This is a genomic window from Telluria sp. Soil_C_11, from assembly GCF_057657395.1.
The window spans coordinates 1-88536 of sequence record NZ_JBDGIN010000017.1 but is presented as its reverse complement, the minus strand read 5'-3'; the positions used below and the strand labels follow the sequence as shown (position 1 = coordinate 88536).

At 65.8% G+C, this 88536-nt stretch carries 92 protein-coding genes; 40 read left to right on the top strand and 52 right to left on the bottom strand.

Annotated features, from left to right (window positions below; translation table 11 throughout):
* Window positions 1-96: 96 nt before the first annotated feature.
* From AC3A6M_RS21190 to AC3A6M_RS21180, 3 genes are read right to left on the bottom strand one after another with little or no spacing between them, the layout of a single operon-like run.
* Window positions 97-891 (bottom strand): ABC transporter ATP-binding protein, encoded by a 795-nt coding sequence (locus tag AC3A6M_RS21190; RefSeq protein ID WP_487854695.1) that lies wholly within the window; start codon window positions 889-891, stop codon window positions 97-99.
* A gap of 2 nt (window positions 892-893) precedes the next feature.
* A complete protein-coding gene (locus AC3A6M_RS21185; protein ID WP_487854694.1) occupies window positions 894-1730 on the bottom strand; it encodes an ABC transporter permease in 837 nt (278 codons plus the stop codon).
* Window positions 1731-1742: 12 nt separating this feature from the next.
* Window positions 1743-2717 carry an ABC transporter substrate-binding protein gene (locus tag AC3A6M_RS21180; protein WP_487854693.1) on the bottom strand — a complete coding sequence of 325 codons (975 nt, stop codon included), beginning with the start codon at window positions 2715-2717 and terminating at the stop codon, window positions 1743-1745.
* A 252-nt stretch (window positions 2718-2969) separates the two neighbouring features.
* Here AC3A6M_RS21180 and ffh point away from each other — a divergent pair, with 252 nt between their 5' ends.
* A complete protein-coding gene (gene ffh, locus AC3A6M_RS21175; RefSeq protein WP_487854692.1) occupies window positions 2970-4334 on the top strand; it encodes a signal recognition particle protein in 1365 nt (454 codons plus the stop codon).
* Window positions 4335-4568: 234 nt separating this feature from the next.
* On the top strand, window positions 4569-4967 hold the full coding sequence (locus tag AC3A6M_RS21170; RefSeq protein WP_487854691.1) for an SWIB/MDM2 domain-containing protein: 399 nt from the start codon (window positions 4569-4571) through the stop codon (window positions 4965-4967).
* Between the two features lie 213 nt (window positions 4968-5180).
* On the opposite strand, the gene AC3A6M_RS21165 is transcribed toward AC3A6M_RS21170, so the two are convergent.
* The 3 genes from AC3A6M_RS21165 to AC3A6M_RS21155 are packed head-to-tail and all read right to left on the bottom strand — an operon-like array spanning window position 5181 to window position 8824.
* Window positions 5181-6551 carry an alkaline phosphatase gene (locus AC3A6M_RS21165; protein ID WP_487854690.1) on the bottom strand — a complete coding sequence of 457 codons (1371 nt, stop codon included), beginning with the start codon at window positions 6549-6551 and terminating at the stop codon, window positions 5181-5183.
* Window positions 6552-6568: 17 nt separating this feature from the next.
* Complete coding sequence (locus AC3A6M_RS21160) at window positions 6569-8017, bottom strand: alkaline phosphatase (protein WP_487854689.1); 1449 nt, start codon at window positions 8015-8017, stop codon at window positions 6569-6571.
* A 33-nt stretch (window positions 8018-8050) separates the two neighbouring features.
* Window positions 8051-8824 carry a sulfite exporter TauE/SafE family protein gene (locus AC3A6M_RS21155; protein ID WP_487854688.1) on the bottom strand — a complete coding sequence of 258 codons (774 nt, stop codon included), beginning with the start codon at window positions 8822-8824 and terminating at the stop codon, window positions 8051-8053.
* A 97-nt stretch (window positions 8825-8921) separates the two neighbouring features.
* On the opposite strand from AC3A6M_RS21155, the gene AC3A6M_RS21150 reads away from it, so the two are divergent.
* Complete coding sequence (locus AC3A6M_RS21150; RefSeq protein ID WP_487854687.1) at window positions 8922-9812, top strand: LysR family transcriptional regulator; 891 nt, start codon at window positions 8922-8924, stop codon at window positions 9810-9812.
* 10 nt (window positions 9813-9822) lie between these two features.
* Here AC3A6M_RS21150 and AC3A6M_RS21145 read toward each other — a convergent pair whose 3' ends face one another.
* Together AC3A6M_RS21145 and AC3A6M_RS21140 are read right to left on the bottom strand one after the other, a co-directional pair.
* A complete protein-coding gene (locus AC3A6M_RS21145) occupies window positions 9823-10491 on the bottom strand; it encodes a lytic transglycosylase domain-containing protein (RefSeq protein WP_487854686.1) in 669 nt (222 codons plus the stop codon).
* Window positions 10491-12224, bottom strand: coding sequence for a proline--tRNA ligase (locus tag AC3A6M_RS21140; RefSeq protein ID WP_487854685.1), 1734 nt, complete (start codon window positions 12222-12224; stop codon window positions 10491-10493). The genes AC3A6M_RS21145 and AC3A6M_RS21140 overlap by 1 nt, the downstream gene beginning before the upstream one ends.
* A gap of 217 nt (window positions 12225-12441) precedes the next feature.
* Here AC3A6M_RS21140 and AC3A6M_RS21135 point away from each other — a divergent pair, with 217 nt between their 5' ends.
* The 5 genes from AC3A6M_RS21135 to AC3A6M_RS21115 all read left to right on the top strand — a co-directional run bounded on the left by AC3A6M_RS21135 (window position 12442) and on the right by AC3A6M_RS21115 (window position 16643).
* Window positions 12442-13131 (top strand): RNA pyrophosphohydrolase, encoded by a 690-nt coding sequence (locus AC3A6M_RS21135; protein WP_487854684.1) that lies wholly within the window; start codon window positions 12442-12444, stop codon window positions 13129-13131.
* 138 nt (window positions 13132-13269) lie between these two features.
* Window positions 13270-14826 carry a retroviral-like aspartic protease family protein gene (locus AC3A6M_RS21130; RefSeq protein ID WP_487854683.1) on the top strand — a complete coding sequence of 519 codons (1557 nt, stop codon included), beginning with the start codon at window positions 13270-13272 and terminating at the stop codon, window positions 14824-14826.
* Entirely contained in the window at window positions 14823-15161 is a 339-nt protein-coding gene (locus tag AC3A6M_RS21125) for a hypothetical protein (protein WP_487854682.1), read from the top strand. Before AC3A6M_RS21130 ends, AC3A6M_RS21125 begins: the two co-directional genes overlap by 4 nt.
* A gap of 25 nt (window positions 15162-15186) precedes the next feature.
* Window positions 15187-16170, top strand: coding sequence for an aspartyl protease family protein (locus AC3A6M_RS21120; protein WP_487854681.1), 984 nt, complete (start codon window positions 15187-15189; stop codon window positions 16168-16170).
* Between the two features lie 47 nt (window positions 16171-16217).
* Entirely contained in the window at window positions 16218-16643 is a 426-nt protein-coding gene (locus AC3A6M_RS21115) for a DUF1841 family protein (RefSeq protein ID WP_487854680.1), read from the top strand.
* Between the two features lie 101 nt (window positions 16644-16744).
* Here the strand turns inward: AC3A6M_RS21115 and AC3A6M_RS21110 are convergent, their stop codons facing one another.
* The gene (locus tag AC3A6M_RS21110; RefSeq protein ID WP_487854679.1) at window positions 16745-17098 is read right to left on the bottom strand and encodes a c-type cytochrome; all 354 of its coding nucleotides are present in this window, start codon (window positions 17096-17098) and stop codon (window positions 16745-16747) included.
* A 12-nt stretch (window positions 17099-17110) separates the two neighbouring features.
* Window positions 17111-17458 (bottom strand): c-type cytochrome, encoded by a 348-nt coding sequence (locus tag AC3A6M_RS21105; protein ID WP_435572156.1) that lies wholly within the window; start codon window positions 17456-17458, stop codon window positions 17111-17113.
* 177 nt (window positions 17459-17635) lie between these two features.
* Between AC3A6M_RS21105 and AC3A6M_RS21100 the strand changes: the two genes are divergently transcribed.
* From AC3A6M_RS21100 to AC3A6M_RS21090, 3 genes are read left to right on the top strand one after another with little or no spacing between them, the layout of a single operon-like run.
* Window positions 17636-18490 carry an AAA family ATPase gene (locus AC3A6M_RS21100; protein ID WP_487854678.1) on the top strand — a complete coding sequence of 285 codons (855 nt, stop codon included), beginning with the start codon at window positions 17636-17638 and terminating at the stop codon, window positions 18488-18490.
* Window positions 18487-19077: a GNAT family N-acetyltransferase gene (locus tag AC3A6M_RS21095; RefSeq protein ID WP_487854677.1), complete on the top strand. Its 591-nt coding sequence runs from the start codon at window positions 18487-18489 to the stop codon at window positions 19075-19077. Before AC3A6M_RS21100 ends, AC3A6M_RS21095 begins: the two co-directional genes overlap by 4 nt.
* Window positions 19078-19085: 8 nt before the next feature.
* Window positions 19086-20255, top strand: a complete 1170-nt coding sequence (locus tag AC3A6M_RS21090) for a vWA domain-containing protein (RefSeq protein WP_487854676.1) — start codon at window positions 19086-19088, stop codon at window positions 20253-20255.
* Here AC3A6M_RS21090 and AC3A6M_RS21085 read toward each other — a convergent pair.
* Window positions 20241-20861 (bottom strand): CPBP family glutamic-type intramembrane protease, encoded by a 621-nt coding sequence (locus AC3A6M_RS21085; RefSeq protein ID WP_487854675.1) that lies wholly within the window; start codon window positions 20859-20861, stop codon window positions 20241-20243. The two genes, AC3A6M_RS21090 and AC3A6M_RS21085, sit on opposite strands and share 15 nt — an antisense overlap.
* Before the next feature lie 207 nt (window positions 20862-21068).
* On the opposite strand from AC3A6M_RS21085, the gene AC3A6M_RS21080 reads away from it, so the two are divergent.
* Together AC3A6M_RS21080 and AC3A6M_RS21075 are read left to right on the top strand one after the other, a co-directional pair.
* Window positions 21069-21323 carry a hypothetical protein gene (locus tag AC3A6M_RS21080; protein ID WP_487854674.1) on the top strand — a complete coding sequence of 85 codons (255 nt, stop codon included), beginning with the start codon at window positions 21069-21071 and terminating at the stop codon, window positions 21321-21323.
* 27 nt (window positions 21324-21350) lie between these two features.
* On the top strand, window positions 21351-21617 hold the full coding sequence (locus AC3A6M_RS21075; RefSeq protein ID WP_487854673.1) for a PEP-CTERM sorting domain-containing protein: 267 nt from the start codon (window positions 21351-21353) through the stop codon (window positions 21615-21617).
* Between the two features lie 15 nt (window positions 21618-21632).
* Here the strand turns inward: AC3A6M_RS21075 and AC3A6M_RS21070 are convergent, their stop codons facing one another.
* On the bottom strand, window positions 21633-23507 hold the full coding sequence (locus tag AC3A6M_RS21070) for a tetratricopeptide repeat protein (RefSeq protein ID WP_487854672.1): 1875 nt from the start codon (window positions 23505-23507) through the stop codon (window positions 21633-21635).
* A gap of 92 nt (window positions 23508-23599) precedes the next feature.
* Window positions 23600-23947, bottom strand: a complete 348-nt coding sequence (locus tag AC3A6M_RS21065; protein WP_487854671.1) for a hypothetical protein — start codon at window positions 23945-23947, stop codon at window positions 23600-23602.
* 89 nt (window positions 23948-24036) lie between these two features.
* Between AC3A6M_RS21065 and AC3A6M_RS21060 the strand changes: the two genes are divergently transcribed.
* Window positions 24037-24483 carry an SRPBCC family protein gene (locus AC3A6M_RS21060; RefSeq protein WP_487854670.1) on the top strand — a complete coding sequence of 149 codons (447 nt, stop codon included), beginning with the start codon at window positions 24037-24039 and terminating at the stop codon, window positions 24481-24483.
* A 108-nt stretch (window positions 24484-24591) separates the two neighbouring features.
* Here the strand turns inward: AC3A6M_RS21060 and AC3A6M_RS21055 are convergent, their stop codons facing one another.
* Entirely contained in the window at window positions 24592-25572 is a 981-nt protein-coding gene (locus AC3A6M_RS21055; RefSeq protein ID WP_487854669.1) for a gamma-glutamyl-gamma-aminobutyrate hydrolase family protein, read from the bottom strand.
* A gap of 241 nt (window positions 25573-25813) precedes the next feature.
* Here AC3A6M_RS21055 and AC3A6M_RS21050 point away from each other — a divergent pair, with 241 nt between their 5' ends.
* Window positions 25814-27814 (top strand): DNA topoisomerase IV subunit B, encoded by a 2001-nt coding sequence (locus tag AC3A6M_RS21050; protein WP_487854668.1) that lies wholly within the window; start codon window positions 25814-25816, stop codon window positions 27812-27814.
* 155 nt (window positions 27815-27969) lie between these two features.
* Window positions 27970-30300: a DNA topoisomerase IV subunit A gene (gene parC / locus AC3A6M_RS21045; RefSeq protein ID WP_487854667.1), complete on the top strand. Its 2331-nt coding sequence runs from the start codon at window positions 27970-27972 to the stop codon at window positions 30298-30300.
* A gap of 208 nt (window positions 30301-30508) precedes the next feature.
* On the opposite strand, the gene AC3A6M_RS21040 is transcribed toward parC, so the two are convergent.
* The 7 genes from AC3A6M_RS21040 to AC3A6M_RS21010 form a co-directional block, all read right to left on the bottom strand.
* Window positions 30509-31270: a DsbC family protein gene (locus AC3A6M_RS21040; protein WP_487854666.1), complete on the bottom strand. Its 762-nt coding sequence runs from the start codon at window positions 31268-31270 to the stop codon at window positions 30509-30511.
* A 12-nt stretch (window positions 31271-31282) separates the two neighbouring features.
* Window positions 31283-32065 carry a hypothetical protein gene (locus tag AC3A6M_RS21035; protein ID WP_487854665.1) on the bottom strand — a complete coding sequence of 261 codons (783 nt, stop codon included), beginning with the start codon at window positions 32063-32065 and terminating at the stop codon, window positions 31283-31285.
* A gap of 4 nt (window positions 32066-32069) precedes the next feature.
* Window positions 32070-32591, bottom strand: coding sequence for a nuclear transport factor 2 family protein (locus tag AC3A6M_RS21030; protein ID WP_487854664.1), 522 nt, complete (start codon window positions 32589-32591; stop codon window positions 32070-32072).
* 96 nt (window positions 32592-32687) lie between these two features.
* A complete protein-coding gene (locus tag AC3A6M_RS21025; protein ID WP_487854663.1) occupies window positions 32688-33626 on the bottom strand; it encodes a hypothetical protein in 939 nt (312 codons plus the stop codon).
* 601 nt (window positions 33627-34227) lie between these two features.
* Window positions 34228-34839 (bottom strand): hypothetical protein, encoded by a 612-nt coding sequence (locus AC3A6M_RS21020; RefSeq protein ID WP_487854662.1) that lies wholly within the window; start codon window positions 34837-34839, stop codon window positions 34228-34230.
* Window positions 34840-34994: 155 nt separating this feature from the next.
* The gene (locus AC3A6M_RS21015) at window positions 34995-35588 is read right to left on the bottom strand and encodes a hypothetical protein (protein WP_487854661.1); all 594 of its coding nucleotides are present in this window, start codon (window positions 35586-35588) and stop codon (window positions 34995-34997) included.
* A gap of 98 nt (window positions 35589-35686) precedes the next feature.
* A complete protein-coding gene (locus tag AC3A6M_RS21010) occupies window positions 35687-37099 on the bottom strand; it encodes an IgA Peptidase M64 (protein ID WP_487854660.1) in 1413 nt (470 codons plus the stop codon).
* A 140-nt stretch (window positions 37100-37239) separates the two neighbouring features.
* On the opposite strand from AC3A6M_RS21010, the gene AC3A6M_RS21005 reads away from it, so the two are divergent.
* Window positions 37240-37965 (top strand): hypothetical protein, encoded by a 726-nt coding sequence (locus AC3A6M_RS21005; protein ID WP_487854659.1) that lies wholly within the window; start codon window positions 37240-37242, stop codon window positions 37963-37965.
* Between the two features lie 40 nt (window positions 37966-38005).
* On the opposite strand, the gene AC3A6M_RS21000 is transcribed toward AC3A6M_RS21005, so the two are convergent.
* The 3 genes from AC3A6M_RS21000 to AC3A6M_RS20990 form a co-directional block, all read right to left on the bottom strand.
* The gene (locus AC3A6M_RS21000; protein ID WP_487854658.1) at window positions 38006-39247 is read right to left on the bottom strand and encodes a cyanophycinase; all 1242 of its coding nucleotides are present in this window, start codon (window positions 39245-39247) and stop codon (window positions 38006-38008) included.
* Between the two features lie 76 nt (window positions 39248-39323).
* Window positions 39324-39767, bottom strand: a complete 444-nt coding sequence (locus AC3A6M_RS20995) for a GNAT family N-acetyltransferase (RefSeq protein WP_487854657.1) — start codon at window positions 39765-39767, stop codon at window positions 39324-39326.
* Window positions 39768-39862: 95 nt separating this feature from the next.
* Window positions 39863-40507: a hypothetical protein gene (locus AC3A6M_RS20990; protein ID WP_487854656.1), complete on the bottom strand. Its 645-nt coding sequence runs from the start codon at window positions 40505-40507 to the stop codon at window positions 39863-39865.
* 128 nt (window positions 40508-40635) lie between these two features.
* Here AC3A6M_RS20990 and argH point away from each other — a divergent pair, with 128 nt between their 5' ends.
* The 5 genes from argH (at window position 40636) to AC3A6M_RS20965 (ending at window position 43758) form a co-directional block, all read left to right on the top strand.
* On the top strand, window positions 40636-42033 hold the full coding sequence (argH, locus tag AC3A6M_RS20985; protein ID WP_487854655.1) for an argininosuccinate lyase: 1398 nt from the start codon (window positions 40636-40638) through the stop codon (window positions 42031-42033).
* Between the two features lie 70 nt (window positions 42034-42103).
* Window positions 42104-42346, top strand: a complete 243-nt coding sequence (locus AC3A6M_RS20980) for a hypothetical protein (RefSeq protein ID WP_487854654.1) — start codon at window positions 42104-42106, stop codon at window positions 42344-42346.
* A gap of 26 nt (window positions 42347-42372) precedes the next feature.
* Window positions 42373-43044: an HAD-IA family hydrolase gene (locus tag AC3A6M_RS20975; RefSeq protein ID WP_487854653.1), complete on the top strand. Its 672-nt coding sequence runs from the start codon at window positions 42373-42375 to the stop codon at window positions 43042-43044.
* Window positions 43045-43099: 55 nt separating this feature from the next.
* Window positions 43100-43534: a hypothetical protein gene (locus tag AC3A6M_RS20970; protein ID WP_487854652.1), complete on the top strand. Its 435-nt coding sequence runs from the start codon at window positions 43100-43102 to the stop codon at window positions 43532-43534.
* Between the two features lie 8 nt (window positions 43535-43542).
* Window positions 43543-43758 carry a helix-turn-helix transcriptional regulator gene (locus AC3A6M_RS20965; protein ID WP_487854651.1) on the top strand — a complete coding sequence of 72 codons (216 nt, stop codon included), beginning with the start codon at window positions 43543-43545 and terminating at the stop codon, window positions 43756-43758.
* Here the strand turns inward: AC3A6M_RS20965 and AC3A6M_RS20960 are convergent.
* Window positions 43736-44338, bottom strand: coding sequence for a cupin domain-containing protein (locus AC3A6M_RS20960; protein WP_487854650.1), 603 nt, complete (start codon window positions 44336-44338; stop codon window positions 43736-43738). The genes AC3A6M_RS20965 and AC3A6M_RS20960 overlap by 23 nt on opposite strands.
* A gap of 69 nt (window positions 44339-44407) precedes the next feature.
* Here AC3A6M_RS20960 and AC3A6M_RS20955 point away from each other — a divergent pair, with 69 nt between their 5' ends.
* Window positions 44408-46459, top strand: coding sequence for a UvrD-helicase domain-containing protein (locus tag AC3A6M_RS20955; RefSeq protein WP_487854649.1), 2052 nt, complete (start codon window positions 44408-44410; stop codon window positions 46457-46459).
* 99 nt (window positions 46460-46558) lie between these two features.
* Here AC3A6M_RS20955 and paaZ read toward each other — a convergent pair whose 3' ends face one another.
* The 12 genes from paaZ to paaA form a co-directional block, all read right to left on the bottom strand.
* Entirely contained in the window at window positions 46559-48607 is a 2049-nt protein-coding gene (gene paaZ / locus AC3A6M_RS20950) for a phenylacetic acid degradation bifunctional protein PaaZ (protein WP_487854648.1), read from the bottom strand.
* 144 nt (window positions 48608-48751) lie between these two features.
* A complete protein-coding gene (paaY, locus tag AC3A6M_RS20945; protein ID WP_487854647.1) occupies window positions 48752-49342 on the bottom strand; it encodes a phenylacetic acid degradation protein PaaY in 591 nt (196 codons plus the stop codon).
* A 1-nt stretch (window position 49343) separates the two neighbouring features.
* A complete protein-coding gene (gene pcaF, locus AC3A6M_RS20940; protein WP_487854646.1) occupies window positions 49344-50549 on the bottom strand; it encodes a 3-oxoadipyl-CoA thiolase in 1206 nt (401 codons plus the stop codon).
* A 17-nt stretch (window positions 50550-50566) separates the two neighbouring features.
* Window positions 50567-51877: a phenylacetate--CoA ligase PaaK gene (paaK, locus tag AC3A6M_RS20935; RefSeq protein WP_487854645.1), complete on the bottom strand. Its 1311-nt coding sequence runs from the start codon at window positions 51875-51877 to the stop codon at window positions 50567-50569.
* A gap of 11 nt (window positions 51878-51888) precedes the next feature.
* Complete coding sequence (paaI, locus tag AC3A6M_RS20930) at window positions 51889-52332, bottom strand: hydroxyphenylacetyl-CoA thioesterase PaaI (RefSeq protein WP_487854644.1); 444 nt, start codon at window positions 52330-52332, stop codon at window positions 51889-51891.
* A complete protein-coding gene (paaH, locus tag AC3A6M_RS20925) occupies window positions 52322-53902 on the bottom strand; it encodes a 3-hydroxyacyl-CoA dehydrogenase PaaH (protein ID WP_487854643.1) in 1581 nt (526 codons plus the stop codon). Before paaH ends, paaI begins: the two co-directional genes overlap by 11 nt.
* Before the next feature lie 3 nt (window positions 53903-53905).
* The gene (gene paaG / locus AC3A6M_RS20920) at window positions 53906-54712 is read right to left on the bottom strand and encodes a 2-(1,2-epoxy-1,2-dihydrophenyl)acetyl-CoA isomerase PaaG (protein ID WP_487854642.1); all 807 of its coding nucleotides are present in this window, start codon (window positions 54710-54712) and stop codon (window positions 53906-53908) included.
* Window positions 54713-54783: 71 nt separating this feature from the next.
* Complete coding sequence (paaE, locus tag AC3A6M_RS20915; RefSeq protein WP_487854641.1) at window positions 54784-55860, bottom strand: 1,2-phenylacetyl-CoA epoxidase subunit PaaE; 1077 nt, start codon at window positions 55858-55860, stop codon at window positions 54784-54786.
* Between the two features lie 4 nt (window positions 55861-55864).
* A complete protein-coding gene (paaD, locus tag AC3A6M_RS20910) occupies window positions 55865-56386 on the bottom strand; it encodes a 1,2-phenylacetyl-CoA epoxidase subunit PaaD (RefSeq protein WP_487854640.1) in 522 nt (173 codons plus the stop codon).
* Between the two features lie 4 nt (window positions 56387-56390).
* A complete protein-coding gene (paaC, locus tag AC3A6M_RS20905) occupies window positions 56391-57146 on the bottom strand; it encodes a 1,2-phenylacetyl-CoA epoxidase subunit PaaC (RefSeq protein ID WP_487854639.1) in 756 nt (251 codons plus the stop codon).
* Window positions 57147-57154: 8 nt separating this feature from the next.
* Window positions 57155-57439 (bottom strand): 1,2-phenylacetyl-CoA epoxidase subunit PaaB, encoded by a 285-nt coding sequence (gene paaB / locus AC3A6M_RS20900; RefSeq protein ID WP_047821541.1) that lies wholly within the window; start codon window positions 57437-57439, stop codon window positions 57155-57157.
* A gap of 131 nt (window positions 57440-57570) precedes the next feature.
* Complete coding sequence (paaA, locus tag AC3A6M_RS20895) at window positions 57571-58560, bottom strand: 1,2-phenylacetyl-CoA epoxidase subunit PaaA (RefSeq protein WP_487854638.1); 990 nt, start codon at window positions 58558-58560, stop codon at window positions 57571-57573.
* Between the two features lie 129 nt (window positions 58561-58689).
* Between paaA and paaX the strand changes: the two genes are divergently transcribed.
* Window positions 58690-59616, top strand: a complete 927-nt coding sequence (gene paaX, locus AC3A6M_RS20890) for a phenylacetic acid degradation operon negative regulatory protein PaaX (protein WP_487854637.1) — start codon at window positions 58690-58692, stop codon at window positions 59614-59616.
* Here the strand turns inward: paaX and AC3A6M_RS20885 are convergent.
* The gene (locus tag AC3A6M_RS20885; RefSeq protein ID WP_487854636.1) at window positions 59589-59852 is read right to left on the bottom strand and encodes a DUF2442 domain-containing protein; all 264 of its coding nucleotides are present in this window, start codon (window positions 59850-59852) and stop codon (window positions 59589-59591) included. The genes paaX and AC3A6M_RS20885 overlap by 28 nt on opposite strands.
* Window positions 59853-60111: 259 nt before the next feature.
* Between AC3A6M_RS20885 and AC3A6M_RS20880 the strand changes: the two genes are divergently transcribed.
* Window positions 60112-61245 (top strand): M14 family metallopeptidase, encoded by a 1134-nt coding sequence (locus AC3A6M_RS20880; RefSeq protein ID WP_487854635.1) that lies wholly within the window; start codon window positions 60112-60114, stop codon window positions 61243-61245.
* 87 nt (window positions 61246-61332) lie between these two features.
* On the top strand, window positions 61333-62142 hold the full coding sequence (locus tag AC3A6M_RS20875) for a hypothetical protein (protein WP_487854634.1): 810 nt from the start codon (window positions 61333-61335) through the stop codon (window positions 62140-62142).
* A 10-nt stretch (window positions 62143-62152) separates the two neighbouring features.
* Here the strand turns inward: AC3A6M_RS20875 and nfsB are convergent, their stop codons facing one another.
* Window positions 62153-62806: an oxygen-insensitive NAD(P)H nitroreductase gene (gene nfsB, locus AC3A6M_RS20870; RefSeq protein ID WP_487854633.1), complete on the bottom strand. Its 654-nt coding sequence runs from the start codon at window positions 62804-62806 to the stop codon at window positions 62153-62155.
* A 66-nt stretch (window positions 62807-62872) separates the two neighbouring features.
* Window positions 62873-64225, bottom strand: a complete 1353-nt coding sequence (gene pmbA / locus AC3A6M_RS20865; RefSeq protein WP_487854632.1) for a metalloprotease PmbA — start codon at window positions 64223-64225, stop codon at window positions 62873-62875.
* Window positions 64226-64318: 93 nt separating this feature from the next.
* Between pmbA and yjgA the strand changes: the two genes are divergently transcribed.
* From yjgA to AC3A6M_RS20845, 4 genes are read left to right on the top strand one after another with little or no spacing between them, the layout of a single operon-like run.
* Window positions 64319-64921: a ribosome biogenesis factor YjgA gene (yjgA, locus tag AC3A6M_RS20860; protein ID WP_487854631.1), complete on the top strand. Its 603-nt coding sequence runs from the start codon at window positions 64319-64321 to the stop codon at window positions 64919-64921.
* Window positions 64905-65510: a molybdopterin adenylyltransferase gene (gene mog / locus AC3A6M_RS20855; protein ID WP_487854630.1), complete on the top strand. Its 606-nt coding sequence runs from the start codon at window positions 64905-64907 to the stop codon at window positions 65508-65510. The genes yjgA and mog overlap by 17 nt, the downstream gene beginning before the upstream one ends.
* A 4-nt stretch (window positions 65511-65514) precedes the next feature.
* The gene (locus tag AC3A6M_RS20850; RefSeq protein ID WP_487854629.1) at window positions 65515-66183 is read left to right on the top strand and encodes an alpha/beta hydrolase; all 669 of its coding nucleotides are present in this window, start codon (window positions 65515-65517) and stop codon (window positions 66181-66183) included.
* A gap of 3 nt (window positions 66184-66186) precedes the next feature.
* Entirely contained in the window at window positions 66187-66384 is a 198-nt protein-coding gene (locus tag AC3A6M_RS20845) for a hypothetical protein (protein WP_230026771.1), read from the top strand.
* A gap of 16 nt (window positions 66385-66400) precedes the next feature.
* Here AC3A6M_RS20845 and AC3A6M_RS20840 read toward each other — a convergent pair whose 3' ends face one another.
* The 3 genes from AC3A6M_RS20840 to AC3A6M_RS20830 all read right to left on the bottom strand — a co-directional run bounded on the left by AC3A6M_RS20840 (window position 66401) and on the right by AC3A6M_RS20830 (window position 69325).
* Complete coding sequence (locus AC3A6M_RS20840; RefSeq protein ID WP_487854628.1) at window positions 66401-66955, bottom strand: carboxymuconolactone decarboxylase family protein; 555 nt, start codon at window positions 66953-66955, stop codon at window positions 66401-66403.
* 206 nt (window positions 66956-67161) lie between these two features.
* Complete coding sequence (locus AC3A6M_RS20835) at window positions 67162-68010, bottom strand: fumarylacetoacetate hydrolase family protein (RefSeq protein WP_487854627.1); 849 nt, start codon at window positions 68008-68010, stop codon at window positions 67162-67164.
* Window positions 67979-69325, bottom strand: coding sequence for an MFS transporter (locus AC3A6M_RS20830; RefSeq protein ID WP_487854626.1), 1347 nt, complete (start codon window positions 69323-69325; stop codon window positions 67979-67981). The genes AC3A6M_RS20835 and AC3A6M_RS20830 overlap by 32 nt, the downstream gene beginning before the upstream one ends.
* A gap of 266 nt (window positions 69326-69591) precedes the next feature.
* On the opposite strand from AC3A6M_RS20830, the gene AC3A6M_RS20825 reads away from it, so the two are divergent.
* From AC3A6M_RS20825 to AC3A6M_RS20815, 3 genes are all read left to right on the top strand, one after another.
* Window positions 69592-70044 carry a cache domain-containing protein gene (locus AC3A6M_RS20825; RefSeq protein WP_487854625.1) on the top strand — a complete coding sequence of 151 codons (453 nt, stop codon included), beginning with the start codon at window positions 69592-69594 and terminating at the stop codon, window positions 70042-70044.
* Between the two features lie 175 nt (window positions 70045-70219).
* The gene (locus tag AC3A6M_RS20820; RefSeq protein ID WP_487854624.1) at window positions 70220-70672 is read left to right on the top strand and encodes a cache domain-containing protein; all 453 of its coding nucleotides are present in this window, start codon (window positions 70220-70222) and stop codon (window positions 70670-70672) included.
* A 13-nt stretch (window positions 70673-70685) separates the two neighbouring features.
* Complete coding sequence (locus tag AC3A6M_RS20815; RefSeq protein ID WP_487854623.1) at window positions 70686-72371, top strand: methyl-accepting chemotaxis protein; 1686 nt, start codon at window positions 70686-70688, stop codon at window positions 72369-72371.
* 3 nt (window positions 72372-72374) lie between these two features.
* Here AC3A6M_RS20815 and AC3A6M_RS20810 read toward each other — a convergent pair whose 3' ends face one another.
* On the bottom strand, window positions 72375-72944 hold the full coding sequence (locus AC3A6M_RS20810) for a DNA-3-methyladenine glycosylase (protein WP_487854622.1): 570 nt from the start codon (window positions 72942-72944) through the stop codon (window positions 72375-72377).
* A 178-nt stretch (window positions 72945-73122) separates the two neighbouring features.
* On the opposite strand from AC3A6M_RS20810, the gene AC3A6M_RS20805 reads away from it, so the two are divergent.
* Both AC3A6M_RS20805 and AC3A6M_RS20800 read left to right on the top strand, forming a co-directional pair.
* The gene (locus AC3A6M_RS20805; protein WP_487854621.1) at window positions 73123-73992 is read left to right on the top strand and encodes an HDOD domain-containing protein; all 870 of its coding nucleotides are present in this window, start codon (window positions 73123-73125) and stop codon (window positions 73990-73992) included.
* 81 nt (window positions 73993-74073) lie between these two features.
* A complete protein-coding gene (locus tag AC3A6M_RS20800) occupies window positions 74074-75222 on the top strand; it encodes a tetratricopeptide repeat protein (protein WP_487854620.1) in 1149 nt (382 codons plus the stop codon).
* A gap of 15 nt (window positions 75223-75237) precedes the next feature.
* Here AC3A6M_RS20800 and infA (AC3A6M_RS20795) read toward each other — a convergent pair whose 3' ends face one another.
* The 8 genes from infA (AC3A6M_RS20795) to AC3A6M_RS20760 form a co-directional block, all read right to left on the bottom strand.
* The gene (infA, locus tag AC3A6M_RS20795) at window positions 75238-75498 is read right to left on the bottom strand and encodes a translation initiation factor IF-1 (RefSeq protein WP_487854619.1); all 261 of its coding nucleotides are present in this window, start codon (window positions 75496-75498) and stop codon (window positions 75238-75240) included.
* A 204-nt stretch (window positions 75499-75702) separates the two neighbouring features.
* Window positions 75703-75969: a translation initiation factor IF-1 gene (gene infA, locus AC3A6M_RS20790; RefSeq protein ID WP_487854618.1), complete on the bottom strand. Its 267-nt coding sequence runs from the start codon at window positions 75967-75969 to the stop codon at window positions 75703-75705.
* Between the two features lie 325 nt (window positions 75970-76294).
* Window positions 76295-76834 carry a DNA-deoxyinosine glycosylase gene (locus tag AC3A6M_RS20785; protein ID WP_487854617.1) on the bottom strand — a complete coding sequence of 180 codons (540 nt, stop codon included), beginning with the start codon at window positions 76832-76834 and terminating at the stop codon, window positions 76295-76297.
* 120 nt (window positions 76835-76954) lie between these two features.
* A complete protein-coding gene (locus tag AC3A6M_RS20780; protein WP_487854616.1) occupies window positions 76955-78565 on the bottom strand; it encodes an efflux transporter outer membrane subunit in 1611 nt (536 codons plus the stop codon).
* Window positions 78562-81756 carry an efflux RND transporter permease subunit gene (locus tag AC3A6M_RS20775; protein ID WP_487854615.1) on the bottom strand — a complete coding sequence of 1065 codons (3195 nt, stop codon included), beginning with the start codon at window positions 81754-81756 and terminating at the stop codon, window positions 78562-78564. Before AC3A6M_RS20775 ends, AC3A6M_RS20780 begins: the two co-directional genes overlap by 4 nt.
* Window positions 81757-81768: 12 nt before the next feature.
* A complete protein-coding gene (locus AC3A6M_RS20770) occupies window positions 81769-82974 on the bottom strand; it encodes an efflux RND transporter periplasmic adaptor subunit (RefSeq protein ID WP_487854614.1) in 1206 nt (401 codons plus the stop codon).
* Window positions 82975-83167: 193 nt separating this feature from the next.
* A complete protein-coding gene (locus AC3A6M_RS20765) occupies window positions 83168-84037 on the bottom strand; it encodes an alpha/beta hydrolase (RefSeq protein ID WP_487854613.1) in 870 nt (289 codons plus the stop codon).
* A complete protein-coding gene (locus tag AC3A6M_RS20760; protein WP_487854612.1) occupies window positions 84034-84198 on the bottom strand; it encodes a hypothetical protein in 165 nt (54 codons plus the stop codon). The genes AC3A6M_RS20765 and AC3A6M_RS20760 overlap by 4 nt, the downstream gene beginning before the upstream one ends.
* A 121-nt stretch (window positions 84199-84319) precedes the next feature.
* Here AC3A6M_RS20760 and AC3A6M_RS20755 point away from each other — a divergent pair, with 121 nt between their 5' ends.
* Genes AC3A6M_RS20755 through AC3A6M_RS20735 form a run of 5 tightly spaced genes read left to right on the top strand, consistent with a single transcriptional unit; the run spans window position 84320 to window position 87747 of the window.
* A complete protein-coding gene (locus AC3A6M_RS20755) occupies window positions 84320-85309 on the top strand; it encodes a LysR family transcriptional regulator (protein ID WP_487854611.1) in 990 nt (329 codons plus the stop codon).
* Between the two features lie 21 nt (window positions 85310-85330).
* Window positions 85331-85765 (top strand): Mpo1 family 2-hydroxy fatty acid dioxygenase, encoded by a 435-nt coding sequence (locus tag AC3A6M_RS20750; protein WP_487854610.1) that lies wholly within the window; start codon window positions 85331-85333, stop codon window positions 85763-85765.
* Window positions 85766-85799: 34 nt separating this feature from the next.
* Window positions 85800-86246, top strand: a complete 447-nt coding sequence (locus tag AC3A6M_RS20745) for an outer membrane lipoprotein (RefSeq protein ID WP_487854609.1) — start codon at window positions 85800-85802, stop codon at window positions 86244-86246.
* Between the two features lie 56 nt (window positions 86247-86302).
* On the top strand, window positions 86303-87250 hold the full coding sequence (locus AC3A6M_RS20740) for a DMT family transporter (protein ID WP_487854608.1): 948 nt from the start codon (window positions 86303-86305) through the stop codon (window positions 87248-87250).
* Window positions 87247-87747, top strand: a complete 501-nt coding sequence (locus tag AC3A6M_RS20735; protein WP_487854607.1) for an N-acetyltransferase family protein — start codon at window positions 87247-87249, stop codon at window positions 87745-87747. Before AC3A6M_RS20740 ends, AC3A6M_RS20735 begins: the two co-directional genes overlap by 4 nt.
* Window positions 87748-88536: the final 789 nt, after the last annotated feature.

The following is an 88536-nucleotide window of genomic DNA, read 5'->3' as shown; positions in this document are numbered from 1 at the left end:
CATTACCCGCAACCTCATCAGCTACTTACTTCTCTTCAGTAGCTGCTCTTCCTTAATTATCCCGGACAGCAGTGCGCGCAGGCGGGGACGACGGGTTTAGTCGACGGCAGCAGATTTGATCTCTGCTTCATGGTGCCGCTGCTGCTCCTCCATCACCAGCTGCCCCAGCTCGCGCTTGAGCGCATTGAACTCGGGATCCGACGGGTCGCGCATGCGCGGCAGCTCGACCATGATGTCGCGCTTGACCGTGCCCGGCCGGTAGGTCATGACGACGATGCGGTCGGCCAGGTAGATCGCTTCCTCGATGCTGTGGGTGACGAAGATCACGGTCTTCTTCAGCTCGGCCCAGATGCGCAGCAGCTCGTCCTGCAGGTTGCGGCGGGTCAGCGCATCCAGCGCGCCGAAGGGTTCGTCCATCAGAAGGATCGGCGAATCCAGCGCCAGCACGCGCGCGATCGCGACCCGCTGGCGCATCCCGCCCGACAGGTCCTTCGGGTAGCGCTTGCCGAAGTCTTCCAGCGACAGCAGTTTCAGGAGCTCGGCCACGCGCGCGGCGATCTGCGGGCGGGACTGTCCCTTGATCTCGAGCCCGAAGCCGACGTTCTGCTCGACCGTCATCCACGGGAACAGCGCGTATTCCTGGAACACCATGCCACGTTCCGGTCCCGGCCCGGTGACCAGCGCGCCGTCGGCCACCACCCGGCCCTGGGTCGGCGGGGCAAAGCCGGCGACGGCGTTGAGCAGCGTCGACTTGCCGCAGCCGGACGGGCCGAGCAGGCAGACGAACTGGCCGCGCGGGATCTCGAGGTCGATGTTCTCGAGCGCGACCATGCGGCGGCCGTCGGTCTCGAACACCTTGCTGACATTCTCAATGACGATGTGCGCGCTCATGCTCAATGCTCCAGGCCGCGGTGCCAGCGCAGCAGGTAGTTGTTCAACTTGTTCATGGCCGAGTCGATCGCCAGGCCGAGGAGGCCGATCGTGATCATGCCGGCAATGATCTTGTCGGACCAGAAGTACTCGCGCGCCTCGTTGATGCGGAAGCCGAGACCGTTGTTCACGGCGATCATCTCGGACACGATCACCACGATGAAGGCGGTGCCGACGCCGATCCGCATGCCGGTCAGGATGTAGGGCACGGCGGCCGGCAGGATCACGCGCAGGAACATGGTGCTGCCGCCGGCGCCCAGGTTGCGCGCCGCGCGCAGGTAGATGCCGTCGACCTGGCGCACCCCGGCGATGGTATTCATCAGCACCGGGAAGAAGGCGCCGATCGCGATCAGGAAGATCGCCGGCGGGTTGCCCAGCCCGAACCACAGCATGGACAGCGGGATGTAGGCGATCGGCGGGATCGGGCGCAGCAGCTGCGCCAGCGGGTTCATCCAGGCATACACGATGCGGCTCGCGCCCATCGCCAGGCCGAGCGGCAGGGCCAGCCCGGCGCCGACCGCGAAGCCGACCACCACCCGGTACAGGCTGCTGAGCGAGTCGACGATCAGCTCGCCCGAGAACGCCCAGGCCAGCCGGCTGCCCTGGGGGTTGTTCTCATGCCAGGTCGTGAAGTCCTGCAGCGGCAGCAGATAGGCCACCCACTTATTCCACACCGCCAGCGGCGACGGCAGGACGTTCGCGTTGACCCATCCCATGTTCGCCACCCACTGCCAGATCCCGATCGCGATCGCCGGCACCACCAGGCCGACCGCGATGTCCTGCCACTTTCGTTTCACCATCCCCATGCCACCTTATTTGATGTTGAGGCTCTTCTTGGCCTCTTCCAGCAGGTCGGTCTTGACCCATTCCTTCGCTGCGGGCGGTTTGGCCATGCGGCCGACGCCGGTCTTGTACATCACGTCCGTGGTGGTCTGGATGTGCTCCGGGGTGATGTCGTAGGTGTACTCGGCATTGCCCATCGCGTCGCGGAAGTCGTCGCTCGAGATCTGGCCCTTGAACACGACGTCGCGCACGTACTTCTCGGCCAGCGCCGGGTCCTTGATGAAGGTGTTGGTGGCCTGCACGAAGCAGCGCATGAACTTCTCGGCCAGCGGGCGCTTGGTGGTGTAGAACTTCTCGGTCATCACCATGGTCCGCACCGGCGAGCCGATCGGGGTATCGTAGGGCTTGAGGACTTCCACGCCGAAGCCCTTGTTGATCGCTTGCGAGGACTGCGGCTCGGACTGCATCATGGCGTCGATGTTCTTGCCCAGCAGCGCCTGGTTCAGGTCGGCGTAGGCCAGGAACACCAGCTGCACGTCCTTGCCGGGGGCGGCGTCGGCGCTCAGGCCGGCTTTCTGCAGCTCGGCCATCAGCAGCACTTCCTGGATGCCGCCGCGGGTCACGCCGACCTTCTTGCCCTTCAGGTCCTTGACGCTCTTGATGTTGCTGCCCTGCCCGGCCACCAGCCGCACCCCGCCCTTGGCGAAGCCGGCCACCACGTAGATCGGCGCATTGCCGGCGCGGCCCGAGATCGCCGCTTCCGACGCCGTGGTGCCGACGTCGATTTCACCGGCGATGATGGCCTGCATCACGTCCAGGCCCTTGGCGAAGACCCGCTCCTCGACCTTGATGCCGCACTTGGGCGCGATTTCCTTGATATACGATACCGCGCCGTAGTGCGCGAACTTGAGGTTGCCGAGACGGACGACGTCCTGGGCCTGGGCACTGCCTGCGGCCAGCAGGGCGGCGATGAGGAAGGTTTTGCCAAACGCTTTTACTGTCATTGCTGTCTCTCCGTTATGTTCTACTTCAATGAGCGGCGGTAATGCAAAGCTGGTACTCAATGAGGCTATAACGTTCAGTAACACATTGTCAAACAGTACAACTGATAATTTACTAAGTATCAGCCGGACCGTTTGACTTTTCTGCTTGCGGTCCGCCGGATGAGGGTCTTGTCCGGCGAAAACCCATCCCGACATGGGGTAAAATGGCGGTTTGCGCCCTCACTTAATTAGGTAGATAGGTAGAACACAACCATGCTGGATAACCTGACCCAACGCCTTGCCAAGGTCGTCAAGACGATGCGCGGCGAGGCACGTCTGACCGAATCGAACACCGCCGAGATGCTGCGCGAAGTGCGCCTGGCCCTGCTCGAGGCGGACGTGGCGCTGCCGGCAGTCCGCGAATTCATCGCCAAAGTGAAGGAAAAAGCGCTGGGCGAAGAAGTCATCGGCTCGCTCTCCCCCGGCCAGGCCCTGGTCGGCGTGGTGCAGAAGGAGCTGGCGGCCCTGATGGGCGCCGACCTCGGCCCCGAGGCGTCCCAGCTCTCGTTCGCGCAGCAGCCGCCGGCGATCATCCTGATGGCGGGCCTGCAGGGCGTGGGCAAGACCACCACCACCGGCAAGCTGGCCAAGTACCTCAAGGAACAGAAGAAGAAGGTCCTGACCGTCTCCGCCGACGTGTACCGCCCGGCCGCAATCGCGCAGCTGGAGTCCGTCACCAAGCAGGTCGGCGCCGACTTCTTCCCCTCCACCGCCAACGACAAGCCGGTCGACATCGCCCTCAATGCGCTGGACTGGGCCAGGAAGCACTACCACGACGTCCTGATCATCGACACCGCCGGCCGCCTGGCGATCGACGAGGCGATGATGCAGGAGATCGCCGCGGTGCACGCCGCCGTGAAGCCGATCGAGACCCTGTTCGTGGTCGACGCCATGGTCGGCCAGGACGCGATCAACACCGCCAAGGCCTTCAACGAAGCCCTGCCGCTGACCGGCGTGATCCTGACCAAGCTCGATGGCGACTCGCGCGGCGGCGCGGCGCTGTCGGTGCGCCACGTGACCGGCAAGCCGATCAAGTTCGCCGGCGTGTCCGAAAAGCTGGACGGCCTGGAAGCCTTCGACCCGGCGCGCATGGCCAACCGCGTGCTGGGCATGGGCGACATCCTGGCCCTGGTCGAAGAAGCGCGCAAGGGCGTGGACATGCAGGCCGCGGCCGACATGGCCAACAAGATCAAGTCCGGCGGCAAGTTCGACATGAACGACTTCAAGGCCCAGCTGACCCAGATGAAGAAGATGGGCGGCATGGCGGGACTGCTGGATAAACTGCCGGCCCAGTTCCAGCAGGCAGCAAGCGGCGCCAACATGGACCAGGCCGAGAAGCAGGTGCGCCGCATGTGCGGCATCATCGACTCGATGACCCCGCAGGAGCGCGCCAAGCCGGAACTGATCAAGGCCAACCGCAAGCGCCGCATCGCGGCCGGCGCCGGCGTGCAGGTGCAGGAAGTGAACCGCATGCTGACCCAGTACGATCAGATGAACACGATGATGAAGAAGCTCAAAGGCGGGGGCCTGATGAAGATGATGCGCGGGATGAAGGGCATGATGCCCGGCATGCGCTGATCGTCGGACGGTCCTGCGAAGCCGTGCGTGGCAGCCGCTGCGCACGGTTTTTTTACGTCCTTTTGACCCGTTTCTTCACCTTGGCCCGGCGGAGCTGGCACGATCTGCCATTTTGGTGCTTGTTAGAGTGAAAAAATTTCGAAAAAGACTTGCACGAACACTAAAACCCTACCAATATAAGCCGGTGCGAATCATTGCGCAATTTTCCATGTGTTCCGTTTAGGAGGCTCGAAGATGGCAACAGCCAAAAAAACCACCGCAGCGCCGGCAAAGAAGGCCGCTGCAAAACCGGCTGCAGCGGCGAAGCCTGCAGCAAAAAAGGCAGCTCCTGCCAAAGCAGCAGCACCGAAAGCAGCAGCAGCAAAGAAGCCGGCCGCAGCGCGCAAGCCCAACGCCGCCTTCATGAAAGAGATGACCCCGTCGGCGACCCTGGCCGCAGTGGTGGGCGCCAAGCCGCTGCCGCGTACCGAAGTCACCAAGAAGGTCTGGGACTACATCAAGGCCCAGAACCTGCAGGACGCTGCAAACCGCCGCATGATCAACGCCGACGACAAGCTGAAAGCCGTCTTCGGTGGCAAGGCCCAGGTATCGATGTTCGAGATGACCAAGCTGATCTCGGATCACCTCAAATAAAAACGACGACAGGCCGCCCCACAGGCCCGATACCAGTCCAAACGAAAAGCCCCGGGTTTCCGGGGCTTTTTGTTTATTAGCTAGCGCTAAAACGTCGTTCCCGCGCAGGCGGGAACCCAAGTTCTGTCAGCGCTGACGAAACGCACGCAAACTTGGGTCCCCGCCTTCGCGGGGACGACGGAAAAGGGCGCGGGAACGACGGTGCTGCTGCCATCATAGCCCCGCCGCCGCCTTCATCAGCTCGAACACCCGGGTATTCTCGATCGTCCCCTTGAACGGCGCCGACCCCGCTCCCACCGCGTACAGCTTGACGTCGCCGCCGCCGTGCCCCTCGCCGGACAGGCGCACGCCCGTCTCCTGGCGGTAGTCCAGGGCCTGCGCGCGGGCGTCGTCGACGTCGCTGCGGAGGTCCTGGCGGTTCGGGCCGCCGCCGTAGACCAGGGTCGTGTAGGTCTTGCCGTCCGCGTCGCGCGCCGGCTCGCCGGTCGCGTAGTCGCGCACGATGCCGAGGATCGGGTTGCCGCGCTTCGGATAGCCGTTCATCACCATCGTGTGGTCATGGTCGGCCGTTACCACGATCAGCGTGTGCTCCAGGCCCGGATCGAGCTGGCGCATGCGGTCCAGCGCGGCCTGGATCGCGTTGTCGAAGTCGACCACCTCTTCCAGCGCGTTCTTCGCGTTCGAGTCGTGCAGCGCGTGGTCGATCTTGCCGCCTTCGACCATCAGGAAGAAGCCGTTCGGGTTCTTCGACAGCAGCTCGATCGATTTATTCGTCATCTCCGCCAGCGTCGGCTGGGTCGGCTTGCGCACGCTGGCGTAGTCGAGGTGGCTGTCGGCATAGACGCCCACGAACTTCCGGTTCGGCAGGGCCGACATCATGTCGGCGCGGGTCGCGGCCACGAAATAACCGCGCGCCTTGAATTCGGCCAGCAGGTCGCGCCCGTCCGCGCGGCCCTTCGGGTTGGCCTTCGCATCGAAAGGCGTGAAGTGCGGGCGGCCGCCGCCCATCAGCACGTCGACGCCATCCTTCAGGCGCGCGTTGTAGCCGGCGCCGCCCGGCACGATCTGCTGCGCGATCGCGTACCCCGCATTGCGGTTGCAGACGTGGGCGAAGGTCGAGGCCGGGGTCGCGTGGGTCAGCTCGGTGGTGGTGATCGCGCCCACGGACTTGCCAGCAGCCTTGGCCAGTTCCAGCATGGTCATCGGCGCCGTGCCGTTATTCTCGCCGCAGCGGTCGACGGTCGGGTTGCCGTTCGCGTCCTTGCCCGGCGCAAGCGGGGTCGCGTCCTTCAGCGAGATCACGTCGTTGTTGATCTTCACGCCGGTCATGTAGGCGCCCATCGACGGCGCGCTGTCGGTGACCATCGCGTTCGCCGAATAGGTCTTGACGCGCGCCGTGCGGTCGAGGCGCTCGAAGTTCAGCAGCCCCTCTTCCTTGTATTGATAGATGCGCGCGGCGGTGATGGTGGTCGGGCCCATGCCGTCGCCGAGGAAGAAGATGACGTTCTTCGCCTGCGCCTGCGCGAAGGCCTGGGATTGGAATGCGGCCGCCAGCAGCAGCGCGCAGGTATGGATGGTTTTCATGGACATCTCCTTGCGCCTCACCAGCCGGCCGCGTTCTTGATCAGCGTGAACACGCGGGTATTGTCGATGGTCCCGCGGAAGACTTCCGCGCCCGCACCCAGCGCGCCCAGGTAGACGTCGGCGCCGCCATGGGTCTCGGACTTCATGCGCACCGCCGCTTCCTGGTGGTAGTCGTCGGCACTGACGATGGCATCTAGCAGGCCGGCCTGCCCCGCACGGCTGCCCTGCACCCGGTGTTCGCCGGTGCCGAAGCCCAGGATGGCATAGGGTGCGCCATCCTTGTCCAGTTTGACTTTACCGTCCGGGATGCCGCGCACCAGGCCCAGCACGCCGGGATTGTCGGGGGTGGTCTTGCCGCTGCGCGGCGAATAGCCGTTGATCAGCAGGGTGTGGTCATGGTCGGCGGTGGCGACGATCAGCGTATGCTTCAGGCCCGGATCGACCTTCTGTACCTCATCGATCGCGGCCTTCAGCGCGGCGTCGAAGGCCGCGGTTTCCTGCAGCGCGCGCTTGGCGCGGGTGTCGTGCAGGGCGTGGTCGATCAGGCCGCCCTCCACCATCAGGAAGAAGCCTTTATCGCTACTACGCTGGCCCAGCAGCGATACCGCCTTGCGCGTCATCTCGGCCAGGCTGGGCTGGCGCGCCGGATCGCGTTCGGCGTCGTAGGCCAGGTCGTCCTGCGCGAACAGGGCGATGGCCGGCTGGCTTGATGCCGCCAGCGCCGCGAAGCCGGCGGCGTCGAGCGCCACGCGGTAGCCGCGGCCCTGCAGCTCGGCCAGCAGGTCGCGGCCATCGAGGCGCTTGCCGCCGCTCGCCGCGGGCCGGAAGTATTGGGCGCCGCCGCCGAACACGAGGTCGATGCCGCTGCCCAGGGCTGGGTTGTAGCCGGCGCCGCCCGGCACCATCATCGCCGCGATCTGGTTCTGCAGCTTGCGGTGGCAGGCGTGGGCATAGGTGGCCGCCGGGGTGGCGTCGGTGACGCTGGTGGTGGTGACGATGCCGGTCGCCAGGCCGCGCGCCTTGGCCAGTTCCAGCAGGGTCGGCATCGGCTGACCACTCATTGGCCCGCTGAGACACCGGCTGCTGCCGTCCGCCGCCGGCGCGATCGCGCGGGTGTCGGACGACATCGAGATCACGCCGTTGTTCTGCTTCACCCCGGTCATGTAGGCCGACATCGAGGCCGCGCTGTCGGTCACCTGCGCGTCGTTCGAATACGTCTTCACGAAGGCCGATTCGGGCAGCGTGTCGATGGTCAGCTCGCCGGATTCGCCGACGGCGTAGATGCGCGCGGCGGTCAGGGTATTGATGCCCATGCCGTCGCCGAGGAAGAAGATCACGTTGCGGGGGCGGTCGATATCATGGGCCGGCACGGCGCCAGCGCCGGTGGGCGGCGCGCTGGCGCAGCCCGTGAGCGCGGCGGCCCCGCAGGCCATCAGCACCCCGGCGGCGAAGGTGGTCAAACGCATTCTGCTTGCTCCCTGATGAGGAAAGCAGGCAGTCTATCCGAGGAAGGGCCGCAGCATCAAATGGAATCCCAGCCCGAGCAGGCCGACGAAGAAGCAGCGCCGGAACACTTCGGGCCGGATGCGGCCGCGGATCCACTGGCCGATCGCCATGCCGGCCAGCGCCGGGACCAGCGCATAGATGGACAGGCCCGCGGCCTGCATCTCGAACTGCCCGGCCAGCAGCAGCGAGATGGCGAGGGCGATGGTCGAGGTGGTGAAGGCCAGGCCGAGCGCCTGCACCAGCATGTCGCGTTCCAGGCGCAGGCCCTGCAGATAAGGCACGGCCGGGATCACGAACACGCCGGTGGCGGCCGTGACCGCGCCCGTCACCAGTCCGACCACGGGAGACGCGGCGCGCTCGCCTTGCGGCGGCACCTGCAGCGTGAACGATGCCAGGCCGCCGGCCGCATACATGATCAGGGCGCCGCCCAGCGCCGCGACCGCATCCGCGGAGACGCTCGCCGGCAGCAGCAGTCCCCCGGCCACGGTCCCGACCGCGATCCCTGCCAGCATCGGCCACAGGCGGCGCGCCAGGCTGCCGGCCGCGGGACCGGCCGCGAGTTGCCAAACATTCGTCACCAGCGAAGGCACGACCAGCAAGGCGGCCGCTTCACGCGGCGCCATCATCATGCCCAGCAGCCCGACCGCGACCGTCGGCAATCCCAGCCCGACCACACCCTTGACCAGGCCGGCGAGCACGAATACGAGGGAGAGCAGGGCCAATTCGCCCGCTCCATGTGCGTGTAAGATAGAAAGAAAGGCGTCCATGGCGAGAATTCTGCCCGATCCCGGGCGCTTTCAACATGAGGGATTCCCGCAGCCAGCCTTCGGATGATCCGAAGGCTAAAGCGATACAAAGGCACCGATGAGATTCGACTTGGTCGACATGCAACTCTTCCTGCACGCGGTGGAAGCCGGCAGCATCACCGGCGGCGCCGCGCGCGCCCACCTGTCGCTGGCATCGTGCAGCGAACGCATCCACGGCATGGAGGACACGCTGGGCGTGCCGCTGCTGCTGCGCGGGCGGCGCGGCGTGACGCCGACCCCGGCCGGCGAGGCCCTGGTGCGGCACGCGCGCCTGGTGTTCCAGCAGCTGCAGCGCATGCGCGCGGAACTGGGCGACCACGCCCAGGGCTTGAAGGGCACGGTGCGGCTGCAGTGCAATACCGCGGCGCTGAGCGAATACCTGCCGGACGCGCTGGCCGGCTTCCTGGCGCGCCACCCGCATGTCGACGTCGCGCTGGAGGAGCGCGCCAGCCACGAGGTGGCGAAGGCGGTGCGCGAAGGCGCCGCCGACCTCGGCATCGTGTCGGACGCAGTCGACCTGTCGCAGCTGGAGAGCTTCCCGTTCCGCACCGACCGCCTGGTGGCGGTGGCCACGCCTGCGCTCGCGCAGCAGCTGGCGCCCGAAGGCCGGCCGCTGCCCTTCGTGCGCCTGGCCGACTTCGACCATGTCAGCCTGGCCGGCGACAGCGCCCTGTTCAACTACCTGGAGCTGCAGGCCCGGCGCCTCGGGCGCACGCTGCATGCGCGCGTGCGCCTGCGCGACTTCGGCGCGATCTGCCGGATGGTGGAAGCCGGCGTCGGGATCGGGATCGTGCCCGAGCCGGCGGCACGGCGCTGCGCGCAGACGATGGACATCGTGGTGATGGAACTGCTGGATGCGTGGGCGCTGCGGCAGCTGAGCATCTGCGTGAAGAGCTTCGATGCGCTGCCGCGGCATGCGCAGCAGCTGGTCGATGACTTGAGGGCGTGACGGTGGAAGGTCAGTTCAGGGCGATCGTGGTCGCCGCCGGCTTGAATTCCCAGTTCTTCCACGCCGCCAGCACCGCATTCGGATACTCCGGCCGCCCGCGGCTGCCGTTGTAGCGGCCCAGCGCCAGGTACAGGTTGCCGCCTTCCATGTCGATGTACATGCGCAGGATCGAGCAGCCGTAGCGCAGGTTGGTCTGCATGTCGAACAGCGCGCGGCGGTTCGAGTCGCCGATCACCTTGGCCCAGAACGGCATCACCTGCATGTAGCCGCGCGCGCCGACGATCGACACCGCGTACTTGCGGTAGGCCGATTCGACCTGGATCAGGCCCAGCACCAGCCCCGGATCGAGGCCGGCGCGGGTCGCTTCGTACCAGGCCGACTCGAGGAACTCGGTGCGCACCTGGTCGTCCGGCAGGCGGCGCTTCAGGCGCGCCGACATCGCGTCGAACCACTGCCGGTAACGCGCCTCGGAGGAAGCATCGCGGAATACCGGCTTGGGCGGGCGTCCGTCGCGGATCGCCCGTTCGAGCGCCAGCCGGACCGAATCGGCCAGCGCTTCTTCCTTCTGGTTGCCGGCGTTTGCAGCCGGGCTGGCGGCCATCAGGCCGGCAGCCAGGGCGGCACAAGCACACGCGGAACCGAGCCAGGCCGCAGCCCGGCTTGCAGAACGGGCCAGCATCACTGGGCCAGTTTGCCGAGTTTGCTCGTGATGAAGGCGCCCATGTCAGCGGCAGGGACAGAGGTCGCCTCGGCATCGCGGCGGCCCTGGTATTCCAGGTTGCCTTCCTTGAGGCCGCGCTCGCCGATCACCACGCGGTGCGGCACCCCGACCAGCTCCCAGTCGGCGAACATGGCGCCCGGACGCAGGCCGCGGTCGTCGACCACGACGTCGACGCCGGCGGCTTGCAGCTCGGCGTACAGGCGGTCGGTCTCCGCCTTCACCAGTTCGCTGCGGTCATACCCCATCGGGCACAGCACCAGTTCGAACGGCGCGATCGAATCCGGCCAGACGATGCCCTTGTCGTCGAAGTTCTGCTCGATCGCCGCGCCCAGGATGCGGGTCACGCCGATGCCGTAGCAGCCCATCTGCATCGGCGCCGGCTGGCCCTTCTCGTCCAGGTAGACGCAGTTCATCGCGGCGGAATAGGCCGTGCCGAGCTGGAACACGTGGCCCACCTCGATGCCGCGCTCGATCGCCAGCACGCCCTTGCCGTCCGGCGAAGCGTCGCCCTCGACCACGTTGCGCAGGTCGGCGACGAGCGGTTCCGGCAGGTCGCGGCCCCAGTTCGCGCCGGTGTAGTGGTACTCGGCTTCGTTGGCGCCGCAGACGAAATCGGCCATGTTGGCGACCGTGCGGTCGGCCACGACCTTGACCGGCTGCCTGGTACCGATCGGACCGAGGTAGCCCGGCACGCTGCCGTAGGCTTCGAGGATCTCGGCTTCGCTGGCGAAGCGGAAGTCCTTCAGGCCCGGGACCTTCGAGACCTTGACTTCGTTCAGCTCGTGGTCGCCGCGCAGCAGCAGCAGCCAGTTTTCCCTGGTGCCGTCGTCCTTTTCGACCGTCAGCGCGATCGACTTCACGGTCTGCGACAGTTCCAGGCCCAGCAGCCTGGCGACCTGCTCGCACTTGGTGGTGTTCGGGGTCGAAGTCTTGGTCAGCGCCTGGGTGGCCGCGCCGCGGGTGGCGATCAGCGCCGGCGCCTCGGCCGCTTCCATGTTGGCGGCGTAGTCGGAGGTCGGGCAGTAGACCAGCGCGTCTTCGCCGGTGCTGGCGATCACGTGGAATTCATGCGAGCCGGTGCCGCCGATCGCGCCGTTGTCGGCGGCGACCGCGCGGAACTTCAGGCCGAAGCGGGTGAAGATCTTCACGTAGGCGTCGAACATGGTCTGGTACGATGCCTGCATGCCCTCGACGTCGCGGTCGAAGGAATACGCATCCTTCATCGTGAACTCGCGGCCGCGCATCAGGCCGAAGCGCGGACGGCGCTCGTCGCGGAACTTGGTCTGGATGTGATAGAAGTTCACGGGCAGCTGGCGGTAGCTCTTGATCTCGCCGCGCACCACGTCGGTGACGACTTCTTCCGAGGTCGGCTGCAGCGCGAAGTCGCGGCCATGGCGGTCCTTCAGGCGCAGCAGTTCCGGGCCCATCTTGTCCCAGCGCCCCGTCTCTTGCCACAGTTCGGCCGGCTGCACCAGCGGCATCAGCAGTTCGATCGCGCCAGCCTTGTTCATTTCTTCACGAATGATGGCCTCCACCTTGCGGATCACCCGCAGGCCCAGCGGCATGTAGGTGTAGATGCCCGAGCCCAGACGCTTGATCATCCCGGCCCGCATCATCAGCTTGTGGCTGACGATCTCGGCGTCGGAAGGCGCTTCTTTGAGCGTTGAAATAAAAAATCGTGAGGCGCGCATATCGGTGAATTCTTTTTAAAAAGAGAGGGTTATAATCGACCTAATTTTAAAGGATTAGCTGGCCGATGCATCCAATCTTTATACAAATGGCTCTGAAAGAAGTGGTGCATGCCGTTGTTCCGACGCGAGTTAACGGTAGAGGCACCTGAGGTTCTTCGGATCTGTAAGTAAAAATATAAGAGAGAACAAAGGCCGGCAGAAAGTTTCGAGGTGAATTATGCTCGATCGTGAAGGGTTCCGCCCCAACGTCGGCATCATCCTGCTGAACGCCAACAACGAGGTGTGGTGGGGCAAGCGGGTGCGCGAGCACTCGTGGCAGTTTCCGCAAGGGGGTATCAAGTACGGCGAGACGCCGGAACAGGCAATGTACCGCGAGCTCGAGGAAGAGATCGGCCTGCGCCAGGAGCACGTCAAGATCGTGGGCCGCACCCGCGACTGGCTGCGCTACGAAGTGCCGGATCACTTCATCAAGCGTGAAGTGCGCGGCCACTATCGCGGCCAGAAGCAGATCTGGTTCCTGTTGCGCATGATCGCGCGCGACAACGACGTCAACCTGCGCCTGACCGACCATCCCGAGTTCGACGCCTGGCGCTGGCACGACTACTGGGTGCCGCTGGACGTGGTCATCGAGTTCAAGCGCGAGGTCTACCAGCGCGCGCTGCAGGAACTGTCGCGCTTCCTTACCTGGCCCGCCAACGGCCAGGGCGAGCGCCGCCACAGCTCGCGCTACCTGCGCCAGCCGCACGAGCGGCGCGGCCAGGAGCGCAGCGGCGGCGGCAGCGGCAATGCCCAGTCCGGCAACAAGCAGTCCGGCAACGCCAGCAGCAAGGCGGTGGTGGCGGCGAGCAAGGCGATCGCCGACGCGGCGGGAAGTTCCAAACTGGTGCTGGCGCGCGACAAAGAGTAATTAAGTAGCGTAAAAGCAACAGCAGGAAGGCTGACATGCCGGGCAACCGGCGTGCCGGCCTTTTTACATTTATTCATTGCCATATTCACAAGGTTGCACTGTAGAATCATCGGTATCGTTCTCGATAGAAAGCCGACAATGACGCCGCTGAAACGCACCCTGCTGTCGCTGGCCTGCGTGCTGCTGCCGGTGGCCCACGCCGCCGATGCGCCGGGGCCGAAGTGCAAGTATGTCCAGGTCGCCACCCTGCCGGTGCGCTATGTCGGAGAGAGCATGCAACCGGCGGTCGACGGCACGATCGACGGCACGCCCGCGACCCTGCTGATCGATACCGGCGCGTTCGACACCCAGCTGACCATGAACGGCGCGACCCGGCGCGACTTGCACTTGCGCATGACCGGGCGTTACGTCGAAGGCGTCGGCGGCAGCTCGCGCGTCTATTCGGCGCGGCTGAAGGAATTTTCGATCGGGCCGGCACGCAGCACCCGGCGGACCGAGCTGCTGGTGATCGACGAGGCCAACCTCACGCCGGCGTTCGACGGCATCGCCGGCTCCCCCTTCCTGCTGCAGACGGACCTCGAAGTCGACCTGCATGACAAACAGGTCAGCATGTTCAGGCCGCTCGACTGCAACGACGACTCCGAGCTCAACTACTGGAAGGAAGAAACGGTGGTGCTGCCGTTCGCGTACAGCCGGGACCGCAGCCCGAACCCGCACTTCAAGGTCGTCGTCAACGGCAAGCAGCTGGACGCCATGATCGACACGGGCGCCCACCATACCATCATGATGCTGGACGCGGCCGAGCGCCTGGGCATCGACATCAGGAACGCCGAGGTCAAACGCAGCGGCGACGTGGTCGGCGTCGGCTCGGCACGGGCCCCGCATTGGACCGCCACCTTCAAGACCGTGCAACTGGGCGGCGAGACCATCGAAAACGCCGAGATCGGCATCATCGATTCGCAGGGTACCGCCCCGGCCGACCTGCTGCTGGGCCAGGACTTCCTGCGTACCCACCGCGTCCTGTTCGCGATGAGCCAGAAGAAGATGTATTTCGCCTATCTCGGCGGCCAGCCCTTCTCGCGCAGCCAGGGGGTGCCGGACTGGGTGCGCGCCGAGGCCGACGCCGGCAATGCGGACGCGCAGTATGCGCTGGCCACGGCCTACCGCAATGGCCGCGGCGTACCGCGCGACCCGGCGCTGGCCAAGTCGTGGCTGGACAAGGCCGCGGCCGGCGGTGAGCCGCACGCCAAGCTGTTGCTGGGCCGCCAGCTGGTAGCGAGCGGCAAAGCCGCCGAGGCCATTCCGGCACTGCGCGCCGCCCTCGACCGGCTGCCGGCGGAGCGCTTCGGCCCGCTGTGGCTTTACCTGGCCCGCGTCCACAATGGCGAAGCCGAGCTCGCGAAAACCGAATTGCAGGCCATCCTGGAAAAACAGGACAACGACGACTGGCCCGAGCCGATCGCCCGCTTCTACCTCGGCAAGCTGGACGCCGCAGGCCTGCTCGAGCGCGCGGGCAAGGAGCAGAAGTTCGCCCGCGGACGCAGCTGCGACGCCAATGCCTACATGGCCCGCTGGCATGCAGCGCAGGGCGACAAGGAACGCGCGGCGTCGCTGATGGCGTCCGTGCGCGCGCATTGCGGCCCGGTGCAGCCGGCTGCTGCTCCCGCTGCCGGCGCCCCGGTGGCCGCGCCATGAAGCTGGTCGCCCGGCGGCAGGGCCGCACCGACAAGCTCGACCTGCTGCGCTGCATCCGCCGCGACGGCAGCGAGACCTCGACCGCCATGCCGCGCCAGGGCATCCATGCCGAGGCGGTGGTCGAAAGCCTGCAGGCGCAGCTGTGGAGCGGCGCCTTCGACGACGCCCTGTTCCTCGACGGCGTGCGCAGCGCCTGCGAAGCGCGCGGCCGCAGCGTGCCGGCGCTGCCGCCCGGCGCGGGCGCGGCGCTGTTCGAACAGGCGCTGGCCCTGGATGCGCGCTGGCAGCAGGTGCCCTTCCACGGCAGCCTGGAGCTGGAGATGCCGGGCCTGTAAACCCTTGACCACACCACCGACAACCATGAAAGAGACGATGCAGAAATTCAGCCATATTCTCGGAGCGCTCGCCCTGCTGCTCCCCGCCCTGTCGCACGCCGCCGGCGATGCCGGCAGCTGCCGCTACGTCCCGGTGGCCAAGCTGCCGGTCGAGTATTCCGACGCCACGCACCGGGCCATCGTGATGGGCACCGTCAACGGCAAGCCCACGCGCATGATCATCGATACCGGCGCCTACGAGACCTTCCTGTTCCGCGCCGGCGCCGAGCGCCTCGGCCTGCCGCTCGACACGACCGGCAAACACTCGAGCGGCGTCGGCGGCACTTCGGTGAACTACGTCACCCGCGTCGACGACTTCTCCGTCGGTATCGCGCACAGCGGCAAGGCGCCGATCCAGGTCATCGGCCACTCCAGCAGGATGGACGGCGACGCGCTGGTCGGCGCCGACTTCCTGCTGCAGACCGACATGGAACTGTCGCTGGCGGACAAGTACCTGCAATTCTTCCGCGCCACCGGCTGCAGCGACACCTACCTGGCCTACTGGGACAGCAACGCCATGGAAATCCCGTTCGCCGGCAAGGAGGAGCGCTCCAACAAGCCCTATGTGACGGTCGAGCTGAACGGCGTGAAGCTGAGGGCGATCCTCGACACCGGCGCGCCGCGCAGCAGCGTCAGCCGCCATGGCGCCGAACTGGCCGGCATCCAGGTCGACGGCCCGGGCGTATTCAAGGGCAGGAAGGTCGGCGGCATCGGAGACGAGCGCGTCGACAGCTGGATCGCCACCTTCGACAGCTTCAGCATCGGCCCGGAAAGCATGAAGCATGTGGAGCTGGCCATCCTGGATGAATCCTCGCGCGGGCGCGGGCCGGTCGACGTGGTGCTCGGCACCGACTTCCTGCGCGCCCACCGCATCCTGTTCGCGATGAGCCAGGACCGCCTGTACATGAGCTACCTGGGCGGCGATCCCTTCCCGCCGCGGATCGTGCGGACGGCGCCCAAAGCGCCGTAAGCGCCGCCGCGCTACAATGGTGCCTGTTTTGTTTGCAGGCACCCACCATGTTCACCCCCTCCTCCAACGACGTGCGCCGCTTCTTCTGCGAAGCCTGGCGCAAGCGCCGCGCCGGCGAAATCCTGACCCCGATGGACGCGATCGCGGCCGACTGGATCGACCAGCACCCCGAATACCACGACGCGCTGCTCGACGCCGACGAGGCGGTGGCGCGCGACTATTCGGTCGAAGGCGGCCAGCCGAACCCCTTCCTGCACCTGTCGATGCACCTGTCGATTGCCGAACAGGTCTCGGTCGACCAGCCGCGCGGCATCAAGGCCGCGCACGACGCCCTGGCAGCCCGCATCGGCGAGCACGACGCCCACCACGAAATCATGGAGTGCCTCGGCGAGATGATCTGGACCTCGCAGCGCAGCGGCCTGCCGCCGGATGCGGAGGCCTATATCGACTGCGTGCGCAAGCGGGTCCGCTGAAGCCGCATGCCGAAAAAAATCCCTCGCGCGGTGCATACCGGCGAGGGATTTTTCATGTCCGTCGATACCGGGCCGAACGCCCGGCGTCTCACTTGCGCGGGTTACTTCCGAATTACCAGCGGTCCGGGCAGGCTTTGCAAATAGGCGCCGATGTCGGCCATGTCGCGGTCCGACAGCGGCTGGGCCATGCCGGCCATGATCGCGTTGTTACGGCCGTTCATGACCTTGTCGCCGCGCTTGTAGGCGGTGAGCGCGTGCACCAGGTAGTCGGCGTGCTGGCCGGCCAGCTTCGGATAGCTCGGGTCGATCGGGGTCTTGTAGTCGGCGCCGTGGCAGGAGGCGCAGTTGTATTTCTTGGTCAGCTCGGCGCCGCGCGCGGTGTCGCCGCCGGCGAATGCGGAGCCCGATGCCGCCAGGGCGGCGGCGCAGGTCAGGGCAAGGATCAGTTTATTCATGGCGTCCCCGGCTCATTTGTTGGGCGTGGCGGCCGACTGCTGCGCGTAATAGGCGGCGATGTCGGCGATGTCCTGGTCGGACAGGCTGGCGGCGATGCCGCGCATGGACGGGTGCTTGCGGTCGCCCTTCTTGTAGGCCTGCAGGGCCGCTTCGATGTACTTGGCCGATTGGCCGCCGATCATCGGCACCTGGTAGACCTCGGGGAAGGTGGTTTTGTAGCCGGGGATCCCATGGCAGCCGATACATTGTTCGATCTTGTTCGGGGCCGCCTTCGGATTGGCGACGATGTCGGCAGCGCCGGCGGCGCCAACCGCGCCGGCAGTGGCGGCAAACATCAGTACTGCTAACGGTTTTTTCATGATTGGGAATCGTAAGGTTGAATCGAATACCGCAACTGCACAAAAACTTAGCATTTGTACTACGAAGAGCCGATTCTATATGAAGAACATGCGTCAGTCTACAAAGCAACAATTCCGCGCTTGCGATCCGTCTGGCATATACTCGATGTCGTTTCCCTATCGATCGCGCAAATACCCATGCACGCCTCCCAACGCTTCGAAGGCAGCGACAACTACGTCGCCACCGATGACCTGAAACTGGCCGTGAACGCCGCCCTCACCCTGGCCCGCCCGCTGCTGATCAAGGGCGAGCCCGGCACTGGCAAGACCATGCTGGCCGAGGAAGTGGCCGCCGCGCTCGACATGCCGCTGCTGCAGTGGCATATCAAGTCGACCACCAAGGCGCAGCAGGGCCTGTACGAATACGACGCCGTCTCGCGCCTGCGCGATTCGCAGCTGGGCGACGAGCGCGTGCGCGACATCCACAACTACATCGTCAAGGGCGTGCTGTGGCAGGCCTTCACGGCGCCGGAGCCGGTCGTATTGCTGATCGACGAGATCGACAAGGCCGACATCGAGTTCCCGAACGACCTGCTGCGCGAACTGGACCGCATGGAGTTCTACGTCTACGAGACGCGCGAAATGGTGGTGGCGAAGCACCGCCCGCTGGTCATCATCACCTCGAACAACGAGAAGGAACTGCCGGACGCCTTCCTGCGCCGCTGCTTCTTCCACTACATCAAATTCCCGGACCGCGAGACGATGGCCGAGATCGTGCAGGTCCACTACCCGCACCTGAAGCAGGAACTGCTGGCGGCGGCCCTGGAAAACTTCTACCAGTTGCGCGACGTGCCGGGCCTGAAGAAGAAACCGTCGACCTCGGAATTCCTCGACTGGCTGAAGCTCCTGCTGGCCGAAGACATCCCGGTCGAGGCCCTGCGCAGCGGAGACGCCCGGACCATCGTGCCGCCGCTGCATGGGGCCCTGCTGAAGAACGAGCAGGACGTGCACCTGTTCGAGCGCCTGGTGGCGATGGCGAGGCACAACCGATGATCCGCGTCGATCCCGTCACCCTGGAGTTCAACGGCGTGCGCCTGGAGCCGCTCGCCCTGCACCACGCGGATGGGCTGCGCGCGGCGGCCGCGGACGGCGAACTGTGGAACCTGCGCATCACCTCGGTGCCCGCGCCGCACGAGACGGAGCAGTACATCCGCACCGCGCTCGAGATGGACAACCGGCTTGCCTTCGCGGTGGTCGACGTTGCCAGCGGCGCGGTCATCGGCTCGACCAGCTACCACGACATCATGCCCGCCATCGACCGCGTCGAGATCGGCTACACCTGGTATGCCAAAAGCCGCCAGCGCAGCCACGCCAATACCAGCTGCAAGCTGCTGCTGCTCTCGCACGCCTTCGACACCCTGGGCTGCGCCGTGGTCGGCCTGCGCACCGATAACTTCAATTACGCCTCGCAGGCCGCGATCGAGCGCCTCGGCGCGAAGAAGGACGGCGTGATCCGCCACCACGCGCCGCGCCGCGACGGGACCGTGCGCGACACCGTCATGTACAGCATCCTGCGCGGCGAGTGGCCCGAGATCAAATCGCAGCTGCACTACCGCCTGAGCCGCCATGCCGGAAGCTGAGGGCTGACATGCTGATCGGCTTCTTCTTCGCCCTGCGTGACGCCAAGGTCCCGGTCACGATCAAGGAATTCCTGACGCTGCTCGAGGCGCTGCAGAAGAACGTGATCGCGCCCTCGCTCGACGCGTTCTACTACCTGTCGCGCCTGACGCTGGTGAAGGACGAAGCCCACTTCGACAAGTTCGACAAGGCCTTCGGGCTCTACTTCAAGGGCATCGAAGCCGTGTTCGACGCGAAGACCGAGATCCCTCTCGACTGGCTGGTCAAGCGCCTCGAACGCGAACTGACGCCCGAGCAGAAGGCGCAGTTGCAGAAACTCGGCTACGACAAGCTGATGTCGCGCCTGGAAGAGCTGCTGAAGGAGCAGAAGGAACGCCACGAAGGCGGCAGCAAATGGATCGGCACCGGCGGCACCTCGCCGTTTGGGCATGGCGGCACGAACCCGGAAGGTATCCGCATCGGCGGCAAGGGCAGGAACCGGACCGCCGTGAAGGTCTGGGAACAGCGCGAGTACAAGGACTACGACAGCGAGCGCGAACTGGGCGTCCGCAACATCAAGGTGGCGCTGCGCCGCCTGCGCCGCTTCGCCCGCACCGGCGCGGCGGAAGAGCTGGCGCTGGACGACACGATCCGCTCGACCGCCAACAACGCCGGCTGGCTGGACATCAAGATGCAGCCCGAGCGCAGGAACCGCATCAAGGTGCTGATGCTGCTGGACGTCGGCGGCACCATGGACGACCACATCGAGCGCACCGAGGAACTGTTCTCGGCGGCGAAGACCGAATTCAAGAACATGGAGTTCTTCTACTTCCACAACTGCGTCTACGATTACCTGTGGAAGAACAACCGGCGCCGTTCGTCGGAGCGTTTCCCGACCTGGGACGTGCTGCGCAAGTACCCGCCCGACACCCGCCTGATCTTCGTCGGCGACGCCACCATGAGCCCCTACGAGGTGCTGGCGCCGGGCGGTTCGGTCGAATACAACAACGAGGAAGCGGGCGCTGAATGGCTGGCGCGCTTCTGCAACGCCTTCCCCAGGTTCGCCTGGCTGAATCCGGAGCCGGAAAACCTGTGGCAGTACCGGCAATCGATTTCGATCATCCGGCAGATCGTGAATAACCGGATGTTCCCGGTGACGATCGATGGGCTGGAGCGCGCGATGCGCTTATTGAGCAAGTAAGGCCCGCGCCTGCAGTGCCTGCCGCACGAGCAGCAGCCCCACGATATCGATCCACATATGCACCAGCATGGCCGCCAGCAGGCCGACATGGTCGAACACGAAGCCCAGCACCACGCTGCCGCCGAACACGGCAGCCGCCTGCGCCATCGTCGCGCCATCCAGCCTGCGGAAGCGGTACACGGGCACGTGCGTGAGCAGGAAGAGCAGCGACACGATCCACACGCCCAGCAGCGGCTGCAGGGCTGCGCGGAACAGCATTTCTTCCCCAATCGCGGCGGCGATGCTGATCCACAGCGGATTCAGGCCGCCCAGGTCCAGCCGCGCATAGCTCTCGATGGTCCTGGCGCTCGACGCCGAGCTGGCCGTGAGGCGGAACAGTAGCCAGGAGACGCCGGCGGCAATCAGCGCCAGCACCTGGCCGACCAGCAGCTGGGTCAGCGGTCCGGCCGGACGGCTGAACAGCGCCTGCGGTTCGGGCCGGCTGAAGTAAATGATGGGGGCGGCGACCAGGCAGAAGGCCAGGCAGGTCAGCACCTGGGCGCCAAGCCGGATCGGGGCGCGGGGCGCGGCCTGCGGCGGCGCCTGGGTGGGTTGCGATTCAGTCATCCGGGCATTCTATCGCAGACGCATCATCGCCTCCCGGCGCTTGTCAAGGCAGAGGATTTTTATCAATCTCAATTTAATGTCGGAAATCTTTACAACAGGAATGCAAAAATTTGTTTAATCAACAATTTCCCCTATGAACGGCTGAACTGCACAAGAGTTGCTCATACCAACATGCAACCATCCGCAACCAACGACTAGGGGCAATCCATGAAACAGTTCATCAAATTTGCTGCTGCAGCTGCTGTCTTCGCAAGCTCGACCCTGGCAAGCGCCGCCGTGATCACGCTCCCGCTGTCCCAGACCACCCAGCCGGCAACGCCGTTCCTGGTGACGACGACGGCCAGCTTCAATTACACCTTCGATTTCACCGGCGCTTCGTATGGCTACGTCGCCGGCAGCGATACCATCGGGCAGGCATGGCTGAGCGTCCTGTTGAACGACGATGGCGGCTCCGAGACCTAAAAGTTCCTGCTGAATTCGACGAGCTTCGTGGACGATAAGAATACGCCGAACAGCCAGCTGTACGACAAGCTGAGCATCACCGGCTCGCCACTGGCCAGCCTGAGCAGCGATGGCAAGATCAACCTGACCATTTCGGCATCGGCAGGCAGCTTCAAGGTGGTCTCGGCGAAACTGGATGCCGAAGTCAGCCGTACTGTCGACGATCCCGTCGGCGTGCCGGAACCGCTGAGCGTCGCCCTGCTCGGCCTGGGCCTGGCCGGCATGGCTGCCGCCCGCCGCAACGCCGTACGCTGAACACCCCGTACTTTCTCAAGGCCTGGCGGGTGATGTGCCGGCCAGGCTCGCGAGGACGGCCCGCGCCTCGTCCGCACCGTCGGATTCGGGAGCGGCCGCCAGCAGTGCCTGCAGCTTGCCGCGCGCCTGCGCCACGCGGTTCAGCGTCAGCAGCAAGCGTGCTTCAGCGAGGTAGGGCTGTCCGCATTTCCTGATGGCCGCGATGCCCTTTTCAAATTCCGTGATCGCCTCGTCGACGCGCTTCTCCGCGGCCAGCAACTGCCCGGCCTGGCGATACGTGTCGCAATCCGATGGGAACATCTTTTCGCCGGCGCGCAGGATGTCCAGCGCCTCGCCGGTCCGGCCCGTCTTCACGAGCGACGAAGCCAGGATGCGGTAGGCGTCCGCCCTGCGCCCTTCCTCGGTGGCGATCAGCGAACGCATGATGCGCTCGGCCGTGGCGTAATCGCCGGCGTAGTAGCGGATCTCCGCCAGCGTATTCCGCAGGTCCGGCCTGTCCGTTTTGACGATCTCCCTGGCCCTGGCATGCATGGCCATGGCGCCCTCGATATCGCCGAGGCGCGCCAGGTAGGATGCCAGGTTGATGTGCGCGAAATACACCAGGAGTCCGTGCGGGTCGGTCGCCGTATCGATCGCGCGCCGCGCGCCGTCGGCGGCTTCGCGGAGGTAGCGTTCGCCGCGCTCGCCGGCGATCAGGCTGAAATAGACCCAGGCATTGGACGAATCCGGATGCAGGGTCGCGATATTGCGCACGATCTCGAAGGCTTTCGCCTGCTTGTACTCGCAATCCAGCAGCAGGCGTGCCTCCATCCAGCGCTCCCATTGCTCGTCGTACCGCGACAAGGCATGCGCCGCGCGGAATGCCGCTTCGCTGGCGCTGCAATCGCCGCTGTTCATCGCGCCGGAAAAACGCCGCCTGAGCGCCTCGCGCTTGGCTTCCTCGCCGATCGCCATGTGGCCGGCCTGGGCATACTGCCGCGACGCGTCGTGCACGTTCCCGAGCCGGAAATTCACCTCGGCCGCGTTCATGACCGCCAGGCCGGATTCCGGGTCGTAATGGATGGCCTGGTTGAAGGCGGCCAGCGCCGCCGGCAACTGGTCCTGCCGCATCAACGCGCCGCCATAGGCGTTGTAGGCGATCGACATGACGGTGCGCGGCAGGCGCGGGTTGGCATTCGCCATCTTGACCACGTAGCGCGACAGCGCCGCCACCTCGTCCGGGGTCCTGGCCGTCACGCCCAGGTAGCTGGCCAGCACCGCCGGCTGGGTCGTGTCGTACACGTAGTTGGCCAGCTCGCCCAGCAATGTGTCCCACTCTGCAAGCTTGCCGTGCACCTCGCGCGGCGGGTTGCCCGCGACACGCGCGCGGATGACGACATCGTCCCCATCGACCAGCATCTCGCCGTCCACGTTGAGTTCATTCCCCGTCAGTTCGCGCAGGTAACGGAATACTGCCTGCAGCGTGAAATGGGTTTCCGGGATGGCGACTTCGCTGGCGTGCTCCGTCCACCCTTCCTTCACGTCGCCCGCGTCCAGCGTCGCGACCGTCCTGCGGCGCCTGATCAATTCATCGAACAGGGTACGCGCGACGACCTTGCCGGTGATGCCGCGCTCGGCCAGTTTTTCCGGCACGTCGAACTCGGCGATATTCAGGGTTTGCCGGTAGGTCTCGTGGTAGCACAGGGCCAGCAGGATGAAGATGGCAGCCAGCACGCCGCAGGCGATGACGGCGTTGCGCAGCACGATCAGGCGCTTGTTGATCCAGTCGTATTTGCTGGCATGGCTGATCAGGTCGAGCTCATGCTGCAGCCCGTGCAGCGCCTCACCCAGTCCCTCGACCCGGATCGTGCGGGGAACCGGTCGGTGATTCCTGTGCATGTCTTCGGTCATGGCTGGCCTCGGCGTTCTCCAAGAGCGGACCAGCTTAGCACGGCGTATGTACATCGGCCACTATCAAGGTGCAGCTTGCCGGCGTGGCGGTTTCATGATGCCGGATCGCCGGATGGCGGCAGCCGTGCATACCACTCGGCATACGGCGTATTCGCCACCATGCGCCGGTTCAGGTCCGGCGCCCCATCCGTCCACCACACGGGACCACGCTCGCCCAGCGCATGCTTGGCCTGGTCCACCTCCGCGCGGGCGTCGCGCTCGGCGTCGCGGTCGCCGGCCTTCCTGGCGATGCCGACCTGCCGCCGCGCCTTCATCAGCCTGTCGACCCATGCCTGCCGCTCTTCCGGCGCCAGGTTGGGGTTGCTCGTGCGCCAGAGACGGCCCTTGACGACGAAATAGCGGCCGTCCGGCGTGACCGGATATTGTCGGGGAATTGGCATGGGCTTACTCTAGCATGTCGAATTTCCGACAGTCCGTTCGTCGTAGCACCAGAGGGTCGTCCTCGGCCTCCCACGATAAGGAAGAGATCATGTCCACGAATACCGTTGAACTGCACCGTGTCCTGAAATCCAGCGCCGACCGCGTGTACCGCGCCTTCACCACGCCGGCCGCCTTCGCCAAGTGGCTCCCGCCGCATGGCTTCATCGGCACCGTGCATGAGATGGACAGCCGGGTCGGCGGCCGCTACCGGATGTCGTTCACGAATTTCACGACCGGCCACAGCCATGCCTTCGGCGGCGAATACCTGGAGCTGGAGCCGGGCCAGCGCCTGCGCTACACGGCCGAATTCGACGATCCGAACCTGCCCGGCCGGATGCAGACCACGGTGCTGCTGCGCGAGGTGTTCTGCGGCGTCGAAGTGAAGATCCGGCAGGAAGGCATTCCGGCCGCGATCCCGGCCGAGGCCTGTTACCTGGGCTGGCAGGAATCGCTGGAGCTGCTGGCGAAGCTGGTGGAGCCGGAGATCAGGGACTGATCTGTTGCCCCGCCGTCGTCCCCGCGGAGGCGGGGCCCCAGGTTTGCGGGCGCTGACGAGACATCAACAGAATTGGATCCCCGCCTGCGCGGGGACGACGGAGGTCTTTTAAAGCCGCGTCTCGCGCGCCGCCCGCAGGAACTCATCCAGCACCGGCGTACAATCGAGCAGCTCCGTCCCCTTGGCGCGGTGGAATTCCGGATGCCACTGCAGCCCCATCACGAAAGGGGCGCGCTGGTAGCGGATCGCTTCGACGATGCCGTCCGGGTCCGACATCGCCTCGACGTGGATGTCGCGCCCGAGGTCCTTCACGGCCTGGTGGTGGATCGAATTGACGATCGGGCGCTTCTGGTCGGCGAACATCTTGCCCAGCGAAGAGCCGTGCGGGAACACGATCGCATGGCGGTGCGCGTCATAGTCTTCGTGGACGTGCGGCTGGGAGCCTGGCACGTTGGTGGCGACATCCTGGTACAGGGTTCCGCCGAAGGCAACGTTGATCAGCTGGCAACCGCGGCAGATGCCCAGTACCGGCTTGCCGGCGTCGACGAATTCGTGCAGCAGCTCGAGTTCGTAGACGTCGCGCGCGCGGTCGCCGTTCCACTCGGGCCGGGTCGGCGCTTCCGAATACGTCATCGGCGAGACATCCGCCCCGCCCTGCAGCACCAGCCCGTCGAGGTGGCGCGCGTAATGGCGCATGGTGATGTTGCTGGGATGCAGCAGACCATTCGTGTTCACGGTCGGCACCATGAACACCAGCACGTCGCGCGACATGACCCATTGCGCGATCGACTCCTCGAGGTATTGCAGGTTCTTGCTGCGCAGGCCGACGGCCCCCGGTTCCGGATGGAAGATGCGGGCCGAGACGCCGATCCGCAGCGTGCGCCGCATGAAGTCGCGCCCCAGGCGGTCGCTGATGGCCCGCCAGCGCGAGCGCAGTACGCGCCCGGCCAGTGCCAGCGGGGTATCGCCATGCCGCAGGTAGCGCGACGACGATCCTCCGGTGGCGCGCCGGTCGGGCACGCGCGGCGGGCTGGCAGGATCGTCTTGCGCCGGGCCGCCGGTTTCGCGCTTTTCATTGTCCTCTACCATGAAGTCAAATATAGCCCTGCCATAGGGCGCGCACGATTGCATTTGCAGAATCCTTGCAGCAGTACTTGCAAACTTCCGCTCAACAGGCAAGAATACTGTATTTCCATACAGTGTTTGATTGTTAGCTCTTCCCAAAACGGGCGTAACCACGGACACTGGCGCCTTTTGCCAAGTCGTTTGGCGTCCTTATTGCCGCGCGACAAGATAGAATGCGCAGGCATCGAATTACAGAATATTCAGCATGGCCACCAAGAAAACCGCAACCGACTACAGCGAATCATCCATCCGGGTCCTGAAGGGACTGGAACCCGTCAAGCAGCGTCCGGGCATGTACACGCGCACGGAAAACCCGCTGCACATCATCCAGGAAGTGATCGACAACGCCTCGGACGAGGCGCTGGGTGGGCACTGCAAGAACATCGCCGTGACGATGAACGGGGATGGCTCGATCACGGTCGAGGACGACGGCCGCGGCATCCCGGTCGGCATCCACCCCGAGGAAGGCGTCTCGACCGTCGAGATCGTGTTCACGCGCCTGCACGCGGGCGGCAAGTTCGACAAGGGCTCGGGCGGCGCCTACGCGTTCTCGGGCGGCCTGCACGGCGTCGGCGTGTCGGTCACGAACGCGCTGTCGAAGCGCCTCGAGATCACCGTCTGGCGCAAGGACGACCAGGGCAACGGCGTGCACAACCTGGCCTTCGAAGCCGGCGACGTGGTCGAGCCGCTGAGCTCCAGCCCTGCCGAGCGCGGCGGCAAGAAGAACGGCACCCGCGTCACCGCCTGGCCGGACGGCAAGTACTTCGATTCGCCGAACATCCCGATGGCAGAGCTGCAGCGCCTGCTGCGCTCGAAGGCCGTGCTGCTGCCGGGCGTGACCGTCACCCTCACCAACGCCAAGACCGGCGACGTGCAAACCTGGCGCTACGACGAAGGCCTGCGCGGCTACCTGACCGAGGCGCTGTCCCAGACCGTCGGCCAGGGCCAGACCGTGATCCCGCTGTTCGAGGGCGCGCAGTATGCGGCCTCCGGCGATGAAGGCTTTGCCGAAGGCGAAGGCGCGGCCTGGGTCGTGGCCTGGACCGAGGAAGGCGCCGTGGTGCGCGAATCCTACGTCAACCTGATCCCGACCGTCAGCGGCGGCACCCACGAATCCGGCCTGCGCGACGGCCTGTTCGGCGCCGTGAAGAGCTTCGTCGAGATGCACTCGCTGCTGCCCAAGGGCGTCAAGCTGCTGCCGGAAGACGTGTTCGCGCGCGTCTCGTTCGTGCTGTCGGCCAAGGTGCTGGACCCGCAGTTCCAGGGCCAGACCAAGGAGCGCCTGAATTCGCGCGACGCCGTGAAACTGGTCTCGACCTTCACCCGTCCGCCGCTCGAATTGTGGCTGAACCAGCACGTCGACTACGGCAAGAAGCTGGCCGAACTGGTCATCAAGCAGGCGCAATCCCGCCTGCGCTCGCTGCAGAAAGTCGAGAAGAAGAAGTCCTCGGGCGTGGCCGTGTTGCCGGGCAAGCTCACCGATTGCGAATCGACCGACATCACCCGCAACGAACTGTTCCTGGTCGAGGGCGACTCGGCGGGCGGTTCCGCGAAGATGGGCCGCGACAAGGAATTCCAGGCCATCCTGCCGCTGCGCGGCAAGGTGCTGAACACCTGGGAGACCGACCGCGACCGCCTGTTCGCCAACAACGAGATCCACGACATCGCGGTGGCGATCGGCGTCGACCCGCACGGCCCGGACGACAATCCGGACCTGGGCAGCCTGCGCTACGGGAAGATCTGCATCCTGTCGGACGCGGACGTCGACGGCTCGCACATCCAGGTCCTGCTGCTGACCCTGTTCTTCAAGCACTTCCCCGCCCTGTTCAGGAACGGCCACGTGTGCGTCGCGCGTCCGCCGCTGTACCGCGTCGACGTGCCGGCGCGCGGCAAGAAGCCGATCCAGAAGCTGTACGCGCTGGACGACGGCGAATTGCTGGCGATCGAGGACAAGCTGAAGAAGGAAGGCCTGAAGGAAGGCAGCTGGAGCATCTCCCGCTTCAAGGGCCTGGGCGAGATGAACGCCGAACAGCTGTGGGAAACCACGATGAACCCGGACACCCGTCGCCTGCTGCCGGTGGCCTTCGGCGACTACGGCCTGGCCGAATCCTCCGCGCGCTTCAACATGCTGATGGGGAAAGGCGAAGCCGCCGCCCGCCGTGCGTGGCTGGAAGAGCACGGTAACGAAACCGAGGCGGATATCTGATCAAGGACATAGCGCGACGACTCGCCGAACTTGGGTTCCCGCCTGCGCGGGAACGACGGTCTTAAAGCTAACGACGTTTGATACGTCGTCCCCGCGCAGGCGGGGACCCAAGTTTGCGTGAGCAGCTAAAAGCGCCACCAGGAACGAACGACAAAATGACCCAAGCAAGCCTCTTCGAACAACAACACGAGCCGTCCGACGCCGAGACGCTCACCCTCTCCACCTTCGCCGAACGCGCCTACCTCGACTACGCGGTCTCGGTCGTGAAAGGCCGCGCGCTGCCGGACGTGTCCGACGGCCAGAAGCCGGTCCAGCGCCGCATCCTGTACGCGATGCACGAGCTGGGCCTGGGCCCGACCGCCAAGCCGCGCAAATCCGCCGCCGTGGTCGGCGACGTGCTGGGTAAACTCCACCCGCACGGCGACCAGTCCGTGTACGACGCCTTGGTGCGCATGGCCCAGGACTTCTCGCTGCGCTATCCGCTGATCGACGGCCAGGGCAACTTCGGCTCGCGCGACGGCGACGGCGCCGCGGCGATGCGTTACACCGAAGCCCGCCTGACCCCGATGGCGCGCCTGCTGCTCGACGAGATCGACATGGGCACGGTCGACTTCCAGCCGAACTACGACGGCTCGACCGAGGAACCGCGCACGCTGCCGGCGCGCCTGCCGGTGCTGCTGCTGAACGGCGCCTCCGGCATCGCGGTCGGCATGGCCACCGAGATCCCCTCGCACAACCTGCGCGAAGTGGCGCAGTCGGCGGTGGCGATGATCCGCAACCCGAAGATCACCCACGCCGAGCTGATGACCCTGATGCCGGGTCCGGACTACCCGGGCGGCGGCCAGATCATCACCCCTGCCTCGCAGATCGCCGACATGTACGCCTCCGGCCGCGGCTCGCTGAAGGTGCGTGCGCGCTGGAAGATCGAAGAACTGGCGCGCGGCCAGTGGCAGGCGGTCGTGACCGAACTGCCGCCGGGCTGCTCGGCCCAGCGCGTACTGGAAGAGATCGAAGAACTGACCAACCCGAAGATCAAGGTCGGCAAGAAGACCCTGCTGCCCGAGCAGCTGGCGCTGAAGCAGACCATCCTCGGCGCGCTGGATACGGTGCGCGACGAGTCCGGCCGCGAAGCCCCGGTGCGCCTGGTGTTCGAGCCGAAGTCGAAGAACCAGGACCAGACCGAGTTCATGCTGATGCTGCTGGCGCATACCTCGCTGGAGACCTCGGCCCCGCTGAACCTGGTGATGATCGGCGGCGACGGCCGCCCGCGCCAGAAGGGCCTGTCCGAGATCCTGCAGGAGTGGATCGACTACCGCTTCGTGACGGTGCGCCGCCGTACCGAGTTCAGGCTGGGCAAGGTCAACGACCGCATCCACATCCTGGAAGGCCGCGAGACCGTCCTGCTGAACATCGACGAGGTCATCGCCATCATCCGCAATGCGGACGAGCCGAAGGCCGCGCTGATCGAGCGCTTCCGCCTGTCCGAGCGCCAGGCCGAGGACATCCTCGAGATCCGCCTGCGCCAGCTGGCGCGCCTGGAAGCGATCAAGATCCAGCAGGAGCTGGCCGAGCTGCGCGGCGAAAAGGAAAAGCTGGAAGACATCCTGAACAACCCGTCTTCGATGAAGCGCCTGATCATCCGCGAGATCGAAGCCGACGCGAAACAGTTCGGCGACGAGCGCCGGACCCTGATCGAAGAGGCGCAGAAGGCCGTGGCCGAGCAGAAGATCGTCGACGAGCCGGTTACCGTGATCGTGTCCGAGAAGGGCTGGGTGCGCGCGCGCACCGGCATCGGCCACGACCCGGCGCAGTTCACCTTCAAGGCCGGCGACTCGCTCGGCTATACCTTCGAATGCCGCACCGTCGACAACCTGTTGTGCATCGGCGACAACGGCAAGGCCTATTCGGTGCCGGTGGCCGCCCTGCCGGGCGCGCGCGGCGACGGCGTGCCCATCACGACCCTGGTCGACCTGTCGGGCGGCGGCCGGATCCTGTATTACTTCGCCGGCCACGCCGACACCCGCCTGCTGCTGTCGACCTCCGCGGGCTTCGGCTTCATCGCCAAGGCCGGCGACATGGCGACCCGGCTGAAGGGCGGCAAGTCCTTCATCACGCTGGACGACGGCGCCGTGCCGCTGGCGCCGCGCGTGGTGCAGGATAACGCCGGCGCGGTGGCCTGCCTGTCCGAGAAGGGCCGCGTGCTGGTGTTCGGCATCGACGAAATGAAGGTGCTGACCAACGGCGGCCGCGGCGTGACCCTGATGGAACTGGAACCGAAGGAAACCCTGCTGGCGGCCCAGCCGATCAGCCCGAAAGGGGTGAACGTGAGCGGCACCTGGGCCGGCGACAAGCCGCGCACCGTGGAGCTGTTCGGCGTCGGCCTCGAGCCGCATTTCGGCAAACGGGCACGCAAGGGCAAGCCGCTGTCGGCGAAGCTGAAGGCAAAGGACCTGGCGATGCGCACGACCGGCGACGGCACCGCCTGACGCCCGGGCGGTAAAAAGGTGGCGCCCGACGGTACCCCGGCGGGCGCCACTTGAACAGAATGACGCAAGACTGCGGCCCGACGCCTTCTGCTTACGGATCGTGATGAATGCAGCGTTGGGTGCTGGCGACAAGCAGTGCTGCCGGATCAGGCAGGACTGTTGAAAACCAGTCTACGAGACAAGCGCTGCGCTCGCAATAAATGCACCATTACGGTTTAGTAAGATACGGCCCCGCCTTGCGCAAGCGCGCTTCCAGCGTCGCCGCATCGAAGCCGCTGCCGCTGCGCGACCCATCGGCAAAATAGATCGTGGGCGTGCCCTGCACGTGCAGCTTGCGGCCCAGCGCCAGCACCTGCTCGCCGGGCGCGATGCAGCCGGCCGGCGCAGCCGGCGGCGCCTTCGTGTCCAGCATCCACTGCTGCCACGCTTGCGTGCGGTCGGCCGCGCACCAGATGTTCTTCGACTTGGCCGCCGAATCCTCCGACAGGATATTCAACAGGAAGGTGTAGACGGTCACGTTGTCGACGCCGCGCAGGGTCTCGTGCAGCTTGCGGCAGTAAGGGCAGTTCGGATCCTCGAACACCGCCATCACCCGCTCGCCCTTGCCCTTCACGGTCTTGATCGCCATCTCCAGCGGCAGGTCGGCAAAGCGGATCGCCGCCAGCTCGTCGGTGCGCGCGCGCGTGAGATCCTGCAGCGTCCCCAGGTCGACCACCTTGCCGACGAACATGTAACGCGCGCCTGCGTCGGTATAAAAGATATCCCCGCCGGACCGGACCTCGTACAGGCCGCCGTACGGCGTCTTCTCGACCGCATCCACCTTCACGTTGTTGCCCATGCGCGGCTCCACCAGCTTGTGGACCCGCGCCTCGTCCGGCGTTTCGGCATGCGGCTGGGCCGCCGCCGCTGCGGCAATCGTCATCGCCGCCGCCATCGCCGTAATCGTCACTCTCGTTTTCATCGTCTTCATTCCATCCGTCCCTCATGTTCCGGCGCCGGCGGCCAGCCCGTCGATGAGCTGCGCGGCACAGGACCGTGCGTTGTCTTCGCGCCGCTGCGCCAGCATGTCGCCATGCCGGCGCCGCGCCTGCAGTTCGTTCGAATCGACTTCCTCCGAGCCGGCGGGTGCGCGCATCGTGCGCCAGTCCGCCAGCGCGCTGCCGCACGCGGCATCCTCGGCTTCGAACCAGGCATGCGCCACCGCCGTGCCCAGCACCTTTTCGCGCAGCTGCGCGCGCTGCCGCTGCCAGTCTTCCAGCCGGCCGACCTGGGCGGCGTCCAGCGCGCCCTCGCCGAGCGGCGCCAACCGCATTTGCACGCGCAGCGCCCGTTCGGCGTCCAGGTAGCGCAGGTAGTCGCCGACCAGCCCCTCCGCCTGCGCCAGCGCCGGCTGCGCAAGGCGCCGGCGCAGGACGGCGCGCAGCTCGGCGGCGCGGGCATCGCGCCCGCTGCCGCCGGCCTTCAGGAGGTAGGAATCGAACAGCTGGCGCAGCGGCTGGCCGATGGCGAGGCGTCCGCCGGCATCCGTCAGCGACGGCTCGCCCGGCGCCATGCCGAAGGCGCCGTCGCTGGCGCCGGATGCCGGTCCGGCAAGGCGTCCCGGACCGATCGCGCCATCCCAGGCGGACGTGGCGGCCGCCGCCGGCGCCGGCGCAGGCGCAGGCACGGCGGCGCCGTGCAGCCACAGCGCCGCCGTCACCCCGATCGCGACGGCGCCCGCGCAGACCATGCCGAATCCGAGCTTGCTTTCCAGTACGAAGGCCATGGCCTCAGATCTTCTTGCGCAGCGACTGGGCGCTGGGCGCCACCGCGCCCGGCACCATCGGCGCGCCCTCGCCGACCGGCGCGGCGTAACGCACCGCGGCCTTCCACTCGTCGCCGGAGCGCTTCCAGGTATCGACCACGAAGAAGGAATGCGGCGCCGCCCCGTCCGTGAGCGTCCACAGGAAGCTGACCACCATCAGGTCGCCGTACTCGTGCACGGCCATCTGGTCGATCGACGACCTCGACACGGGCACGCGCAGCGATTCGCGGATCGCTTCGGCGCGCGCGGTCGGCACGCCCGGGGCGGCCGCGCTGCGGATCTCGAAGTCGTCCGCCAGCAGGCGGCCGAGCGCTTCGGCGTCGCGCCGCTGCACCGCTTCGAGCCAGGCGTTTTCGAGCTTGCTGAAGGTGAGGACATTGCGTGTCGGCGTCACCGCGCCGCCGCGCCCGTTCGGCGCGACCTGGCCGGCCGCGCAGGCGCCGCCGATCGTGGCCAGCAGGCCGAGGAGAATCAGGAATCGTTTCATAGGTCTCGACAGGAATTGGAAAAGGTGGCGCCCGCCAATGCCGCGGCGGGCGCCACATGGTCAGGATACCGCCGGACTAGCGTCCGACCGTCCCGTTCACGGATAGTGCTGGACGCACTTCTGGGTGCTGGCGATCAGCCAGTTCTGCTGGATCAGGTACTTCATGGTGCCGAAGGTCTGGTTGTACTTGGCGCCGTTCGAAGCCGTCGAGGTGGTGCCGAAGTTCCATGCGCACTTGTCGGCGTTTTCCTTGCCGTCATAGTTCGAGTACCAGGCGTTCAGGTTCGGATCGGTGACGGCTTCCTCCAGCTCGTGGGCCAGCACGCTGGCGGCGCCGTCCGCGCCCGGCGTGTTGTTCGGGCTCGGGCTGGTCGCGCCGCAGGCCGAGGCGCACTGGGTTTCGGCATTGCCGACGAAGGCGTACTTGATGTCCGTGCCGCCCACCGAGGTGTGGTCATGCCAGCCGCAGTACTGGGTGCAGAAGCCCGAGGTCGCGGTGGTCGAGTGGTCGGTCAGCACGACGTAGACGCCGTTCGGGTCGGACGGCAGCTTGCCCGAGGTGATCGCATCCGACACGATCGAAGCGATGTTCGCATCGCTCAGCTGGGTGCCGTAGGTGCCGCTGTTGGTGGTGGTGCCGGCCAGCGTCACGCTGTTCTGCACGTGCACGTTCGAACCGTTGTAGTAGGTCGTGTTGATGTTGAAGTAGGGCGAACCGCCGATATGCTGGCCCAGGTTGGTCAGCACGTTCTGCGATGCGGCATCCCACTGCGAGCCGTACCAGATGTAGTACATATTGGTCGGCGCCACCATCACCGGGCCGCCGTGATAGCTCAGGTTGGTAATGCCGGCGCTGCGCTGCGCGCCGCCCGCCTGGCCACCCGAGGCTTTGGTGGCGACGTTGTCCAGTTCGCCCCAGCCCTTGCCGGTCGGCTTGAACTGGGAATTCGGCGTTTCCTTGACGGTCTGGGCATGGGCAGCGAAAGCACATGCCAGGCCTGCTGCGAGCAGGCTGAGTTTGCGGCTGAATTGCATTTTTTCTCCGTTTCTTTCTTATTGAAATAATGGCGCCCCTGTTGGGACGGTCTCCGACCTTCCGGCCAGGGCTGTTGGCCCGGCCATCACGGTCTATCCAAGCACCAGGCGGAAGTACAGGCGTGCGTCAGCCTGGCGCTCGAATGCCTTGCAAATCCGCCTGCATGAACCAAGGCGGATGCGAATCGGTAAATGACGAGGAACTAGCGCGGCGGCAGCGGAACGTGCGCGCGCGAACGGGACAGAAGAAGGGACCTGCGGTAATGCCAAGCTGGGGAACGCAACACCATACGACTCCTCCTGTTGGACCGGCGACTGAAATGTTAAAAATCCAGTCTACGAGACAACTGATGAGCTCGCAATATGTACAACATTACGGTTTTGTAATGTTATAAAAAACAACGACATCAACCTGATTTGATAAATATCAATGTCATATATCAATAAAACGCCGTAATTTCGCCCATGAGCGAGCAAAAGTCAGTTCGCCTGACATACAGACAATTGTGAAATGGCGGTAAACGGAAAAGCGCCGCCGCGGGTGCGACGGCGCTGAAGTCACGCCGTCTGGACTTGCGTCCAGGCAGGGATTGGGAGGGAATTACTTCGCAGCGTCCTTGTGCGCTTCAGCCATCGCTTCGGCCTTCTTCTCGGCGGCCTTGGCATGTGCCTTGGCCTTGTCGGCGTTGGCGTCCACGATCTTCTTCTGGGCCTTCTCGTCGGCCTTGATCATGGTCTTGTTGGCGTCGTACTGGGCGTCGGCGATCTTCTTCTCGGCCTTGGCGGATGCCTTGGCCTTGTCTTCCGGATCGGCCTTCGTCACTTTTTCGTTGGCGTCAGCGATTTTCTTGTCGGCTTTTGCCTGGGCCTTGGACTTCTTCTCGCTGGCCTTGTTGCTGGCCTTCGAGATCTTCTCGTCCTGCTTCGCGACTTCCTTGGCTTCCTTCTCGTTGGCCTTGGCGATGTCCTTGTCGGCATCGGCGTTGCCGGTCGAGGCGGCGGTGGCGCCGGTCATGCCCGAGGTGCCGCTGGACTGGGTGGTGCCGACGACGGTGGTGCCGGGAGCCTGGGTCATGCCGCGGCTGGCGGCCGGGGTCTGGCTGGTGGCGGTGGTGGCCGGGGCACCGGTCGAGCTGGTGCTCTGGGCCTGGGTCTGGGCATACACCGAGGTGGCGAACAGGCCGGCGATCAGGGTAGCGAGCAGTTTATTCATGGTAAATCTCCTATTCCATATATGGTGAGGCGCTGCGGGCAGCGCCGATAGCTTTTTATTAATTCGAGCTACCAGAATAGGCCTCAGGCTGTATTGACTCTGTTCGCCAGCGCACCTAGCCCGAGGATGGCTTGTGAAAGTTGTGACAGAATTTTTCAGCGGTTCTCGGTATCGCCGCCGGCTGCGCGGTTCGCTGCCTTGCGGTCCGACTTTTCCTTCGCCCTGGCGTATTTCTCGCGGCCTTCCTCGGCCGAATGCTCGGTCTTCATTCGCGCACCGGGCGGCGTCTTCACCCTGGTCCGGTTGGCTTCACGGATCTTGCGCTCGGCCTTGGTGCCGGCCTTGCCACGGCCGCCGGTAGCCTTCGCATCCGCCGCCGTGCTGTTCGGCGCCGTGGTGTTGGTGGCCTGGGCATTCACGCTGTCGGCCTTCTCCGGCGCAACGCCGACCACGGCCGTGCTCTTGCCGGTGACCTGGCCCGCGCTGTTGACGCCGGCAGCCTGCTCGCCGGTGGCGCCATGCGCGCTGCCGGTTGTCGCGCTGCCGTCGGTGTGCAGGCCGGTGCCCGACACGCCGGCGGCGGTCGAGTTATGGCCCGACACCGCCTGCCCGATCGGGGCCGTGCCGGCGCTGCTGCCGGCCTGTTCGCGCGGCTGGGGTTTGGCCTGGGCTTGCGTCGGGGTTTGCGTCTGGGCCTGGGCGGAGACTGCCAGCAGGCCGGCAATGAGGGGGGCGAGGAGTTTGTTCATGATGATTCCCGTTGCTATAGGTATGCAGCGAGAATAGGAGGAGGCGTCCCCGCCATCTGTTCGGCACCGCACCCTATGGCACGATGCCGCCTGAACACTTATTTCGCCGGGCGCGCGTACAGGTCGATGATCTCGCTGATACCGTCCTGGCACACGGGGCAGAACTGCCCGCTGCGGTCGAACATGATGCACTGCATCGCCGGCCGGTAGTAGCCGCTGGCCTCGTAATTGGCGCCCTCGAAGGCGCCGATCGCGTTGCGGTACTGCGCCTTCGAAAACAGCGCATTCGAATGCGCCAGGTCTTCCCTGAACAGCGCGCTCATCTCCGACTCCGGACGGTTCGCCGCCCGCAGCGCCGCGCGCCGCTTCTGGTAGGCGCGCGAGTATTCCTCGTATTCCGCCTTCGGCCACGGGGTCGGCAGCGGCGTGCCCGCATGCACATGCTGCTTCCATTTCAGCCTGGCGGGATCGCGCAGCGCGGTCACGTTCGGCTCCCACGGCTCCATGCGCGCGCCGCTCGACTGGTAAGCGACCGGCGAGGTGTAGTACTCGTCGGCGAGGCCGGCGAAATGGTGGCCGAACTCGTGCACGAACAGGTAATTGGCCCAATCGTTGCTGGCCGCCGCCGTACTGAACTGCCCGAAGATCCCGCCGCCGCCATAGGTGTCGTTGTTGACCAGGATCTCGATGAACTCGTAGGGCGCGTACTGGGCGATGTCGCGCAGCGCACGGTTGTCGAGGGTCAGCACGTAACGCTCGCTGCCGAAAATATCGTAGCGCGTCCCCAGCGTTGATGCGTGGTACACGCCGGTCGAGGGCCGGCTGATGCCCGACTCCTGGGTCGGCACCGCCATCGCCCAGACATTGAAATCATCGGCCCGCTCCTTGAACGGCGACACTTCGAACAGGTGGGCCGACAAACGGCGCGCATCCTGTTCGAATTTCTTCATGTCCTGCTGGGTGTAGCCGTCGCCCAGGATCAGCAGGTCGACCTTGCGCGGCGACGGCCCGCTGACCTTGATCGGGATCGGCCTGGCCGGCGCCGGCGGCTGGCTGCGGACGACGTCCTGGGCGTTGGTGTCGACCTCGACGCTCCACGCCACCGAGAACGCGTTGCGCTCGTCGCGCTTCAGGATGCGCACGGCTACCTTCCGGTCCGGCTTCGGAAAACGCACCGACTCGTGGAACCCGCGGCTGAGCCTGTTCGCCTCTTCGGTGCTCTTCCACTCGCCGAACACGGTCGAAAAATCGCGCGAGTACAGCAGGTCGCCGGTCTTCGCATCCGCCACTTCCAGGCGATTGTTGCCGCGGTTCGTGTTGTCGAAAGGCTGCGACATATCGCCCGGCCAGGGCAGCGGCTCGATCAGCACGCGCTCGATGGCGTATTGCTCGGCGAGGGCGTTGCCGGAGTGGATGTAGTCGAGGCGGACCGTGGCGGGTTGCTGGGCCTGGGCGGCGCCGGCGGCGAGCGAGAGCCCAACAGCCAGCAGACGAATCGGGATCGAGAACATGGACGTCCTTGAAAATGGATTGCCGGGATTGTAATACTTTTGTGGTCTTGATTTGCGGCTTTGCATCGTTTGACGCTAGATAAAAGCATTCGGGAAAAGTGGCAGGACGATGGCTCCTTCACTCGTCACCCGGAGACGCCATGCAGCAGCGATCGCAGCTTCAGCCAAAAGATTCTCGAAACTTCTTCATGCTTCCCCAAGCTCCTGAAGAGTCAGGTTATTACGTCTACGGAACGCCCGGCAAAGGCGCATTTCAATACGCCCATCCTTCAATGATGACGGTGCTCCTCTGGGTCGAGCGGGAATGGGCAGCGATCGATACCCGCAAATTCGGCATCGGAAATATCAGCAAGGCCGGAGGTATCGAAAACGAACACGCATCCCATATGGACGGTCGCCAGGTAGACATCCGTGCGATTCGCAAGGACGGCCTCCAGGTTCCGGTTACGTGGCATGACTCCGACTACGAATCACTTTCACGTGGAGCTTTGATGAAGAAACTGCTATCCATGGCCGGCATCTGTATCCTGACCGTCGCCTATGCGGGCAACGAGAGGGCCGATTGGTCGGAAAACTATCGACCTCTCGACGCCGACTATCTGATTTATTCGGGTGAACCGGGTGAACGCGCTGCCCCGACGAAGAGGGATCGCAAGATTGCTATTGTCGTCAAGGGCGATCCCGCAAAGGCGATTTTTGATTCTCTTTACCCCGATGCCAAGGGTGTGAGCTGCACGACCGAAAAAGGCGAGCGCTTGAGAAGGAAGGGCGATGTGTGGTGTTCGTTTCGGCCCAGTAACGGCTACAGGTGTTTCATGGGCTTCGATCTCCGGACAGGCCAGCCCCACTCCGGCGCGAGTTGCTGACGGATCGCCCGGCCCATCCTTTGCATGCCGCTGAAGCGCCTCAAGGCTGCTTGTACTGGTAAATCGGCCGCCGGATCAGGATCGGCCGGATATCGAGGCGCACGTTGTAGATCGAGTAGGAGTCGAGCGAGGCCGATTCGTAGCCGACGCTGTCGGAGGTGCGGGTAAAGCGGAATTCGAAGCCGAGGTCGGGCTGCACGCCGTTCGGGCTGCCGAGCGTGATGCCGATGGCTTCCGGCTGGTCGCTGTCGATCAGCTTGCTCATCAGGTCGACCACCGTGGTATTGCCGAGGATGTCTGCCGTGAACAGGGGTTCGCGGTAATACGGGCGCGAGGGATCGAGCTTGCCGTCGGCTTTTTGCTCCGACGGCGTGAATTCACGGGTGGCGATGTTGAAGCGGTCGCCGTTGTCGAGGTAGCTGACCCGCACATTGCTGACGTTGAAGGCGCCCTCGCGCGCACTGGCGTCGGCCAGGTCGAGCACCAGCGCGCCCTTGTAGCCGATTACCTCGACGTCGCGGTTGGGCAGGACCACCATGGCGGTGTCCTCGTCGACGCCCAGGCCCAGCTTGTAGCCCTTGGCCAGCATCGCCGGCAGCATGCGCGCGAAGCGGCCGCGCACCAGCAGGTGCTGGTCGACGAAGACGTCGTCGCCGATGAAACCCAGGCCGTCGGTGATTTCCTTGCCGTCCTCGACGCCCAGCTTGAGCGTGGCCAGCACCGTGCGCGGGCGGCCGAACATGGTGCTGCTCATGATGGCGGCGCCGGCGCTGGTGCCGGCGATCACGCCGCCGCGCCGGTACATGTCCCACAAGGCATCGAGCACGCGGGTGTTGCTGCCGTCCTCGTGGCGCAGCGCGCTCGTGATGCGGCTCTGGTCGCCGCCGGCGAAGAAGGCGCCGCCGGCGGAGCGCACCAGCTCGGCCAGCTTGGGGTCGTCGGCGGCGGCATGGTAATCGCTGCCGACCAGCTTCACGGCCACCGGCACGAAGAAGGCCTTCGCGCCATAGCTGTTGAGGCGGTCGACCAGGCTCTTGCCGGATTTTTCGGGATAGCCCGATGCGGAGGCGAAGACGGCGATGCGCGCATCCTTGCCGCCGGCCAGTTGCAACACGCGTTCCCAGACCGGCGCGTTACCGGGGCGCAGGTTGCCGCCGATGATGACCAGCGATCCCTTGGGCGGGGCATTGGGAGCAGTGGTGTTCGCCTCCTCAGCCGAGGCGAACTGGGCGCTGGCGAGCGCCAGCAAGACAAGGACGACTCGCAGTGCAATCCGCAACATGGGCTCCTCTTACAATCTTGACCGATGGAACAATCGTAAGCCTGATTGCAGAGGACCGGCGCCGTGTTGAGCCGAGTCAGGTCAGATAAATGTTCGGGGAGTAACGCTCCATGATGGTCTCGGGACGCTGCGGCGCCGTGAATCCGAACTTGGCGTACAGGCTGTGCGAGTCGGTGGTATTCAGCGTGAAACGGCGCAATCCCTGCAGGCTCGGATGGCCCATGACGATGCGGAGCAGCTGCTTGGCATAGCCGCGCCCGCGGTATTCGGGAATCACGAAGACGTCGCACAGATGGGCGAACGTGGCGTAGTCGGTGACCACGCGCGCGAAGGCGACCTGGCGGCCATCGAGGTAGCCGCCGAAGCACAGCGAGTTTTCGATCGCGCTCTCGACCACGGGGCGCGAGATGCCGACGGCCCAGGTAGAGTTTTCGCTGAGGTAGCGATAAATCATCGGGACGTCCAGGCGCGTGCGATCGGTGCTGACCTGGAAACTGGAGTCGTTGGTGGTCGGAATCATGGGCGGCGCAGCTCGTCAGATCTGGTAAAAAAACCAATTCTAGCGCCGTTCGCGGCGCCAGGGCCGATTGCGCCAATCGTGCGCCGCCCGCTCCCTCAGTGACTGCCCAGGTAGCGTTCCGGCAGAGGCAGGCGCTCATCCTCGGCACGCCACAGCACGTTCACGATCCACCAGCGCTTGCCGTCGTTGTAGAGCTGGATGCTGTTGATGCCGCGCTGGAAAGGCTTGGCATCGCCGGCCGCATGGCGCGATTCGTAGGTGCTGAACACGTGCACGATCTGCCCGAAGGCCTCGGTCGTGCGCGCCGCTTCGCGCTCGAAAAAGCCCATCGTGGCGAACGCCTTGGTATTGCGGCCGATGTAGTCCTCGACGCCCATGCCGCGCAGGACGAAGCTGCCGTCGGGACGCGCGCCGACCGCCATCAGGCGCCCTTCCGGCGCGAACAGCGAACGCATGCGGTCCCAGTCGCGCGGCTTGCCGGCCGGGCCGGAAATCACGTCGTACAGCGCGGCGACGATGCCGTCGACACTCTGGACGTCGGCGGGGCGGGCCTGGTAGCTGGATGCCGGTGCGGCGGCGGCGGGTGCGGCAGGTGCGGCGGGTACGGCAGGAGCTGCCGGTGCCGCCACCGCTGCCGGCGCCGCAGGGGCTGCCGGGCTGGGCGTCGTCTGCGCCCTGGCGCTGTAAATGCCGCCGATGGCCACCGCTATCGCCACCAGCACCAATGTCGAACGCTTCATGCCTGTCTCCTTATCAAATTAACAGGCACATCATCCCGCATTTCTTTCCTAAAGTCATCTTTGGAGAAGGCTTGCGGTGCACAGTTTATAATCAGGGATCCAAGGAACTCCCACACCCCTCCTCCATCATGACCGCACAACTGTCCAAAAAAGCGGAAGCCTGGTCGGCCCGCTTCTCCGAACCCGTCTCCGACCTCGTCAAGCGCTATACCGCCTCGGTATTCTTCGACAAGCGCCTGGCCCTGTTCGACATCCAGGGCTCGCTGGCCCACGCCGAGATGCTGGCCGCCCAAGGCATCATCAGCGCCCAGGACCGCGCCGACATCGAGCGCGGCATGGCCCAGATCCGCAGCGAGATCGAAGCCGGCCAGTTCGAGTGGCTGCTCGACCTGGAGGACGTGCACCTGAACATCGAAAAGCGCCTGACCGAACTGGTCGGCGACGCCGGCAAACGCCTGCATACCGGACGCTCGCGCAACGACCAGGTAGCCACCGACATCCGCCTGTACATGCGCGCCGCCATCGACGACATCCTCGCCCTGCTGAAGGGCCTGCGCGGCGCCCTGACCGACCTGGCCGAACGTCACGCCGACACCATCATGCCAGGCTTTACCCACCTGCAGGTGGCGCAGCCGGTGACCTTCGGCCACCACCTGCTGGCCTATGTCGAGATGTTCGGCCGCGATGCCGAGCGCATGCAGGACACGCGCCGCCGCGTGAACCGCCTGCCGCTGGGTGCCGCCGCCCTGGCGGGCACCACCTTCCCGATCGACCGCCTACGCGTGGCGCAAACCCTGGGCTTCGAGGACGTGTGCCACAACTCGCTCGATGCTGTGTCTGATCGCGATTTCGCGATCGAGTTCACGGCAGCCGCATCGGTATTGATGATGCACATCTCGCGCATGTCGGAAGAGCTGGTGACCTGGATGAGCCCGCGCGTCGGCTTCATCGACATCGCCGACCGCTTCTGCACCGGCTCGTCGATCATGCCGCAGAAGAAGAACCCGGACGTGCCGGAACTGGCGCGCGGCAAGACCGGCCGCGTCTACGGCCACCTGATGGGCCTGCTGACCCTGATGAAGGGCCAGCCGCTGGCCTACAACAAGGACAACCAGGAAGACAAGGAACCGCTGTTCGACACCGTCGATACGGTGCTCGATACCCTGCGCATCTTCACCGACATGGCCTCGGGCATCACCGTGAAGGCCGAGAACATGCGCGCCGCCGCCCTGCAGGGCTATGCCACCGCGACCGACCTGGCCGACTACCTGGTCAAGAAGGGCCTGCCCTTCCGCGACGCCCACGAAGCCGTCGCGCATGCCGTGCGCGCCTGCGACGACGCCGGCTGCGACCTGTCCGAGATGGCGCTGGATCGCCTGAAAGAGTTTTCGCCGCTGATCGAGCAGGACGTGTTTGCCGTACTGACGCTGGAAGGGTCGGTGGCCGCGCGCGACCACGTCGGCGGCACCGCGCCGGACCAGGTGCGCAAGGCCATCGCGCGCGTGCGCGGGCAATTGGCTGACTAAGCGTAACGCGTGGGCACGGTGTGCCCACGCTACGTAAAATTCTCCGTGAGTAGTCGTCACGGAGAATGACATGCATCGCTATGAAAACCTGGGCGGCGAATCGGGCGTGGTCGCCTACGACATCGACGCCGGCCAGATCATCGTCCAGCTCAGGAACGGCGAGCGCTACCTCTACACCGAGGACAGCGCCGGCGCCGCCAACATCGCCAAAATGCAGGCGCTGGCGAAGGCCGGACGCGGCCTGTCCACCTTCATCAGCCAGCACGTGCACGACCGCTACGAGCGCAAAGTGAACTCCGGCCGGCTCTACTAGCCGCGCCATCCACAGGAACACCACCAGTGACCCAGACTCCCCGAACCGATCTGCCCCAGCGCGCCTTCGCCGCCTTCCTGTTCGACATGGACGGCACCATCCTCACCTCGATCAAGGCCGCCGAGCGGGTCTGGGGCCGGTGGGCCAAGGGCCACGGGCTCGACGTCGAAGCCTTCCTGCCGACCATCCATGGCAAGCGCACCGAGGAAACCATCCGCGCGCTCGAGCTGCCGGGCGTCGATCCGGTGCGCGAAGCCGCCTTCATCACGCGCGCCGAGATCGAGGACGTGGCCGGCATCGAAGCCATCAAGGGCTGCGCCGGTTTCCTGGCCGGCCTGCCGCGCGGGCGCTGGGCCATCGTCACCTCGGCGCCGCGCCTGCTGGCCGAAGCGCGCATCGCCGCCGCCGGCCTGCCGATCCCGGAGGTGCTGGTGGCCGCCGAAGACGTCGAACGCGGCAAGCCGGCCCCCGATCCCTTCCTGCTGGGCGCGCGCAGGCTGGGCGTGGCGCCCGCCGACTGCCTGGTGTTCGAGGATACGCTGGCCGGGCTGGCGTCCGCCGCGGCGGCCGGCATGGCCAGCATCGTCGTGACCACGACCCACGCCCATCCGCTGGAGACCGATGTCACCGCCGTGCTCGACTACGAAGACTTGCTCGCCGTACCGTCGCAGGATGGGCTGCGTGTAACTTATCGGTGACTTTTTGAGAATTCAAGGTTACACTGCCATTTCCATAACTCATCAGGAGCAGGAAATGGCCGAGCAAGCGAATTCGATCGACACCGCCGCACGCGCTGCGCACCGTCAGTTGCTGGCGGTGCTGGGGCTGCTGCTCCTGTTGGGCATGGCGGCCCTGCTGAGCCTTGGCCAGGGCGCCGCGGCGCAGGCCGGCGGCGCCTTGTGGAAAGCGCTGCCGCCGATCCTCGTCATCGCGGTGGCGGCCCTGCACCGCATGCAGCGGCGGATGGACGCCCGCGCGCTGGAGGCCGTGCGCAGGGACGAACTGCGCCAGGCCAGCCTGTCGCGCGCCTGGCGCAACGGGTTCTTTGCGGTGCTGGTACTGCAGCCGGCGCTGGCCCTGGGCCTGGGCTGGAGCGGCGCCGGACAAGGCGTCGCGCTGATGGCGGCGGGTACCGTCACCCTTGGCGCGGCGACCGTGCTGGCCAGCCTGCTCTGGTACGACCGCTGAAGGAAGCGATGAGCGAGCACCTGAGCACCACGATGAAGATCCAGCGCGCCCGCCTCGACCTCACGCAGGCCGAGCTGGCCGAGCGCGCCGGCGTCACCCGCAAGTCCGTGAACGCGATCGAGGCCGGGCACATGGTGCCCTCCACCATCCTCGCGCTCAAGCTGGCGAAGGTACTGGGAGTGACGGTGGAGGAGCTGTTCGCTATCGAGGTTCGTCCGGACTGACGACGCCATCCTGCTCGCCGTGGTCGGCGCGGTAGACGCGCGGCTCCAGCGTCTCGGTCTCGACCGGCACCGGCGGCACCGGTTCGGCGCCGTCGCCATGCGCGCCCGCATGGGCCTGCGCCGCCCGTTTCGGATACGGCGTGCCGTCGCGGTGGGTATAGCTGTCGGTGCTGCCGTCGTACAGCAGGTCGATGTCGGGGTAGCTCGCCTTGTCTTCCTCGAAGCGCGAACCGACCGCCAGGAACAGCGCCGTGCCCCAGCCGCGGTTCACCAGGTGATGGCCGTTCGGCCGCCCGGCCGGGAAGGCGGCGCAGTCGCCGGCGCGCATCAGGGTCTCGCCTTCGTCGGTGATGAGCGTCACTTCGCCGGACACGACCATCACGAACTCGTCCTCGTGCGAATGCCAGTGGCGCTGCGACGAGGCGGCGCCAGGCTGGAGTTCCACCAGGTTGACGCCGAACTGGGTGATGCCGCCGGCGTCCCCCAGCGCCTGCCGGCTGCGCCCGTTGACGGCTTCGGCGAAGGGTTCGGGATAACCGGTGCCGGTCAGTACGGGGATACTGCTCAGGTCTAGCCTCATGGGCGCTCCTTGTTGAAGGTTTTGGACAAACGACAGTGTATAGTAGCCAAAAAGCCGAAAGCACCACGCATGTCCACGCAACCGAACAGCCAGCAAGCCGCCATCCTGCAGTCTCCCAACAAGGTCAAGCTGATCGATGCCGTGGCCGGCGCCGGCAAGACCACCACGCTGGCGATGGAAGCGCGCCAGGCCTGCGCCGACGGGCTGTCCGGACGCGCCATCCTGGCCCTGTGCTTCTCGCGCGGCGCGCGCCTGCGCTTCCATGAAAAGCTGAACGAAGAAGCGGGGGACGACAGCGGCGTCTTCGTGATGACGGTGGAAGACTTCGCGCGCCAGCTGATCGAGGACCTGGCGGAACGGGGCCGCATCAGCCGGCCGGTCGTCCACCAGGACGTGGAAGGCATCCGCGGCGAACTGGTCGCCGCCGCCGACCGCGTCTGGCAACGCTACCAGGAACAGGGCATCCGCAGCGACTTCAATTTCGGCCTCGACGAAAACAACCAGCACCTGGACGACATCGCGCGCCGCCTGGCCCAGTTGAAGGCCGCGCTCGAGACCGGCGAGTTCGCGCCGAAGGATAGCGAGTCGCACGACGACGACGCGAACGACGATGACGATGCCGACTACGACGAAAGCTTTGATGCCGACCTGGCCGGCCAGCCCGATCCGGTGGCCGACATCATCCGCGAGTACGAAGCGCAGCGCCATCCCTATCCGGAAGAATTCCGCTGGCAGGGCCCGAACGACGCGGTCGCCGACCTGGTCTACCTGCTGCAGCGCCAGCCGACCCTGGCCCAGGAACTGCGCCGCTGGTCGCTGTACCTGGTCGACGAATGGCATGACGTGAACGCCGCCGAATTCGAACTGCTGGCGCGGCTGCGGCGCGGCGCGCGCCTGGTGGTGGCCGGCGACAAGGACCAGACCATCAACCGCGACCGCGGCGCCGACCCGGTCTTCTCCGGCCAGCGCTTCGCGGACGCCTACCGCGCGGACGGCAAGCGCTTCCCGCTGGGGATGTCCTACCGCTTCGGCCAGGCCCCCGCGCAGCTTGCCGACGGCCTGACCCACAACGGCTGCGAAGGCCGCCCGGACCGCGACACCATCGTGCGCCGCGTGGCCTACGACCCGTCGCAGCCGGGCGCCTGCGCGCAGCTGGTGGCCGACACCATCCGCACCGCCCTGCAGAAGGGCCGGCCCAAGCCGACCAACCGCGATTTCGCCGTCGTGCTGCGCGACGTCGACCAGAGCATCGAGATCGAGACCGCGCTGATGGAAGCGAAGATCCCGTACAAGTGCGACGGCTTCGAGACCTTCCTGCTGCTGCCGGAGATCCTGCTGCTGCGCGGGATCCTGCACTACGTCAGCAACGATTACTCCTCCCTGCGCGGCCATGCCGACACCTGCGTGCAGATGGTGCTGGCGCTGTCGCGCTACTTCTACCTGACGCGCGATCCGAAGCACTGGAAGCTGGAGTGGGCCGAACGCAGGTCGGTGCTGGGCTATGCGCAGGACGAGGTGAAGCGCACGCCGGAAGTGCTGAAGAGCTTCTTCGACGGCGCCCTGCTGCGCGAGACGGAGTTCGACAGCCCGCAGGCGCGCCAGTCGAAGAACCTGGTCCGGCCCGTGATCGCCCGCATGGCCTCTCTGGCCGGCTCCGCGACTGCCTTCGAACTGCTGGCCATGTTGCGCGACGAAGTCGACCTGCACGACGCCACCAGCCGCGCCTTCGTCAGCCGCGACCGGGTCGCCTCGGCGCGCCGCTCGATCGACGCCTTCCTGCGCTTTGCCGCAAGCCACGGCCAGGTGCCGGCCGCGGAATTCCTGGCCACGCTGGTCCGGATGGAGAACGATGTCGCGCTGGTGCGCAGGTCGAAGAATGCCAACAGCATCGGCACCCGGCGCAGCCTGGTGCGGGTCACGACCATCCAGGCCGCCAAGGGGCGCGAATGGCCATATGTGCTGATGCCCTTCCTGGCGCAGGACGAATTCATGCGCAGCCGGGATGCGACCAACGAGGTGCGGCACCTGTATGTGGGGCTGACGCGGGTGATGAAGGAGCTGGTGCTGTTCGAGCCGGATGAGGGGTCGGCGGGAAAACGGTTGGCGTACTTGCAGCGTTAGCAGATGCACGTCGTCCCCGCGCAGGCGGGGATCCAAGTTCTACTGGCGCAACTGGAACGCGTGCAACTTGGGTCCCCGCCTGCGCGGGGACGACAGGGGTCAGCCGCGCTTCTGCACCAGCGTCAAAATGTCATAGCTGGCCACCAGCTCGTCATGCTGGTTGGTGACCTGCACGTCCCACGCCACCACGCCCTGGCCGCGTCCCTGTTCGTCGGTACGGTTGCGGTCGACCTTGCGCTTGCAGGTGAGGCGCGCGCGGATCGTGTCGCCGATCGCCACCGGCGCCACGAAGCGCAGGTTGTCCAGGCCGTAGTTGGCCAGCACCGGACCCGGCGCCGGCGACACGAACAGGCCGGCCGCCGCCGACAGCACGAAGTAGCCGTGGGCGATGCGCTTGCCGAACTGGGTGTCCTTCGCCGCGATCTCGTCGAAGTGCATGTAGAAGTAGTCGCCGGACACGCCGCCGAAGTTGACGATGTCCGCCTCGCTCACGGTGCGGCGGTGGGTCAGCAGCGAGTGGCCGATCTCCAGGTCTTCGAACCAGCGGCGGAACGGGTGGACCTCGCTTTCCTTCACTTCGGCGCCGCGCACGTACTCGCCGGTCACCGCCGTCAGCATGGTCGGCGAGCCCTGCACCGCGGCGCGCTGCAGGAAGTGCTTCACCGCGCGGATGCCGCCCAGCTCTTCGCCGCCGCCGGCGCGGCCCGGGCCGCCGTGCTTCAGCTGCGGCAGCGGCGAGCCATGGCCGGTCGAGTCCACGCTGGCGACGCGGTCGAGGATGTGGACACGGCCGTGCGAAGCCGCCGCCACCGGCACCGCGTGCGCGGCGATGGCCGGGTCCTTCGTCACCAGGGTCGTCACCAGGCTGCCCTTGCCGCGCGCGGCAAGGTGCAGGGCTTCGTCGATGTCGCGGTAGGTCATCATGGTGCTGACCGGGCCGAAGGCCTCGACGTCGTGGACGGCGTCGTTGCTCATGCCGTTGCGGCACAGGATCAGGGTCGGCGAGAAGAAGGCGCCATTGCCGCAGCCTTCACCCACCGGCTTGAAGCCGTCGCGGGCGCTGAACAGGACTTCGTTGCCGCGCGCGAGCATCTCGACTCTTTCCGAGACGTCGCGGTGCTGGTCCATCGAGGCCAGCGCGCCCATGCGCACGCCCTCGACCTTCGGGTTGCCGACCACGATCTTCGCCAGGCGCGCGCGCAGGCGCTCGCCGACCGCGTCGACATGCTGCTCGGGCACGATAATGCGGCGGATCGCCGTGCACTTCTGGCCGGCCTTGCCGGTCATCTCGCGTGCGACTTCCTTCACGAACAGGTCGAACTCTTCGTCATCGGGCGTGACGTCCGGCGCCAGGATCGCGCAGTTGAGCGAGTCGGCTTCCGCCGTGAAGGGCACGGCTTCGCGGATCAGGTTGGCGTTGGCGCGCAGCCTGGCGGCCGTATCCGCCGAACCGGTGAAGGTGACGGCGTCGAAGCCGCCCAGGCGGTCCAGCAGGTCACCGGTGCTGCCGATGACGAGCTGCAGGCTGCCCTCCGGCACCAGGCCGGATTCCATCATCATCTTCACAGTCGCATGCGTGAGATAGCTGGTGGCGGTGGCCGGCTTGACGATGCAGGGCATGGCGGCAAGGAAGCTGGGCGCGAATTTTTCCAGCATGCCCCAGATCGGGAAGTTGAAGGCGTTGATGTGCACCGCCACGCCACCGCGCGGCACCAGGATGTGGGTGCCGGCAAAGCCGCCGCGCTTGCCCAGCGCCATGGCCGGGCCTTCATGCAGTACGTTCGAGGACGGCAGCTCGCGCGAGCCCATGCTGGCATAGGCGAACAGGGTGCCGATGCCGCCTTCCACGTCGACCCAGCTGTCCGGCCGGGTGGCGCCGGTCAGGTGCGAGATCTCGTACAGCTCTTCCTTGCGCTCCATGAGGTACAGCGCCAGGGCCTTCAGGCGCTGGGCGCGCTTCTGGAAATCCAGCGCCATCAGCTCGCGCACGCCTTGCTTGCGGGCGTAGGTGAGCGCTTCGTCGAAGTCGATTTTTTCAGCGTGGGTGTGGTAGATCAGCTGGTTGTCCAGGGCGCTGTGCAGGGCCTGGTGGGCCTGCTGGCCTTGCCAGCGGCCGGCGATGTAGCTTTGCAGGGTTGATGGGGTCATTTGTTCTGTCTCCTTCGGTCAGTTTTGTCTAACGTCGGTGTTTTCGAATTCTGATGCTTTCCTTGGGTCCCCGCCTGCGCGGGGACGACGCTAACTCGTCGTTCCCGCGAAGGCGGGAATCCAAGTTCTTATGCATTCAAGCGGCTATTTTTTCGGCCTGTGCGGCTCATCGAACACCATCCGCCCCCGCCCCGGCTCGACCTCCGTAAAGGCCTCCACCTCACGCAGGGACTTCATCGACCGCAGCGCCAGGTCGTGGTACTGCCGCGTCCCATAACTCTTCCACGCGAGCTCCTCGTCCGTGACCTCGCGCATCACGCGCGCGGGCGCGCCCAGCACCAGGCTGCGCGGCGGGATCGCCATGCCGGCCTTCACGAAAGCCGCAGCGCCGACGATCGATTCCGCGCCCACCACGGCCTTGTCCATCACCACCGCATTCATGCCGACCATGGCATTGCGCCCGACCCGGCAGCCGTGCAGCACGGCGCCGTGGCCGATGTGGCCGTCCACCTCGACCACCGTGTCGTCTTCCGGGAAGCCGTGCATCACGCAAGTGTCCTGCACGTTCGCGCCCTCTTCCAGGATCAGGCGGCCGAAGTCGCCGCGCAGCGAGGCCAGCGGGCCGACGTAACAGCGCGGGCCGACGATCACGTCGCCGATCAGCACCGCGGTCGGGTGCACGTAGGCGGTCGGATGCACCACCGGGCGGATGCCGTCGATTTCGTAGACTGGCATCTCAGACCCGCTCGACGATCAGGGCGATGCCCTGGCCCACGCCGATGCACATCGTGCACAGCGCATAGCGGCCGCCCGTGCGGTGCAGCTGGTTCACGGCCGCCGTGACCAGGCGCGCGCCGGACGCGCCGAGCGGATGGCCGAGGGCGATCGCGCCGCCGTTCGGATTCACGCGCGGGTCGTCGTCACGCAGGCCGAGGTCGCGCAGCACCGCCAGGCCCTGTGCGGCGAAGGCTTCGTTCAGTTCGATCACGTCCATCTGCTCGATCGTCAAACCGGTCATCTGCAGCAGCTTCCTGGTGGCCGGCGCCGGGCCGAAGCCCATGATGCGCGGTTCCAGGCCGACGGTCGTCATGCCCACCACGCGCGCGCGCGGAGTCAGCTGGTACTGGTCGAGCGCGGCGCTCGAGGCCAGCAGCAGCGCGCAGGCGCCGTCGTTCACGCCGGAGGCGTTACCCGCGGTGACCGAGCCGTCCGGCGTCACCACGCCCTTCAGTCTGGCCAGCGCTTCCAGGCTGACGTCCGGGCGCGGATGCTCGTCGGTGTCGAACACGCGCGACTCCCCTTTCTTCCCATGCAGCGTGACCGGCACGATCTCTTCCTTGAACACCCCGGCCGCGTTGGCGGCGGCCCAGCGCTGCTGGCTGCGCAGCGCGAAGGCATCCTGGTCGGCGCGGCTGATGCCGAATTCGCGCGCCACGTTCTCGGCCGTCTCCGGCATCGAGTCGATGCCATATTCCGCCTTCATCTTCGGGTTCACGAAGCGCCAGCCGATGGTGGTGTCTTCGATCTTCGCCGTGCGCGAGAAGGCACTGTCGGCCTTGCCCATCACGAAGGGCGCGCGGGTCATGCTCTCGACGCCGCCGGCGATGACGAGCTGCGCTTCGCCGGTGCGGATCGCGCGCGCGGCCAGGCCGACCGCGTCCAGGCTGGAGCCGCACAGGCGGTTGATGGTGCTGCCCGGGACGCTCGGCGGCAGGCCCGCCAGCAGGGCCGCCATGCGCGCCACGTTGCGGTTGTCCTCGCCGGCCTGGTTGGCGCAGCCGTAATAGACGTCGTCGACCCGGGCCCAGTCCACGCCCGGGTTGCGCTCGATCAGCGCCGCGATCGGCAGCGCGGCCAGGTCGTCGGCGCGCACGTTCGCCAATGCGCCGCCGAAGCGGCCGAAGGGGGTGCGGATGGCGTCGACGATGAATGCGTCAGTCATTGAAATATCTCCTGGGTTTATTTGTTACGCTGGTCGACCACGCGCCGGGCCTTGCCCGTCAGCGAACGCTCGATGCCTTGCGCAGGCAGCAGGTTCACGCTGGTGGTCACGCCGATATGGGTCTTGATGCGGTGCTTCAGTTCCTGGGCCAGGGCCTGCACGCGCTCGGGCGGGCAATCCCCTTCCCGCAGCTCGCAGCGCACTTCCAGCTTGTCGAGGTGGCCGTCCTTCGTCACCACCAGCTGGTAGTGCGGCGCCAGCGCCGGCATCTGCAGCACCTGTTCCTCGACCTGGCTGGGGAAGACGTTCACGCCGCGGATGATCAGCATGTCGTCCGAGCGGCCCGTGATGCGGCCCATGCGGCGCATCGAACGCGAGGTCGGCGGCAGCAAACGGGTCAGGTCGCGCGTGCGGTAGCGGACGATCGGCAGGGCTTCCTTGCTGAGCGACGTGAACACCAGCTCGCCCTCGGCGCCGTCCGGCAGCACCTCGCCGGTGTCCGGGTCGATGATCTCGGGGTAGAAGTGGTCTTCCCAGATCACCGGGCCGTCCTTGCTCTCGATGCATTCGCTGGCCACGCCCGGCCCCATCACTTCGGACAGGCCGTAGATGTCGACCGCGTCGATGCCGGCGCTCTCTTCGATCTCGCGGCGCATCGCGTCGGTCCAGGGCTCGGCGCCGAAGATGCCGACCTTCAGCGAGGAGGTGGCCGGATCGATCCCCTGGCGCTTGAATTCCTCGACGATGTTCAGCATGTACGACGGCGTGACCATGATGATCGAGGGCTGGAAGTCCTGGATCAGCTGGACCTGCTTTTCGGTCTGCCCGCCCGACATCGGCACCACGGTGCAGCCCAGGCGCTCGGCGCCGTAGTGGGCGCCCAGGCCGCCGGTGAACAGGCCGTAGCCGTAGGCGACATGGACCATGTCGCCGGCGCGTCCGCCGGCCGCGCGGATCGAGCGCGCCACCAGGTCGGCCCAGGTGTCGATGTCGCGCCTGGTGTAGCCGACCACGGTCGGCTTGCCGGTGGTGCCGGAGGAGGCGTGCACGCGCACCACCTGCTCGCGCGGCACCGCGAACAGGCCGAACGGATAGTTGTCGCGCAGGGTCTTCTTGTCGGTGAAGGGGAATTTCGCCAGGTCGGCCAAGGTCTCCAGGTCGTCCGGGTGCACGCCTTTCTCGTCGAAGGCACGGCGGTAGTGCGCCACGTTCTCGTAGGCGTGCCTGAGCGTCCGCTTCAGGCGCTCGAGCTGCACGGCCTGCAGCTCGTCGCGGCTGGCGCGCTCGATCGGTTCGAGGTCGCCCGGTTGAGGAATGCGTTGCACCATCACCTTCTCCTTTACTGGGTGTTGCCCACTTCCGCCACCATGCCGTTCACACGGTGGGATTTGCCGCGGAACAGCGCCACCTTGCGCCCTTCCTCGTTCGTGACCACGATGTCGTAGACGCCGGTCTTGCCGGACAGCGCCTGCTCCTGCGCTTCGGCCGTCAGCAGCTCGCCTTCGCGCCCCGGCGACAGGTAATCGATGCTGCAGCCGGCGCCGACCGTGTTGAAGTTGTGCGAGTTGCAGGCGAAGGCGAAGGCGCTGTCGGCCAGCATGAAGATGTAGCCGCCGTGGCAGGTGCCGTGGCCGTTCAGCATGTCGTCGCGCACGCGCATGCTCATGCGCGCGTAGCCGGGGCGGATCTCGTCCAGGGTCATGCCCAGCTGCTGGCTGGCCGGATCGCGTTCGTACATGGTCCTGCCGGCCAGCTCGGCCAGCTGCTGCGCATCAAACTGCATGGAATCGTGCTCCTTCCGGGTTGGCCGCCAGCTTGCGCCGCAGCAGCGGCGAGACGCGGTAGCGGTCTTCGCCATAGGTCTGGGCCAGGTGATGCAGCACGGCGACGATGTGGCGCAGGCCGACCGCGTCGGCCCAGGCCAGCGGCCCGCGCGGGTAGTTCACGCCCTTCTGCATCGCGATGTCAACGGCGCGCGCGCTGCACACGCCCTGGTTGACGGCGTCGGCCGCCTCGTTGGCCAGCATGGCGACGGTGCGCATCACGGCCATGCCGGGCACGTCGTCCAGGCGCGTGACCGTGAAGCCGGCGGCCTGGAACATGCCGACCGCGCCGCGCCAGGCTTCGTCGCTGCACTGGTCGGCCCTGGCCAGCGCGATGCGGGTGGCTTTCGCCGGGTCGAGCACCAGGTCGAACAGGACCGTGTTCGCATGGCCGTCGTCGGCCGCGCGCTGGGTCGCGCTGCGGCCGTCGCTCAGGTAGATGGCGGCGCCATGCACGTGGAAAGCCGGCTCTTCGCTGGTATCGGTGCCGTCGAACAGCGCCGGATGGCTGAGCGCGACGCCGGCCGCCCCCAGGCGTTCGGTGACGATGGACTTCAGTGGATCGAATACCGGGTCGACGACGTCGCGCTTGTGGGTGATGCGCACGGTGGTCGGACGCTCCACCGCGGGCTCGGCCTGCGCCGTCGGCATGGCGACACCCTCGCCGTAGCGGTAGAAGCCGCGCCCGGATTTACGGCCGAGGAAGCCGGCGTTCACCAGCTCCTGCTGCAGCACCGAAGGCGTGAAGCGCGGATCGTTGAAATAGGCCTTGAACACCGATTGCGTGACCGAGAAGTTGACGTCGTGGCCGATCAGGTCCATCAGCTCGAAGGGACCCATGCGGAAACCGCCCGCTTCGCGCATCACGGCGTCCAGCGTGGCCGCATCGGCCGCCTGTTCCTGCAGCAGGCGCAGCGCCTCGGCATAGTAGGGACGCGCCACGCGGTTGACGATGAAGCCCGGCGTGGACTTCGCGTGCACCGGGTTCTTGCCCCAGGCTTCGGCGGTGGCGTGGACGGTGTCGGCCACCGCCTTGTCGGTGGCGACGCCGCTGACCACTTCGACCAGCGCCATCAGCGGCACCGGGTTAAAGAAGTGCATGCCGGCCAGGCGCTCCGGGCGCTCCAGCTGGGCGGCGATGGCCGTCACCGAGATCGACGAGGTGTTGGTGGCGAGGATGCAGTCCGGGCCGACGATGGCTTCCAGTTCGGCGAACAGGGCGCGCTTGACGTCCAGGTCTTCGACGATGGCTTCGACGACCAGCGCCGCGTCCTTCAGCTCCGCCATCGATGCGGCCGGCTGCAGGCGTTCGCGCGCGAGGTCGGCTTCGGCGCCGCCCATCCGCCCTTTCTCGACCAGTTTTTCCCAGGCCTTGCCGATGCCGGCGATCGCCTTTGCCACTGCTTCCGGCCGCGTGTCGTACACCAGCACCCGGTGCCCCGCGGCGGCCGCCACCTGGGCAATCCCGGAACCCATGGCGCCGCTGCCGACCACGGCGACGACGCTGCCCTTTTCCAATGCCTGTGCCATTCCTTACTCTCCGTTGAAGTGCGGCTGGCGCTTTTCGATGAAGGCGGCCACGCCCTCGCGGTAGTCGTGGCTGTAGCCCAGTTCGCGCATCATGCCGGCTTCCAGCTGCAGTTGTTCCTGCAAGGTGTTGGTCCAGCTGGCCAGCATGGCTTTTTTCGTGAACGCCAGGCCCTTGGTCGGCGCGGCCGCGAAATGCTCGGCCATCGCCATCGCTTCCATCATCAGGGCTTCGTCCGGCACGCAGCGCCAGATCAGGCCCCATTGCTCGGCCTTCTCGGCCGGCAGCTTGTCGCCCAGCAGGGCCAGGCCCATGGCGCGCGCCGGGCCGACCAGGCGCGGCAGCACCCAGGTGCCGCCGGTGTCCGGAATCAGGCCCAGCTTGCAGAAGGCTTCGATGAAACTGGCGGACTTCGCGGCCAGCACGATGTCGCAGGCCAGCGCCAGGTTGGCGCCGGCGCCGGCCGCCACGCCATTCACCGCGCAGATCACGGGCATCGGCAGGGTGCGCAGGGTCGTGACCAGCGGGGCATAGTATTTTTCGACCGATTCGCCCAGATCGACGCCCGGCCGGTCCGCCGCAGCGGCGCCCGGCGCGACCGCGCGGTCGTTCAGGTCCTGGCCGGCGCAGAAACCGCGCCCGGCGCCGGTCAGCACCAGCACGCGCACCGACTTGTCGGCCTGCAGCGCGTCCAGGGCGTGGCGCACTTCGCCGTGCATGGCCTGGGTGAAGCTGTTCAGGCGGTCCGGGCGGTTGAGGGTGAGGACGGCGATGCCGTTCTGGATGGTGAATTGGATGGATTCGTAGGTCATGGGTGTCTCCTCCTTATTGTTATCCCGTCGTTCCCGCGAAGGCGGGAACGACGTGCTAGCGTTAGTGGCGCTTACTCATGCACGTCAAAATCAACGACAACCCGGTCCGTCACCGGAAAACTCTGGCAGCTCAACACGAACCCGCGCGCCACTTCGTAGTCTTCGAGCGCGTAGTTGACGTCCATCTCGACCTGCCCTTCCAGCACCTTGCAGCGGCAGGTCGAGCACACCCCGCCCTTGCAGGAGTAGCGCATGTCCAGCCCAGCGCGCAGGCCGGCGTCGAGCAGCGATTCCTTGTCCTTGTCCATCGTGAAGCTGGCGTGGACGCCGTCCATGATCACGGTGACGCCGGTCTGGTGGCGCGGTTCCGCCGATACCGGGCGCGGCTTGCGATCAGGCTTCGTCGCGCCGGCCGCGAACAGTTCGATGCGGATGCGCTCCTTCGGCATCCCTGCTTCCTGCAGGGCGTTCGAGACGCCGTGCATCATGTCTTCGGGGCCGCAGATGAAGGCGTAGTCGATGTTCTCGACGCGCAGCCAGTGCTGGAACAGCTGGCGGCACTTGTCCTCGGTGATGCGGCCGTGGAACAGCTCGATGTCCTGCGGTTCCCGGCTCATGATGTAGACCAGGTTCAGGCGCTCCAGGTACTGGTCCTTCAGGTCGGTCAGCTCGTCGCGGAAGATCACCGACGAGGACGCGCGGTTCCCGTACAGCAGGGTGAAGCGGCTGTTCGGCTCGGCCATCAGGGTGGTCTTGACGATCGACAGGATCGGCGTGATGCCGCTGCCGGCCGCGAACGCCAGGTAGTGGCGGCTGCTTTCCGGCTCGAGCGGCAGGTTGAAGCGGCCCTCCGGCGGCATCACGTCGATGGTGACGCCGGGACGGATGCATTCGTTGGCCCAGGTCGAGAACAGGCCGCCGTTCACACGCTTGATGGCGACGCGCAGGCAATCGTCCTGCACGGCGGAGCAGATCGAATAGGAACGGCGCACGTCCTCGCCGTCGATCATGGCGCGCAGGGTCAGGTGCTGTCCCTGCTGGTATGTGAAGGCATCGCGCAGGTTCGGCGGCACGTCGAAGGTGACGGCGATCGCGTCGCGCGTTTCATGCTTCACCTTGGCGACAGTCAGTGGATGGAATTTGCTCATCGTCTTAATGACACTTGAAGTAGTCGAAAGGCTCGCGGCAGTCGAGGCACTGGTACAGCGCCTTGCATGGCGTCGAGCCGAACTGGCTGGTGAGGCGGGTGTGCATGGAGCCGCAGTGCGGGCAGGCGACTTCCGGCTCCTGGATCGCATGGCGTTTCACACCGTGCTTCAGGGCGCTGATGTCGATCACCTGCTGCACCGGAGGCGCGATGCCGTAGCCCTTGAGGGCGGCCTTGCCGGCCTCGCTCATCCAGTCGGTGGTCCAGGCCGGCGACAGGCGGGTGGCGATGCGCACGCGCTGGAGCCCGCGCGCGCGCAAGGCGTTCTCCACGTCTTCGGCGATCACCTGCATCGCCGGGCAGCCGGAATAGGTCGGGGTGATGGTGACGACGCACTCGTCGCCGTCGAAGGCGACGTCGCGCACGATGCCGAGGTCGACCACCGAGATCACCGGGATCTCGGGGTCGGGCACCTCGCCGAGCCAGGCCCAGACCTGCGCGCTGTCGTTCACCCTTGCCTCCGTCATGGCTTTACCACTCGACGCCCGGATAGGCGCGCTGCAGGAACTGCATCTCGGCCAGGATGTAGCCGAGGCGCTCCGTGTGCCGGCCCTGCTTGCCGCCGCGCTGCATGTAGGCGTCGGGCGAGGGCATGGCCAGCGTGGCCTCGTCGAACACTTCGGCCACGTGCTGCAGGAAGGCCGCACGCAGGGTCTCCGCACTTGGTGCGACGCCCTGCTCCACCATCGCCTGGTCGGCTTCGTCGTAGAGGAAGACTTCGCCGGCATAGGTCCACAGCTCGTCGACGGCGGCCTGCATCCTGGCGTGGCTGGTGTCGGTGCCGTCGCCCAGGCGCACCACCAGGTCGCCGCTGCGGCGCAGGTGGTAGGTGACTTCCTTGAGCGATTTTTCCGCGATCTCGGCGATGCGCCGGTCGGTCGAATTCAGCAGTTCGCGCATCAGGAAGTAGTGCCAGGTGTCGAAGAAGAACTGGCGCACCATGGTCTGGGCGTAGTCGCCGTTCGGCTGCTCGACCAGCAGGACGTTGCGGAACTCGCGGCTGTCGCGCAGGTAGGCGAGGCGGTCTTCGTCGCGGCCATGGCCTTCGAGCTCGCCGGCATAGGTCAGCCACATGCGCGTTTGCCCAAGAAGGTCGAGCGCGACGTTGGTGAGCGCCATGTCCTCTTCCAGCGCCGGGCCCTTGCCGCACAACTGGGACAGCTGCTGGGACAGGATCAGGGCGTTGTCGCCCTGGCGCAGCAGGTATTCAAACTTCGCCTTGTCCACGCCGGGCCTCACAGGTTCTTGACTTCTTCCGGCATCGGGAAGAAGGTCGGGTGGCGATAGACCTTGCTGTTGGACGGCTCGAACAGCGCGTCCTTGTCGCTCGGGCTGGAGGCGACGATGTCGGCCGCCTTCACGACCCAGATCGAGACGCCTTCGTTACGCCGCGTGTAGACGTCGCGCGCATTGTTGATCGCCATCTCGGCATCCGGCGCGTGCAGGCTGCCGACGTGCTTGTGGGCGAGGCCGTGCTGGCTGCGGATGAAGACTTCCCAGAGGGGCCATTCTTTGCTCATTTTGTGTCTCCTTCAAATCCCGTCGTTCCCGCGTAGGCGGGAACCCAAGTTGCGTGCGTAGCCTGCGAACAAACTTGGGTCCCCGCCTGCGCGGGGAGTCGTTTCCGGCAGTGCCGGAAACGACGGTGTTTTTACGCGGCGGCCTTCTTCGCCGCCTGCTTGTCCGCATACGCCACCAGCGCATCGCGGAACCACTCGCCCTCTTCCCAGGCCTTCACGCGGGTGCGCAGGCGCTCCTTGTTGCAGGGGCCGTTGCCCTTCAGGACGTTGTGGAATTCGCTCCAGTCGATCTCGCCGAAATCGTAGTGGCCGCGTTCCTCGTTCCATTTCAGGTCGGGGTCGGGGATGGTGAGGCCGAGGAATTCGGCCTGCGGCACGGTCTGGTCGACCATGCGCTGGCGCAGTTCGTCGTTCGAGAACAGCTTGATCCGCCACTGGCTCGACTGGGCGCTGTTGACCGACTCGGCATCCGAGGGGCCGAACATCATCAGCGAGGGCCACCACCAGCGGTTCAGGGCGTCCTGCGCCATCGCCTTCTGTTCGGGCGAGCCCTGGGCCAGCTTCATCATGATGTCGTAGCCCTGGCGCGCGTGGAAGGACTCTTCCTTGCACACGCGGATCATGGCGCGCGCATACGGACCGTAGGAGCAGCGGCAGAGCGGGATCTGGTTGATGATGGCCGAGCCGTCGACCAGCCAGCCGATCGCGCCGATGTCGGCCCAGGTCAGGGTCGGGTAATTGAAGATGCTCGAGTACTTGGCCTTGCCGGCGTGGAGGGCGTCCAGCAACTCGTCGCGCGACACGCCCAGGGTCTCGGCGGCGCTGTACAGATACAGGCCATGGCCGGCCTCGTCCTGGATTTTCGCCAGCAGGATAGCCTTGCGCTTGAGCGTGGGCGCGCGCGTGACCCAGTTGCCTTCCGGGAGCTGGCCGACGATCTCGGAATGGGCGTGCTGGGAAATCTGGCGCACCAGGGTCTTGCGGTAAGCCTCGGGCATCCAGTCCTTCGGCTCGATCTTGACGCCGGCGTCGATGCGGGCCTGGAAAGCCTGTTCTTCGGCGCTCATGTCGTCGCGCGTCTGCACCTTCTTGAGGCCGGTTTCTACCATTTGGGCGTACATGGTTGTCTCCGTTTGTGTTCTGTCTGAATCCATAATACGATACAAAAAACGCGATGTACACAAGATTTTTGAATCATATCGAGACGCAACAATCTGCTGGAAATCTCGTGATTGCGGTAAAGTAACTATATGAACATCCTTACCAGCACGGAGTGGATAGCCCGCTTCCTGACTACCGATCCGCCGCGCTCCAAGTCGCTGGTGATGACGATCTTCGGCGACGCCATCGCCCCGCACGGCGCCCGCCTGTGGCTGGGCAGCCTGATCGAACTGGTGGCGCCGATGGGCGTCACCGACCGCCTGGTGCGCACCAGCGTGTTCCGCCTGGCGCAGGAGGGCTGGCTGGTCGCCAGCCGCGAGGGACGGCGCAGCAGCTATGCCCTGCTGCCCGAGGCCCGTCCGCGCTTCGAACGCGCGAACCGCCGCATCTACGCGCCGCCCGGGCTGAACTGGGACGGCCGCTGGACCATCGTCATGGCGCCCAACGGCAGCATCGACGCGGGCCTGCGCACGGCCGTGCGCAAGGAGCTCGAGTGGGAAGGCTACGCGATGCTGGCGCCCGGCCTGCTGGCGCATCCGGCGGCCGACCCGCCGCCGCTGGCCGAGATCCTCGAACGCGTGAAAGGCACCGGCAAGGTCTTCGTCTGCAGCGCCGCCGAGCTGCCGGATGCCGGCTCGCGCCCGCTCGGCGAACTGGTGCGCGAAGGATGGGACCTGTCCGGCGTGGTGACCGACTACCGCCGCTTCATCGACGAGTTCACGCCGCTGCTGACCGTATTGCGCGAGGAGCCGGAGCTGGCGCCGCAGGCCGCGTTCGTCGTGCGCAGCCTGCTGATCCACGCTTACCGACGGGTCCAGCTGCACGATCCGATGCTGCCGCTCGCGCTGCTGCCCCAGCCCTGGCCGGGATCGGAAGCCTACGCCCTGGCGCAGGCGATCTACCGGCTGACCTGGCAGCGGGCCGAGGCGCACCTGATGGACGTGCTGCGCAGGGAAGACGCGGACGCGCCGGAAGCCGACGCCGGGTTTTACGACAGGTTCGGCGGATTGCGCTGAGGCGCGCTCATCGACAAGCGGATCGTGTCGACGCTCAGCTCGAGGTCCAGGCGCGGCCAGTACAGGCAGGTATCGCCGATGCACTCGACCCGGCACAGCTGCGCCACCGTGGCATGCTCGAACCAGGGATACATGGCGAACGGCAAATAAAGCTCTTCCCGATTGCAGTGCAGCCAGAAGCCCTGGCTGTCGATGCTGGTGATGTCGGCGCGTGACACGCGGATTTCATTCTTCATTGTTTTCCTCACAAACGAGAACGTTAACAAAAGCCAGAGACCCGGCATTTGAGCGGCAGCAGATGAGCCGATTTGCGTGCCGAAACCAGGAGTGGTTATCATGCATGCCTTACCACTCAATTACAGGGCCTTGTAAAACCGTAGCGAGCGGCGGCAATGTTGGTCGAGAAGCGCAGCTGTACGAGTAGTACAGCGAGCATCGCAGACCGGCAGTGCAACGCGCAGTAGGTTTTGCGAGGCCCCTACTACAAGGCATACCATGTCTATTAAGATCAGCAGCCAGTTCGACGCTGGCGCCATCGATATCGTGAACGCCACGAGCGCGAACGCCATCGACCTGAACATCCGCAAGGATTCGCACGCCGACATCGTCCAGTGGTTCTACTTCCGCCTCCAGGGCGCGCAGGCGCAGCCCTGCACGATCCGCCTGCTGAACGCCGGCCAGTCGGCCTATCCGAAGGGCTGGGAAGACTACAACGCGATGGCGAGCTATGACCGCATCAACTGGTTCCGCGTGCCGACCAGCTTCGACGGCCAGGTACTCACCATCGAGCACACCCCGGCCATGGACAGCGTGTATTACGCCTACTTCGAGCCGTATTCCTGGGAGCGCCACCTGGAGCTGCTCGACCGCGCCCAGCTGTCCGAGCACGTGCGCATGGTCGACCTCGGCTCGACCGTCGACGGCCGCGACCTGAACATGCTGATCATCGGCGAACCCGCCGAAGGCAAGAAGAAGGTCTGGGTGATCGCCCGCCAGCACCCGGGCGAGACGATGGCCGAATGGTTCGTCGAAGGCATGCTCGACGCCCTGCTCGATCCGGCCCATCCGTTCGGACGCCAGCTGCTGAAGGAAACCGTGTTCTACGTGGTGCCGAACATGAACCCGGACGGCTCGGTGCGCGGCAACCTGCGCACCAATGCCGCCGGCGCCAACCTGAACCGCGAGTGGATGAACCCGACCATGGAACGCAGCCCGGAAGTCTTCCTGGTGCGCCAGAAGATGCACGAGGTCGGGGTCGACATGTGCCTGGACGTGCACGGCGACGAAGGCCTGCCCTACGTGTTCATCGCCGGCAGCGAATCGCTGCCGAACTTCACCGCCGAGCAGGCCGCCGCGCAGAAAGCCTTCTCGGATGCCTTCATGGTCGCCAGCCCGGACTTCCAGGACGTGCATGGCTACGGCGAAACCCCGTACAGCGAAGAGACCCTGACCATGGGCTCGCCGCACATCACCCATGCCTTCGGCTGCCTGTCGCTGACCCTGGAACTGCCGTTCAAGGACAACGCCAACGACCCCGACCCGCAGGTCGGCTGGGACGGCGCGCGCAGCGCCCGCCTCGGCGCCGCCGTGCTGCAGCCGGTGCTGCAGGCGGTCCGCGCCATCAAGTAAGACTGGACGAGCCCCCCTGCCCATCCGGGAACCGGCCTGCGCCGCCCGTGTCAAAAGCATGAGCGACGGTCAGGAGCAGGGACGGGAATGGGAAGTGTGTATCGGCCAGGTGAAAGTCCGGAACCGGGGGCGCCGCCTCCGGCCGGACTGGCGCTGGGCGACGCGTGGTTCTGGCATGCCGAACAGACGCTCTTGCAGGCGCTGGTCGAGCATCCGCAGGTCGCGCCCGAGCATGCGGCCATCCGCCTGCTCGGCTTCAACGGCGCGCGGCTCAACGAATACATCGGCGATGGCGCGTATGCCAGCGTGATCCGCACGCACCTGTCGCCGGAATTCCACTTCAGCGAGTGCTATCTCGGCGGCTTCGCCAACGACGCCCTCGAGCACCGGCTGGCGCTGCGCGACGACTGCTCCGCCGCATCCGACCCGGCCGCCTGCTTCTCGGCGGCGCGCCTCGACCTGCTGCTGTACCACATCAGCGAAGGCCTGAACGGCATCATCCGCGCCATCCGCTGGGCCTACCGCAAGACGCCCTGGCAGCAGCCGATCTTCCTGAACGGCTATGACTATCCGGTGCCCGACGGCCGCGGCTTCGTCGACAGCCATGGCGGCTGGATCACGACCATCATGGACGACGCCAACGTCGATCCCGACCTGGCCTTCCGTACCGAAGTGATGCGATTGATGATCGACCTTGTGAACGACGAGGTCTTGAAGGAATTCCACTCGCCCCTGGAGCGCGTGTTCCACGTCGACAGCCGCGGCATCCTGGCTTCCGACCCCGGGCACTACGCCCGGGACTGGGAAAACGAGGGTTACCCGACCCGCGAGGGCTTCATGAAGATCCTGGAGCAGGCATGGATGCCCATGCTCCGCCCCTTCCGGATCGTCCAGTAGGAGGTTCCCTTTAGAGGAAAGTAAACACCTGCTCTTCGGCCAGGCGCGATTTCGGCAGGCCGGCGTTGAAGTCGGTCTCGGCGTGGTAGCCGAAGCTCAGCATCACCAGGCTCGTCAGGCCGCGCTCGTGCAGGCCGAATTCCGCGTCCAGCGCGGCGACGTCGATGCCTTCCATCGGCGTGGTGTCGATGCCGAGGTTGGCCGCGCCCAGCATGGCGCTCCCGAGGGCGATGTAGACCTGCTTTTCCAGCCACTGCGGCAGGTCTTTCTGGCCGTAGCGGTGCAGGTTCACATAGCCCTGGCGGCCCTTGGCCTGGCCGGCTTTCGCGGCGTCGTCGCGGAAGCGGCCGTCGCGCTGTTCCTGCTCGAGGATGTTGTCGAGGTGCTGCTGGTCGGCGTCGGCGCGCACGCAGAACAGGATCACGTGCGAGGCTTGCGTGATCTTCGGTTCGTTGTACGAGAAACCGCCCTGGGCGCCCTTGGCCATGCGCGCCTTGGCTTCCGGCGTGCTGGCGACGATGAAGTGCCAGGGCTGCGAGTTCACCGACGATGGGCTGTGGCGCAGCAGGCCGTAGATCTGCTGCATCAGCTCGTCGGGGACGCGGCGGGTCGGGTCGTAGGCCTTGGCGGTGTGGCGCTTGGTGGCTGCTGAGAGAATGTTCATGCGGTTCCTAAATGTGGGATGCAATGCGGTGCGATGCATATCCACACATTATTGCAGGAACCGAATTTAGCTGCCGGCAACCACCATTTTCTCGATCAGGATCGACCCGGTCGACTTGTTGCCGCGCGTCAGCACATCATTGCCGATGCCGACGATGGACTGGAACATGTCCTTCATGTTGCCCGCGATCGTGATTTCCTCGACCGGGTACTGGATGACGCCGTTCTCGACCCAGTAGCCGGACGCGCCGCGCGAATAGTCGCCGGTGACATAGTTGGTGCCCTGCCCCATCAGCTCGGTGACCAGGAGGCCGGTGCCCATCTTGCGCAGCATGCCTTCGAAGTCGTCGGCGATTTTCGTTTCCTTCGACACCATTTCGAGGTTGTGCGAGCCGCCGGCATTGCCGGTGGTCTGCATGCCCAGCTTGCGTGCCGAGTAAGAGGACAGGAAATAGCCCTGCAGCACGCCGTCGCTGACGACCTTGCGGGTCTGGGTGCGCACGCCTTCTTCGTCGAAGGGCGAGGAACCGACGGCGCCGACGATATGCGGGTCTTCGACGATCTGGATGTGCGACGGGAAGATTTGCTGGCCCAGCGTATCGAGCAGGAAGCTCGACTTGCGGTACAGGGCGCCGCCCGACGTTGCCTGGACGAAAGCGCCGAGCAGGCCGGCGGCCAGCGGAGCTTCGAACAGCACCGGGCAGGTGCGGGTATCGAGCTTGCGCGCGTTCAGGCGGGCCAGCGCGCGCTCGGCGGCGTAGCGGCCGACCTTTTCGGCGTCGGCCAGTTTTTTCGGGTCGCGCGCCGAGGTGTACCAGTCGTCGCGCTGCATCTTGTTGCCCTTGCCGGCGATCGGCGCGACCGACAGGGTGTGGCGCGAGAACGGGTAGCCGGCGCAGAAGCCGAGGCTGTTGGCGGCCACGAAGTGCGACTGCTGGACGTAGACGCTGGCGCCTTCGCTGTTGGTGATGCGCTTGTCGACGCCGAAGGCGGCCGCCTCGCAGCGCTGGGCGATGCACACGGCTTCCTCGGCGTCGATGTCCCAGGGGTAGCACAGGCGCAGGTCGCGCGGGTTCGTTTCCAGCAGATCGGCGTCCGGCAGGCCGGCGGCCGGGTCTTCGGCGGTGAAGCGGGCGATGTTGTAGGCCGCCTCCACCGTGGCGCGCAGCGAGGCGCTGGAGAAATCGGAGGTATTGGCGTGGCCGCGGCGCTGGCCGCAGTAGATGGTCACGCCGATGCCTTTGTCCTTGTTCTGCTCGATGGTCTCGACCTGGCCCTTGCGCACCGTCACCGCCAGCCCGCTACCCTCGCTGATCTCGACCGATGCGTCGCTGGCGCCGGTTTCCTTGGCAATTGCCAGCACGTCCTGTGCGAGCTGCTTGAGCTGATCCTGGGTATGGGTGAAGACGGAGTCGTTCATGTGCGTTTTTCGTAGCGAGCCCTAAAACAGTTATCATAGCAGCCGTTTACCGTTTTTACCGTCAAGCCGTGCGCTTGGCGAATCCAGATCATCATGCCAAATGCAAACCGCGGCGCTGTCGGCTTCCGCTCCGACGAGTTCGAACCGGAATACGACCGCCCTTCCAAGTCCGAACTCAAGCGCCAGAGCAACGAATTACAGAAGCTCGGCGAACAGCTGATCGAGGCGCCGCGCGACCGCGTCAAGCGCGTGCCGATGCCGGACGAAGTCAAGGATGCCATCCTGATGGCCCAGACCATCACCAACCACGAAGGCCGCCGCCGCCAGCTGCAGTACGTGGGCAAGATGATGCGCAGCCTCGACGAAGAGGAAGTCGCCGTCATCCAGCGCACCATCGAGAGCTGGAAAGGCACGTCGAAGGCCGAAGCCGCCGCCCTGCACGCGCTGGAACGCCGCCGCGAGAAGCTGCTGGCCGACGACAAGGCCCTCACCCAGCTGCTGGAAGAGCATCCGCAACTGGACGTGCAGCACCTGCGCACCCTGATCCGCAACGCCCGCAAGGAGCAGGCCGAGAACAAGCCGCCCAAGGCCTACCGCGAGATCTTCCAGATCCTGAAGGACCTGGCCAAGCCGGCCAAGACCGCCGCTCCGAGCGACGAGGACGAAGGCGAAGAAGACGATGAGTCTGGAGAATAAGGTGCAGGAACTGGTCGTCGGCCTGGTCTCGGTCTCGGACCGCGCCAGCGGCGGCGTCTACGAGGACAAGGGCATCCCGGCCCTGCAGGAGTGGCTGGCCAGGGCGCTGACCACCCCGTTCCGCGTCGAGACCCGCCTGATCCCGGACAACCGCGACGATATCGAGCGCACCCTCGTCGAACTCGTGGATGAAGTCCGCTGCCACCTGGTGCTGACCACCGGCGGCACCGGCCCGGCGCGGCGCGACGTCACGCCCGAGGCGACGCTCGCCATCGGCACCAAGGAGATGCCGGGCTTCGGCGAGCAGATGCGCCAGGTCAGCCTGCACTTCGTGCCGACCGCGATCCTGTCGCGCCAGGTGGCGGTGATCCGCGAGACGCCGGACCACGCTGCCCTGGTCATGAACCTGCCGGGCCAGCCGAAGTCGATCAAGGAAACCCTCGAGGGCCTGAAGGACGCCAACGGCGAGACCGTCGTCAACGGCATCTTCGCCGCGGTCCCCTACTGCATCGACCTGATCGGCGGCCCTTACAGCGATACCAATCCGGACGTCTGCACCGCCTGGCGCCCGAAGAAAAAACAAGGATGAGCGCATGAGCGAGCTGCTCGAACACGTCACCGTCGACACCAGCGACAACCCCGAAGTCTCCGTCATCTGGCTGCACGGCCTGGGCGCGGACGGCAACGACTTCGTACCCATCGTGCGCGAACTGGACCTGGCGGGCCTGCCGGGCATCCGCTTCATCTTCCCGCATGCGCGCACGATGCCGGTCACCATCAACGGCGGCTACGTGATGCGCGCCTGGTACGACATCACCGGCGCCGAACTGACGCGGCGCGAGGACGAGGCCGGCCTGCGCGCCTCGCAGAAGGAAGTCGAAGCCTTCATCGCGCGCGAAAAGGCGCGCGGCATCCCGGCCTCGCGCATCGTCCTGGCCGGCTTTTCGCAGGGCTGCGCGATGACGATCCAGGCCGGCCTGCGGCATCCGGAAACGCTGGCCGGCATGCTCTGCCTGTCCGGCTACGTGCCCCTGTCGGCGACGCTGGCTACCGAGCGCACCCAGGAAAGCCTGGCCACGCCGATCTTCATGGCCCACGGCCGCCACGACAACGTGGTGCCCATCAACCGCGCCGAGATGTCGCGCGACCTGCTGGTCTCGCTGGGCTACCAGGTCGAGTGGCACGAGTACGCCATGCAGCACTCGGTGTGCCTCGAGGAAGTCCAGGCCATGTCGGCCTTCTTCAAAAAAGTATTGGGGTAAGCGATGGCAAAGAAGGAAGAACTCGACGAAGAGACGATGGCACTGATTAACTGGTGCATCGAAGTCGAAAAACACCTGGTGGCCGGCGGCGCCACCCAGAAGCAGGCGCAGGAACACATCGAAGAGAACGTCGAGTGGTTCACCGATATGTTCTACGATGAGTTGACGCCGGAGCAGGCGGCCAAGGAAGCGCTGGCCTGAGGGCAGCGGCCCCCGCTCACTCGGGCAGGGGGCTCGCGCTGGACGGCGGCGCCTCGGTCTGCGCCGCGTTCATCAGCATCGCCAGGAAGGTGTAGTAGCCGTTCACGCCCATCAGGTCGACCACGCCCTGCTCTCCGAACAGCGCCAGTGCGCCGTCATAGACGCGGTCCGACACCCGCTTGTCGCGCTGCAGCTCGACGCAGAAATCGTAGACCGCTTCCTCCTCGGCCGACATGGCTTGCGGGCGCTCACGCCGCGCGATGGCATCGATCACGTCGATCGCGATGCCGGCCTGCTGCGCGATCGGGGCGTGGATCGCCCATTCCACCTGCTGGTTCCATGCGCGCGCGGTGACCAGGATCGCCAGCTCGGACAGGCGCGTCCCGATGGCGCTGCGATAGCGCAGGTATTCGCCGAGACGCTGCGCATGGCCCATCAGCTCGGGGCTGCGCAGCAGCGGCACGAAAGGCCCGTAGAGGGCGCCGCGCGGGCCGTTGACGATCTCCGAGGCCGCTTCGCGCTGGGCATCGGTCCATTGGTCGGGAGGGAGGGGGCGGAGGCGGTCTGTCATGCAGGAAATATTCGCACGGCTGCCGGCAAAAATCAAAAGAATCCCGGCGGAAGGCGGAGATTTTCAAGCGTCAAATTTTCGACGGCGATCAAGGAGCAGGCGATGCAGCGCGGACTGATGGTCTATCCGATGGGCGGCACCATCGATGGCCGCACGGGCGACCATGTGCTGCTGGCGCCGCCTTGAAGGCGCTCGGGTAGGACGCCTTATTTCGGGAACGCGAGCACTTCCTGCTGCTGCTCGCCCAAACCGGCGATGCCCAGACGAAGCTTGTCGCCCTTTTTGAGGAACCGCTGCGGCGTGCGCCCCAGGCCCACGCCCGGCGGGGTGCCGGTGCAGATGATGTCGCCCGGCTCCAGGGTCATGAAGCGCGACAGGTAGCTGACGATTCTAGCAACCGTGAAGATCATGTTCGAGGTATTCCCGGTCTGCATGCGCTTGCCGTTCAGCTCCAGGTAGAGGTCGAGGTCCTGGACGTCGAAGATCTCGTCTTTCGTGACCAGGAAGGGGCCGACCGGGCCGAAGGTGTCGCAGCCCTTGCCCTTGTCCCACTGCGAGCCCATCTCGAACTGGAAGGCGCGCTCGGAGACGTCGTTGACCACGCAGTAGCCGGCCACGTATTTCAGGGCGTCTTCTTCGCTGACGTATTGCGCGCGGGTGCCGATCACCACGCCCAGCTCGACTTCCCAGTCGGTCTTCTTCGAGCCTTTCGGCAGCTGGATCGGGTCGTCCGGGCCGGACAGGCAGCTGGTCGCCTTCATGAACATGGCCGGCTCCTTCGGGACCGGCGCGCCCACTTCGGCAGCGTGGTCCGAGTAGTTCATGCCGATGCCGATGAATTTGCCGACGCCCTTGACCGGGACGCCGAAGCGTGGATTGCCGCGTACCAGCGGCAGGGTCTTGTGGTCGATTTTCGCAAGCTTGCGCAGCGTGCGCTCGGACAGCATCGAGGCGTCGATGTCGTCGATCACGCCGGACAGGTCGCGCAGGCGGCCCTCTTCGTCGAACAGGCCTGGCTTTTCCTTACCGGGACGACCGTAACGAACTAACCTCATATTCTTCTTCCTTCGGGATGAACTCGGGGATTGCGCATTTTACCGGACGCCGCCGAAGGAGGTACACCGCCACGCCTGGCAGTTGCAGGAGGATCAGCACGGCAAAGCCGACCTGGTAAGCCACGGCCGGGTATTGGCCGCCCGGGCCGGGATGCCAAAGCCCGATGACCTGGCCGAACCCGGCCTGCACGATGAAGGCGCCGACGAAGATCAGCAGGTTCAGGCAGGTGGAAGCGCGCCCGGTCAGTTCGCGCGGCACGCTTTGCGCCACGATCGTGTATTCGATGCCGGTGATCGATCCCACCAGCGTAAACAGCACCGCCATCAGTTGCATGCTGGGCTTATGGTTGAGCATGATGGTGACCTGGACCAGCAGGAACAGGCCGATCCCGACCGCGGCCACATCCTGGGACTTGATGCCGCGGCGGCCGGCCCGCTCGGTGATCAGCCCGACCGCGATCGCGCCGAAGATCACCGCGGCCATGCTCAGGTAGAGCAGATAGGCCACGGCGGCATCCGAGAAGTGCGCCACGTCCGACAGCCAGCGCCCAAGCCACAGTCCCTGGATGCCGAAGAATACGGTGTGCGGGACCAGGATGAGCGTGACGGTCTTGCGGAACTCGGGATTGCGGTAGACATCGCCCAGCGAAGCCAGCGTTGCCGGTTTGGTGTTGGGTACGGCGGGCGCCTGCGGCACCAGCAGCCAGATCACCAGCGCAGTCAGCGCAGTCAGGATGGCCAGCAGGACGAACAGGCCGCGCCAGTCGGTGTGCTGGAGCGCCATGCGTACCGGCAGCGTGGCCGATGCGGAACCGAGGCCGCCCACCGCCAGCAGGTAACCATTGATCGACGGCAGCCGGCTCGGTGCGACGCAGGATGACAGCGCCTTGACGGCCGACATGAAGCAGCCTGCCAGGCCCAGGCCGATCAGGGCGCGCGCAACCAGCAGTTCGCCATAGGTATGACCGGATGCGAACAGCAGTGCGCCCATGGTAGCCAGCAGCAGGAGCAGCAACTGCACCTTGCGTGGCCCATACCGGTCCAGCGCCAGGCCGACCGGCAGTTGCACGAGTGCGTAGGTAAAGAAGAACGCGCTGGTAAGCAGTCCGAGCTGCCCCGGGTCCAGGGACAGGGAATTGACCAGGCTGGGTGCGAGCAATGCGTTGATATTGCGTAGCAGCAGAGACAGGTAGTGTCCGAAAGCGAAAGGCAGGAATACACACAGGAAGACCCGCCTGGGTGTGAGGCCTGGCGCCGCGGCGTGCTGCGGCAGCGGTAGCACATACGGTGCGGGCGAGCTCTCATGGGTACGCATGGTGGACCTCCAAAGCCGGAGTCGGGAGAAATGCCGAAACCACTTTATAAGTCCGACGAGAAATACGAATTGCCGACTATCAATTAATGACGGAATGAAAGTAAATCCTCGCTGTATATCAAGGATGCATGAAGACGCGTTGTTCTAAATAAAGTTTCTCTTTGGAATTCTTGCGCCGACGCAATCTTCTCGGGGCCACTCCGGCGTACATTTCCCGATGCGCAGCGGCACTCCGGCGCTGCTTCATTTACCTGACAGGAGGCGATATGAAACACCTTGTCACCGGCGCATTGCTATGCCTGGGCCTGGCAACTGCCGCGATCGCAGCCGAGCCGACCGAAAAAGACGCGATCGCCATGAGCGAACGCGGAGCGGCCTTTTACAAAGCACACGGTAAGGACGAGTTGATCAAGCGCATTACCGCCAAGGACCCGGACTTCGTCCAGGGCTCGATGTACATCTACATGCGCGACCTGGGCAGCGGCGCGAATATCGCGCACCCGTTCAACCAGTCGATCGTCGGCAAGGACCTCAACGACGTACCCGACACCAATGGCAAGTTCTACCGGCGCGACATCTACGAACTGGCGAAGAAAGAAGGCAAGGGCTGGGTCGACTACATGTACAAGAACCCGGCCAATAACAAGATCGAGGCAAAAACCAGCTATGTGCAGCGGGTCGGCGACGTCATCCTGGTCACCGGCATTTACAAGAAATAAGCGGAACAAGCCTCTCCAGCGCCAGCCGGAGCCGCCCATCGGCGGCGAGCCTCCCTGGCGCATCTTCCCGTCGAGCGGCCACTTGCGTTAGCACAAAGCGCGGGCAAGACCGCGGCGTAAAGTACGCAATGCCAATGGGAAACATCAGCGCATGCATCTCGAGAAGGGGCATCTCATGAAGCTGCTCGCAGCGGCCACGGCCCTGTGCCTGCTCCATGGGCCTGCGCTGGCCGGCGAGCCCACCAGGCAGGACGCGATCGCCATGGCCGAGCGCGGCGCCGCCCTGATCAAGACCAGAGGCAAGGGCGAAATGATCCGGCGGATCAATGCCAGGGATCCAGCCTTTGTCCAGGGCCCGCTGCATGTCGGCCTGCGCGACCTCGGGACCGGCATCGTGCTGGCCGATCCCTGCCACCCCTCGGTGGTCGGCATCGACCTGCTGGACGTCCCGGATTCGAACGGCAAGAAGTACCGCCGCGAGATCGTCGGGCTCGCCGCTGCCCGCGGCAAGGGCTGGGTCGATTACCAGTACAAGGATCCGGCCACCGGCAGGATCGAGCCGGAGACGACTTACATCCTGCGCGTCGGCGACGTCGTGCTCGAGGCCCGCCTGCACAGGCCATTCTAGTGGGGAGCGTAGCATGCTGAAGAAATTGCGGATTGGTCCAAAGCTGCTGCTGGCGCCAGGACTGGTGCTGGTATTGCTGGTGTTGCTGTCGGGAGTCGCCTATTACGGCATGGTGCGCCAGAACGCATCGCTGGAAAACATGGTGCAGGTACGCGCGGCGCGCCTGAAGAGCGTGGCCGACACGGCGGGCGATACCAAATATGCGCACGCCAACGCATACCAGCTGCTGGCCGGGATCAACGGCAGCTTCGCCAAGAGCCGGCTCGACGCCCTGATCGCCGATATCGGCGCCAGGCATGCCGCGATCCAGGCCCAGCTGCGCGACCTGGCGCGCGTGGCCAACGATGCCGAGCGCAAACCGATCGATGCCTCGCTGACGGCACTGGCGGCTTACCGCAAGGCCGTGCAGGACACCATCGAGATGGCCCAGGCCGACCAGTCGCTCGCCACCAACTCGATGCAGAAGGCGGAAAAGGACTTCGTCGTCCTGAACCAGCAACTGGCCCGGCTGGCCTCGCTGGAAAAGACCCTGAGCGAACAGGCCTATGCCGCCGCCAGGGAAGAATTCCATCGGCTGGGACGTACCATGGCTTTCCTGGTCCTGCTGTCGATCGGACTGTCGCTGGCGGTCACGATGCGAGTGCGCCGCGCGATGCTGTCCGATATCGACGCGATCTCGGTGGTCGTGCGCGACCTGGCCGAGGGACGCCTGACCAGCGTCGCAGCCAGCGACGGGCGCGACGAAATCGCCACGACCTCGCGTGCGCTGGACCACACGATCGGCACCCTGAACACGACGCTGCGCAGCATCATGGATTCGGTACGCTCGATCGATACCGCATCCAAGGAAATCGCCAGCGGCAACCTGGACCTGTCCACCCGCACCGAGCTGCAGGCCGGTTCGCTGCAGCAGACCGCCAGCGCGATGGAAACGCTGACCAAGGCAGTCAGGGACAACGCCAGCAACGCCCACCTGGCGACCGAACTGGCGGCCGAGGCGAGCCGGCTGGCGTCGAGCGGCGGCCAGTCCGTCGACCGGGCGGTGGCGACGATGGAGTCGATCCGCGCCAGCTCGCGCAAGATCGTCGACATCATCGGCGTCATCGATGGCATCTCGTTCCAGACCAACCTGCTCGCGCTGAACGCGGCGGTCGAGGCGGCGCGCGCCGGCGAACAGGGACGCGGCTTCGCGGTCGTGGCCAGCGAGGTGCGCACGCTGGCCCAGCGCTCCGCCTCGGCAGCCAAGGAAATCAAGGCCCTGATCGCCGACTCGGTGGCGATCATCGACGGCGGCAGCGCCTCGGTCAATGAAGCCGGCGCCAGCATGGGCAGCGTGGTCGCCTCGGTGCAGCAGGTGAACGACATCATCAACCGCATCAGCGCCGCCAGCACCGAACAGGCCGAGGGCATCGCCGAAGTCAACCGCGCGGTCGGACAGATGGACGACATGACCCAGCAGAATGCGGCCCTGGTCGAACAGGCCGCGGCGGCGGCGGCCAGCCTGCACGAGCAGACCGTCAACCTGACGCGTGCGGTCGCGGTCTTCCAGATCGAAGGCGCCGAACCGGCTGCCGAGGCCAGCGACGCGCATGGGGAAAGGTTTGCGCAAGTGGACCGGCGGGCCGCGGACAGCCCCATGCGCGGCGCGCATCCGGCGCTGGAAAACCGGCCGGCCGGGCGCCGCCGCGCCAATGGCTGACGGCTAGCGGAACGGTTTGCTCACGTAGCGCGAATGCGCCAGCCCGAAACGCCACGGCACGTCGACGGCCTTCGAGATGCCGATGCGCGGCCCGGTCACCACCTCGATGCCTTTCGGCGCCGCCTCCAGTTCGAACGGCGGCTGCGCCAGCGGGCTGCCGTTCAGCGCCCTTGTCACGCCCAGCGCCTGGCACAGCTTGCCCGGGCCGGAGCACAGCAGCCACCTGTCGGTCGTGCCGCGCCGCGCCTGCATCCGTTCCAGCCCGGCGACCGGTTCCAGCGCGCGGATCAGCACCCCTGCCCCATGCCCTTCTTCGCGGCAGACAAAGTTCAGGCACCAGTGGATGCCGTAGGAGCGGTAGACGTAGGCGTGGGCGGGCGGCCCGAACATGGCGAAGTTGCGCTCGGTCGGGCCGGAATAGCTGTGCGAGGCCGGGTCCTCGCCGTCGTAGGCCTCGGTCTCGACGATGCGGCCGCCGACGCCGTCGACCAGCACCGTCACGCCGATCAGCTGGCGCGCCACCAGGTGGGAAGGAGCGGAAAAATCGATACCGGCAAGAATGGTAGAAGACATGTAACAATCTTATAACGGCTGCGCCCGCCGAGTCGCACGGACAGCGCCAGAATTGTAAATAATATAACTGTCGGATTTGCTACACACCTTGGAGTCTTTGATGTGCAAACGCGGCGCGCTGGTTTATAGTGACGAGCTTTGCACATATTTCCGTGCAGCATCGTTTCCCCTCCCTGCCATGAGTACTGCATCCGTCCTGGCGCGTCCGAGCGCCGCCGAGGATCCCGTCGACACCCTGATCAAGTCGATCCGCATCCCGCCGCGTCCCAGCCTGCTGGCGGACCTGCAGCGCGAACTCGCCTCGCCGGACCCGAGTCCGGAGACGATCGGCCGCATCGTCGCCAGCGACGTCGGCATGTCGGGGGCCCTGCTGAAGCTGGCCAACTCGTCCATCTACGGCGGCCGGCGCAAGGCCAAGTCGATCGAACAGGCGATCCTCTTCCTCGGCATTAACCAGGTCGCCGCGCTGATGACCGGCCTCCTGGCGCGCCAGGCGATCCCCGCCAACAGCGCGGCCCTGGCCAGCTTCTGGGACGTCTCGACCCGCCGTGCGCAGGCGATGGTATTCCTGTCGCGCCGCATGCGCATCGGCGAACCGGACATCGCGCATACCTTCGGCCTGTTCTGCGATACCGGCGTGCCGCTGCTGATGGACCGCTTCGCGGACTACGCCGCCACCTACGCCGCCGCCTCGCTGGAGGACCAGCGCCCGTTCACCGCGCTGGAAGACGAACGCCACTCTACCTCGCACGCCGCGATCGGCTGCCTGCTGGCGCGCAACTGGGGCCTGTCCGGCGACGTCGCCTGGGCCATCCTGCACCACCACGACCATGCCGTGCTGGAAGACGCGAACACGGCGGGCCCCGTGCGCTCGCTGGTGGCGCTGTCGCTGCTGGCCGAAAATGCGATCTGCAAGTACCAGGGCCATGCCGAATCGCTCGAGTGGAACAAGGGCGGCGCGCGGGCCTGCGCCTATCTCGGCCTGTCGCAGGAAGAAACCGCCGAGCTGCTCGACGAATTGCACGAAGCTTTCCACGACGACCAGTAATTCTCTCCTCGAGAGCGTCTTTACTTCCCCTCCGGACCGGCAGATACTTGAAGCAAAAGTTTACCGGTAACGGAGGAAATGATGAGACACCTCGTTGCGATCCTGCTGGTGCTGCTGAGCGGCTGCGCCAGCGCCCCGCCGTCGACCCTCGCGCCACCGGCGGAGCTGTTCGCCGACGCTTCCTTCGCCCCGCCATCCCGGCCGGTGGACGCATCCGACCTGTTCACCCTCAGCCCGGAGATGCGCACCTACCTGCACAGCGCCAGGTTCGGCAGCCTGACGCGCTCGCTGGGCAAGGAAAAGGGCCTGCTCGAGGCCCTCTACACCAAAACCGATCTCAAGCTCGAGTACGAATCCAGCTATACCCGCAATGCGGCCGAAACCTTCCGCGACCGTGCCGGCAACTGCATGTCGCTGGTGATCATGACGGCGGCGTTCGCCAAGGAGCTCGGCATGACGGTGCGCTACCAGAGCGTCGACATGGAGAGCTGGAGCCGCAGCGGCGACCTGTACCTGCTGAGCGGCCACGTCAACATCATGCTGGGGTCGCGCACGAACATGAGCGACGTCCTGCCAGAGCAGGTGCTGGTGGTCGACTTCCTTCCCGCTCCGGCGGCCGACACCCTGGGCAAGCGCCTGCTCAGCGAAGACCAGATCGTTTCCATGTTCCAGAACAACCGCGCCGCCGAAGCCCTGGTGGACGGCCGGTTCGACGATGCCTACTGGTGGGCGCGCGCGGCGGTGGCGCGCAATCCGGCATCGGCCATGCCCCTGAACACCCTCGCCGTGGTCTACGACCGCCATGGCGACAAGCGCATGGCGGAACGGGTCTACCGCGCGGCCCTGCAGCGCGAGCCGGAAAACCTGATCACGCTGCGCAATCTCGAACCGGTGCTGGCGGCACTCGGCAAGACCGACGAGGCGCAAGCCATCGCCAGGCGCGTGGCCAGCCTGGAGCCGGTACCGCCGTTCCAGTATTTCCACCAGGGCGTGGCCGCCTACCAGGAGCGCCAATACGACAAGGCGCGCGATCTATTCCGTCGGGAAATCAAACGCGCGCCCTACAACGATGAATTCCATTTCTGGCTGGCCGCCACCTACCTGCAGTTGAACCGGCTCGGCGACGCGCGCAACGAACTGGCGCTGGCGGTGGAGAACAGCACGCAGAGCGACATCCGCAAGCGTTATTCGGCCAAGCTGGCCCACCTGCGCCAGCTCGGCATGCAGTGAAGGACGGCCCGGAGATCAGTGCCGGCGCGCACGCGGCGCCTGCTTCGGCATGCCGCTCCTGTCGAGGTGGCGGAAGGTGATCCGCCCCTTGTTCAGGTCGTAGGGCGACATCTCCAGCGTGACGCGGTCGCCGGCGATGATACGGATATGGTTGCGCTTCATCCTGCCGGAAGTGTAAGCGACCAGTTGGTGACCATTCTCGAGGTCCACGCGAAAGCGCATTTCAGGCAGCACTTCGGTGACCTTGCCATGCATTTCGATCAGCTCTTCTTTCATCTCGTGTCCTTTATGTAGTGAATACCAATGCCCAGTCCCAGGCAATGCTTGCGCAACGCCTGGGGCGGTTGACAGGGTCGAAGTCGGGAAAAGACGGCTCCGGCTGCAGTGTCGAGCCGTGTGGAAACTGGGGGATGGAACCGAAATGGGGACGTTATGCCGAAAAAAAAGGGCTGGCGCCCTTTTTCCCTGCCGGCCGTGCTATCAGCGGCGGCCGCGGAAGCTCGAGCGGGCCGCCGGGGCGCCACGCTTCTCGATATGGCGGAAGGTGATGCGGCCCTTGCTGAGGTCGTATGGCGACAGCTCCAGGCTGACCTGGTCGCCGGCCAGGATGCGGATGTGGTTCTTCTTCATCTTGCCGGACGTGTAGGCGATCAGCTTGTGGCCGTTCTCGCAATCGATGCGGAAGCGCGAATCCGGCAGGACTTCGGCGACGACGCCGTTCATTTCGATGAGTTCTTCTTTTGCCATGATGTTCTCCGGTAGGGCTGAAACGAGTGGGATGGAGAAAAAAAAGCCCGCTGCTGCGGGCTTCGTTTCAATGTGACGCCAATGCGTTAATCGCCGCTCCAGCCCCTGCTATCTGCGGGGTGCGGAGCCCGGAGGCCCAGGCTATCTGCCAGGTGCATCCATCGTGTAGACCGACCAATGTATGTGGAATGACATCCCCTGTCGGCGTACTCGCGCGCGCCATTACACATGGTGCGCCGCGTGCCTTTCGCGGGGAACGGCAGGACCATCGAGACCTGACCGCGAACGCAGTGTAGCACGCTTCCTTGTGCAGCGCGCAAATAGATCAGAACAGCTGCCGCGTCGCGCCGGTGTCCAGGCTGTCGTCGACCAGCCGGCGCCACACGACGAGCTTCTGCTCGAACGTCATCGCCATGTGCGCCGGCGAGGACGAGGGCAGCACCACGGCGCGGTAGCCGGCCTGTTCGAACTGCGGCGCGAACTTGCCGGAGGCCTGGCCGTTGAAGCCGACCGTCTCCAGTTCCGGACACAGGTGGCGCAGGCGGTCGAAATCGTTGGCGGCCGGCTTGCGGATCGCGGAATCGAGGCTGCCTTCGCGCTCGCAGGCGGCCAGCACGTCCCACAGGCCGAAGCGGTGCGCCAGCAGGCGCGGCAGGCGCTCGCCGTAGGGCAGGTTGTAGAGGTCTTCGCCGACCAGGGCGCCGACCAGCTTCCAGAACTGGTTGCGCGGATGGGCGTAATACTGCTGGGCGGCCAGCGAGCGCGCGCCGGGGAAGCTGCCGAGGATCAGGATGCGCGTGTCGGGGGCGATGACCGGGGCCAGGCCGGTGAGGAGGGAGGTGGATTCAAGAGATGTAGTCGGCATGCGTGGATTGTAGCGGCTGGATCAAAGACGCAGCGCGGGGACGACGGCGATAAAAAAGCGGCGGCACGCTCGCACGCACCGCCGCAAAGGGCTACATCGACACTACCCACTCACCTCATCTCATCTCAGCGCGACCTTGTCCGCAGCCGAAGCCGCAGCCGAAGCGGGCGCCGCATCCCAGCCGCCGCCCAGGGCGCGGATCAGCGCCACCGTGGTGACCGCGCGGTCGCCGCGCAGCTGGACCGCGTTGCGTTCCACCGCGGCCAGGTTGCGCTGGGCGTCCAGCAGCTCAAGGTAGCTCGAGCGGCCGGCGTCGTACAGCTTCTGCGCCAGGTCGGCCGAGCGCCGCGCCGACACCAGCGCCGCCTCGACTTCGGCGCCCTGCCCTGCCAGCACGCGCAGGCCGGCCAGGTTGTCCTCGACTTCGGCGAAGGCCACCAGCACGCTCTGGCGGTAGGCGCCGACCGCTTCTTCCAGCGCGGCCTCGCTGCGCACCACGTTGCTGCGGTTGCGGCCGCCGTCGATCAGCGGCATCGACAGCGCCGCGCCCAGCAGCCAGGAGCGGCTGCTCCACTTGAACACGTCGCCGAAGGCGCCGGCCACGCCGCCGCCGTTCGCGCCGATGCTCAGCGCCGGGAACATCGCCGAGCGCGCCACGCCGATGCGGGCGTTGGCCGCTTCCATCGTGCGCTGGGCGCCGGCGATGTCGGGCCGGCGTTCCAGCAGGCTCGAAGGCAGGCCGGCCGGGATCAGCGGCAGGCTGGCGCTGGCGTCGAGCGGATCGCTGGCCGCGCCGAAGTTCGAGGCCGGCTGGCCCAGCAGCACCGCCAGCGCATGCTCGGCGGTGGCGCGCTGGCGCTGCAGGCCGATCGCCTCGGCGCGCGCGGTGGACAGCTCCGTCCTGGCCCGCGACAGGTCGAATTCGCCGATATCGCCCAGCTCGAAGCGGCGGCCGGTCACGCGCACGCTCTCTTCGCGCAGGCGCACGGTCTGGTTCACGGTCGCCAGCTCGGCGTCCAGCGCGCGCAGCCGGAAATAGGTCTGCGCGACGTCGGCCTGCAGCGACAGCAGCACCGAGCGGTAGGTCGCCTCGCTCGCCGCGGCATCGCCGCGCGCCGCGGCCACGTTGCTGGACACGCGGCCGAACAGGTCGACCTCGTAGCTGGCGCTCAGGCTGGCGCGGTAGCTGGTGGCGGGCGCGATCGGCGTGCCCGGCGCCACGTTCGCTTCCAGCGGCGACAGGCGTGCACGCTGGGCGCCGACGCCGGCACCGATCTGCGGAATCCGGTCCGCTTCCGCGATGCCGGCGATCGCCCTCGCCTGCTTCACGCGCGCGGCGGCCACCGACAGGTTCTGGTTGCTGGCCGTGGCCTGCGCGACCAGGCTGTCGAGGCGGGCGTCATGGAAGGCCTTCCACCATTCGCCGCGCGGCTGGCTCTCGGCCGGCTGCGCGGTCTTCCAGGTGGTGCCGTCGGAGGCGCTGCGCACCACCTCGGGCGATGCGGCCGGCGCAGCCACCTGCGCTTCCTTGAATGCGGCCGGGGTCGACACGGCCGGCTGGTGGAAGGCCGGCGCCGCGCAGGCACTCAGCAGCAGGGCCGCCAGCACGGTGGCGAAGCGCGGCGCGAATTTCGCGACGGCCTTCACTACCGGCTGCGCCAGCGGGCGGCGTGGGGTCCGGGCGAGGGCCTCGTCGAGGGCCTGGTCCCGGTTTTGATTCATCGTTGTCATTTCATTGCTCCTTCGAGTTCGGGGGCGTGCGGCTCGACATGCGCAAGGCGATGCGAAGGCTTGCCGAAGCGCGCCGCCAGGGTGCGCAGCAGGACGTAGAACACCGGCGTCAGGAACAGGCCGAAGAAGGTCACGCCCAGCATGCCGGCGAACACCGCCACGCCCATCGCATGGCGCATCTCGGCGCCGGCGCCGTGCGAGAACACCAGCGGCACCACACCCATGATGAACGCGATCGAGGTCATCAGGATCGGACGCAGGCGCAGGCGGCAGGCTTCCAGCGCGGCGGCGACGATACTGCGGCCGTGGTGTTCCAGCTCGACCGCGAACTCCACGATCAGGATCGCGTTCTTCGACGCCAGGCCGACCAGCACGAACAGGGCGATCTGCGTGAACACATTGTTGTCGCCGCCGGTCAGCTTCACGCCGATCAGCGCGCACAGGATCGACATCGGCACGATCAGGATGACCGCCAGCGGCAGGGTCCAGCTTTCGTACTGCGCGGCCAGCACCAGGAACACCAGCAGCACGCACAGCGGGAACACGTAGACCATGGTGTTACCGGCCAGGATGTCCTGGTAGGTGAGATCCGTCCATTCGTAGGCGATCCCCTTCGGCAGCACTTCGCGGGCGATCTCTTCCATCGCAGCCTGGGCCTGGCCCGAGGACACGCCCGGGGCCGGGCCGCCATTCATTTCGGCGGCGACGTAGCTGTTGTAGCGCTGGACGCGGTCCGGGCCATAGGTATCCTTGATCTTCATGATCGACGACAGCGGGATCATCTCGCCGGTACCGGAGCGCACCTTCAGCTGGGCGATCTGCTCGCGCTGCGAACGGAACGGCGCATCGGCCTGCACGCGCACCTGGTAGGTACGGCCGAACTGGTTGAAGTCGTTCACGTACAGCGAACCGAGGTTGATCTGCAAGGTCTGGTTGATCTCGGCCAGCGACACGCCCAGCTGCTTGGCTTTCACGCGGTCGACGTCGGCGAACAGCTGCGGCACGTTGATCTGGTAGCCCGAGAACACGCCGGCCAGGCGCTTGTCGGTGGCGGCTTTCGCCATGAAGGCCTGCACCGCCTTGTTCAGTTCATCGTAGCCGAGGTTGCCGCGGTCTTCGATCATCATCTTGAAGCCGCCCGTGGTGCCCAGGCCGTTCACCGGCGGCGGTGGCAGCACCATCACGAAAGCATCTTCGATCACGCCCATGCGCTTGTTGATTTCAAGAGCGATGGCTTCGGCGCTCTGGGTCTTGCCCTTGCGCTCATCGAAGGGTTTCAGGGTGGTGAACACGATGCCGGCGTTCGGCGCGTTGGTGAAGCCGTTGATCGACAGGCCCGGGAAGGCGACCGACGATTCCACGCCCGGGATCTGTTTCGCCACGTCGGACATCTTGCGGATCACGGCGTCGGTGCGGTCCAGCGAAGCGGCGTCCGGCAGCTGCGCGAAGCCGATCAGGTAAGCCTTGTCCTGCGCCGGCACGAAGCCCGGCGGCACGGCCTTGAACATGAAGATGCCGGCAATCGCGAGCAGCACGTACACGCCCAGCGATGCGCTCTTGCGCTTCAGGACGCCCTTCACGCCGCCTTCATAGGCGTGCGAGGAGCGGTGGAAGAAGCGGTTGAAGCCCGCGAAGAAGCGGCCGAACACGAAGTCCATGGCGCGGGTCAGCTTGTCCTTCTTGGCGCCGTGCGGCTGCAGCAGCACCGCCGACAGGGCCGGGGCCAGGGTCAGCGAGCTGAATGCCGAGATCACGGTCGAGATGGCGATGGTCAGGGCGAACTGGCGGTAGAACTGGCCGGTCAGGCCCGACACGAAGGCGATCGGCACGAACACGGCGCACAGCACCAGCGCGATCGCGATGATCGGACCGGACACCTCCTTCATCGCCTGCACCGTGGCGTCGTGCGGATTCAGGCCGTTCTCGATATTCCGCTCGACGTTCTCCACCACCACGATGGCGTCGTCGACCACGATACCGATCGCCAGCACGAGGCCGAACAGCGACAGCGTATTGATCGAGAAGCCGAAGGCCAGCATCACGGCGAAGGTGCCGACCACCGACACCGGCACCGCCAGCAGCGGGATGACGGAAGCGCGCCAGGTCTGCAGGAACACGATCACGACCAGCGCCACCAGCACCACCGCTTCGATCAGGGTGTGCACGACGGAGTCGATCGACTCGCGCACGAACTGGGTCGGGTCGTACACGATGCTGTAGGTCATACCCTGCGGGAAGTCCTTCGACAGTTCTTCCATCTTGGCGCGCACGTCGGTCGACAGCTGCAGCGCGTTGGCGGTCGGGGACTGGAAGATCGGGATCGCCACCGCGGATTTGTTGTCGAGCAGCGAGCGCAGGGCGTAGGAGTTCGAGCCCATTTCCAGGCGCGCCACGTCCTTCAGCAGCGTGGTGGCGCCGTCCTGGCTGGTCTTGACGACGATGTTGCCGAATTCTTCTTCCGACTGCAGGCGGCCCTGGGTGTTCACGGTGAGCTGGAAGTCCGCGCCTTTCGACGGGCCCTGGCCGACCACGCCAGCCGCGACCTGCACGTTCTGCTCGCGGATCGCATTCACGACGTCGCTGGCGGTCAGGTTGCGCGCGGCGACCTTCTGCGGATCGAGCCAGACGCGCATCGCGTAGTCGCCCGAACCGAACAGCTGGACGTCGCCCATGCCGGTGATGCGCGCCAGCTGGTCCTTGACGTTCAGGGTCGCGTAGTTACGCAGGTAGAGGTCGTCGTAGCGGCCGTCCGGCGAATTCAGGTGGACCACCATCGTGATGTTGGGCGAGCTCTTGACCGTGGTGACGCCGATCTGGCGCACCTCTTCCGGCAGGCGCGGCAGCGCGCGCTGGACGCGGTTCTGCACGGCCGTTTCAGCCTGCTCGACGTTGGTGCCGATCTTGAAGGTCACGGTCAGCTGCAGCGCGCCGTCCGACGTGTTCTGCGAGGTCATGTAGAGCATGTCCTCGACGCCGTTGATCTCCTGTTCGATCGGGGTGGCGACGGTTTCCGCGATCACCTTCGGATTGGCGCCCGGGTACTGCGCGCGCACCACCACGGACGGCGGCACCACTTCCGGATATTCGGAGATCGGCAGCTGGAAGATCGAGATGAGGCCGGCCACGAAGACGATGACCGACAACACCGCCGCGAAGATCGGCTTGTCGACGAAAAAGCGTGAGATGTTCATTGTGTTGATTCCTTATTTTGCATCTGCCATGGCCAGCTGCGCGGACTTGTCCTTATCCACGTTGGTGCTGGCCACCATCGGCACGGTCTGCGCCGTGATCGGCGAACCCGGACGCACGCGCTGCAGGCCGTTGACGACGATCTTCTCGCCCGGATGCAGGCCGGCCTTCACCACGCGCAGGCCCTCGACCACCGGTCCCAGCTTGACTTCGCGGTACTCGGCCTTGCCGTCCTTGCCGACCACGAACACGAACTTGTGGCTCTGGTCGGTGCCGACCGCGCGGTCGCTGATCAGGAGCGCCGGCTTCTCGCTGCCGCCGCCGATCTGCACGCGGGCGAACAGGCCGGGCGCCATCACGTCGTCCTTGTTGGCGAAGGTGGCGCGCATGCGCACGCTGCCGGCGCGGGTGTCGAGCTGGTTGTCGACGAATTCGAGCTTGCCCTCGTGCGGGAAGCCCTCTTCGTTGGCCAGGCCGACCCGCACCGTCACCGGCTGGCCGCTGTGGGCCTGCGAGCGCACGCGCAGGTAGGTGTCTTCGTCGCCGTCGAAGCTGGCGTAGATGCGGTCCACCGAAACCACCGAGGTCAGCAGGCTGGAAGCGTCGACCAGGTTACCCAGGGTGATCTCGGCCTTGGAGACGCGGCCGTCGATCGGCGAGACGACGCGGGTGTAGGCCACGTTCAGCTTCGCCGCTTCGGACTGGGCCTGGGCGGCGCGCGCATCCGCTTCGAGCTGCTTCTGCGCGGAAGCGCTGGCGTCGTATTCGCGCTGGGCGATCGCCTTGTCGGCCAGCAGGCGCTCGGCGCGGGCCAGCTCGACGCGCGCCAGTTCGGCTTTCGCACGGGCCGACCTGGCGGCGGCGTCGGCGCGCTCCGCTTCGGCCTGGAAAGGACGGGAGTCGATCACGAACAGCACCTCACCCTTCTTCACCATCGCGCCGGGCTTGAAGTTGACGGCGGTGATGAAGCCCGACACGCGCGGATGGATATCGACGTGTTCGACGGCTTCCAGGCGGCCCGAGAACTCCTGGGTTTCCGCGACCGGCTTCTCGACCACGACGGCGGCCGACACCGGCGGACCGGCTTGCGCCTGGGTCTGGGCTTCGGCCGCCTTGCCGGTGGCGTCCGAGCAGCCGGCGATCAGGGCCGCGATGCCGGCGGCGCCCAGCGCCAGCACGACAGGCTTGGCGACGGTGCGTAATTGATGAATTGCTTTCATGAGTGAGCCCTCCGATATTGATGACTTATTAATAATTAGGCGAAAGCAGTCCCTTCCGGTCTTGCATGCGGGATGCAGACAGAAACGCAGGAAAAGACAGGTCTCCCGTGCCCGAAAACGGGTACGTTGTTCTAGGTTTGGATGCTGCTAAGCGTTACCGGCAAGACGTTCCAGCCGGACGATCCGTGACGGATCAGCTGCCGGGCGGGGCGTTGTCGGATTCGAGCCCGGCGATGAAATTGGCGATCTCGTGCAGGACATGGCCCGTACACGCACATTCATTACGGGCGTTCGGCTCCTCGATGCGGGCCGGCGCCATGCGTCGCACCGTGGTCCGCACGCCCGCGTTGATCAGCTTGGCGCCATAGGCTTCGGCCTCGTCGCGCAGCGGGTCGTCGTCGGCCGACAAGATCAACGCCGGCGCCAGGTTCTTCAGGCGGCTCGACTGCAGCGGCGACGCATACGGGTGGCTGCGGTCGGCGGCGTGCGGCAGGTAGCCGCGGTAGGCCGCCGCGCACTCGTCGAACACCCTTGCCTTGTCGGGGCAGGTCGGCATCTCGCGCATCGAGCAGCTCGACAGGCCCGGATCGAGCATCGGCATGATCAGGATCTGGCCGGCCAGCGCCGGGCCGCCGCGGTCGCGCGACATCATCGCCGCCACCGCCGCCAGGTTGCCGCCGGCCTCGATGCCGGCCACCAGCAGGCGCTTGCCGGTCCAGCCCAGTTTCGTCTTGTTCTTCCTGGCCCAGTTCACCACCGCATGGGCATCCTCGGCCGCGGCCGGGAAGGGTTTCACGGGCGCCAGGGTATAGGTCGACGACAGCACCACCGGGTAGCCGCTCGCGTCTGCGAGACGGCGCAGGAAGCCGTCGGACTCGTCGAGGTCGCCGTCGTCGAAACCGCCGCCATGGAAGAACACGATCAGGATGTCGCGCTTGCCGTCCACCGCCGCACGGTACAGGCGAGCCGCCAGCGGGCCTTCGAAACCGGCGACCTCCAGCTCCTTCACCACCAGCTCGTGCTGGTCCTCGGCCTGCTCATTGTTCAGAACGGCAGCATTCATGCTTGCACTCCCTTGGTGGCGACCACGTGGAACAGGGCCTGGTAACCGGCCGCCTCGGCGCCGGCCGCATGGGCGTACAGGCCCGTGCCGACCAGGCCCGCCATGAGCATCACGCTCAGCGCGAACGCCAGGCTTGCAACAATTCCATCGCGATGTTTCATGACTTGCTCCCGTTTCTTCAATGGCACTTTTATCAGTGCCCGTGCCGATACTATAGACATGAACTAGAATCTGATAAATACCGCAATCGCGAATCCATTATTCAGATCCCTGAACAATCCAATGAACAACAAGCTGCAAGCGATGGAAGTCTTTGTGCAGGTGGTCGATGCCGGCAGCTTTACGCGCGCGGCCGACGCCCTGCAGATGCCGAAGGCCACGGTGTCGACCCTGGTGCAGTCGCTGGAAACCTCGCTGTCGGCCAAGCTGCTGCACCGGACCACGCGCCAGGTGACGGTGACCACCGACGGCGCCGCGTATTACGAACGCTGCGTGCGCATCCTGTCCGACGTGCGCGATGCCGAGGAATCGCTGTCGCGCACCCGGCTGTCGCCGAGCGGCCGCCTGCGCGTGGACATGCCGACCGGCCTGGCCAGCGAAGTGGTGATCCCGGCCCTGCCCGATTTCTTCGAGCGCTATCCGGACATCATGATGGAACTGGGCAGCACCGACCGCCCGGTCGACCTGGTCGAGGAAGGCGTCGATTGCGCGATCCGCGGCGGCGAGCTGGTGGACAGCAACCTGATCGCGCGCCGGGTCGGCGTGGTCAACTTCGTGACCGCCGCTTCGCCGGCCTACCTCGAACGCTACGGCACGCCCCGGCATCCGCGCGACCTCGAACGCCACCGCTGCGTGAACTATTTTTCGGCCAAGACGGGCAAGGTCTACGACTGGGATTTCCGGCGCGGCGACGAGCGCATCGATATCGCGATGCGCGGCGTGATTGCGCTGAACGATTCGAACGCCTATGTGCACGCGGGCCTGGCCGGCCTCGGCGTGATCCAGATGACCGATTACCTGCTGCAGGAGCACGTGGCGGCCGGCCGCATGGTGCAGCTGCTGCCCGACTGGATCAGCGATCCGCTGCCGGTGCACGTGGTGTATCCGCAGAACCGCCACCTGTCGGCCAAGGTGCGGGTGTTCGTCGAGTGGGTATCGGACCTGTTCGCCAACCATCCCTACATGCACCTGCGCGCGCTGCCGCGTCCCTTGCCGCTGGCGGCAATGGAAACCGTGACCGCGGCGGCGGCTGCTGCTACCATGTCTTCATAGGACAAGACCAAGGAGACCGCGATGCAGCCGCGCCCCATCGACACCCTGCTGGAGCAGTACGGCGAAAGCCACCGCAACCCGACCAATGAGCTGATCCATGTCGTGTGCGTGCCGGTGATCGTGTTCACCCTGCTGGGCATCCTGTGGAGCATCCATCCGGCGGTCGCCGTGGCGGCCAGCCTGGCGGCGCTGGTGTATTACGTCAAACTGTCGCGCCCCTTCGCCTTCGGCATGCTCCTGATGAGCGCCCTGATGCTGGCCGTGCTGGCATTGATGCCGCCGATGACCGTGCTGCCGCTGTCGATCGCGGTCTTCGTGGTCGCCTGGATCGGCCAGTTCATCGGCCACAAGATCGAAGGCAAGAAGCCCTCCTTCCTCGATGACCTGCGGTTCCTGTTGATTGGACCGCTGTTCGTGCTGGGCTTCCTGTACCGCCGCTTCCATCTTGCCTATTGAATTTGCGCTTATCGAGTTGCCTGAGGAGGTCATCATGAAGACCGTCGTCGCTCTCGCCGCAGTCGCCATCCTGGCCGGCTGCGCCACCCCGCCCGAATCGGGCAGCGTGTACAACAGCTACCAGACCATGAACGAACAAGTGGTGCGCATGGGGACCGTGGAGTCCGTGCGCAACGTCGTCATCGCCAGTCCCGAATCCGGGGTCGGCACCATGACCGGCGCCGCGCTGGGCGGCCTGGGCGGGTCCGAGATCGGCGGCGGCAAGGGCTCGATCGCGACCGGCATCATCGGCGCCGTGGCCGGCGGCCTGGTCGGCCAGCAGGTCGAACGCGGCGCCGGCCGGCGCGCCGGCTTCGAAATCACGGTCAAGCTCGACAGCGGCGAACTGCGCGCCATCACCCAGCCCGCCGACGAGATGTTCCGTCCCGGCGAACGGGTGCGCCTGCTGAGCAACGGCTACAACACGCGCGTCACCCACTGACCACAGATTTCGGGCGGACGCCACAATGAACTCCGGAAAGCACGTATACTTTCCGGATGCCTTCCTACGTCCTCTTCACCATTGCATCCCTGATCTGGGGTTCCACGTTCTGGGCCATCACCCTGCAACTGGGCGACATTCCGCCCGCCGTCTCGGTCGTCTATCGCTTCGCGCTGGCGTCCGGCGCGCTGTTCGCCTGGTGCCTGGCGCGCGGCGACAAGTTGCGGCTGCCCTGGCGCACGCACAAGTGGACTTTGCTGCAAGGCTTCTTCACCTTCGGCCTGTCCTACGTCTGCACCTATAACTCGGAGCAGTACGTGGTGTCGGCGCTGGTGGCCGTGCTGTTCGCGCTGATGGTGTTCTGGACCCCGATCTGCTCGCGCATCGCCTTCGGCACGCCGATCCCGCGCAAGACCTGGACCGCCGGCGCCGCCGCGATCGGCGGCGTCACCCTGCTGTTCTGGCATTCGATCCAGGGCGCGCTGCACGACCTGAACCAGGGCGGCCAGGGCCACTTCCTGCTCGGCCTGCTGCTCGGCATCGGCGCTTCGCTGGCCAGCGCGGCCGGCACCATCGTCGTCTCGAAGGTGCGCGAACAGTCGAGCAACCTGATCCTGACCACCGGCTGGTCGATGTTCTGGGGCACCTGCATGGTCGCGCTGTGGTGCCTGGCGAGCGGCCAGCAATTCGTCCTGCCGCACACGACCAGCTACGTGCTCGGCCTGCTGCACCTGGCCATCTTCGGCTCGGTGGTGGCCTTCATCTGCTACTTCACGCTGATCAACCGCATCGGCTCGGCCAAGACCGTCTACATCGGCGTGATCACGCCGGTGCTGTCGGTGCTCATGTCGATCAAGCTCGAACACTACCGTCCCGGCCCCATCGAGTGGCTGGGCATGGCGGTCTGCCTGGGCAGCGTCGCCTGGGCGATGTACACGCCAAAACGCAAGACCCCTTCCGTCAACCTGAAAGATGCGCTCGACGCACCGCTTGAAACACCATGACCGCTGAACAAAACGTAAGTACCTTCGCTATCCGTCCCGCCACCCCGGCCGACGTCGCCCACATCATGTCGATGATCCGCGAACTCGCCGTGTTCGAAAAGCTCGAGGACATGGTGGTGGCGACCGACGCCCTGCTGCACGAGGGCCTGTTCGGCGCGCATCCGTCCTGCGAAGCCATCATCGGCGAAGCCGACGGCGAAGTAGTGACCTACGCCCTGTTCTTCCACAACTTCTCGACCTTCCTGACCAAGAAGGGCCTGTACCTGGAAGACCTGTACGTGCGCCAGGCCCACCGCGGCAAGGGCTTCGGCAACCGCATGCTCAAGCACCTGGCGCGCATCGCCGTCGAGCGCGAGTGCGGCCGCTTCGAGTGGTCGGTGCTGGACTGGAATATGCCGGCAATTAACTTCTACAAGTCGATGGGCGCCGAGATCCTGCCGGACTGGCGCGTCTGCCGCGTGACCGGCGAAGCGCTGACGTCGCTGGCCCGGGCCTGATTCAGGCTCCGGAAAGAAAAAACCCACGGGGCCTGCGCGGCGCCGTGGGTGAACCCAATAGATGGGAGGGGAGACTTGAATCCAGTGGTTTCAATATAGTCTCCCTTTTTCGTTGTCGGGATGTACTTTACAAATGCTTACGCACGTAACAGGAAGGGCATCTTCATTCTTTGATGTCCGATCTCTTCGGCGCTTTGAAGTCGATGCCCATGAAGTACGCTTGGCCTCCACAGTCTGGACATTTGTAGTGATGAGAGTTTGCGAAGTGTTCAGATTCTCTCTGCTGTCCTGCAACCTGTTCGCTCGTCATGAAACGGCTACGCGCTCCCGAGAACTGTGGACGTTTGAAGCACTTCCTGCAAATGAAACAGGCATATTGCAGCGGTATTCCAAGCGATTTCACTTCAACACCTTCGGAGTATAGTCGAGCATTTTGTTCGCACTAACGCAATGTCTGCTTTGCCGATTGCAGACCTGCCTTGGGCCGTCCGCTATCGACCCATTGCAGACTGTCGAAGCGCCGTTTAGCTCTTGAACACGGCGCTCTCAATCCAAACCCGTTCTCCTGGGTGATGCTCTTCGATAGTCGCAAGTGCATCCTGAATTGTCGCTGTGTCGGCATCCGCAAAGGAATAGGTGAAACGAGTGATATTGCCACGCTCCAGCTTCTCAAAATCTGCTTCCGACAACGCATCAGCGCTGCACCATATCGGGTAATCCCCCCATTTTTAGAGCGCGCTAAAAGTAGAGGTTAAGCGGCAAGGGCAAGTTTCTGTTTTGGTGTGATGC

What these genes read in the sequence shown, in the direction of transcription:
- AC3A6M_RS21190 (WP_487854695.1), bottom strand. Translation starts at nt 891, where the DNA reads ATGAGCGCGCACATCGTCATTGAGAATGTCAGCAAGGTGTTCGAGACC.
- AC3A6M_RS21185 (WP_487854694.1), bottom strand. Translation starts at nt 1,730, where the DNA reads ATGGTGAAACGAAAGTGGCAGGACATCGCGGTCGGCCTGGTGGTGCCG.
- AC3A6M_RS21180 (WP_487854693.1), bottom strand. Translation starts at nt 2,717, where the DNA reads ATGACAGTAAAAGCGTTTGGCAAAACCTTCCTCATCGCCGCCCTGCTG.
- ffh (WP_487854692.1), top strand. Translation starts at nt 2,970, where the DNA reads ATGCTGGATAACCTGACCCAACGCCTTGCCAAGGTCGTCAAGACGATG.
- AC3A6M_RS21170 (WP_487854691.1), top strand. Translation starts at nt 4,569, where the DNA reads ATGGCAACAGCCAAAAAAACCACCGCAGCGCCGGCAAAGAAGGCCGCT.
- AC3A6M_RS21165 (WP_487854690.1), bottom strand. Translation starts at nt 6,551, where the DNA reads ATGAAAACCATCCATACCTGCGCGCTGCTGCTGGCGGCCGCATTCCAA.
- AC3A6M_RS21160 (WP_487854689.1), bottom strand. Translation starts at nt 8,017, where the DNA reads ATGCGTTTGACCACCTTCGCCGCCGGGGTGCTGATGGCCTGCGGGGCC.
- AC3A6M_RS21155 (WP_487854688.1), bottom strand. Translation starts at nt 8,824, where the DNA reads ATGGACGCCTTTCTTTCTATCTTACACGCACATGGAGCGGGCGAATTG.
- AC3A6M_RS21150 (WP_487854687.1), top strand. Translation starts at nt 8,922, where the DNA reads ATGAGATTCGACTTGGTCGACATGCAACTCTTCCTGCACGCGGTGGAA.
- AC3A6M_RS21145 (WP_487854686.1), bottom strand. Translation starts at nt 10,491, where the DNA reads ATGCTGGCCCGTTCTGCAAGCCGGGCTGCGGCCTGGCTCGGTTCCGCG.
- AC3A6M_RS21140 (WP_487854685.1), bottom strand. Translation starts at nt 12,224, where the DNA reads ATGCGCGCCTCACGATTTTTTATTTCAACGCTCAAAGAAGCGCCTTCC.
- AC3A6M_RS21135 (WP_487854684.1), top strand. Translation starts at nt 12,442, where the DNA reads ATGCTCGATCGTGAAGGGTTCCGCCCCAACGTCGGCATCATCCTGCTG.
- AC3A6M_RS21130 (WP_487854683.1), top strand. Translation starts at nt 13,270, where the DNA reads ATGACGCCGCTGAAACGCACCCTGCTGTCGCTGGCCTGCGTGCTGCTG.
- AC3A6M_RS21125 (WP_487854682.1), top strand. Translation starts at nt 14,823, where the DNA reads ATGAAGCTGGTCGCCCGGCGGCAGGGCCGCACCGACAAGCTCGACCTG.
- AC3A6M_RS21120 (WP_487854681.1), top strand. Translation starts at nt 15,187, where the DNA reads ATGAAAGAGACGATGCAGAAATTCAGCCATATTCTCGGAGCGCTCGCC.
- AC3A6M_RS21115 (WP_487854680.1), top strand. Translation starts at nt 16,218, where the DNA reads ATGTTCACCCCCTCCTCCAACGACGTGCGCCGCTTCTTCTGCGAAGCC.
- AC3A6M_RS21110 (WP_487854679.1), bottom strand. Translation starts at nt 17,098, where the DNA reads ATGAATAAACTGATCCTTGCCCTGACCTGCGCCGCCGCCCTGGCGGCA.
- AC3A6M_RS21105 (WP_435572156.1), bottom strand. Translation starts at nt 17,458, where the DNA reads ATGAAAAAACCGTTAGCAGTACTGATGTTTGCCGCCACTGCCGGCGCG.
- AC3A6M_RS21100 (WP_487854678.1), top strand. Translation starts at nt 17,636, where the DNA reads ATGCACGCCTCCCAACGCTTCGAAGGCAGCGACAACTACGTCGCCACC.
- AC3A6M_RS21095 (WP_487854677.1), top strand. Translation starts at nt 18,487, where the DNA reads ATGATCCGCGTCGATCCCGTCACCCTGGAGTTCAACGGCGTGCGCCTG.
- AC3A6M_RS21090 (WP_487854676.1), top strand. Translation starts at nt 19,086, where the DNA reads ATGCTGATCGGCTTCTTCTTCGCCCTGCGTGACGCCAAGGTCCCGGTC.
- AC3A6M_RS21085 (WP_487854675.1), bottom strand. Translation starts at nt 20,861, where the DNA reads ATGACTGAATCGCAACCCACCCAGGCGCCGCCGCAGGCCGCGCCCCGC.
- AC3A6M_RS21080 (WP_487854674.1), top strand. Translation starts at nt 21,069, where the DNA reads ATGAAACAGTTCATCAAATTTGCTGCTGCAGCTGCTGTCTTCGCAAGC.
- AC3A6M_RS21070 (WP_487854672.1), bottom strand. Translation starts at nt 23,507, where the DNA reads ATGACCGAAGACATGCACAGGAATCACCGACCGGTTCCCCGCACGATC.
- AC3A6M_RS21065 (WP_487854671.1), bottom strand. Translation starts at nt 23,947, where the DNA reads ATGCCAATTCCCCGACAATATCCGGTCACGCCGGACGGCCGCTATTTC.
- AC3A6M_RS21060 (WP_487854670.1), top strand. Translation starts at nt 24,037, where the DNA reads ATGTCCACGAATACCGTTGAACTGCACCGTGTCCTGAAATCCAGCGCC.
- AC3A6M_RS21055 (WP_487854669.1), bottom strand. Translation starts at nt 25,572, where the DNA reads ATGGTAGAGGACAATGAAAAGCGCGAAACCGGCGGCCCGGCGCAAGAC.
- AC3A6M_RS21050 (WP_487854668.1), top strand. Translation starts at nt 25,814, where the DNA reads ATGGCCACCAAGAAAACCGCAACCGACTACAGCGAATCATCCATCCGG.
- parC (WP_487854667.1), top strand. Translation starts at nt 27,970, where the DNA reads ATGACCCAAGCAAGCCTCTTCGAACAACAACACGAGCCGTCCGACGCC.
- AC3A6M_RS21040 (WP_487854666.1), bottom strand. Translation starts at nt 31,270, where the DNA reads ATGAAGACGATGAAAACGAGAGTGACGATTACGGCGATGGCGGCGGCG.
- AC3A6M_RS21035 (WP_487854665.1), bottom strand. Translation starts at nt 32,065, where the DNA reads ATGGCCTTCGTACTGGAAAGCAAGCTCGGATTCGGCATGGTCTGCGCG.
- AC3A6M_RS21030 (WP_487854664.1), bottom strand. Translation starts at nt 32,591, where the DNA reads ATGAAACGATTCCTGATTCTCCTCGGCCTGCTGGCCACGATCGGCGGC.
- AC3A6M_RS21025 (WP_487854663.1), bottom strand. Translation starts at nt 33,626, where the DNA reads ATGCAATTCAGCCGCAAACTCAGCCTGCTCGCAGCAGGCCTGGCATGT.
- AC3A6M_RS21020 (WP_487854662.1), bottom strand. Translation starts at nt 34,839, where the DNA reads ATGAATAAACTGCTCGCTACCCTGATCGCCGGCCTGTTCGCCACCTCG.
- AC3A6M_RS21015 (WP_487854661.1), bottom strand. Translation starts at nt 35,588, where the DNA reads ATGAACAAACTCCTCGCCCCCCTCATTGCCGGCCTGCTGGCAGTCTCC.
- AC3A6M_RS21010 (WP_487854660.1), bottom strand. Translation starts at nt 37,099, where the DNA reads ATGTTCTCGATCCCGATTCGTCTGCTGGCTGTTGGGCTCTCGCTCGCC.
- AC3A6M_RS21005 (WP_487854659.1), top strand. Translation starts at nt 37,240, where the DNA reads ATGCAGCAGCGATCGCAGCTTCAGCCAAAAGATTCTCGAAACTTCTTC.
- AC3A6M_RS21000 (WP_487854658.1), bottom strand. Translation starts at nt 39,247, where the DNA reads ATGTTGCGGATTGCACTGCGAGTCGTCCTTGTCTTGCTGGCGCTCGCC.
- AC3A6M_RS20995 (WP_487854657.1), bottom strand. Translation starts at nt 39,767, where the DNA reads ATGATTCCGACCACCAACGACTCCAGTTTCCAGGTCAGCACCGATCGC.
- AC3A6M_RS20990 (WP_487854656.1), bottom strand. Translation starts at nt 40,507, where the DNA reads ATGAAGCGTTCGACATTGGTGCTGGTGGCGATAGCGGTGGCCATCGGC.
- argH (WP_487854655.1), top strand. Translation starts at nt 40,636, where the DNA reads ATGACCGCACAACTGTCCAAAAAAGCGGAAGCCTGGTCGGCCCGCTTC.
- AC3A6M_RS20980 (WP_487854654.1), top strand. Translation starts at nt 42,104, where the DNA reads ATGCATCGCTATGAAAACCTGGGCGGCGAATCGGGCGTGGTCGCCTAC.
- AC3A6M_RS20970 (WP_487854652.1), top strand. Translation starts at nt 43,100, where the DNA reads ATGGCCGAGCAAGCGAATTCGATCGACACCGCCGCACGCGCTGCGCAC.
- AC3A6M_RS20965 (WP_487854651.1), top strand. Translation starts at nt 43,543, where the DNA reads ATGAGCGAGCACCTGAGCACCACGATGAAGATCCAGCGCGCCCGCCTC.
- AC3A6M_RS20960 (WP_487854650.1), bottom strand. Translation starts at nt 44,338, where the DNA reads ATGAGGCTAGACCTGAGCAGTATCCCCGTACTGACCGGCACCGGTTAT.
- AC3A6M_RS20955 (WP_487854649.1), top strand. Translation starts at nt 44,408, where the DNA reads ATGTCCACGCAACCGAACAGCCAGCAAGCCGCCATCCTGCAGTCTCCC.
- paaZ (WP_487854648.1), bottom strand. Translation starts at nt 48,607, where the DNA reads ATGACCCCATCAACCCTGCAAAGCTACATCGCCGGCCGCTGGCAAGGC.
- paaY (WP_487854647.1), bottom strand. Translation starts at nt 49,342, where the DNA reads ATGCCAGTCTACGAAATCGACGGCATCCGCCCGGTGGTGCATCCGACC.
- pcaF (WP_487854646.1), bottom strand. Translation starts at nt 50,549, where the DNA reads ATGACTGACGCATTCATCGTCGACGCCATCCGCACCCCCTTCGGCCGC.
- paaK (WP_487854645.1), bottom strand. Translation starts at nt 51,877, where the DNA reads ATGGTGCAACGCATTCCTCAACCGGGCGACCTCGAACCGATCGAGCGC.
- paaI (WP_487854644.1), bottom strand. Translation starts at nt 52,332, where the DNA reads ATGCAGTTTGATGCGCAGCAGCTGGCCGAGCTGGCCGGCAGGACCATG.
- paaH (WP_487854643.1), bottom strand. Translation starts at nt 53,902, where the DNA reads ATGGCACAGGCATTGGAAAAGGGCAGCGTCGTCGCCGTGGTCGGCAGC.
- paaG (WP_487854642.1), bottom strand. Translation starts at nt 54,712, where the DNA reads ATGACCTACGAATCCATCCAATTCACCATCCAGAACGGCATCGCCGTC.
- paaE (WP_487854641.1), bottom strand. Translation starts at nt 55,860, where the DNA reads ATGAGCAAATTCCATCCACTGACTGTCGCCAAGGTGAAGCATGAAACG.
- paaD (WP_487854640.1), bottom strand. Translation starts at nt 56,386, where the DNA reads ATGACGGAGGCAAGGGTGAACGACAGCGCGCAGGTCTGGGCCTGGCTC.
- paaB (WP_047821541.1), bottom strand. Translation starts at nt 57,439, where the DNA reads ATGAGCAAAGAATGGCCCCTCTGGGAAGTCTTCATCCGCAGCCAGCAC.
- paaA (WP_487854638.1), bottom strand. Translation starts at nt 58,560, where the DNA reads ATGTACGCCCAAATGGTAGAAACCGGCCTCAAGAAGGTGCAGACGCGC.
- paaX (WP_487854637.1), top strand. Translation starts at nt 58,690, where the DNA reads ATGAACATCCTTACCAGCACGGAGTGGATAGCCCGCTTCCTGACTACC.
- AC3A6M_RS20885 (WP_487854636.1), bottom strand. Translation starts at nt 59,852, where the DNA reads ATGAAGAATGAAATCCGCGTGTCACGCGCCGACATCACCAGCATCGAC.
- AC3A6M_RS20880 (WP_487854635.1), top strand. Translation starts at nt 60,112, where the DNA reads ATGTCTATTAAGATCAGCAGCCAGTTCGACGCTGGCGCCATCGATATC.
- AC3A6M_RS20875 (WP_487854634.1), top strand. Translation starts at nt 61,333, where the DNA reads ATGGGAAGTGTGTATCGGCCAGGTGAAAGTCCGGAACCGGGGGCGCCG.
- nfsB (WP_487854633.1), bottom strand. Translation starts at nt 62,806, where the DNA reads ATGAACATTCTCTCAGCAGCCACCAAGCGCCACACCGCCAAGGCCTAC.
- pmbA (WP_487854632.1), bottom strand. Translation starts at nt 64,225, where the DNA reads ATGAACGACTCCGTCTTCACCCATACCCAGGATCAGCTCAAGCAGCTC.
- yjgA (WP_487854631.1), top strand. Translation starts at nt 64,319, where the DNA reads ATGCCAAATGCAAACCGCGGCGCTGTCGGCTTCCGCTCCGACGAGTTC.
- mog (WP_487854630.1), top strand. Translation starts at nt 64,905, where the DNA reads ATGAGTCTGGAGAATAAGGTGCAGGAACTGGTCGTCGGCCTGGTCTCG.
- AC3A6M_RS20850 (WP_487854629.1), top strand. Translation starts at nt 65,515, where the DNA reads ATGAGCGAGCTGCTCGAACACGTCACCGTCGACACCAGCGACAACCCC.
- AC3A6M_RS20845 (WP_230026771.1), top strand. Translation starts at nt 66,187, where the DNA reads ATGGCAAAGAAGGAAGAACTCGACGAAGAGACGATGGCACTGATTAAC.
- AC3A6M_RS20840 (WP_487854628.1), bottom strand. Translation starts at nt 66,955, where the DNA reads ATGACAGACCGCCTCCGCCCCCTCCCTCCCGACCAATGGACCGATGCC.
- AC3A6M_RS20835 (WP_487854627.1), bottom strand. Translation starts at nt 68,010, where the DNA reads ATGAGGTTAGTTCGTTACGGTCGTCCCGGTAAGGAAAAGCCAGGCCTG.
- AC3A6M_RS20830 (WP_487854626.1), bottom strand. Translation starts at nt 69,325, where the DNA reads ATGCGTACCCATGAGAGCTCGCCCGCACCGTATGTGCTACCGCTGCCG.
- AC3A6M_RS20825 (WP_487854625.1), top strand. Translation starts at nt 69,592, where the DNA reads ATGAAACACCTTGTCACCGGCGCATTGCTATGCCTGGGCCTGGCAACT.
- AC3A6M_RS20820 (WP_487854624.1), top strand. Translation starts at nt 70,220, where the DNA reads ATGAAGCTGCTCGCAGCGGCCACGGCCCTGTGCCTGCTCCATGGGCCT.
- AC3A6M_RS20815 (WP_487854623.1), top strand. Translation starts at nt 70,686, where the DNA reads ATGCTGAAGAAATTGCGGATTGGTCCAAAGCTGCTGCTGGCGCCAGGA.
- AC3A6M_RS20810 (WP_487854622.1), bottom strand. Translation starts at nt 72,944, where the DNA reads ATGTCTTCTACCATTCTTGCCGGTATCGATTTTTCCGCTCCTTCCCAC.
- AC3A6M_RS20805 (WP_487854621.1), top strand. Translation starts at nt 73,123, where the DNA reads ATGAGTACTGCATCCGTCCTGGCGCGTCCGAGCGCCGCCGAGGATCCC.
- AC3A6M_RS20800 (WP_487854620.1), top strand. Translation starts at nt 74,074, where the DNA reads ATGAGACACCTCGTTGCGATCCTGCTGGTGCTGCTGAGCGGCTGCGCC.
- infA (WP_487854619.1), bottom strand. Translation starts at nt 75,498, where the DNA reads ATGAAAGAAGAGCTGATCGAAATGCATGGCAAGGTCACCGAAGTGCTG.
- infA (WP_487854618.1), bottom strand. Translation starts at nt 75,969, where the DNA reads ATGGCAAAAGAAGAACTCATCGAAATGAACGGCGTCGTCGCCGAAGTC.
- AC3A6M_RS20785 (WP_487854617.1), bottom strand. Translation starts at nt 76,834, where the DNA reads ATGCCGACTACATCTCTTGAATCCACCTCCCTCCTCACCGGCCTGGCC.
- AC3A6M_RS20780 (WP_487854616.1), bottom strand. Translation starts at nt 78,565, where the DNA reads ATGACAACGATGAATCAAAACCGGGACCAGGCCCTCGACGAGGCCCTC.
- AC3A6M_RS20775 (WP_487854615.1), bottom strand. Translation starts at nt 81,756, where the DNA reads ATGAACATCTCACGCTTTTTCGTCGACAAGCCGATCTTCGCGGCGGTG.
- AC3A6M_RS20770 (WP_487854614.1), bottom strand. Translation starts at nt 82,974, where the DNA reads ATGAAAGCAATTCATCAATTACGCACCGTCGCCAAGCCTGTCGTGCTG.
- AC3A6M_RS20765 (WP_487854613.1), bottom strand. Translation starts at nt 84,037, where the DNA reads ATGAATGCTGCCGTTCTGAACAATGAGCAGGCCGAGGACCAGCACGAG.
- AC3A6M_RS20760 (WP_487854612.1), bottom strand. Translation starts at nt 84,198, where the DNA reads ATGAAACATCGCGATGGAATTGTTGCAAGCCTGGCGTTCGCGCTGAGC.
- AC3A6M_RS20755 (WP_487854611.1), top strand. Translation starts at nt 84,320, where the DNA reads ATGAACAACAAGCTGCAAGCGATGGAAGTCTTTGTGCAGGTGGTCGAT.
- AC3A6M_RS20750 (WP_487854610.1), top strand. Translation starts at nt 85,331, where the DNA reads ATGCAGCCGCGCCCCATCGACACCCTGCTGGAGCAGTACGGCGAAAGC.
- AC3A6M_RS20745 (WP_487854609.1), top strand. Translation starts at nt 85,800, where the DNA reads ATGAAGACCGTCGTCGCTCTCGCCGCAGTCGCCATCCTGGCCGGCTGC.
- AC3A6M_RS20740 (WP_487854608.1), top strand. Translation starts at nt 86,303, where the DNA reads ATGCCTTCCTACGTCCTCTTCACCATTGCATCCCTGATCTGGGGTTCC.
- AC3A6M_RS20735 (WP_487854607.1), top strand. Translation starts at nt 87,247, where the DNA reads ATGACCGCTGAACAAAACGTAAGTACCTTCGCTATCCGTCCCGCCACC.